This is a genomic window from Pseudomonas sp. LBUM1669, assembly GCF_059695705.1.
In genome coordinates this window covers 6251483-6366825 of sequence record NZ_CP166784.1, presented here as the reverse complement: position 1 = coordinate 6366825, position 115343 = coordinate 6251483, and the positions used below count along the sequence as shown (strand labels likewise).

Below are 115343 nucleotides of genomic sequence, written 5' to 3'. Positions count from 1 at the left end.
TGACCACGTATGGCGTTCGCGTGCTGCAAGTGGGCATCGAGCGTTTGACCCTGCCGTCGGTGACGCTCACCGCCACCGTCGATCGCATGCGCGCCGAGCGTGAAACAATCGCTACCGAGCGCACGGCCATCGGCAAGCGAGAAGCTGCGCAAATCCGATCCGCCGCCGAACGAGATGCGCGAATCGTGCAAGCCGATGCGACGGTGAAAGCTGCTGATATCGAGGCTCAATCCCGTGTCGAAGCCGCGCAAATTTACGGTCGCGCCTACGCCGGTTCGCCACAGCTTTATAACTTGCTGCGCTCCCTCGATACCTTGGGCACGATCGTCACCCCGGGCACCAAACTGATATTGCGCACCGATGCCGCCCCTTTCCGGGTGTTGGTTGACGGCCCGCCGACCCTCGATAACAAGTCCGGGTCGCAGCCATGAATTTAGTTCCACGTGGAACACATGAGTTAAGTAGCCCCTGGATTCAGGCTGGGCGATTGGCTTTTTTGGCGCTTTACGGCGTGACAGTTCTGGCTGCGTTAGCTTGGGCATTCTCCAATGTGCGTCAGATTGATCCACAGAACCGTGCGGTGGTCCTGCACTTCGGCGCGCTGGATCGCATCCAGAATGCCGGGTTGCTGTTGGCCTGGCCGCGCCCCTTTGAACAGGTGATTTTGTTGCCGGCAGCTGATCGGGTGATCGAGCGTCGGGTGGAGAATCTGCTTCGCAGCGATGCTGCCTTGCAGGCCGATCGGGTGGCGTCTTTCGCTACACCGCTGAGCGATGCGCTCGCTGGCTCGGGCTATTTGCTGACCGGTGACGCGGGCGTGGTGCAACTGGATGTGCGGGTTTTCTACAAGGTCACCGAACCTTACGCCTTCGTGCTTCAAGGTGAACATGTGCTGCCGGCACTCGATCGGCTGGTGACTCGCAGTGCCGTTGCACTGACCGCCGCGCGAGACCTGGACACCATTCTGGTGGCGCGACCGGAGCTGATCGGCACCGACAATCAGGCGGCAGAACGCCGCGAACGTCTGCGTGGTGATTTGGTGCAAGGCATCAATCAACGTCTTGCCGAGCTGTCCGCGACGGGGCAGGGACTGGGTATCGAAGTGTCCCGAGTCGACGTGCAATCGAGTCTGCCCGGCCCTGCGGTGAACGCTTTCAACGCAGTGCTGACCGCCAGTCAGCAAGCCGACAAAGCCGTCGCCAATGCGCGCACCGAGGCCGAGAAATTGACCCAGACCGCCAATGAACAAGGCGACCGAACGCTGCAAGTCGCCCACGCCCAGGCGAGCGAGCGGCTGGCCAAAGCCTCGGCCGATACAGCCACGGTGTTGAGCCTGGCCAAGGCGCAACAACAAGGCACTGACCCACAAATGTTGCTGCGCATTTACCGTGAACGGCTGCCGAAGATTCTCGGCCAGGCCGGTTCGGTGACGACGGTCAACCCGAAAGACGATTCCCGTCTGATCATTCAGGGAGCCGCGCAATGACCACCCAAACCGACGCCGCACCCAGCCTGTTGTCCTCGGCGGAACAAAGCAGCGCTGCACGCCAATTGACCTTGGCCATGCTTGCCCTTGGCTTGCTCAGCCTCGGGTTGATCTGGCGCTGGCTGTCACCGGAGCAGACGGGCGTCAGTCAGTTGCTGTTGGGTTTTGCTTCGTTGCTGGTGGCCGTGCCGGTGATGCGTTCGGCGTGGTACAGCCTGCGATATCCGAGCTTGCACGGGATCACCGATCAGCTGATCGCCCTCGCCATGCTCGGTGCCTGGGCGACGGGTGATCTGCTGACTGCTGCGTTGCTGCCGATCATCATGATCTTCGGCCACGTACTGGAAGAGCGCAGTGTGATCGGTTCCCAGGAAGCGATTCGCGCCCTCGGCAAACTGACCCGCAGTCACGCTCGCAAGGTTCAGGCCGACGGTGCCATCGTCGAAGTCGACAACGGCACACTTAAAACCGGCGACATTGTCGAGGTACGTGCGGGTGACCGGGTGCCGGCCGATGGTCGGGTGTTGTCCGGTCAGGCGAGCCTCGACACGGCCTCGATCACCGGTGAGTCGGTGCCGATCGAGGCGGGTGTCGGCACGCAGGTCTTTGGCGGGGCGATCAACCTCGATGGCCTGCTGCGCATCGAAGTGACACGCACCGGTAACGAATCGACCCTCGGTAAAGTCATTGCCCTGATGCAAAGCGCCGAGCGTTCGAAGCCGCCGATCACGCGTTTGCTCGAACGTTACGCCGGTAGCTACATGGTGTTGGTGTTGCTGTTGGCGGCGGTGACCTGGTTTGTCACCAACGATGCCCAGGCGATGCTCGCGGTGCTGGTGGCGGCGTGTCCGTGCGCGTTGGTGTTATCGGCGCCGGCCACGGCGATTGCCGGCGTGGCGGTGGCGGCGCGGCACGGGATTCTGATTCGCAGCTCGGCGTTTCTGGAAGAGTTGGCGGACCTGACGTCGCTGGTGGTCGACAAGACCGGAACCCTGACGTTTGGCACCTTGCGCTTGCAGTCCATCGACAGCCCGCTGGAGGATCGCAGTCACGTGTTGAAACTCGCCGCCAGCCTCGGCTCGGCCAGCAGTCATCCGGTCAGCCGTGCGCTCGCCGGGTTGGTCACGCAGGAGCATTTCCTGCTGCTCTCGGACATCCACGAGCGCCAGGGTCTGGGCGTCGTCGCGATGACGGAGCAGGGCGAAGCTGCACTCGGCCGCCCAGAGTTATTTGCGCAGTTGGGCATCGCCACTTCGGCCGTACCCGAACACGATGGACCGATTGCCGGGTTGGCACTCAATGGCGAATTCCTGGCCTGGCTGCTGCTGGCCGACAGCGTCAAACCCGAGGCGCGTTTTGCCTTGAGCGAATTACGTGAACTGGGTCTGGGTCGCCAGTTGCTGCTCACCGGAGATCGGCAAAGCGTCGCGCACATGCTGGCACGCGATGTCGGCATCAGTGATGTTGAAGCGCAGGCACTGCCTGAGGACAAACTCAACCGCGTGCTGGCGGAAATCGACAACGGTTTCCGGCCGATGGTGGTGGGGGATGGCATCAACGATTCGCTGGCCCTCAAGGCTGGCGTCGTGGGGGTGGCCATGGGCGCGGGAGGTGCGGACATCGCGCTGGCGTCGGCGGACATTGTGCTAATCGGCAGCGACCTGCGTCGCCTCGGAACCTGTGTCCGGTTGAGTCGCCAATGCCGGCATACCTTGCAGGTCAACGTGATCATTGGCCTGGGCTGGACCCTGGCGATTGTCGCGTTCGCGGCATTCGGCTGGCTCGGTGCTGCGGGGGCGATGATTGCAGCGTTGCTGCATAACCTCAGTACGTTGTTGGTGCTCGGTAACGCGGGGCGTCTGCTGCGCTTTCAAGAGCCATTGCTCAAGTTGAAGGATGGGCTTTAGGCGTCCTGAAACTTTTTTTACATCCTCTGTAACGCCGTTGGGGCAGCGCTCTCTAGTGCTGTGTCGGGACTGAACAAACTGTCCAGCCGACAACCCTGACGATTATCGAGGATATAAAAATGAACTTCAAAAACGCCACCGCCGGTGCTGCTCTCGCCTTCGCTGCTGCAACCCTGTTTGCCGGTGTTGCCAGTCAAGCCCAAGCCGCCGACGCTGCGCAGGTTCACTGCTACGGCGTGACTTCATGCAAAGGCATGAACGACTGCAAGACTGCAGAAAATGCCTGCAAGGGCCAGGGTGATTGCAAAGGTCACGGCTTCAAGGCAATGACTCAGGCCGAATGCATGAAGGCAGGTGGCAAGGTCGGCGAGTAACCGACCACCGCCTGCCGCCGCAGTGGTGTACGCCACTGCGGCCACTTTGTGAGGAGTCCGCCAATGTCTGCACCCCTTCCTTGCCTGGGCTACGGCCTGGGTTTGCGCAGTGCGTACTATCAACAGATTCTCGAGCAGTCTCCGCCTGTGGACTGGTTCGAAGTCGTCTCCGAGAATTTCATGGTTCAGGGCGGAAAAGCCTTGTACTACCTCGATGCCATCGCCGAGCGTTATCCGGTGGTGATGCATGGCGTGTCCCTGTCTATCGGTGGGCCTCATGCCCTTGATCCTGACTATCTGGACCAACTCAAATTATTGGCTGAACGAGTCAAGCCAGCGTGGATCTCCGATCACCTGTGCTGGAGCCGCGGCAATGCTCATCAGCTTCATGATCTGCTGCCATTGCCTTACACCGAAGAAAGCCTTTATTACGTGGCTGGCCGCGTGCGTCAGGTTCAAGACGCCTTGCAGCGGCCGTTGGTGCTGGAGAACGTCTCCAGTTATGTGCGCGGCGCCAGCGACGATTTCAGCGAGTGGGAATTCCTGGAAGCCCTTAGCCGGCTCAGCGACTGCGAGCTGTTACTGGACGTGAACAATGTCTATGTGAGCTCGCGCAATCACGGCTTCGATCCCTGGACATTCATTCAAGGCCTGCCAGCGAACAAGATTCGCCAACTGCACCTGGCGGGCCACAGCGATTACGGCAGCTACGTGATCGACACCCATGATCATCCGGTGAGTGATCCGGTCTGGACCCTCTATCAACAAACCCTTGAACACCTCGGCCCGGTCGCAACGCTGCTGGAGCGCGATGACCACCTGCCGCCGTTTGAAGAACTGCTGACCGAATTGCAAAAGGCCCGGGAGCTGGGTGACAGCGTGCTGGCCCGGAGGACGAAATGCGCCTGAACGAATGGCAACAGGCCTTTGAAAACTATCTATCGGGAAAGCAACCGGTAGCCAATGCGACGCTGGGAGCGAGCCTGATCGGCGGTCCGACGCTGGATGTGAACACTGGCCTGGCGATCTATCACAACGCTTACCAAGCACGGCTTCAGGAAGTGTTGCGCGGCGACTATCCGGCGATCCTGTATTGGTTGGGGGACGATGAATTTGAAGAGATCGCCGCGGCTTACATTCGCCAATCCCCGTCATTACATTTCAGTTTGAGGTGGTTGGGCAAAGGTTTTGAAACGTTCATCCGCCAACATCTGGTGCCTGAACAAAGCGCAGCGCTCGCGGAGCTGGCGGCCCTTGAGTGGGCTTTCACCCTCGCGTTCGATGCGCCTGAAGGTGCGCCGCTGACACTTCTGGAGATGGCGGCCCTGCCACCTGAGCATTGGCCTTCGCTGCGTGTCAGTCCGAGTACCACCGTGCAATGGCTTGAATGTGCTCACAATAGCGTTACGTTATGGCGTGCAGCGAAAGACGAAAGTGAATTTCCCGGGAGCTCAGCGTTGCAAGTGCCCCAAGTGGTCGTCATCTGGCGCAACGAACTTGTTTGTCACTATCGCAGCCTCGAAACTGACGAAGCAACCGCTCTAAAAGGTATGTTTCAGCACGGCTGGAGTTTTGCTGAACTGTGTTCCGATTTAGCAGTCATCTATGGAGAGGGCGCACCACTTCACGCGGTTACATGGTTGAAGCAGTGGATTCACGACGGCTGGTTACAGCGCCGCGAATCATGAAAAAAGGCTATTAAATCGATAGCCAGCTATTTTTCCAGGATGGTCTACCCTCACATCAGACGTCTGAAACAAGGGGGACTTTCCATGCTCGCGCAACTTCCACCGGCCTTACAGAATCTGCAGTTACCGCTACGCCTGCGACTCTGGGACGGCCATGAATTCAACCTGGGGCCGACGCCCAGCGTCACTATTGTGGTCAAGGACCCACAAATGGTTACCCAGTTCACTCATCCCAGCCTGGACGCGCTCGGAGCAGCGTTTGTCGAAGGCAAGCTTGAACTCGAAGGCTCCATCAGCGACGTGATACGCGTCTGCGATGAATGGAGCCAGGCATTGCTCGGTGACCAAGACAGTCAACCACTGCGCACCCTCCACGACAAGGAAACCGACGCGAAGGCGATTTCCTACCACTACGACCTTTCCAACGCGTTTTATCAGCTGTGGCTCGACAGCGACATGGCGTATTCCTGCGCCTATTTCGAGACCGGCAGTGAAACGCTGGAGCAAGCCCAGCAAGCCAAATTCCGCCACTTGTGCCGCAAGCTGCGGCTGCAACCAGGTGAATACTTGCTGGATGTCGGTTGCGGTTGGGGTGGGCTGGCCCGGTATGCGGCCCGTGAGTTCGGTGCAAAAGTGTTCGGGATTACCCTGAGTAAAGAACAACTGGCATTGGCCCGTGAACGGGTGACCGCCGAAGGCCTGGATGATCTGGTCGAACTGCAACTGCTCGACTATCGCGATCTGCCTCAAGACGGGCGCTTCGACAAAGTGGTCAGCGTCGGCATGTTCGAACACGTTGGCCACGCTAACCTGGCCGAGTACTGCAAGACCTTGTTCGGCGCAGTGAAAGAGGGCGGTCTGGTGATGAACCACGGCATTACCGCCAAGCACACTGATGGCCGTCCGGTTGGACGCGGTGTCGGGCATTTCATCGAGAAGTACGTGTTCCCCAACGGCGAGCTGCCGCACCTGTCAATGATCTCCGCCGAGATCAGCGAAGCGGGGCTGGAGATTGTCGATGTCGAGAGTCTGCGCCTGCATTACGCGCGTACCCTGGACCATTGGAGCGAGAGGCTGGAGGACAATCTGGACGCGGCTTCCAGACTGGTTCCGGAACAGGCGCTGCGGATCTGGCGTTTGTACCTGGCCGGATGCGCTTATGCATTTGCCCGAGGCTGGATCAACCTGCACCAGATCCTCGCGGTGAAAGCCCATGCCGATGGCAGTCATGAACTGCCATGGACGCGCGACGACATCTATAACCCTTAAAGAATCGGTGAAATAAGCCGGGCGATCCGCATGCCGACCTGTTGCAGGCGGCGGGTCTCCCGGCTTTCTTCTTTAGCGATCTCGTGGGCCTGGGCGAAGTCATCATTGAGCATTTGTTCGACCTCGGCGGCAAACGCACTGTCGACGGTCAGCAACATCACTTCGAAATTGAGCCGGAACGAACGGTTGTCCAGATTGGCGCTGCCGATGGCGCTGATTTCACTGTCGATCAACACCACCTTCTGATGCAGGAAACCCGGCGCGTACCGGAACACTCGCACGCCTGCGTGCACAGCTTCGAAGGCATAGAGGCTTGAGGCCGCGTAAACGATTCGGTGGTCCGGCCGTGAGGGCAGCAGCAGCCGCACATCTACGCCTCGAAGAACGGCCAGTCTCAACGCAGCGAATACGGCTTCGTCGGGGATGAAGTAGGGGCTGGTGATCCACACCCTTTCTGTCGCCGCGTGGATGGCTTCGACGAAGAACAATGAACAGGTTTCGTAGGAATCGGCCGGGCCACTGGCGAGCAATTGGCAGAGCACGCCGTCGTCCGGATACACGTCCGGCAGAATCAGCGGCGGCAATGATCGCGCCGCCCAGAACCAGTCCTCGGCAAACGATTCCTGCATGCAGGCCACCACCGGCCCACACACGCGGACGTGGGTATCGCGCCAGGGTGCCAGCGGTGGTTTCTCCCCCATGTATTCGTCGCCGACGTTATGCCCGCCGACGAAGCCCAGAATACCGTCGACCACGACGATCTTGCGGTGATTGCGGAAGTTGACCTGGAAGCGGTTGAGCCAGCCGCTGCGGGTGGCGAAGGCTTTGACCTCAATGCCGGCGTCACGCAGCGGTTGCACGTAACTGTGGGGCAGGGAATGGCTGCCGATGCGGTCGTACAACAAGTGTACCGCCACGCCTTCTGCGGCTTTCTTCAGCAGCAGGGTTTGCAGGCGCTGGCCGAGGCGGTCGTCGTGGATGATGAAAAATTGAATCAGCACCGCTTCCTTCGCGTTGTCGATGGCTTCGAAAATCGCGTCGAAGGTGGCTTGGCCGTTGATCAGCAAGCGCACTTCGTTGTTCGCCAGGCACGGCATGCGCCCCAGTTTCGGCATCGCCCGCAGGGACGCGTAGGCGTTGGAGGCGCGTGCGGTAAGCGCCTCTTCTACCCAAGGCCGCCAGTTGAGCTCGGAGATGGCCTTGCGCATTTCCTCGTTGGCCTGGCGCCGCGCCTTGATGTAGCCATCGAAGGTGCTGCGGCCAAAGACCAGATACGGAATAAGCGTGAGGTAAGGCATGAAGATCAACGACAGGGCCCAGGCGATAGCTCCCTGGGCGGTCCGGACGGTGAGTACGGCGTGGATGGCTGCGATCAGGCCCAGCGTATGAAGCAGTGCAATCATGTAGCCGAAAATGTGCGGTCCAAAGTAATCCATGGGGGGCAGCCTTGCTCCTGAAGATTCAATGCTTAACAGACCATGTTCCGTGCAGAATGTCGCTATTTAATTGGCCCATGAACTGAAGCCTGTGGCTGACGTCTAACGGCCACTACTGATCAGGAGTTACTCGATGAACGTTCGTCTGCTGGGTTTGGCCGTGGCTTTAGGTTTAGCACTTCCTGTGGCCGCTCAGGCGCAGATGCTGCAGCCAGGTTTGTGGGAGTTGACCACGAGCAACATGAAGGTCGATGACCAGAACCTACCGGACTTGCAACTGATCCTCGGTCAGTTGCAGGGCCAGATGACCCCGCAACAGCGTGCGCAGCTGGAGAAGCAGGGCATCACCATGGGCGGAAAGGGGATTCGCGCGTGCCTGACGCCGGAGCAAGTGAAGTCAGACAATATCCCGCTGACGGACCCACAATCGGGTTGCAAACAGGAAATCACTGACCGCAGCGGTAATCAGTGGAAATTCCGTTTCAGCTGCCCGAAAGCGCAGGGTACGGGCGTCGCCACCTTCCTCAGTGATCGTGAGTTCACCACCAAGGTCAACGGCACGTTTAATGCGACCGGCATTCAGCAGAAGGGTAGCCTCGATACCCGTGCGGTTTGGCTGGGACAGGATTGCGGGACGGTTAAGCCGAGAGCTTAAAAGCTTCGCGAGCAGGCGCGCTCCTACAGGGTCGGTGTGTATCCTGTGGGAGCTAGCCTGCTAGCGATGGCGTCGCTTCAGACACCCGCAATACCTATTGACCTCAACCACTCACACACCGCATCAACCGCCATCCTGCCAAAATCCTCCCCGGTACGGCTGCGCACACTGACAAACCCACCTGCTTTTTCTTTCTCCCCGATCACCACCAGATACGGCACTTGCTGGCTGTGCTCGCGGATCTTGTGGCGGACTTTCTCGTTGCGCAGATCAGCACGAGCGCGCACGCCACCCCGGCGCAACGCCTCGGCCACCGACTGTGCGTAATCAGCCTGGCGCTCGTCCATGCTGACGATGATCACGTGCGGCGGCGCCCGCCAGTCTTCCAGTTCCTGTTGGCTGGGCCAGCACGTGCCATAGATCCGTTGTGGCGCGATGCCGCTGATGTGATCGAGCGCGAATGCCTGCAACACCCGTGTTGCGGGGACATGCGGCCCCACTGACATACACTCGAAGTCCCCAAGGAGGTAGGGCAATGACTTTTCCGGGGGCGTCGATCCGGTTGAGGGCTTTCTGCGCCGGATCGAATGGTTGGTTGCTGCCAGGGTCCTCATGCGCGCTTCGATGCCGGCAAGGTCGATCAGACTCAAAGGACGCTCAACCGCGAACTCATAAAAGAAGCCGTCACCCAGTGCCGATCCGGTGTGCAATTGCGCTCTTGGATACAGTTGCTTGATGGCCACCGCCAGCATCAATGCGCAGGAGCGTCGCAAGATCTCCAGCCCATCGGGCTCTTGAGGCGTGACGATGTTGACCCGGGCATCGCACTCGATCATGAACTCACAGTCCACCAGAACGCCGTCCACCCGACCGGCCACGGCCGCCTTGGCCAGCCCGGCGCCGATGCTCGCGGCGAACTCATACACCGACAATGGTTGGTCGTATTCACGCAATGAACCATCGCTCAGGGTGATGTGAATCATGTCGGTGCTCTCGAGTGCAATAAACGCGCGTTAGCGCATAAACCGTAGGGGTAAACCCTGGCAGTTGTCATTAAGACGTTTGTCGTGCCAGGCGATTTGCCCCGATACGATCGTGGTGCTGACGCTGTGGCGAAAACGCTGGCGAGCGAAGGGCGTCCAGCCGCATTGCGACAAGACCGGCTGCCTGGAAACGGCCATGCCTTCTGGCTCTGATTTGATCAAAACGAGGTCGGCCCAGTAGCCTTCGCGCAGATAACCGCGGTCGGGAATGGCGAACAGATCAGCTACGCGGTGACTGGTCTTGGCCACGAGGGTAGTTATCGGCAGCACTTCATTAACCACCAGTTCCATTAACGCGGGCAGGGCGTGTTGCACCAATGGCAAACCGGCCGGGGCCTGGTGGTAGGGCCGTTGTTTTTCCGCCCAGGTGTGCGGCGCGTGATCGCTGCCGATGACGTCCAGTCGATTGCTCATTAAGGCTTGGCGCAGGGCATCGCGATCGGCCTGGGTCTTGATGGCCGGATTGCACTTGATCAGGTTGCCGAGGCTCGGGTAGTCGCGATCATCGAACAGCAGATGATGCAGGCAGACCTCAGCGGTAATGCGTTTGTGTGTCAGCGGTTTGTCTTCGAACAACGCCAGTTCACGCGCGGTGGTCAAATGCAAAACGTGCAGGCGGGTGCCGTGTCGCCTGGCCAGGTCCACGGCCATTGAGGACGAACGAAAGCACGCTTCGGCATCGCGAATCTGCGGGTGCACCGCGGCGGGAATGTACTCCCCAAAACGCTCGAGCACTTTCGCAGCATTGGCGTCGATGCTGGGCGTGTGTTCGCAATGGGCCAGCAGAATGGTCGGCACTTCGGCGAACAATCGTTCAAGTGTCTGCGGGTCGTCCACCAACATGTTGCCGGTGGAGGCGCCCATAAACACTTTCACGCCAGCCACTTCGCAGGGATTGAGCGCCGCGACGGTGTCGAGGTTGTCGTTGCTTACGCCAAAGTGGAAGCCGTAGTTGGCGACGGAGTTGATCGCTGCTCGACGCTTCTTGTCAGCAAGTGCCGCGAGGGTCAGGGTTGCCGGATTGGTGTTGGGCATGTCCATGAAACTGGTGATGCCGCCCGCCACGGCCGCCCGCGATTCGGTGAAAAAGCTACCCTTGTCAGGTGCCCCGGGATCTCGGAAATGCACCTGGTCGTCGATCATGCCGGGCACTAGCCACTGCCCTTGAGCGTCGATTTCGACGTGGGCATTTTCGCCGTGGATGCTGCTGGCGATCTTCACGATCCGGCCGTTGCTCACCAGCAGGTCGCCATCGAATTCCCGACCTTCATTCACCAATCTGGCATTGCGAATCAACACGCTGCTCATGGTCAAAACTCGTTCTGCAGGGCTTTGTAGCCGCGCACCAGATCGACGTTGGTGCGCGCTACATCCTCGGAAAATTCCGAGGCACTGACGCTCACCGGTGGGAACTGCGACAGGTCGGTGGTGGGGCCGATGCGGGTGGTGGAGGGCACGTAGAAGTCCTCGGGCAAGTCACGACCGTCGACCACCGAGTTGTGCCGCACCACGCAGCCATCGCCGACCGCGCAGTTGAACAGCACGCTGTTGAAACCGATGAACACCCGATCGCCAACCGTGCAAGGGCCATGAACGATGGAGCGGTGAGCGATCGAACTGAACTCGCCGATGGTCACCGCCGCGCCGGACTTGGAGTGGATCACAACGCCATCCTGAATGTTCGAGTTGGCGCCGATGGTGATCGGCTCCATCTCGCCTGACGCATCCACTTCGTCGGCCCGAATAACGGCGTAGGGACCGACAAATACGTTTTCGCCTATCACCACTTTGCCGCAGATGATTGCAGTTTTATCCACGTAGGCGGACTCCGCAATCAGTGGCAAATCGCCTGAGGGGTTCTTGCGGATCATGGCTTGCTCAATGCGTCGTAGAGGGTGTTGAGGTTGTATTCGAACAGTCCGGCGAAAGTGCTCGCCGGACCGGTCGCGGCGAGCGCGTCGGAGTACAGCGTGCCACCGATGTGCGCACCGCTTTCATCGGCAATCTGCTTGAGCAGGCGGGCATCCTTGATGTTTTCCATGAACACCGCTTTGACCTTGGCCTGGCGAATCTGGGTGATCAGTGCAGCGACTTCGGCGGCCGAAGGTTCGCGTTCCGTCGACAGGCCTTGCGGTGCCATGAAGTCGATGCCGTAGGCCTGGCCCAGATAACCGAACGCATCGTGAGAGGTGACGATCTTGTGATTGCCCGGTGGCAGTGAACCGAGCTTGGCCTTGGCTTCGGCGAGCAGTGCGTAGATCTGTTTCAGGTAGGCCTGGCTGTTGCGTTCGTAGTCGGCTTTGTTCGCCGGGTCGGCGGCGATCAGCGCCTTGGTGATGTTGCTGATGTACAGCTCGGTATTGGCCAGGTTGTGCCAGGCGTGAGGGTCGGGCACGGTCTCGCCGTCTTCATCCAGGGAGCGCGGAATGACGCCGTGGCTCGCACTGATGACGGGGGCCTTGGTCTCGGTGCTGGTCACCAGGCGGTCCAGCCAAGGCTCGAAACCTAAACCGTTTTTGATGATGAGTCTGGCCTTGAGCAAGGCTTTTGCATCGTCCGGGGTCGGCTCGTAGGTGTGGGCATCGGCATCAGGACCGACCATGTTGGTGATCTGAATATGGTCGCCGCCGACCTGATGGGTCATGTCGGCGAGGATGCTGAAACTGGTGACCACCCGAAGTTTTTCCGCCGCAGACAACGACATCGACAGCATCAGACTGAACAGCACGAGTAAAACGCGCATCGGAAAGCACCTCATTGGGATGTGAGCAAAGGCGGGCGGCGCAGCAAGCCGTGCACCGGACCGAACACCACGGACAGCACGTACAAACCGCCCGCCACCAGCACGATCGCCGGGCCGCTGGGCAGCGAGTAATAGAACGACAGCAATAAGCCGAGCCACACCGAAAGGCAGCCGAGCAGGGCCGCGATCGCGATCAACACCGGCAAACGACGACTCCAGAAGCGCGACGCGGCGGCCGGCAACATCATCAAACCGACCACCATCAACGCACCGATGGCCTGGAAACCGATCACCAGGTTCAGCACCACCAGGGTCAGAAATACGCCGTGGGCCAGCGGACCAAGACGGCTGACGGTTTGCAGAAAAAGCGGATCCAGGGTGTCCAGCAGCAAGGGTCTGTAGATCAGCGCCATGGCGATCAGGCTGAATCCCGAGACCCACAGCATGCCGGTTAGCGTCGGCCCATCGACCGCCAGTGCCGAGCCGAACAGCAGGTGAAGCAGGTCCAGGCGTTTGCCGGCGATGCCGAGGATCAGCACGCCGCTGGCGAGGGAAATCGGATAGATCGCAGCGAGACTTGCGTCTTCGCGCAAGCCCGTCCGGCGGGTGATCCAGGCGGCGAGTCCGGCCATGCTCAGGCCTGCGCCAAGGCCGCCAATGGTCAGTGCCGGGAGGCTCAAACCGGCGAACCAGAAACCGAGGGCTGCACCCGGCAGGATGCCGTGGGCCACGGCGTCGCCGATCAGGCTCATGCGACGAAGGATCAGAAACACGCCCAGCGGCGCGGTGCTGCAAGCCAGAACCAATCCGCCAAAGAGTGCCCGACGCATGAATACAAACTCGTGGAACGGTTGCCAGAGCTGAGCGGCAGCGAGCATCAGGCCACCTGCGCTTGCGGTGGTTGGCGGATCAATTCGGTACTGGGTCCAAGGACGCAGCCGCTACTTTTGATCAGAAGGCTTTGAGGAATGTGTTGGCGAACCGAAGCCAGGTCATGACACACGACCACCAGGGTTCGACCTTCGGTGTGCCAGTTATGAAGGTGTTTCCAGAGCAGCGACTGGCCCAGCTCATCGAGCGCGGCGTGGGGTTCATCGAGCAACAGCAAAGGCGCTTCGGCAAGACTCAAGCGGGCGAGCAGGGCGCGCTGCAATTCGCCGCCGGAGAGGGCCATCAACGTGCGCTGTTCCAAACCCGTCAGGCGCCAGTCTTCCAGCACGGCTTTGAGGCGTTGGCGGCGCGCCTCCGGCGATTGTTTGCTGCCCCAGAAACCAGCGGCTACCAACTCCTGAAGGCTGATGGGGAATTGTCTGTCTAGGTGTTGCTGTTGAGGGAGGAAGGAAAGCGAGCCCTTGCGTGGAACATCGAGGCTGACTTTCCCGGCCAAGGGTTTTTGCAGCCCTGCGATGACTTTCAGCAAGCTGCTTTTACCCGAGCCATTGGCGCCAATGACGGCCGTCAGACTTCCTTCGGACAACTCGAAATCTGCGGGCGGTGTGAGCGGTTGACCGGGTGCACCCCAGCGCAATGCCTGGCAACGGATCATGCGGCTACCCAGTTCCATCGGCTTTCGGCAACGGCATCGTGGGCATGAAGGCTTTCAGCGTGGACGACGCGTATGTGGAAGGCGTTGATACCGGGAGAGCGTTTCAGGGCCAGATTCAAACGGCGCGCGGCGTCCTCGCAGAACATCAGATTTTGCCCATTGGCCAGGGCGAAGGCTTGTTCATCGGCGCGCTTCACGGCGGTTTGCACGGCAGTACCGAGTGCCGCTTCGGCGTCATTGATGAGTGCAATTAGCGGCAGGTCATCCAGATAGTCGTCCAGTCGTAGCTGTAAACGTGCGGTGCTCCGTTGGCTGTGAGGTGTCGCAACGATGCCTTTGGTAGAGCCAAGCCACACCAATACATCAGCGTGTTGCAGCGACTTGTTGGCGAAGTCGTCGACGAATTGTTGCTGAATCAACTGCCGGGCAAGTGCGGCTGAACACGGACAGGTCGAGGCGTATGGAACATCGATTTTTAGTTCCACGTGGAACATCGTGTTTTTCAACCGCGCTTCGATGCTCACTTGATAGGTTTTCCAGCCGGCCAACGGACTGATCAACGCCGGTCTTTTGAGCAGTAAATCCGCATCAATTTTTAAGTAAGCGCTGTGGGACAGCCCTTGATGACTGTCGAGAAAGCTTTGAAGAACTCGCCGCAACAGGGCGGGCGTCAGGTTTTCCTGCTCAAGTGCTTCCAGCGCTAAATACAGCCGGGACATGTGAATGCCGCGCGCTTCTCCATCATCGAGGCTCACGCCGGCGTCTGCCTTTGCGCTAAGCCGTTGGCCATCGAACAACACAGGAAGAGCGATGCCGCACATGCCCACCCATTCGAGTGGCAGGGCTTGGCGTGAAGCCTGCGCGGCGATATCCGGCAGAGTCAGCGCATTCATGAGCAGGTCCGTCGTAGGAGTGGAGTTTCGTATGTTATGTTATTACATTGAAATCGACCATGCCTTTTTCACGAGCGGCTTCCAACATGCAAAGACGTCACCTGCTCAACTGGATGCTGGCCTGCGCGGCCTTCGCTTTGCCCTTTGGTGTTTCGGCCACGCAGATTCGCAACGCGCGGCTCTGGCGATCGAATGACAAGCTGCGTCTGGTATTCGATTTGAGCGGGCCGGTGCAGTACAAAACCTTTTCACTGAGCGCTCCCGAGCGGCTGATCATTGACCTGCGTGGTGCCAGCCTCAGCGGCGACTTCAGCCAACTGGCGCTTGGCAATACGGTCATTCGCTCGATCCGTTCCGGGCATTTTGGTCAGGGCGATACGCGGATCGTCCTCGACCTCAGCGGTCCGGTGCGCGGCGCGTTTCATGGCGCAGCGGGAGAACGGCGCGGACTTGTTGGGCGCCACCAGTCTGCTCAATCTCAAGGACAAGGACCCGATGCTCGCCGGGGTCATTCTCGACATGTCGATGAACGCCACCATCGCCGCGAGCTTGCAGCTGGGCAGCACCGTGCTCGGCAGCCTGGCGGGGATCACCACGCTGCATCAGAAGCGCGTGGAACAAGCGGGATTCGCGGTGCTGAAATCGCCGGACGTGCCGTCGATCCTGGTGGAAACCGGCTTCATTTCCAACGCCCGCGACAGCCAGCGACTGGTGACCGCACGCCATCAGCAGGCTGTGGCTGATGGATTGCTCGAAGGATTGCAGCGCTATTTTCAGAAGAACCCGCCGCTCGACAGCTACATCGCCTGGCAACAGCAGCAGAAAAAAGCGCAGGCCTAGCAGCCGCTGATCCTGCTACAGGTAAACCTGGCGCTACTGCCGCCTGAGCTGGAAAAGCGATTGATCGTAGTCCACCCGACTCGCCGGTTGTAACCGACCCAGGCTTCGCCGTCGGAGGCGATACCGGTGAAAAAGGTCAGTTGACCGTAACGGCTGTTGGTCTGCGCCCAATAGCGTTTGCCTACCCTTTCGAAACCGCGCAAGTAGATCGTGCTGCCGACGGTGTTGACGCTATAGGCGTTGCCATCGGCATCCACGCAGGCGAGCAGATTGGCGCTTCGGGTGCATGTGGCCAGGCTCGGGATCTGTGCCCAGGCGTCTACGGAGAGCAACAGCGAAAAGGTAACCAGCGCTGATTTCAGGGCAATACGCATGGGAATTCTCACGGAGTGGGCGGGTTTCAGCATCGTGACCTTTATCGTGGAGGGCAAGAGCGGACTGGCTTGATTGCATTGTTATACTATAACATTGAAATCAGCCCGACACTGCGATCGGGCATCTCTGTGAGGAAATCCTGATGCCCAATCGTCTCCCCGTGACCGTCCTGTCCGGCTTTCTCGGCGCCGGTAAAAGCACGCTGCTTAACTACGTGTTGCGTAACCGCGAGAGCCTGCGAGTCGCCGTGATCGTCAACGATATGAGCGAGATCAACATCGATGGCAGCGAAGTCCAGCGCGATGTCAGCCTGAACCGCGCCGAAGAAAAACTCGTGGAGATGAGCAATGGCTGCATTTGCTGCACCTTGCGCGAAGACCTGCTCGAAGAAGTCAGCAAACTCGCCAGGGATGGGCGTTTCGATTACCTGTTGATCGAATCCACCGGCATCTCCGAGCCATTGCCCGTGGCCGAAACCTTCACTTTTCGTGATGAAGAGGGGCAGAGCCTGGCCGACATCGCGCGGCTCGACACCATGGTCACGGTGGTCGACGGCATGAACTTCCTGCTCGACTATCAAGCGGCCGAAAGCCTTGCATCCCGCGGTGAAACATTGGGCGAGGAAGACGAGCGCTCGATCACCGACCTGTTGATCGAGCAAATCGAATTTGCCGACGTGATCCTCATCAGCAAGATCGATTTGATCAGCCGCCACGAACGCGAAGAGCTGATCGCGATCCTTGAACGCCTCAACGCTCAGGCGCACATCATCCCGATGGTTATGGGTGAAGTCCCCCTGAAGGAAATCCTCAACACCGGGCGTTTCGACTTTGAAAAGGCTGCTCAAGCGCCAGGCTGGCTGCAAGAGTTACGCGGCGAACACGTGCCGGAGACCGAGGAGTACGGCATCGCCTCGACGGCCTACCGAGCCCGCCGACCGTTCCATCCACAACGTTTTTTCAGCTTCATCGATCGACCATGGGTGAACGGCAAACTGCTGCGCTCCAAAGGCTTTTTCTGGCTGGCCAGCAAGCACACTGACGCGGGTAGCTGGTCCCAGGCCGGTGGCTTGATGCGCCACGGTTTCGCCGGGCGCTGGTGGCGCTTCGTGCCAAAAACCGAGTGGCCGCAGGACGAAGAAAGCATGGCCGGGATCATGGAAAACTGGACGGCCGCCACCGGCGATTGCCGTCAGGAGTTGGTGTTCATCGGTCAGAACATCGACTTCACGCAACTCACCGCTGAACTCGACAATTGCCTGCTGAGCGATGATGAAATGGCCATGGGTGTCGAGGGCTGGCGCTTGCTGTCAGATCCGTTCGGCCCTTGGCACGAAGAGGTTGCCGCCTGATGTTGGCGCCCAGCCTGAAGCCGAGGCCGATCGTTCATCAGGTTCAAGGCGAAACGCCGCAAACCTTGACTCGAATTCTTGAGGACGGGGTAAATCTGGCCGTCTGGCGGCGCCAGCTCCCGGCTCACATCAGTGATTTCGGGTGCTTGTTGCTGTCCCTGAGCGAACCGCTGGCTGAGTCGCTGGTCCTGGAATTGTCCAGCGATGACGCCGAACCCAATCTACATGGGCTGGCCTCACGATTCAGCGATATCGAAGGGTATGCCGGTTTCATTGCCGACGTGTCCTGGCTGGTCAGCGCATTCGCCTGTCTGTTGGGCGCCAAGCGCATCGGCCTGCGCGTGCGCGTTCTGGACAAGGCCATGTGCCCGCGCTTTCACGTCGATCATGTGCCGGTGCGGCTGATTACTACGTATTCCGGCACCGGCAGTCAGTGGCTGAAAGAGGGGGTGATGGATCGCCGGCAATTCGGAAAACCTGAAGCCGAACCCACGCAAGATTCGCTGATCGAGCAAATCGCCAGCGGCGAAGTGGCACTGCTCAAAGGCGAGAAATGGCACGGCAACGAAGGTTCCGGCCTGATCCACCGTTCGCCGCAACCCGCGTCGGGCGAACGTCGTTTGATTCTGACCCTGGATTGGCTGGCTTAAGGCTTGAGCCAGTTGCCTTGGCTCTGGCCTTCGCAAAACGGCTTCAGATACGCCGCATCGGTGGCCACGCCGTAATAGTGAATATCCTGCCGGTAAGGCATATTGGCGACTTGGGCGTTGCTGCACACGCCGAACGCGCCGGTGGGGCATTGGTCGACGTATTGCACCTCGACTTTCTGCCCGGGAAGATTCGGTTGGCAGAATCCGTCGGCGAAGAGCTTTTCCGGGATGTTGCGGTTCTGCTGGCAGACTTTTACGTCGAGTCGCTCGGCTGTGCTATGTACTACGCAAGCCTGGGCCAGCGCTTCGCCGGAACAGAGCGCCAACACCAACGACAATCCCATCAACCGCATCCATTACCTCCTCAGAAAACATCGACCATGTTGCAGAACATTCCCACTCACGTCATTGCCGGCCCATTGGGCGCGGGCAAGACCAGTTTGATCAAGCACCTCCTGGCGCAGCAGCCAGCGAACGAACGCTGGGCGGTGCTGATCAACGAGTTCGGCCAGATCGGCCTCGATGCCGCGCTGCTGACCCAGGACGCCGATGGTATCGCACTGGGGGAAGTGGCCGGGGGCTGTTTGTGTTGCGTGAACGGTGCGCCGTTTCAGATCGGCCTCGGGCGGTTGCTGCGCAAGGCGCGGCCGGATCGGCTGTTCATCGAGCCTTCAGGGCTGGGCCACCCGGCGCAGTTGCTCAAGCAATTGAGTGAAGCACCGTGGCAAGGCGTACTGGCGGTACAACCTTGTGTACTGGTTTTGGATGCCCAGGCGCTCGCGGTCGGTAAACCATTGCCCGAGGCGCAACAGGAGGCGTTGAGCAGTGCCGGTTTGTTGTTGCTGAACAAGGCGGAAGGTCTCGACGTCAATGATCGCCAGCGAATCGCCGCGCAGCTGCCTGCTCGCCCGTTGTACTGGACGCAGCAAGCGCGCCTGCCGTTGAGCGAATTACCGGGCCTTGGCGCTCAGGCGGTGGCGGGTGTGGATAACTTCATCGTGCCCAGGGGATTGGCGCAGATGCCGGCCATCTGGACCGATCCTGCGCTGCCGATTTGCTTGAGTCAGGCGCAGGAGGGCGGCTGGAGTGTCGGCTGGCGTTGGCATCCGACGCAGACCTTCGATGTGGCGCGCGTTGGCCAGTGGCTTGAAAGCATTGCCTGGCGGCGGGCGAAACTGGTTATCCACTGCCTCGATGGCTGGGTTTCGGCGAATGCGCTGGATAATTCGCCGTTGGAATGGCAGCCCAGTGAATGGCGCCTGGATTCGCGGATCGAACTGATTTTTGGTGAGCCGCAGAATATGGATTCACTGCAGAAAGCGTTGGCCGACTGTCGGACCGGTTAAGGACGCCACTTGGTGTGTTCTTGCCGCCACTGGCTCAGCTCGATCACATCCGCGCGAGGCTTCACTACGTCGACCACCGCAGGCGTGTCGTCGAACGGCATCGGGTAGGGCGCCAACTCGATCTGCGCGCTGTGGGCGCCGAACTGAGTGATGGTGCCGTTGTGGCGAGTTTCGCCGGTCACGGTGAACTCGAAGTTGTACACGCGGGCCAGGCGCCGCCGGTCGTTGGCATCTTTGATGAACGCGATCTTTTTCAATGCCACGTTGCCGTCCAGCAGCTCGATGCCGAGCTTGGTGCAATGCAGCTTGACCCGTTCCAGCGCGCGCTCGCGCAGCCCGTGGTTGTGCCACAGCCACGCGCCGCCGGTGGCGAGCAGCATCAACACAAAGATATTTCCGAGGGTCAGCATCAACAGGTTGCTCCAACAAGATAGTGCCAGCTTAACTGCGTCGCCGGTCTGTCGTACAGGCCGTGTTTCGTCGCATACTGCGCGGCTCGAATTTCAATCGTTTGACGGAAAACACACCGCATGAAACGCACGCCCCACCTGCTCGCCATCCAGTCCCACGTGGTGTTCGGCCACGCTGGCAACAGCGCCGCGGTTTTCCCGATGCAGCGGGTCGGGGTGAACGTCTGGCCGCTCAACACCGTGCAGTTCTCCAATCACACCCAATACGGCCAGTGGACCGGTGAAGTGCTGGCGCCGCACCAGATCCCCGAGTTGGTCGAAGGGATCGCGGCGATTGGCGAGCTGGGCAACTGCGATGCGGTGCTGTCCGGTTACCTCGGCAGTGCGGCTCAGGGCCGGGCGATCCTGACGGGCGTGGCGCGGATCAAGTCGATGAACCCCAAGGCGCTTTATTTGTGCGACCCGGTGATGGGCCATCCGGAGAAGGGCTGCAGCGTGCCGGCCGAAGTCAGCGATTTCCTGCTGGAAGAGGCGGCTTCGGTGGCGGACTTCATGTGCCCGAACCAGTTGGAGCTCGACAGCTTCTCGGGGCGCAAGCCGCAGTCGCTGTTCGATTGCCTGGCGATGGCGCGCGCACTGCTGGCGCGCGGACCTAAAGCGGTGTTGGTCAAGCATCTGGACTATCCCGGCAAACCGGCGGATGGCTTCGAGATGTTGCTGGTGACGGCTGAAGGCAGCTGGCACTTGCGTCGTCCGCTGTTGGCGTTTCCGCGTCAGCCGGTGGGCGTTGGTGACCTGACGTCGGGGCTGTTCCTGGCGCGTGTGCTGTTGGGCGACAGCCTGTTGGCGGCCTTCGAGTTCACGGCGGCAGCAGTGCATGAAGTGCTGCTGGAAACCCAGGCGTGTGCCAGCTATGAGCTGGAGCTGGTACGGGCTCAGGACCGGATTGCGCATCCGCGGGTGAAGTTCGAAGCGACCGCCATCAGCCTCTGAATCCGCAGTGAGCCCATTCGCGAGCAAGCCCGCTCCCACATTGACGCTGTGAACGCCGCAGGACAAATGTGGGAGCGGGCTTGCTCGCGAAGGCTATCTAAGGCACGCCATCAAACAGACTGAACGGCTCAGGCATCGCCCTTGATTTCCTGATACCGCTTTTCCAATTCCTGACGAATCTGCCGACGTTGCTGTGCCTGAATGAAGCGGCGCTTGTCTTCGCTATTCTGCGGTTGCAGCGGCGGGACAGCCGCCGGTTTGCGGTCGTCATCCACTGCCACCATGGTGAAGAAGCAGCTATTGGTGTGGCGCACCGAGCGCTCGCGGATGTTCTCGGTCACCACCTTGATGCCAACCTCCATGGAGGTGTTGCCGGTGTAGTTGACCGAGGCCAGGAAGGTCACCAACTCGCCGACATGGATCGGCTCGCGGAAAATCACCTGGTCCACCGACAGAGTCACCACGTAGCGGCCGGCGTAACGGCTGGCGCAGGCGTAGGCCACTTCGTCGAGGTATTTGAGCAGGGTACCGCCGTGGACATTGCCAGAGAAGTTGGCCATGTCTGGGGTCATCAATACCGTCATCGACAGCTGGGCGTTTCCGGGTTCCATAGCGTTCTCACGGGTCAGGCAGAATGGCGGAAGGGCGGCACCTCTGCGGGTGCCTGGAAGGTTTTTTTCAAACCACAGTTATCGGGACGCCGGGCGGCTGGTCGCCGTCACGCCGGATCGATCTGTTTCCATATATTGCACCGCCTTTCTGGCGGAAGTCGCGGTGTTAACCTCCGGACGTCCACCTCAAGGAGCCCGACACGATGCATGCCATCAGTTTTATTCAGGATCTGGCAGTGATCATGTTGGTCGCAGGGGTGGTGACGGTGCTCTTTCATCGCTTCAAACAACCGGTGGTGCTGGGCTATATCGTCGCCGGCTTCATCATCGGCCCGCACACACCGCCGTTCGGCCTGATCCACGACGAAGAAACCATCAAGACGCTTGCGGAACTCGGGGTGATTTTCCTGATGTTCTGCCTGGGCCTGGAGTTCAGCCTGCGCAAGCTGTTCAAGGTCGGAGCCACGGCATTCATCGCGGCGTTCCTCGAAATTGTGCTGATGATCTGGATTGGCTACGAAATCGGCCAATGGTTCGACTGGAACACTATGGACTCACTGTTCCTCGGCGCGATCCTGGCGATTTCCTCGACCACCATCATCGTCAAGGCACTCAACGACCTGAAGATGAAAAACGAGCGCTTCGCTCAGTTGATCTTCGGTGTACTGATCGTCGAGGACATCCTCGGTATCGGCATCATTGCCTTGCTGTCGAGCATCGCGGTCAGCGGCACGGTCAGTTCCGGCGAAGTGTTTTCCACGGTGGGCAAGCTCTCGCTGTTCATGATCGTTGCGCTGGTGATCGGCATCTTGCTGGTGCCGCGATTACTGGCCTACGTGGCGAAGTTCGAGAGCAATGAAATGCTGCTGATCACAGTGCTGGGCCTGTGTTTCGGCTTCTGCCTGCTGGTGGTCAAGCTCGAATACAGCATGGTCCTGGGCGCGTTCCTGATTGGGGCGATCATGGCCGAGTCGCGGCAGTTGCTGAAGATCGAGCGCCTGATCGAGCCGGTTCGCGACCTGTTCAGTGCCATCTTCTTTGTGGCTATCGGGCTGATGCTTGATCCGATGATCCTGCTGCAATACGCCTGGCCGATCGCGGTGATCACCGTGGCCGTAGTGCTCGGCAAAATGCTTTCCTGCGGTCTCGGGGCGTTTATCGCCGGCAATGACGGACGCACCTCACTGCGTGTGGGGATGGGGCTTTCGCAGATCGGCGAATTTTCTTTCATCATTGCCGCGCTGGGCATGACGCTGCAGGTCACCAGCCATTTCCTCTACCCGGTCGCCGTGGCGGTCTCGGTGATTACCACGTTGCTGACACCGTATCTGATCCGCGCGGCTGATCCGCTGTCCATCAAGCTTGCAGCAGTGATGCCGCAACGACTGGGTCGAGTGTTGGGAATGTATGGCGAGTGGCTGCGCAGCATCCAGCCTCAGGGCGAGGGCGCGTTACTGGCGTCGATGATCCGGCGGATTCTGTTACAGGTCGGGGTCAATCTGGCGCTGGTGATTGCGATCTTTTTTTCCGGCGCGTTCTTCGCCAAACGCATGTCCGCTTATCTGCAAGACTGGATCAGCGATCCGAGCTGGCAAAAAGCGTTGATCTGGGGTGGGGCATTGCTGTTGTCGCTGCCATTCCTGATCGCCGCCTATCGCAAGCTTAAGGCGCTGTCGATGCTGCTGGCGGAGATGGGCGTGAAACCGGAAATGGCGGGCCGACATACGCAGCGAGTGCGTCGGGTGATCGCCGAAGTGATCCCCATTCTCTCGCTGCTGGTGATCTTCCTGCTGCTGGCAGCCTTGTCGGCCAGTATCTTGCCGACCAACAAGTTGCTGGTCCTGATCGTCGTGGTTGCGGCCGGGGTGGCGGCACTGCTCTGGCGCTGGTTCATCCGCGTGCACACGCGGATGCAGGTGGCTTTGCTCGAAACGCTGGACAACCATAAGGAAACGTCCGGGCATTGACCACGCGGCGTGTCAGACGACTCAGCTTTCCAGCCAGACGTCCCGTGCCCAGTGCCACACCGATTCCCAGGTTTCTTCGGCAATCAGTTCTTCTTCGGCCTGCCACAGCACCACGGTGCCGTCTTCTTCGACCAGGTAGTAGTCATCACCGTCCTGGCAGATCGGGATCATGCTGCGGTCAACACCTGCGTCCCAGGCGTTGGCTGCAACGTCCGGCAGGTAGGTGTGGGATTGCGGGTCGGTGACGGTCACCGGCTCCAGGCTGCCGTAGACAACATCGCTGACGGTCAACAAAAACTCTCTGAAGACGAAGGGAATGTCGATGAACAGTTGTTCCTCGATTTCCACAATCTGGTCTTCGTCAGGCAACTCCAAGGGGACCGGTACCGGTTCGTTGGCTTCACGCAGTTGTTCGATGATTTCTTCCACGTCCGGGATCCTCTTGCTTGATGGCGCGGTTTAGTTGGGGCGGTTTATACAGTAGCTCGCTACAGATGCAACTGCGAAATAGAAAACCCCGGCCGAGGCCGGGGTTTCTATTACAGCATGCTTAACGCAGAGGGGATCAGCCGTTCTGGCGGATACCGGCCACCAGCCAAGGCTGGTTTTCGCCCTGCGGACGTTCCATGTTCCAGCTTTCGCTGAACGCTTCGCCCTGGTCGAAACGGGAAGTCTTCGACACGCCGGTGAAGGTCAGGGTGGCGATGGTCTTGTCCGCACGATCATCCACGCCGTCCAGTTGAACATTGAGGTTATCAATGAAAGTGGACTGGAAACCTTCGCCCAGGTCGGCACGTTCGCGCTTGAGGAACTCCAGCAATTGCGGGGTCACGAACTCGGCGATCTTGTCCATTTCGTTGGCGTCCCAATGTTGCTGCAGGGACTGGAAGTGGTTGCGGGCCGCTTCAATGAAGTTCTGTTCATTGAACCAGGCCGGCGCGTTGATTACCGGACGAGCGGCAGCAGGTGCCGCCGAGCCACCGAAGATCGAACCCATGCCGGCTGGCTTCTGCTCGAACACTTCACGTTGCATCGGCGCGCCAGCTGGAGCCAGATGCTCCTGCTGCTTGCGACGACGAGCGGCGATGAAGCGGAAGACCAGGAACGCGATGACGGCCATGATCAGGATGTCGAAGATCTGCATGCCCTGGAAGCCGCCGCCCATGAACATGGAGGCCAGCAAGCCACCGGCAGCGATGCCGGCGAGAGGGCCGAGCCAGCGCGAAGCACCGCCGGCCTTGGCGGCAGCGCCAGCGGCACCGGCCGCGCCCGCAGTGGCGGCAGCACCACCTGCGGCAGAAGAAGGAGCCATTTGGCTGGTCTGGTGAGTCGGCGCAGCGCCGGAGCTTTTGCCGCCACCAAAGCGCTTGGCGGCATTGGCGTCGAGGCTCATCGTCAGGCCAATGCACAACGCCATGGCGATGCTAAGAAAACGTTTCATAAAGGGAATTCCCATTTGTGGAGGGCACGCGCGCCATGTTGCACAGCTGAAGTGTTACTGGCTAGCGGCAGAGTGTTTCGGGCTTTTGCCTGACAGGTTGTGTTCAGCTTCAGTCAGCGCAATAAGGCCTGTTAACTTTGGTCTGTAGGACGAGTGGATAAGTTCTGTAGGAAGGGTGAGCCCTGTGGGAGCGAGCCTGCTCACAAAGGCCGCACTGCGGTTTATCAGAAACACCGCGTTATCGTTCTTCGCGAGCAGGCTCGCTCCCACAGAAAAGCAATCAGACAGGCTTTAGATCGCTTCGAGCTTTGCGTAACCCAGCATCAGCCACTTGCTGCCTTCGCTGAAGTTCACCTGCACCCGAGCCTGAGCCCCGGCGCCCTCGAAGTTCAGGATCACACCGTCGCCAAACACCGAATGCCGCACGGCCTGACCGAGGCTGAACCCGGTGTCCGGAATCTCGCTGCCGCCAAACAGGCTGCTGGAGCTCTGTTGCTGACCACCACCGAACGGACGGCTGACGCTGTTGGACAGCCGCACCTCCTGGATCAAGCCTTTCGGCACTTCACGCACGAAACGCGACACCTTGTTGTAGGTCTCGCTGCCGTACAGACGTCGGGTTTCCGCGTAGGTCATCACCAGGTTCTGCATCGCCCGTGTAATGCCGACGTAGGCCAGACGGCGCTCTTCTTCAAGGCGTCCCGGCTCCTCCAAGCTCATTTTGTGCGGGAACAGGCCTTCTTCCATGCCCACCAGGAACACATAAGGGAATTCCAGGCCCTTGGCGCTGTGCAAGGTCATCAGCTGAATGCTGTCTTCATGCTCGTCCGCCTGGGTATCTCCAGCCTCCAGCGACGCATGGCCGAGGAATGCCGCCAACGGCGTCAGATCTTCGTCTTCTTCAGCGTTTTCGAAGTTGCGCGCGGCGCTGACCAATTCCTCAAGGTTTTCTACCCGGGCCTGGCCTTTCTCGCCCTTTTCCGCTTCGTGGTAGGCAATCAGCCCCGACTGTTCGATAACCGTCTGGGTCATCAGGTGCAGCGGCATTTCCATGCACTTGGCGGCGAGGTTCTCGATCAGCTCGATAAACGCACCGAGCGCACCCGCTGCGCGACCGGTCAGGCCTTTATTGGCGACCAGCAAGCGCATGGCTTCCCACATCGACACATCACTGTGGCGCGCATGGTCGCGGATCGCCTCAACGGTTTTCTCGCCAATGCCACGGGCCGGAACGTTGATGACCCGTTCCAGCGCCGCATCGTTGCCGCGACCTTCCAGCAAACGCAGGTAGGCCATGGCGTTCTTGATTTCGGCGCGCTCGAAGAAGCGCTGCCCACCATAGATGCGGTACGGAATGCGCTCGCGCAGTAACGCTTCTTCCAAAACGCGTGATTGGGCGTTGGAGCGGTACAAAATCGCAATATCGCTACGGGCCAATCCGGTTTTCAGCGCACTTTCGATGGTTTCCACCACGTAGCGTGCTTCATCGTGTTCGTTGAACGCGGCGTACAGATTAATCGCTTCGCCTTCACCGCCATCGGTCCACAGTTCTTTGCCCATGCGCCCGGTGTTGTTGGCAATCAGGGCGTTGGCAGCCTTGAGAATCCCGGCGGTGGAGCGGTAGTTCTGCTCCAGACGAATGGTCTCGGCATCCGGAAAATCGTCGGAATACTGATAAATGTTCTCGATTTTCGCGCCACGCCAGCCGTAGATCGACTGATCGTCGTCGCCCACCACCATCAAGCTGTCGCCGCCCTTGGCCAGCAAACGCAACCAGGCGTACTGCACGGCGTTGGTGTCCTGGAACTCGTCCACCAGAATGTGGCGGAAGCGCTTCTGGTAATGGGCCAGCAAGCCCGGGTGATCGCGCCACAGGTCGAGGGCACGCAGCAGTAATTCGGAGAAATCGATAACACCGGCACGCAGGCAAGCGGCCTCGTAGGCCTCATAAATGCTGCGCATGGTCGCCAGGAAAAGGTCGCCGCTGGCTTGAATGTGTTGCGGACGCAGACCTTCGTCTTTCTGCCCATTGATAAACCACTGAGCCTGACGGGCCGGCCAGCGTTGCTCGTCCAGACCCAGCTCGCGGATCACCCGCTTGACCAGCCGTTGCTGGTCGTCGCTGTCGAGAATCTGGAAGGTCTGGCTCAGGCCGGCTTCCTGCCAATGCGCCCGTAGCAAGCGGTGCGCCAGGCCGTGGAAGGTGCCGACCCACATGCCGGCCGGGTTGATGCCCATCAACTGCTCGATGCGATGACGCATCTCGGCAGCGGCCTTATTGGTGAAGGTCACCGACAGGATCGAATGGGGCGAGGCGTTCTCGACCTGGATCAACCAGGCGATACGGTGCACCAGCACTCGGGTTTTACCGGAACCAGCACCGGCCAGGACCAACTGACGACCCACGCGGGCAGCTACGGCCTGGCGTTGGGCATCGTTGAGGGAGTTCAGCAGAAGGGAGAGATCATCGCGCATCGGGGCATTCTAGGGTGCGCCGTCACACCGGGCAAACCGAGCTTTGCATTAGCCGATGAAAGAAGCACGAATGACGACCGGTCAGTCACTGGCTGCAAGCGTTGGCGGGGCTCGCTCCAAGGGTTTTGAGGGGGCGGCGGGGGGCTGAAATTTTATCGATTTTACGATCTGAGGCAGTTTGGTAAGGGCATCGGCTTGTGTATGCTCCGTCCACGTTTCGGGCTCATGCTCATCATTATAAGAACAAGAACATTGCCTATGACCCTCAGCTCTGACCTGTCGGGCCCCTCTGTGGAGCCTCGGGTTATCCGCAAACAGTACGCCATGGAAATGGCGGTCGAGCGCACGCGCCTGCTCTACCAGGGCTCGCTGCTGCCTACGCTGTTCATGCTGATCAACGGCCTGGTCTGTGCCGGGCTGCTCTGGAGTCCACAGCGCTACTTCATCGTCAGCGTCTGGCTGATCTGGCTTTTATCGCTGGTGGCCTTGCGGGTGATTCAAGTTGCGGCTTTCGATTCGGCCATTCCCAACCGCCAGGCCCACCCGATCTGGCGTCGAATGTTCCTGCTGGGCTCTGCCATGACCGGCCTGACCCTGGCCGGTGCCGGCATCGCGCTGGTCCCCGCAGACAACTTCATCCAGCAGGCCTGGGTGTTCGGCCTGATCGGCGCCGCCGCCCTGTCGGCCAGCGTCGCCTACGCGGTCAGCCTTCCGGCGTTCCTGTCCTTTACCTTGCCCTGCCTGTTGCCGGCCATCGCCTATCTATTCTGGGGTGGAGATGAGCAAGGCCAGGGGTGGGGCTGGTTCGGGCTGATTTTATTGGGCGCGTTGAGCGTGGTGGCCTGGCAGGTCAATCGGTTGATCGACAGCGGCTTGCTGCGGCGCTTTCAGAATCAGGCCCTGATCGAACACTTGCAGCAGGCGCAGAGCTGCGGTGACCAGCTCAATCACGAATTAGCCAAAGAGATTGATCACCGTCGGTGCGCCGAAGACAAGTTGCGCGAAGCCCAGGTCGAGCTGGAAAACCGGGTTGCCCAGCGCAGCCTTGAGCTGGATGCGGCCAACCAGGCCCTGAGCAAGAGCGAAGCGCGGCTGGCGCTGGCGTTGAAGGCCAGTGAACTCGGGCTGTGGGACTGGAACCTGCAAACTGATGAAGTCCATCACACCCAGCTTCAGGAGTTGTTCGGCCTGGAACCGGAATTCGTCACCGCGATGCTCAGCCATCTCAAGCCGCGCCTTCACCCCGAAGACTTGCCGTCGCTGCGCCGTGCCCTGGTCGAGCATTTGAAAGGTCGTAGCGAGGACTACCAGATCGAATACCGGGTGCGGCATGGCGACGGCCACTGGGTCTGGATCGAGGACCGTGGACGAGCGGTCGAGCGCAGCGAAAATGGTCGAGTGATCCGCATGGTCGGCACCCGCCGCGACATCAGCGCGAACAAGGGCCAGGAAGAACAGCGCCAACTGGCGGCGACGGTGTTCGAGGCGGCCAGCGAAGGCATCATGATTTTCGACCCGAATTACGCGCTGATCGCGGTCAATCAGGCGTTCAGCCGGGTTACCGGCTACGACATCGAAGACATGCTCGGGCGCAACGTCGTCGAGTTGCCGTGCAGTCGCGATGCGCGCCGGCACTACGGCGCGATCCATCATGCGTTGGAACAGCACGGCACCTGGCAGGGCGAACTGGTGGAGACCCGCAAGAACGGTGAGCTCTATCCGCAATGGCTGCAACTGAACGCTGTTCGGGATACTCGGGGAAAGGTAAGCCATATTGTCGGCTTCTTCGCCGATCTGTCCGCGCGACGGGAATCCGAGGAGCGCATGCGCTACCTGACCCATTACGACGAACTCACTGGCCTGGCCAACCGTTCACTGTTCCGCGAACGGCTGCGCGAGGCTCATCAGCGCGTGCGTCAGGGCGGGCGTCGCAGTTTGGCGCTGCTGCATATCAACCTGGATCGTTTCAAGCTGCTCAATGACAGCCTTGGTCATGAAGTCGCCGACCAGTTGCTGCAGAAAATGGCCCGCCGACTGGTCAACGCATTGCCCGAGGCGGACACCATCGCGCGGCTTTCCGGTGACGAATTTGCGGTGATATTCGATGCCTACGGCAACCTGTCGAGCCTGGCGCGAGTGGCGACCCGGTTGTCGACCAAACTGCGTTTGCCGATCACCGTCGATGGCCATGAACTGGTGGTCAGCGCCTCGATGGGCATCAGCATGTTGCCGGACACCGCCAGGGAAATTTCCGCGCTGGTCAGCCAGTCGAACATTGCCATGCAGCACGCCAAACACTTGGGCGGTAACAACTTTCAGTTCTACACCGAAAGCTTGCAGGCCAGCACCCTTGAGCGATTGCAGCTTGAAAATCAGCTGCGCAAAGCCATCGAAGAGAAGCAGCTGCAAGTCTATTACCAACCGAAACTTTGCCTCGCCACCGGACGCCTGAACGCGGCCGAAGCGCTGGTGCGTTGGGATCATCCGACCATGGGGCGCGTGCCGCCGGGGGACTTTATCGGTCTGGCCGAGGAAACCGGGCTGATCGGTCCGATCGGCGAGTTCGTGTTGCGCCAAGCCTGTTGGCAGGCCTGCGAATGGCAACGGCAGGGGCTTGAGCCGATTCGCGTGTCGGTCAATTTGTCGGTCCATCAATTGCGCCAGGGCAAGTTGGTCAGTCTGGTGCGGCAGGTACTGGAAGAAACCGGACTGGCGCCGCACTACCTGGAACTCGAACTCACCGAAAGCCAGTTGCTGGACAGCGTCGAACACATCATCGCGACGTTCCAGCAGTTGCGGGATCTGGGCGTGAAACTGGCGATCGACGATTTTGGCACGGGGTATTCATCCCTGAGCTATCTCAAACGCATTCCTGTGGATTACGTGAAGATCGATCAGGCGTTTATTCGCGGGCTGAGGGAAGGCAGCGAGGACGCAGCGATCACCCGGGCGATCATTGCCATGGCGCACGGCTTGTCGCTGAAAGTGGTGGCCGAGGGGGTCGAGCGGGAAGAGCAACTGGAATTCTTGAAAGCCGAGCGCTGCGATGAAGTGCAGGGTTACCTGATCAGCCGTCCGGTTGAGGCCGATGACCTGGCTGCGCTTTTACGTGAGGACGCAAAACCCCTGTAAGTGCTACATGAAGCGCATGTGGCGTGGAATGGGGACATCGAGTTACGCATTGAGCAGGCAAAAAGCCGATTCATGTAGTATAACTACAAGCTTGCTACATCCCCGGCACCTGCCAATAACAAAGAGTCCAGCCCCTTGAATCTGCTGCAACACATCGCCCAGTCACGCCACCTCTTACGCAAGTCGGAGCTCAAGGTCGCCGACCACGTGCTGCTTGATCCAGCGGCGGTGATGCACAGCTCCATGGCCGACCTGGCCCATAGCGTGGGCATCAGTGAGCCGACCATCGTGCGCTTTTGCCGTGCCATCGGTTGTTCCGGTTTTCAGGACCTGAAACTGAAGCTCGCGCAGAGCCTTGCGGCAGGCGCGAGTTTTGGTCAGTTTGCGATCCATGAAGACGATTCTGTCGCGGACTACAGCCTGAAAATCTTCGACACCACCCTGCACACCTTGATGGAGGTTCGCGAGAAGCTCGATCCGGTGGAATTGCAGAGGGCCGTGTCGCTGATGTCCCAGGCCCAGCGCGTCGAGTTCTACGGCTTTGGCGCATCGGGCGCAGTGGCGGCGGATGCCCAGCACAAATTTTTCCGATTGCTGCTGACCGCGGCGGCGTATTCCGATCCGCACATGCAGGCGATGTCAGCGGTGACCTTGAAACCGACCGATGTGGCGATCTGTATTTCCCAGTCCGGGCGTTCCAAGGATTTGTTGATCACCGCTAACCTGGTGCGCGAGAGCGGCGCCTCGTTGATCACGTTGTGCCCGAGCCAGACGCCATTGGCCGAACTGTCGACCGTCAACCTGGCCATCGATGTGCACGAAGACACTGAAATCTACACGCCGCTGACCTCGCGTATCGCTCACCTGGTGGTGATCGACGTATTGGCGATGGGCGTGGCCATGGCGCGCGGGCCGAGCCTGGTCAACCACCTCAAGAGCGTCAAACGTAGCCTGCGCAGCTTGCGGCTGTCGCCCAAGTCGGTGAAAGCGCTGGACGACTGATTCAAGACGACACGGACTCTGTGGCGAGGGAGCTTGCTCCCGCTGGGCTGCGAAGCGGCCCCAAAACCATTCACAGCAATTTTCTGTGCAATCGCATCAGGCTCATTTACGACTGCTGCGCAGCCGAGCGGGAGCAAGCTCCCTCGCCACAGGGTGAGCCGCCAACCTATGAGCTTCATCATTTTGTAACCCGCCCGCCGCCAAACCGTCATCCCTCGCGCCTATCTTGAAACTCCCGTAATCGCCTTGGGAGACTCGAAATGGCCCAGCCCTACGAAGAACGCAACAGCGCCGTCAAAACCCGTCGTCAGCAAGAAGATCAGCGCCGCATGGAATTTCGCCGCGCCATCGAAGACCGCTGCGAGCGCCGTCAACTGCTGGCCGAGATCGGCGATTTTCCGGATCTGGAACTCAATTACTGGCAGGCAGCTCCCGCAGCTCCCGCAACTTCCCGTCGAAACGCTCAACCAGGGCGCTGATCTGCACCCGCTCGCTACGGATAAACGCAAGGAATGCGTGGGCCACCGGCGACAGCCGCTTGGCCTTGGCCTGCACCAGGCACCAGCTGCGATACAGCGGCAATTCTTCGACCGGTAACTCGATCAATCCACCGGTCGCCAACTCAAGGTTCAGGGCGTGGCGCGTCAACAGCGCGACGCCCAGACCTGCCAGCACACATTCACGCTGGGCTTCGGCCGATGCGACCTCCTGGGTCTGGTTGAAGTGCACGCGCTTCTCTTTGAAATACTCTTCGCACGCCAAACGCGTTCCAGAGCCGGGTTCGCGTAGCAACAGGGTGTAAGGCTCGAGGTCTTGCAAGCGCAGCGGTCCCATGTGACACAGCGGATGGTTCGGCGGCGCGACGGCAACAATCGGGTTATTGAGGAACGGCAGAAACTCCAGCCCCATGTCCTGCGGCACCATGGACATGATCACCAAATCGTCGCGGTTGTCGGAGAGGCGCCGAATCACCTGCCCGCGGTTGACCACCGTCAGTTGCAGATTCACTTCCGGATGCTGGCGCTTGAACGCGGCAAACAGGTGCGGCACGAAATACTTGGCGCTGGATTCCACCGCCAGTTTCAGCTGGCCCTGCAGCGATCCCTGCATGTCCGAGAGCTGCATGTCGAGGTTTTCCAGGCGCCCGAAAATGTCCCGGCTGGCGCGCTGAAGTGCTTCGGCGGCTTCAGTCATGTAGAGTTTTTTGCCAACGTAATCGAACAAAGGCTGACCAATCAGCTCCTCAAGTTGACGAATCTGCAGGCTCACGGCAGGTTGTGTGAGCGACATTTCGTCGGCTGCGCGGCTGTAGGACCGCAAATCACAGACCTCATTGAAGATCTGCAATTGACGCAATGTCATACGCATCAATGACTTACGCATTATCTAGAAGCTCCCGCCCCAGGCTGATGAATCAACTATAAGTCTTTACTTATGGCTAACCCAATTATTAATCATTTTTGTTAATCCCTTGTGGGGGCTAGTGTGGGGCTGCGACTAAATCGAAACATTTAGTCACGCGTCGACCTGGTCTAGCAGGTCGTGGGTACCACCGGCTCAAGGGAACCTCCAAGTGATAAAAAAGATCCTGATCGCCAACCGTGGTGAGATTGCCGTACGAATCGTGCGTGCCTGCGCCGAGATGGGCATTCGCTCGGTCGCGATCTATTCCGATGCCGACCGCCATGCGTTGCATGTGAAGCGTGCGGACGAGGCCCACAGCATCGGTGCCGAGCCACTGGCCGGTTACCTGAATGCGCGCAAGCTGGTGAATCTGGCGGTGGAAACCGGTTGTGATGCCTTGCATCCCGGCTACGGCTTTCTCTCGGAAAACGCTGAACTGGCGGATATCTGCGCCGAGCGTGGCATCAAGTTCATCGGTCCATCGGCTGAAGTGATTCGCCGCATGGGCGACAAGACTGAAGCCCGTCGCAGCATGATCAAGGCGGGCGTACCCGTCACCCCGGGGACCGAAGGCAACGTCGCAGACATCGCCGAAGCCTTGGTCGAAGGTGACCGCATTGGTTATCCAGTCATGCTCAAGGCCACCTCCGGTGGTGGCGGCCGGGGTATTCGTCGTTGCGACAGCCGTGAAGAACTCGAACAAGCCTTCCCGCGAGTCATTTCCGAAGCCACCAAAGCGTTTGGTTCGGCTGAAGTGTTCCTGGAAAAATGCATCGTCAATCCGAAACACATCGAAGCGCAGATCCTCGGCGACAGCTTTGGCAACGTGGTGCACCTGTTCGAGCGTGATTGCTCGATCCAGCGCCGCAACCAGAAGCTCATCGAAATCGCTCCAAGCCCGCAACTGACCCCGGAACAACGCGCCTACATCGGCGACCTGTCGGTGCGTGCGGCCAAAGCCGTGGGTTACGAGAACGCCGGCACCGTGGAGTTCCTGCTCGCCGAGGGCGAGGTCTACTTCATGGAAATGAACACCCGGGTGCAGGTGGAACACACCATCACCGAAGAAATCACCGGGATCGACATCGTCCGTGAGCAGATCCGCATTGCGTCCGGCCTGCCGCTGTCGGTGAAACAGGAAGATATCCAGCACCGCGGTTTCGCGCTGCAATTCCGGATCAACGCCGAAGACCCGAAAAACAACTTCCTGCCGAGCTTCGGCAAGATTACCCGTTACTACGCGCCCGGCGGCCCAGGCGTGCGCACCGACACGGCAATCTACACCGGCTACACCATTCCGCCGTTCTACGACTCCATGTGCCTGAAACTGGTGGTGTGGGCGCTGACTTGGGAAGAAGCGATGGACCGTGGCTTGCGCGCCCTCGACGACATGCGTCTGCAAGGGGTCAAGACTACCGCCGCGTACTACCAGGAAATCCTGCGTAACCCGGAATTCCGTAGCGGCCAGTTCAATACCAGCTTCGTTGAAAGCCACCCTGAACTGACCAACTACTCGATCAAGCGCAAACCCGAAGAGCTGGCCCTGGCCATCGCCGCCGCCATCGCCGCCCACGCAGGCCTGTGAGGAATAAAACAATGTCCAACTCTCTACCTACAAAGCGTATCCACGTAACCGACACAATCCTGCGCGACGCCCACCAATCGCTGCTCGCCACCCGCATGCGCACCGAAGACATGCTGCCGATCTGCGACAAGCTCGACAAAGTCGGCTACTGGTCGCTGGAATGCTGGGGCGGCGCGACGTTCGACGCCTGCGTTCGTTTCCTCAAAGAAGACCCGTGGGAGCGTCTGCGCCAATTGCGCGCCGCGTTGCCTAACACGCGTCTGCAAATGCTCCTGCGTGGCCAGAACCTGCTGGGCTACCGCCATTACAGCGACGATGTGGTCAGAGCTTTCGTCGCCAAAGCAGCGGTCAACGGCATCGACGTATTCCGCATCTTCGATGCCATGAACGATGTTCGTAACCTGCGCGTTGCTATCGAAGCCGTAAAAGCGGCCGGCAAACACGCCCAAGGCACCATCGCTTACACCACCAGCCCGGTGCACACCATCGACGCGTTCGTGGCTCAAGCCAAACAAATGGAAGCCATGGGTTGCGACTCGGTGGCAATCAAGGACATGGCCGGCCTGCTGACCCCTTACGCCACCGGCGAACTGGTCAAGGCGTTGAAATCCGAGCAGTCGTTGCCGGTGTTCATCCATTCCCACGACACCGCCGGCCTGGCCGCCATGTGCCAACTCAAGGCCATCGAAAACGGTGCCGACCACATCGACACCGCGATCTCCAGCTTCGCCTGGGGCACCAGCCACCCAGGCACCGAATCGATGGTCGCGGCCCTTAAAGGCAGCGAGTTCGACACCGGTCTGAACCTGGAACTGCTGCAGGAAATCGGCCTGTACTTCTACGCCGTGCGCAAAAAATATCACCAGTTCGAAAGCGAATTCACCGCCGTCGACACCCGTGTGCAAGTCAACCAGGTACCGGGCGGGATGATTTCCAACCTGGCCAACCAGTTGAAAGAGCAGGGCGCCCTGAACCGCATGAGCGAAGTGCTGGCCGAAATCCCGCGCGTTCGTGAAGACCTTGGTTTCCCGCCGCTGGTGACCCCGACCTCGCAGATCGTCGGCACCCAGGCGTTCTTCAACGTGCTGGCCGGCGAGCGCTACAAGACCATCACCAACGAAGTGAAGCTCTACCTGCAAGGCGGCTACGGCAAGGCGCCGGGCACCGTGAACGAGAAGCTGCGTCGTCAGGCGATTGGTAGCGAAGAAGTGATCGATGTGCGTCCGGCCGATCTGCTGAAGCCGGAAATGACCAAGCTGCGTGCCGAGATCGGTGCCGTGGCCAAGTCTGAAGAAGACGTGCTCACCTACGCCATGTTCCCGGACATCGGTCGCAAATTCCTCGAAGAACGCGCGGCCGGCACCCTGACGCCAGAAGTGCTGCTGCCGATTCCTGAAGCAGGCGGTGTGACCTCGGCCGGTGGCGAAGGCGTGCCGACCGAGTTCGTCATCGACGTCCATGGTGAAACCTACCGCGTCGACATTACCGGTGTCGGCGTCAAGGCTGAAGGCAAACGTCACTTCTACCTGTCCATCGACGGCATGCCGGAAGAAGTGGTGTTCGAACCGCTCAACGAATTCGTCAGCGGCGGCAGCAGCAAGCGCAAGCAAGCCACTGCACCGGGCCACGTCAGCACCACCATGCCGGGCAACATCGTCGACGTACTGGTCAAGGAAGGCGACACCGTGAAAGCGGGGCAAGCCGTGCTGATCACCGAAGCAATGAAGATGGAAACCGAAGTCCAGGCGGCCATCGCCGGCAAAGTCACCGCCATCCATGTGGCCAAGGGCGACCGGGTGAATCCGGGCGAAATCCTGATCGAGATCGAAGGCTGAGTTAACAGCCTCGATACACCGTTTTAAACCTCGGGGGGGCATGTGCTCCCCTTTTTTTTGTCCGCAGTTGCGCATGGCAAATGTGGGAACGTCGCCCTGAGCAGGCGCGCTCCCACAGGTATTGCGGTGAATCAGTCGTTGATCAGAACGCCATCTTCCACTGGCCCATCACGCCGTGATTGCGGCTGTCAGTGCCGATCTCACCGTTAAGGCCGACACCCAGGGTATGTTTCGCTGACAAGCCAAGGTCCAGACCTGCATCAACCAGCAAGCTGTCACGGTCCAGCGGCGCACCGGAAACGGTGAAGTTCTTCCCGCCGCTTGCCAATCGTTGACGGGTGTCGCTGTCGATTTCCCCGTAGGTGTGTTTCCAGCCGGCACTGAAGCGTGGGGTCAGTTGCATGCCGTTATCCAGGGTGTTGATCTTCGCCAGTCGCAGGCCGAACGTACTGTTGAGGTTGTTCTGGGTTTGGTCGTGGACTTTCAACGCTGCCGCGCCACCTTTTTCCGTGTAACCGTCGCGCTGATAGCGTTGGTAGCCAAGGCTGGCAAACGGTTCGATGCTGACATTGGCTCGTCCCAGGTTGTAACCCACTTCCGCGAAGGCCTGCTGGGTGCTGGCCGCATAACGGCCTTCGGGACGGTCGCTGAAACCGTTGTAGGCAACCCGGCGTTTAGTGCTGCCGTCGTGATTGCTGTAGGTCGCGCCCAGGCGCAGTGACATCGGGCCGTTCTGGCGCAGGGCATAAGCGCCCAGGTGCCAACTGTCGAGATCGCCGTCGAGTTCGCGGCTGTCCAGGCGGGTGTCGGACTTGCCGCCCATCACACCGATACGCCATTCCTCATCGACGCCCCAATCCGCGCCCAGGACAAGGCCTTTGGTAGAGGTTTGCAGAGCGTCGTGGTCGCGATCCAGCGTTCCGCCGTGCCCCAAGGCTTGCAGCCAGACCCTGCCGTTTCCTTCGCTGCCGGCGGCCTGGCGTGGTGCGTTGGTTCGGTTGCCGGGTTTGTTGTACGCGCTGGCGCTGTCCAGTTGGCGCATGGTCGAGAGCAGGGAGGCGCTGACCGGGCTGTCACTGTTCAGGGTTGCCTTGGCGAGGTTGGCGTTGCTGTCACCGGCCAGCTGCTCGAGAGCGTAGGTGGCTGTGGATTTATCGGTGGTGAGCAGGGCGGTGACGGCCGCATTGGACGCGCTTGTGTTAGCCGTCGGCTCGGCCACGCTTTGGCCAAACGCTCGAGCATTGTCGTCGGCGGCAAAATCCTCTATCGGCACTCCATTGCGAGCGTAGTTGAGCACCACATCCGTCTTGGAGTAGGACAGGTTCGGCGTCATGTACGCCAGATTGCTGGTAACGCTGCCGAATTCGCCTTCCACCAGGCCGGCTTCAAGCACCGTGTAATCACTGCTTTCGGGATAGTTGCCCGGCAGTGCAGAAACCTCCAGTGAGGCATCCTCAAGCGCTGCAATACCTTCGACGATGATGGTGGGAGACTTGCCGGTAGCCGTTACGCCGTAGGAGAGCGTCGCACCCTCTGTGAATATCAGGTCTCCTCTGACGTGCGGGGCGCCAAGCCGCTCATTGACTTGCAATGTACCGTCTACATAAAGATTGCGTACGTCACCTTGGCCACCGTAGCGACCACCTTCGCGAACAATGGCATCGCCCGCGATGCTGCCCATGTTGAACAGCGTTGCGCCGGCCAATACCTCGGCTCCGTAGTCGAAGTCGTCTTTACCCGTCAAGGACCAAGCGCCTTGCGCGACTCGCAACCCGGAAAAGTTACTGGTTTTGTCGAGTACGCCGCCCTCGGGGGAGTCGAGCAGTATTGCGTTTTTCCCGCCACCGCCCTGGATTTCTCCTGCAAAACTGACTCCGTTACCGATGATTAGAAGGTCATCTTCCTCCCCCAGTTTCAGTGAGACGCCGTCGATGCTTTCGTACCCCCCCACTGTAGTAGTGCGCTTAGTGGTATCGGCATTCGCGAAGTCGTCGAACGTGATCGGTTCACCAGCCTGTGCCGTTTCGAGTGGGGTGTCAGCGGTCTCGGGAAACTCGTAAAGATGGGCTGCAGGATCGCTGGGTTCACCTGCGTGCTCCATCGGACCGATGAACGTTTCTATTGCCAGGAGATCATCTTCAGCCGCCCAGGCGGTGGCACTTTCCTCGGGTGTTGCAGGCGCTTGCGGTGGAAGCGAATCGCCGGCAGTTTCGGGAAAGTCGTAAAGGTGGGCTGCCAGATCTACGGGTTCTGGAACCGCCGGAACAGTTGGCAGCTTAGTCACCGGCTCTTGTGGCTTAGGCGAGGCGGGTTTGACGGCGTGCTCCATCGGAGCAATGAACGTTTCTATTGCCAAAAGATCATCATTAGCCGCCCATGCGGTGACACCGTCCACGGGTGTTGCGGGCGCTTGCGGTGGACGCGAATCGCCGGCAGTTTCGGGAAAGTCGTAAAGGTGGGCTGCATGATCTACGGGTTCCGGAGCCGCCGGAACAGTTGGCAGCTTAGTCACCGGCTCTTGTGGCTTAGGCGAAGCGGGTTTGACGGCGTTCTGCATCGGACCAATGAAATTCCTGATCGCCAAAAGATCATCACGTTTATGCCAAGCGCTTGTTTGAGCTTTCTTGTCGGGCGCTTCGACCGAGGGATCAACCTTGGCTTGCTGAGCCATCGATATATCGATGCAGCCAAGGGAGAGGGCGATCGCCAAGGCGAGTTGGTGCGGGCGATGAATGGACGGCGTGGGCATTGAGTTTGACCTCGTTTTTGAGAAGGTCGAACTCTAGGGAGGAGCGTGGGTGCTTGAATGCCGGGCGTTTCCGGCATTTTTGAAGGGCCTTGGAAATTCGGTTGTAGCAAAAATCCTACTCCGCAGATTACGTGTGCATTGGCCTTCACACGGTGGAATATTTGCCTACAACCTTTCAGGAACGGTCTGTTTTTTACGGATCAGAAACTCATCTGCCACTGCCCAATCAACCCATGATTGCGGCTGTTGCTCCCCATCTCCCCGCTGTAACCAATTCCCACCGAATGCCGCGCAGAAATGCCCAGGTCCAACCCGGCTTCCAGCACCAGACTGTCACGGTCCAGCGAACTGCCCTCAACACTGAACGCCGTTCCCCCGACCACAAACGCCTGGCGCGTCGAGTTGCTGACATCGCCATACGTGTGCTTCCAGCCAGCGGTCATGCGGGGCGTCAGGCTCATGCCGTTCTCCAGCGAACTCAAGTGCGCCAGGCGCAGGCCGAATGTGCTGCTGAAGTTGTCCTGGGTTTGTTTGTCGACCTGAAGTGCGGCGGCGCCGCCTTTTTCCTGATAGCTGTCGCGGTGATAGCGCTGGTAGCCGAGGTTGGTAAACGGCTCGGCACTGAGTCGGCCGCTGCCCATTGCGTAGCCCAGTTCGGCGAAGGCCTGTTGGCTGTCGGCGTCGTAGTCGCCTTTTGGTCGGTCGCTGAAGCCGTTGAAGGCCACCGTGCGTTTGCTTTCACCCTGATGACCGCTGTACGCGGCACCAAGGCGTAAAGCGAAGGGGCCGCTTTGGCGTAAGGCATAAACGCCGGCGTGCCAGCTCTCGACATTGTCATCGACGCCCGTGGCGTCCAGATCCGTTTTCGAATAGCCGCCCAGAACACCCAATCGCCATTGCGGATTGAGCGCCCAGTCGGCCCCGAGCACACTGCCTTTGGTGCGCTGCTCCAGACCGCTGCTGCCATGCTCGCCATCGAGCTTGCCGTAGCCGCCGATGGCTTGGAGCCAGAGTCGACCCCGGGCGTTCGGGTCGTTGAGGTTGAGGGCTTCGGAGGGAACGCCCGTGGCGGCGAGCACCGGGGTGTCGCGCTGATCCAGGCCGACCAGCAATCCTGAGCCACCGCCCATTTGCTGCATCGCCGACAGCATGCTGCCGCCGATCTGGCTGCTGGCGCCGAGGGTGGCGCTGGTCAGGTTGGCGTTGCTCGCGCCGGAGAGTTGCTCGATGGCATTGCCGGCTGTGGTGCTGGTGGTGTTCAGCAGTGCGTTGTAAAGCGTGTTGTTTTTGCCCATCGAGGCCAGGCTGTTGGCGGCGTTGCTACCGTTACCCGTGACCGCGAATTGGTTGAAAGCGACATCGTTGCGGGTGTAGGTCAGGTCGACTTGGGTCGGGGTGTAAGCGAGGGTCGGCGTGATGAACGCGTAGTCGCTGGTGACCTTGCCGAAGGTGCCGTTGACGCTCGCGGCCTGCAGGACGGTGTAGTGGCTTTGCCACGGATAAGTGCCGCTGCCGGGGTTCACCGCCAGGGTTGAGCCGTTGAGATTGGCAACGCCGCCGACCTTGATCGTTGCGCTGCTGCCATCGGCATTGACGCCGTAGGCCAGGGTCGCGCCGCTGCCCATGGTCAAGTCGTGGGTGATGGTTGCTGTGCCGAGTTGAGTGTTGGTCCGTAACGTCCCGTTGACCAGCAAGTTGCCGACCGAACCGCCTCCGGCATATACACCGCCCGCATCGACGGTCAGAGTGCCAGCGATGCCGCCCTGGTTGATCAGCGTTGCGCCATTGCGTACCGCGCCGCCATCGCTGAAATCACCGCTGCCGGTCAGCGTCCAGGCACCTTGCTTGACCTCCAGCCATTCGAAGTGGCGACTCTCGCCGAAACTGCCTCCCGCCGCGTCGTCCATCACTACGCGGTCGTCACCGCTGCCGCCGTCGACCACACCGACGAAGCGACTGCCGTTGCGCACTGTCAGGCTGTCGTTGCCGCCCCCCAGGTCCAGCGCCAGGCCGTTGCTGCCGCTGATCGTGCCGCCGTTGATAACGGAGTCATCGAACTCACCGACGAACTTCACACCGAAGCCATCAAGGCCCTGAATGGTGCCGAAGTTTTCCAGCGTGGTCGCGGCCACGCCCGAACCGCCGCTGCCGTCGTCCACCAAAATCGCGCTGTTGGCACCGCTGATCAGCGCCCCGTTGGTGTTCAACACATAGCCGCCGCCCAACGCGATGCCTTCACTGCCGTTGGCGAAACCACCCTTGTCGACACCGCCGGCGCCGATGCCCTGAATGGTGCCGTAGTTCTCGATATGGGCGAGCTTGTCGATGTCCACGCCATCACCGTCGCCATTGGGTTGCAGACCCGAATAGGCACCGGTAATGGTGCCGTGGTTGATCACCGTGCCGTCGCCATCGGAGCCAAAGCCCGAGCCATTGCGCCCGGTGATTTGGCCGTAGTTGGTCAGCGTCGCGCCCAGGTCAGTGGTGATGCCATGGCGGCCACCGGAAATGCTACCGTAGTTGGTCACCGTCACACCGGTCGCGGTGTCGATGTCGATACCGTCGAATTTGTTGTCAGCGATTCGAGCATCGCCGGTAGAGATCTCGCCATAGTTGGTGATCGTCGCGTTGGCACCGGTCTTCATGCCATCGCTGGCGTCCCCGCGAATCAACCCACCCGCACGGTTGATGATCGTCGTTCTGACCCCGGCACTGCGCAGCGCATCCAGATCCAGGCCTTGGCCGGTGGTGGAGCGGATGATGCCGCTGTTGTCGATCAGCAGGCTGCCGCCGGCGAAGTTGCTGTCGATGCGCAACGCGTCGTTGAAACCGAGAATCTGCCCACCCGCTCGGTTATAGATGGCGTAGTTGCGTGCCTGGGTCAGGTCACCGCTGCTGTCGATCGCCCGGCCGCCGGTAGAGATGATCTTGCCCGCGTTATCGATCACCACACCCACGCCGCTGGTGCTGTCTTTCAAGGTCACTGCCTTCCCAGCGTTGGTGATGCTGCCCGGCGCCGAAATCGTCAGCGTGTCGCCACCGCCAAGGGTTTGCGCGGTGGTGGTCGGCGTGTCGATCTGCACGTTCTTGAACGGCGCGGCGAGGGCGCCCGTGCTGATCAACAACGCGATGCTGAGTGCCAGGCGCTGGGGGGAGAAGGGCATGTTAGACGACCTTTTTGTTATAAGCGGGCCGTCTTGTATAGCGGAGGGTTTTTACAGATTGATGTCTGCGTCTCTGCGATATCTGCATTATTTTGCAACTTTTGCCACCCGGATAATCTTGTATATGCATTTTAATGCGCTTACGAAGATGTCTAGCGGATCGTTTATGCACTATATTGCATTCAAAGCTTAAAACTTCTCGAAAAAATGCATTTAAATGCAGGTGGTCGCCGCATGTACAACCTGACATTACAGATTTTCATTACAGGGAAATGGCACGACGCCATGGTCTTGAGCTTCGACAGCCCTGAGAAAGGTTTCGAAAGCCGATGCAATTTCGGCTACGAAACACCCTATCTTGTCGCAAACATTGAGGATATTGGATCACCCTTTGCCAAGGCAGTGAGTGCCAGGTTTCCTTTGGACTTCGAGGGTAAGCGATCCAATGCACCAGCATTTCTGCATGACATCGCACCTGCCGGTGCAGCCAAGAGATTTCTTCTGGCGCGCATAGGTCGCGACAAGCCTGCTGATATAAGTATTGATCTTCATTTACTGGCCAGAAGCACTCCGGCACCGATTGGCAACATGCGCATAAAAGAATCCGCCGAGGCGGTAGACCAGCGCGAACCTATAGGGTTTACACGCGAGGATGTCATTAGTCGTGATAACCGGTTTCTCGAATATGCCTATGAGCAGGGGGCTGCAATTGGTGGGGCGACAGGGGCGGGGGGCGAGGCGCCCAAACTTTTGTTAGTTCAGGGCAAGGATGGAAATTTATACCCGGACGCAGTATTGGACGACGCAGACGTGACCCAACACTGGTTCGTGAAGTTCTCTCGCAACAAAGGAAACAGGAACGATCAAGACATCCTCAGAAGCGAATACCACTACTACAAAGCACTACAAAAACTAGACATCGAGACGGTGGCAGAACAGGGCTTGGCGTTGGAAGAGGCGACCAAACCCAGTTTGTGGATGCAGCGTTTTGATCGACAAGTAACCCCTCAGGGTGTCGAGCGTTTTGCCGTGGAGTCGATCTATTCTTTGGCGCAAATAACCACGCCCGGTAGCGCAATGGACCACATGGAGGTTATCCGGCTACTTGCGAGACTCTGGCGTGATGCAGGGCAAGCGGACCAGATCCCGAATCTCGTTGCGGACTATCTGCGCCGGGATCTGCTCAATAAAATCCTCGGCAACTCAGATAACCACGGCCGCAACACCGCAATCATCCGCGACACAGACTCGTTTCGCCTGGCTCCGATTTATGATCTGGCGCCAATGGTGATGGACGACGAAGGCGTAACACGCACCACCAAGTGGCCAAAAGAATTGGAGAGAGCGGGTGATGTTGATTGGCGTGGCGTATGCCGGGCATTGGCTGACATTGCCGATCCGAAGGATCCATTGGCCGCTTTGAATGATGCGCAGAAGTCTTTCGAGCGATTGCGCGAGGATGCCAAACACCTGGCAGCACTCCCCGACATTTTGACCGCCAGTGGCTTGCCCGACGCAACAATGAATCACCCGCGAATTGCCTTGAAAAATCTGGAGCTGCGTTTGAAAGAGTGGGATCTGAAATGAGCATGACCGTTGCCGAGCGCACTGTGCTCATCGAAAGCATCCAGGAAGGGCTGGCTCAAGGCACCCTTGAGATAAGCGAGGCGGTCCGTCGACTACGAATAGAAGTCACAGGTTTGCATCAGACCCAATTCGCAAAAATGTGCAAAATCTCGGTGCGCACGCTGGTGCATATCGAGCATGGAGAAGGGAATCAGACGCTGAAATCGCTGAATGCAGTGTTCAGACCTTTTGGATTGAAGATGGGCGTAGTGCGGATTCGGCGCGACTGGAGCTGATACTGCGCCGCGCACGGGCGTCCCCTTAAAGATGGCAGCTAGGGATCTGCTGCCGTTCGAGGGCAGCGATCCTTAAACTAACTCCGACTCAAATACGCCTTCCCATAATGCCGCTCCATCCTTGCCTGAATCAGCTCCAGCCCAATCGACATCACCCAGTAAATAATCGCCGCCGTCGTCAGCATCTCGATATACCGATAGCTCGACCGCCCATACGATTGCGCCAAAAACATCACCTCCCAAACCCCCATCACGGAGATCAGCGACGAGTCTTTGAGCATCGAGATGAATTGGTTGGTGGTCGGCGGGATGATGGTGCGCATGGCCTGGGGCAGGGTCACGCGCCAGAAGATCACGGTTTCGCGCATGCCCAGTGCCAGGGAGGCTTCGCGTTGTCCATGGGCGACGCCGAGGATGCCGGCGCGGAAGATTTCGCTAAGGTAGGCGCCGTAGTTCAGTGACAGGGCGATGATGCCAGCGGTGACTGCGCCTGGGACGACGCCCAGTTGCGGCAGGCCGAGGTAGATCAGCAGGATCTGGATCAGTAGCGGCGTGCCGCGAAAGAACGAGGCGTAGAAACTGGCGATGCCGAAGGCCACGGCGCTTTTCGACAGCCGCGCCAGGGCGGTGATGAAACCCAGCAGCGACGATGTCACGATTGAGGCCACGCACAGAAACAGCGTCAGCGCCGCGCCTTGCAGGAAGCCGTTCGGCGCCAGGTGCAGGCCGATCAGGTTGGGCAGTTTGTCGAGGATGATCGAGAACTTCAGGTCGAAGCTCAGAAAAAAACTGGCGAACAAACCCAGCATCGCCGCCCACGTCAGGTACAGCCGCGTGCGGAAACCGAAGATCCGTTGCAGTCTCGACTTAGCCACCGGTTGCGGCGGCTGAGGAGGTTTTGGGAAAGAAGTCATTGACTGATATCGGCGCCGATCCATTTTTGCGAGAGCTTGCTCAGGGTGCCGTCCTGTTTCAGTTGCGCAAAGACCTCACGCACCTTGGCGTCCCACTGAGCGTCACCTTTCTCGATGGCCACCGAGTTCGGCTCCGAATACAGTGGCTCGCCGGCCAGCTTGAAGCGTTTGTCTTCGGTCAGGCGCGGTTGCGCGGTGACGAGGTTGGTGAGGATCGCATCCAGTCGCACACCGGCCCCCAGACCCAGGTCCTGGAACGCCACGTTATCGGTGTCATACGGCGCGATTTGCACGTCCTCGAACGGGTACTGCAACTGGGTGTCTTCAGCGCCTTCGATCACCAGATTTTTGTTCAGGTAACTTTCGTAGCTGGAGGCGCTGGTGAGGCCGACTTTCTTGCCGCTCAGGTCCTTGGCGCTGTGGATGCGATCATCCTTGGCATTGACCACGATCACGGCTGGCGAAGCGTAGTACTCGACGGGGAAGTCGAAGACTTCGGCCCGTGCCTTGCTGGGCGTCATCGAGCAAACGCAGATGTCGTAGCGACCACTCCAGCGACCGGCAGCGATGACGTCCCAGGACGGCGTTTCCAGGCGCAGTTTGACCCCCAGTTTGTCCGCCACGGCTTTGGCCACATCGACGTCAAACCCGTCGAGTTGGTTCTGGTCGTTGAGGAACGAGAACGGTGGGTAGCTTTCCATCAACACGCCCACCAGTTCTTTCTTCTGCTCGATGCGGTCCAGCGTGGCGCCGCCAAAGGCTTGGCCGGAGGCAGCCAGAATCGTCAGGCCCAGGGCCAGTAGTGGTTGAAATTTCACAGTCGATCCCTGAAAAAAGTGGTTGTGATTAACCGAATGGTGCGTATTAAATAGTTATAAGAACTACCTTGGTAGTGAGTTATTTTCATAAGCATATGAGTGAAAAGCATATGAGCGCAGGAAGCACGGTAATTCTGGATGGCGGCATGGGTCGTGAGCTGCAGCGCGCAGGAGCGCCCTTCAGGCAGCCCGAATGGTCGGCGCTGGCCTTGAGTGAAGCGCCGCAGGCAGTAGAGGCGGTGCACGCGGCTTATATCGAAAGTGGTGCCAGCGTGATCACCAGCAACAGTTACGCGGTGGTGCCGTTTCACATCGGCGAAGAGCGTTTTGCGGCTGAAGGCCAGGCGCTCGCTTCGCTGGCCGGTGAGCTGGCGCGGCGTGCGGTGGAGGCTTCGGGCAAGACTGTGCGTGTGGCCGGTTCGCTGCCGCCACTGTTTGGCTCCTACCGTCCGGACTTGTTCGACGCTGCTCGGGTCACTGAATTACTGACGCCTTTGGTCACGGGGCTGGCGCCTCATGTCGACCTGTGGCTGGCCGAAACACAGAGCTCAATCGTTGAGGCGCGGGCGATTCACGCCGGTCTGCCAAAGGATGGAAAGCCGTTCTGGCTGTCTTTTACCTTGAAGGATGAGGACACGGACGAAGTGCCGCGTTTGCGTTCGGGTGAGCCTGTCGCTGAGGCCGCTGCAGTGGCGGCTGAGCTGGGTGTCGAGGCGTTGCTGTTCAACTGCAGCCAGCCAGAAGTGATCGGTGCTGCGATTGATGCAGCGCGGGAAACCTTCCAGCGTTTGGGGGTGAAGATTCACATCGGCGCGTACGCCAATGCCTTCCCGCCACAACCGAAAGAGGCCACGGCCAACGACGGCCTGGACCCGTTGCGCGAGGATCTCGACCCGCCGGGGTATCTGCAGTGGGCGGCCGACTGGAAAGCGCGCGGCGCCAGCCATCTGGGCGGGTGTTGCGGGATTGGGCCGGAGCATATTGCGGTGCTTGCCCAAAAGTTAGCGTGATGCCAATCGTCGGAACGCCGCCCGGAGCCGGCTCGCTCCCACACGGGTTATGTGTTGATCACAACAGTGTGGTCAACCGAAAACCTGTGGGAGCGAGGCTTGCCCGCGAAGGCGTCCGTCCAGGCGCCGAAAATTACCCGCGGCACTCGGCCAGGGTTTTCACCTGCCCGGAATCCGTCTGGTTTTCATCGGATAGCCACCGCTCAAAACCCGCGCCAATCGCCGGCCATTCTGAATCCAGAATCGAATACCACGCGGTGTCCCGGTTCTGTCCCTTGACCACCATGTGCTGTCGGAAGACGCCTTCAAAACTGAACCCCAACCGCTCTGCCGCGTACTTGGAGCGGGCGTTGCCGTTGTTGCATTTCCACTCCAGGCGCCGGTAGCCCAGCGCAAAGGATTCCTTGGCCAGCAAATAAACCGCTTCGGTGCTTTTCGGCGAACGCTGCATCGGCGCGCCGAAGGTTACGTGACCGATTTCGATACGACCTTGCGCCGGGACGATCGACATCAGACTCAGGAGGCCCTGCACATCACCGCTGGCACGGTCGATCACGCAGAAGAAATACGGGTCGCTGTTGGCCGCATGGTTGTTCAGCCAATCGTTGAAAACGCTGCGTTCCGGGAAGGGGCCGTAAGGCAAATAGTCCCAGAGTTTCGGGTCCGATCCCGGGCCTTGCAGGGCTTGCCACAAACCCTCGGCGTGACGCGCCGGGTCGAGTTTTTCCAGGCGGATGAAACGCCCTTCGATGGTTTGAACCGATGGCGCCGGGACGCCTTTCCAGTCTGCGAGTGAAGTCGACATGGTGTTCTCCTTGAACCTTAAAGGGCTTTGCGAAACTGGATGAAACCGGGGCGTTCGGCGATGCGCTCGTAGAGCTGGATCGCGGTGGCGTTGGTTTCGTGGGTCAGCCAGTGGACCTTGCAGCAACCGTCCGCTTTGGCGGTGGCATACACAAACTCGATGAGCTTGCGGCCGATGCCGGTGCCCCGGGTTTGCGGCGTTACCAGCAAGTCTTGAAGGTAGCAGGAGTTTTCGATGCTCCAGTTCGAGCGATGGTAGATGAAGTTCACCATGCCGACCGCTTTGCCATCGACCCACGCCAACGCCGAATGAGTCGGTTCATGCTGATCGAGCATGCGCTGCCAGGTGCTGTCAGTGACCGCCTCGGCCAATTCGGTGTTGTAGAAGCGCAGGTAGGCTAGCCACAGCGGCAGCCAGGCGGCGTGATCGTCGGCGCTGACCGGGCGAATTTCAATCTGACTCATGTTCATTCCTTAACGCATCAATTGGGCGAGGGCCTGGTCGTGCACATCAGGGCTGGCGGCGAGCCCCTCACGCACACCGGCGATGTCTGCGGTGCTGCGGTTCTGGCTGAGCTTGCGTTTGCCTTCCAGACGCTGGATTGGCAGGGCAAATCCGACGATGGCCTTGAGCATGCCGTCGATGTAGTCGGCGGGCGCGTCGGCGACTTTCCACGGTTGCTGGCGACTCGCTTCGTGACGATCGGTCAGCGCGCTGACCAGATTGAGCAGGCGATCGGCATCAGTGAACACGTCGGCTGTTCCGTAAGCGTGCACGGCGACGTAGTTCCAGGTCGGCACGACTTTGCCGTGTTCGGCTTTGCTCGGGTAAAACCCCGGGCTGACGTAAGCGTCGGCACCGGCAAAAATCACCAGTGCTTCGGCGCCGTTCTGCAGTTCCTTCCACTGGGGATTGCCCCGGGCGAAGTGGCCGTAGAGGGTGCCATTCGGGCCCTGTTCAGGATTGAATAACAGCGGCAGATGACTGGCTTGCAAGCCTTGCTCGCCGTGGGTGACCACCATGGCGAGACGCGTGTCGAGTATCTGCTGCTGCAGTTCCTGCAAATCGTTGATGGCAAAACCGCTGGGGTTGTACATGGAAATATTCCTTGGCGAATGCGTTCATCCTAGGCAGGCTATTGGTCTGTTGTAAGAGCCATTAATGACCAATTTCATAGGTCCATTGTCATGAGCGAAGCGCCGCTTTCACTGTCGTTCAACCCCGCCGGTATCGAACTCGACCGTCGCCAAGGCCTGAGTCGCGAGCTCTATCAGGCCTTGCGTCTGCGGGTACTCGATGGACGACTTGCCAGTGGCACGCGATTACCGGCCAGCCGGGATCTGGCGGCGGCATTGGCAATTTCCCGCAACAGTGTGGTGCGGGCCTACGATCAGCTCTATGCCGAGGGGTTTATCGAAGGGCGCGTCGGTGATGGGACTTACGTTGCGCAATTGCCTAAAACCGCAGTACCTGGGAAAAAATTATCCACAAAAGTATCCACAGGGTTGTCAACAGGGTTACCCACAACCTTATCCACAAATTGGCTGGATTTACCTGTGATTCCATCCAGTAAAGTTATCCACAGCGGTGCGTTGGGGCGCGTAGAAAAGAACCATTTTGCCCTGCCACCGAGCGGTCCGCCGCGAGCCTTTCGGGTCGGTGTGCCGGCGTTCGATCTGTTTCCTTTCGAGGTCTGGGCCAAGCTGAATGCGGCTTTCTGGCGTAAACCGGATTTACAGCAACTGTGTTATGGCGATCCGGCGGGTGATGAGCGTTTGCGCGGCATGATCGCCGCGTATTTGCGCAGTTCGCGAGGAATGCAGTGTTCGGCTGAGCAAATAGTGATCACCAGTGGCGCACAGCAGGGGATTAGCCTTTGTGCACAGCTGCTGGTGGAGCCGGGCGATGGGGTGGCGATCGAGAATCCGGGGTATCGGGCGGCAGGTCATGCGTTCGCCGTGGCCGGTGCGCGATTGCATGGCGTGGCGGTGGACAGTGAGGGCATCGACTGCACCGAATTGAACGGCCTCAGCGATTGTCGGCTGGCGTATGTCACGCCGTCGCATCAATACCCGACCGGGGTGGTGATGAGCCTGGCGCGACGTCTTGAGTTACTGGCCTGGGCCGAACGCACCCAAGGCTGGATCGTCGAGGACGACTACGATGGCGAATACCGCTACAGCGGCGCGCCACTGGCCCCGTTGGCCGCCCTCGACCGGCAGGGCCGGGTTTTGTACGTCGGGACGTTTGGCAAAGTTGCCTTCCCGGCGCTGCGCCTGGGTTATCTGGTATTGCCGCCAACGCTGGTGCAGGCGTTCTCGCAACGGCGGGCGGTGGACGTCCGGCATTCCGAGGTCAGTACCCAAGCGGTCATGGCCGAGTTCATGGCCGCCGGGCATTTCCAGCGGCATATCCGCCGCATGCGCCGCGCGGCCCTGAGCCGCCGCAATACCTTGCTGGCCGGTTGGCCGCAGAATATTCCCGGCATCGGCAACCTGCCGAGTGTTGCGGCAGGGCTGCATCTGACCGTGGCGGTCGACTCACAGGCCCGCGAGCGCGAACTGGTGGAGCAGGCGGCCAGCGTCGATGTCGAGATCAATGCGCTGAGCGGCTACTGGTTGCCCGACTCGACAAAACCTGCGGACCAGCGTGCCGGGCTGGTCCTGGGGTTCGCGGCGGTGCCCGAGGCGGCCATCAGCGCCGCACTCGGGCGACTGGAAAAGGTCTGGCGTCGTTAAGTGGCTACGCTGCGGTGTTTGCCTGTGGTTCCAGTTCCAGGAACAGTTTTCGTAGCGCAGGATCTTGTAACTTCCTGAACACCCCATCGATGGGTTCGAAGGTGGTCAACGCCTGTTGCTGTTCCAGTGGCAGCGTTTTCAGATAGTCATCTGACACTTTCAAATGGGCCGCGGTGGGTGTACTCGCCGGACTCGACAGCGTCTCGTAGTGGAAGTGCGCCACCCATAACGGCTGATTGCGGGCCTTGTCGAAAATCCGGTACTCCTGGAAAAAGTCGCCGAGCCCTCGGGTCTGTATGCGCCCACGTCTATCGCGGCTGATGTCGAGCTGCCCGTTTTCATGCATCCATTTGAAAATGCTCTGGGACGGTTTGCGGCGCGTGTAAAGGTCGGCGCGAACACTGACCCCTTCCTTGCGCAGACGAGTGGCCCCATCACGTAACTCTCGGCTCAACGTGGCAACCGGGACAGGCGAGGCTTCGTCCTTCCTGCTGTTGATCACGGCTTGATCAACGCTGCTGGCAGCCTGCTCCAGTTTCAATGCCTGCTGATCGAACACATCCTGAATGTCGGCAGGGATGCGTCTTGGGAGTAAAGCGTCCTTGCGGGTGCGTTCAATGAATGTGTTCGTGTCCAGGTTCAGCTCGATGCCGGCCTCGATCGTTCCCGCATCATCCAGCACCGGAACGGTTTGTTGATAAACCGCGGGGGTAAATGACCTGAGCGGATCCACCGTGGTTTTTTCGGGTTCATTTTTTCCGAAGTCCCGCGGCCGGGTCTTGCGCACCTTGATTGGTTGTCGTGACGTACCCGGTTGTACTCGTTCTACAGGAGGCTGTACGGCCATGGGTTCCGGTTCCGGGAGCAACGTCTGTAACCGGTTTTGTGCGAGCTGCGCGAACTCATCGATGAGCGATTGCACATGATCGAGCCTGGTTTGCTTGAACAGTCCAGGGTACGTGCCCGGCAATTCCTTAAGGCGCTGGTCAGCGTCGGCAAATGTCTCCATGAGACTGTTCAATTCCTCGACATGCGTCTGCACATCGGAATGTTCGCCTTCGCCTTTCATCAGGTCCGCCGTTTGAATCGCGGCCCTCGCGGCGCTCGCAGCAATATGCCCCATCGCCTTACGAGCCTGCTGCATCAGGGGGCTAGCCTGGTCATTGAGGCACAACTCCTGCGCCATGCCGATCTCGTTGGCCTTGATATCCAGCACGGTAAACGAAGGCGCCAGTTTTCTGATCTGCATCGCGCGTTCAATGCCAGGTCGTCCGGCCGCGTGCATGTCCTCAAGTGTTGACGTAAACAGGGTCAGCTTTTCAATCATCTCGTCACCGATGTCGGACGCTTTCTGCACATTGTCGACGAACGTTTGCCAGGCAACAGGTTCGTTTTGTTGGCCTCTGGTTAAAGCACGGGTGGCCAGACCATACTCGGATCGTTTCAGGACAAACCACAAAGACAGATTCTTCTGCAACTCCACGCTTATGCGAAGCAAGTCTTCCCGGTAGTTTTCCGTGCCGCCGAGGGTGCGCCATTCGCGCAGTTGTTCCAGCGCCTGGCGATACTCGCCGATCGTTGCCTCCAGTTTTTCCATGTACGCCGCCGTTCGTGGATCGTAGTTTCCGGCGTTGGCCTGCCCGATGCGGTCATGTAACGTTTTCAGTTCGGTTTCCTTCGCCTTTTCCAGGCTTTTGAAGGCGCTCAGGACCTCCTCCAGATGGCCTCTGCGCTGCTCGTCAACCGCCTCCTGGTGGCGGCTGAACGCATTTCCGGCCCCCCCTCGCAAACGCAGACGCAGGTCGAGCACCCATTGCCCGTGGCCGTTATCCATGAGCATCGGGCCGTTGCGCTCAGGCTGATCCGGGTAAACGATATGAACCTCCTCGTCGCCTTTCACGTCGACGTAAAACCACCGATCAGCTACCTGTGCGTAGTTTCTGAAGTTATGTTGGTAAAAATGCGGAGGGGCTTCTTTAGCCTTCGTAACGTTTGCGCTGGCAATATCGAGAGCCGCGACTTTGAGCGTGTCCAGGTAAGCGCCCAGTGCGGTTGGTGTTCGGCGTGGAACCGAGCCGGCCAGCGCCAGGGATGAAAGATGACTGGTCGGAAGATCCGGGGCCAGTGGGGCGGGATTGAGCGTGACAGCCACGGGCTCGACCAGGGGCTGCGCAGCCTTCTCCCTCGACAGCTGCTCGATCCGGGGTTTGCTTGAAACCCTTCTGCGTCGCATCACCGCGTGATGGCTGAGGATAATGCCGATCGCCAGCAGAATGTCCGACACCGACGTCCATTCGATGAAGCGGTCATCCTGGTCATGGGCATCGAGTGCCTGTTGAATCTGATTGATGGTTTGCCAGACCCAGACGGCGGTGCCGACCGCACCGCTGAGAAAATTCGAGGCGACGTTGAAGAGCGCCCAGCCACTGTCCTTCAACACGTCCCAGCGCCGTTTGGCATTGGATTGCGATTGCCGGTCGGCAAGGTTGACCAGCATCCGTGCGTTGCTTTTGAACAGCGCAGACAGAATGTCTCCGGTGATCTCGACGCTTTCGAGCACCACGCGCCCGAACTTGTCTGCGCGCTGCAATGGATTGACGATCTGTTCCGCGATCAGCCACGGAGAGGGCAGTCCGGTGGGAAAAACAGAGCGGGCATATTCAACGCTCAGGTTTTCATCGGGCAACCAGGCCAGCACCGTATCCCTGACGTCACCGGGTTGATGCAACGCGTACAAAAGATTTTGCCTTGAGGGGTATTGCAGCAGGGGCTCATCGAGCATCGGCCGATAGAGCAGACAAGGTCCGCTGTGTGCGTCTCGAGGACTGATGACGAACACGTTGTCGACGGTATCGCTGCTGCTGATCAAGCGATGTTGCGGCGTCAGGGTCAGCGGGTAGAGGGCGATGGTATTGGTGGCGACATCGGGATCGAGCAGCTCGCAGATGTATCGGTAACCGCGCTCGTCCACACCGGTTTCTGGCTTGAATCTGGCCTCTAATGCCTGCAGCGGCAGCAAAGAACGCAATTGATCGCGATAGAATTTTTCCTGACGTCGGGAGGCAACCGGGTCCTCCAGCAGCTTGGGCTTGATCAGTTCGGGGTAAGCCTTTGCGATGTCCACTCGAGCAGACACGGTGGTTAGAAATTCAGCGGTGAGCCAATCCGCTACGGTCTCCCCACTCTTGAAAAATACGGTCGCCATGTAGGGCGCTTCGTTCTCCATAGCGAAGTCGGCCAGTGTTTCAATGCGTTGATCAAGGGGGTTGGGGAGGGTGAAATTGCCGGAGGTAAAGCTGTTGGTGATTTTGATCCGCACATCATCGAGCGCAAGACTCGCGGCGCCGACCGCCAGTGGATCGGCGACGATCGCTTCACGCATCAGTTGCTGGGCATAGTCGGTGATGGACGGGATCTCTGCGCTGGCCAATTTGCTGTCCGGTTGGCGATACAACTTGCCGAGCGCATTGATGTATCGGCTGTAGTCTTGGATATCCTCGGATGAGGCTTTGCGCAACCAATCGGGGATCGCTTTGTTCAGGTGCAGGAGTCGCGCTTTTTCGTTGGGGTCAAGTCCGGTTTTGGGCTCGACCTCGATCTCGTCTGCCGCGGCCTCAATAAACTGCAGTGAGTTAATGGCATCCATTTGTGACGACACCAACGCCCACGCCATGTGATCGAAGACGTTGCCTTCCGGCTCGTAAAGCCGCCACGTCAGATCGCGTCCTGCGCGTTGTTCTTCCAGGCGTGCGGGAAGCGAGTTGCCCAATTCATCCATCGAACTGAACGACTCATACGCGCGCTCGATGGTGTACATCACCAGCAGTTGGCGCTTGCGATACGTGGTCTTGAGCACTAGCGCGCCGCCGATCAATAGATGGCGGGTGATGTCATTCTCGACGGTATCGATATCAAGAAGGCACGCCTGAATGGCGGAAAATTCGCTGTTTACATTTTTACGGGTGGTTTTGTCCGGGTCGATGAATACTTCCCGCGCCATCGCGCATTCATCGGCGTCCCAGCCTTTGACCTTCTGCACGTTCAACGCCTTGCGCAGCGTGTCGGAAAGCTCGTGCCAGCGGGGGATCGCATGCCCCTTGGCATTCCAGAACGCCAGTTGCCGTGCTTGAGCCTCGACGAACAGTATCGACGCCGAATCATTGAGTATCTTTGCAATGTCCTCGATGCAGACGGCGAGGTGAACCGGGTTTTTGCTGCCCGGCTCGAGGGTCAGGAAGTGCTCGCCTTCGAGATAGTTGGCCGTTGTTCCATACAGGCCCTGGCGCATCAGCGCCAAGGTCAGTGACTCGAACTCGGTTTGGCCCGCTTCGACATGGTCGTCCACGATGAGCCATTGAGGGGTGCCGACGTAGGCGTCATCAGGGTCGATCTGCAATTCTGGCGAGGTTTTTTCCAGTGCCTGGCGCAGCAGGTACGAAGCCACTTCGTTGAGCGTTGGGCCGTGGCTGGTCAGGCTCACCAGATCACTGGTTTCCACTAAGGGTGTCGAGTCAGTTCGGGGCAGTGAAGTGTTGTTGCTCATGGCGAATACCTCGGCGCAATGACGAGGCCGGGAAAGCCTCTTGGGGCATCGAAGGTAATCAGCCATCGCCCATCGGGGGCGGTAGATAGATATCGCGGGCAAAAAAATAGACCCGCGAATGCGGGTCTCGGGTTCAGCACGGTTTAGGACCCTGAGGCCGGCACTTTTGCGAAGAACAGGGTGGTCGCCAGTTGCGCACTGATTTCGCTGCGGTAGATCGAGATAGCCTGGAGGTCGTCGTTGGCGTTGCGGGCCTCGGTTGCGCCGCCCAGCAGCCGTTGCTGCACGGTTTTCAGGTGCGCCGCGGTGAAGGTTTGTGCAGGCGAAGCGGGCTGCGCATAGTGGAAGTGGGCATACCACAGAATACTTTGGCTGCTGTGATCGCGGACCTCATATTCCTCGAGATAGTCTCGTTTACGGCTTTTGAGCAAGCGTCGGCCGAGGTTCTTGACGATGTCGACCTGACCTTCGCTTTGCAGCCACAGGACGCGCTCCGCCGTCGGTGGCTGTAGTTTGGTCATGCTGATTCGCGTCACGCGTCCCTGGTTGTAGAGTCTGGTTGCTCCGTCGTTCAGTTGCTTGGCCACCATGACGGCGGATCCCGGACCACCGTCGGTGGAGTTGGTGGCGATCAGCGCTGCGTCGATTGCACTGGCGGCGTCCTGCAGTCGGTGAGCCTGCTGATGAAACATTTCCTCAATTTCCACGGGTATTCGTCGCGTGCCTTTTGAGTGGGCCTGCGTTCGACGAATGAACGCATCCAACCCATCCAGCAATGCCTGGCCTTGAGCAGTGCTTGCACTCAAGTCTGGTTGGACGCCGCCGGGGGTGACCTGTTTCGGGGCCACTCTTTCAACCCAGACCCCCGGGGTCTTCTCATGAAAGGTCGAGATGACTTTACCGGTCAACGCCGAGGTCACATCAATCAGTTCTGACCCTTGCGTTACGGAGTCGGCACGTGGCTGGCCCACCACCGTACCTTTGTAACGGGTCTTGATGATTCGTTTGGCGGGAGCGGTCGGCGGACGGGAAGGGCCGGGTAGCGGCTCGAGCGCCTGGCGTTCCCGCAGCAAGTTCGCCAGATGTTTCACGGTGTGCTGCTGAAAACCCTCGAGACGTTGGCGCATCAAGTCGAGGGGTGGTTGCAGGAACTGACCGGGAAATTCCGTGGGCAGATCGACGATGCGCTGGTCGGTGATCGTCAGTTGCTCCACCAGATCGCTGAGCCCATCGATCCGCTCCGGCAAGTGCAGCACTTCTTCGTCAGCGATCAGGTCCAGTGAGGCCTGAATCGCTAGGCCTGCATTTTCGACAATGCGCTCCAGTGCCTGGCGCGCTTCAGGTGCGGGCTCAACGCGGTTGTCGAGGCACAACTCTTGACCGAGTGTGATCTGGAACAGTTTGAGGTCCTGTAAATCGAAGGACGGCATGTTGGCTTTGACGTCGCGGATCACTTCGATGGCTTCTTTGCCGAGCAGGTTCAGTTGCTCGAAGCACGCTTGCGCAGATTCGATTTTGTTGATGTAGCTGGCGGTCAACGCGCCGGTGAGTTGATGGGTTTGCCGAGTGGTCTGTGTGTTTTCCGTTGGCGGGTTGTCGAGAAGATCGAGGGAGAGGCGCATTTGATTGCCGAAAACCGGCTGCTGGTGACCGAACCATTTTTGCAGCAGCGAAAGCTGGAAATCCAGGCGACTGATCATTGCTTTTCGGTAATTGGGAATCGCCTCGCGAGCATTGAAGGCTTTTATCTGTTCCATGTTGGTGCTGAGGAGTGACATCTGCGCGTCTAGCATTTCAAGGTACAAGCGGCGATGGGTGTCGGTGGCTGTAGGCGCCTGTGCGTTTTTTTGAGCTTCCTTGAGTTCTGTTTCGCGGCTTTGGGCCTGGCTTTCGAACGCGATCATTTGCTGTTTCAGTTCAGCCTGGCGTTGCCGGTTTTGTTGTTCCAGCCGTTGTTTCTCCTTGCCCCCGGCCTTGAGCCTCAGCCGCGTATCGATAAACCATTCGCCCCTGGCGTTCTTGATCAGCAGCGGCCCTTTGCGTAAGGGAGACCGGCGCGAGTCAATGATCTGCACATCGTCATTGTCGTTGAGGCTGACTTCGAACCATCGCTGGCCAACCTTCGCATGCCATTTCCCCGAGAGTGAACTGAGGTGTTGGTGAGGACCAGGCTCGCTGGAGGCGGCTGCCATTCCTTTGGGTTCGGCGATGGCCAGTTCATCGAGCAAGACACCCAAGGATGTAGGCGGCAGCGTCGCGATGACATGCAGCGACGTCTCATGGGCCGCTGGAAGCTGATTGAGGTCGGGCAGACGGGTGACCGTGATGGTGTGGGCAGGCTTGCTTTCGGGCGTGATGGATGGCGGCTGGACTTTCTCGGGCAACCGCGAGACGGGCTTGTTGCGAGTGGCGGCCCGATGGGCCAGCACCATGCCGAGGGTCAACAGCAGATCGGTCAGGGCAGACCAGCCAAGTTGGCTGTCGTCGCTCTCTGCGGCATCGGTAATGTCCTGCAAGTCGTCCATGATCTGCCAGATCCACGCGGCCACCCCGGCGGTGCGACCGAGAAAGGGCAGCGCGACATTGAACAGCATCCATGTGCCTTGCTTGAGCGTTGCCCAGCGGGCTTGCGCATTGGACACCGATTGCTGGTCCGCCAGGGTGATCATGGCGTTGGCGTTGGCTTTGAACAGGGCGGCCAGTGGCGCGTCATCGAGGGCTTCTGCACTGAGCGTCACCGCACCCATTTTGCCCAGGGCTGACGTGGGATCGACCAACAATTGGGTCAGCGTCCAGACCGAAGGCAACTCACCCGAAAACACATACTGGGAATAGTTGAAGCGCACATCGTCGGACAGCCAGGCCAGGATCGATTGGCGAAGCGGTTTTTCGTGCTTGATTGCATACAGCAGATTGGCCTCGCTCGGGTACTGCATCAGCGAGGGAGTGAGCAATGGTCGGTACAGAATGCACGGTCCTTTATCGGTGAGTCGTGGACCGATGACGAACATATTGGCGACTTCATCGCCTTTGCTGCCGGCGCGATCACCGGTCTTGAAGGCCAGCGGTCGAATGACAATCTCCAGCCCGTTTACCCTGCGGTCGGCAGCGTTTTGCTGCATGACGGCATTGACGTACTGGTAACCGCGCTCATCAATACCCGCCTCGCCGCGCATCTTGTGCTGCAGCGCCTGCATGGGCAGCTGGGTACGCAGATGGCGGGTGTAGAGGGCCTGTCGTCGCAACGCTTCTTGCGGATCATTAAGCAACTTGCGCTTGATCAGCGCCGGGTAAACCCCGCCGATATCGACCAGCGTGACGAGCTTTTCAAGATAGGCTGGGGTCATCCACACGGGCACAGCGTCGCCGTTTTTGCAGCTCACCGTCTTGTTTCCAAGCGGAACGGCAATCAGGTTTTGCAGCGCCAGCTCGATCAGCGACAGCGTGGTGGTTTGCGTCTTGCCGGGTATCACGACAGCGCCCAGCACCACGACGCTGGTGATGCTGATTTCAATGTTTTGCAGGTCCAGGTCCGCTGCCGCTGAATGATCCTTGATCATCTGCGCTTGCAGGGCCTGAAGCGCAAACGCCGGCAGTGACGCGATGCCTTCGTCGAAGGTTTTTCCAGCGTCCTGTTCCCTAAGCTGCGCCAGGTCCATCAAGCGTCGGCTATACCGGGTGAGGTCCGCTGACGACGCGTTTTTCAGCCAGCCGGTCAGTAACCCCTGAACCTTGTTGAAGCGTGACGACGGCAGGGCTTCAAATTCAGTGAAGCTTTTTGCCGCGGCACTGATTTGCGGTGAAAGATGTGTGGCAGAAGTGCGCTGGACCGCACTGAATGAACCGATGGCTTCGACATCGAGCGCAATCAGCGCGCAGGCCTGGTGGTGAAAGAAGTTGCCCTCGGGCTCATACAGACACCATTGCAGGGTTTGCCCGACGCTTGACGTTTCAGGGTGTGCGAACACGGCTTCACCCAGTGCGGCAACCGAGTCGTAACGCTGGAACCCTTCGGTAATCGAGTGCGTCAGCACCAGGGTGCGCGTGCCCAATGTGCCCACGAACACGGCGACATCCAGAACGCGCAGGTGTTCGCTGACTGCGTTCTCAAGCCGATCGGTGTCGATCAGGCAGGCCTTGGTCTGGTACTTGTCCTGTGTCCGAGTTGCGCGATTCGGATAATCGAATACGGCTTGGGCCATGGCTTTTTCATCCGCATCCCAGTCTGAGGCGGGATCGGGGCTCCAGATGTCCTGCAACGATTGCGCGAGCGAATGCCAGCGCGGCGTCGAAGGGCTTGTCTCCTGGTTCCAGTAATCAAGCTGTTGTTGCTGATAGGCGATGAACAACTGCGGTGCGAGCGCATTGAGCAGACACCCGATGGCATCGATTTTCACCGGCAGTTGAGCCTGCGGTTCAGCGCCCGGTTGCAGGGTCAGGAAATGTTCTCCATCGATGAGCGTCACCGTCGATCCTGATAAACCGAGTTGTACCAGCACATCGGTGAGCGATTCATACACGTTAGGGCCGGACACGACCTCCGTGCCGGTATCGAACCAGGTCGGGGTGACGACCGTGGCGAGCGTTGGATCAATCTTGAGCTGCGGATACAGCGCGTTGAGCGCAGGGCTCAGCGCGGTCGCTGCGACCTCTCTGATCGAAGGGCCGGTGACCAGCTGGGTCAGTACCTCTTCTGCACTCGGGGCAACGGTTTCGGACATGGTCGTCTCCTGACTGAGAACGCGCCGCTGCTGATTGCGCAGCGCGGAATCGGGAAAAGGTATCGGGCGGCCCAAGCAGTCGGGTGGTACATAAATATTGCAGGCAAAAAAAAGACCCGCGTCGCCGCGGGTCTTCGGTTTTCAGTCGGGTATCAGGTCCCGGACTTGATCTTGGTCCAGACCCGGGTCCGCGCACGTTCGGCATCGCGCGGCAACGGTTGCAGGATGTACAGCGTGCCCATCGCCGTTTCGGTCGGGTACAGGTTCGGGTTGTTGCGGATCGCCGGGTCGACCATTTCCGTGGCGTCCTTGTTCGGGTTCGGGTAGCCGACGAAATCGCTGACCGGTGCGATCACCTGGGGTTGCAGCAGGTAGTTGATGAAGGTGTAGGCGTCTTCCGGGTTCTTCGCGCCTTTAGGGATCGCGAGCATGTCGAACCAGATTGGCGCGCCTTCTTTGGGCAGGCGCATGTCGACGACCACACCGTTCTTGGCTTCCTTGGCGCGGTTGGCGGCCTGGGAGAAGCTGCCGGAATAACCGACCGCGACGCAGATGTCGCCGTTGGCAATGTCCGCCATGTATTTGGAGGAGTGGAAGTAGGTGATGTACGGACGGATTTTCATCAACAGCGCTTCAGCCTTTTCGTAGTCCGCCGGCTTCTTGCTGTTGGGGTCCAGGCCGAGGTGTTGCAGGGCCAGCGGCAGGATCTCCGACGGCGAATCGAGCAGGGCGACGCCGCACTGCTTGAGCTTGCTGATGTTCTCTTCCTTGAAGATCAGGTCCCAGCTGTCCACCGGCGCATTGTCGCCCAGCGCGGCTTTGACCTTGTCCGGGTTGAAGCCGATCAGGATGGTCCCGTACATGTACGGCACGGCGAATTTGTTGCCCGGGTCGTTGCCTTCGAGCAGTTTCATCAGCTTCGGATCGAGGTGGTTCCAGTTCGGCAATTTGCTGCGGTCCAGCGGCTGGAACACGCCGGCTTCGATCTGCTTGGCGAGGAACACGTTGGACGGCACCACCACGTCGTAGCCGGAGTTGCCGGTCAGCAGCTTGGCCTCGAGTGCTTCGTTGGTGTCGAAGATGTCGTAGACCAGTTTGGTCTGGGTGTTCTGCGCCTTGAAGTCTTCCAGCGCCTTGGGAGTGATGTAGTCGAACCAGTTGTAGACGCGCAACGTTCGCTCTTCAGCGTGGGCGGCGCCACCGAGTACCGTGGCGCACAGTACCGGTGCGATAAAACGCGTGAGTCTGTTCATTGTTCTAATTCCTCATTGGGCGCTTTCAAAACCTTCGAGAACGTTCACGGCATTGATGCCGATTTCTTCTACCGCGTAACCGCCTTCCATCACGAACAGCGTCGGCTTGCCGAGCTTCGCGATGCGCGCGCCCATGGCCAGGTAATCCGGGCTGTCGAGCTTGAACTGGGAGATGGGATCGTCCTTGAACGTATCGACACCCAGGGACACGACGACGATATCAGCGCCGTATTTTTCGATCTCGTTGCAGGCTTGTTCCAGTGCTGCACTCCAGCTGTCCCAGCCGCTGCCGGCCGGCAAAGGGTAGTTGAAGTTGAAGCCTTCGCCGGCGCCTTCGCCGAGCTCGTCTTCATAGCCGAGGAAGAACGGAAATTCGGCTTCCGGGTGGCCGTGAATCGAGGTGAACAGCACATCGCTGCGTTCGTAGAAAATCGATTGGGTGCCGTTGCCGTGGTGGTAGTCGACGTCGAGGATCGCGACCTTTTTGTGGCCCTGATCGAGGAACGCCTGAGCGGCGATGGCCGCGTTGTTGAGGTAGCAATAACCGCCCATCAAGTCGCTGGCGGCGTGATGTCCCGGTGGGCGGCACAGCGCGAAAGCACTGCGAGCGCCACGCTGGATGGCCGCTTGCGCGGTGAGGGCCACTTGCGCCGCGCTGTATGCCGCTTGCCAAGTGCCGGCGGTGATCGGGGCGCCGCCGTCGAAGCTGTAATAGCCGAGCTGGCCGTGCAGGCTGGTGGGGATAATCCGGCGCAAGGTGCGGGCTGGCCAGGTGTAGGGCAGCAAGTCGCCGTCGGTATTGAATTCGGTCCAGCGCGCCCAGGCGCCTTTGAAGAACTCGAGGTAGTCGCGGCTGTGGATGCGCGCGATCGGGTCGAGGCCGAAATCCTGCGGCGCTTCGACCGGGCCGAGGTGTTGCGTTTGCACACGTTGCAGCACATGGTCGGCCCGCGAGGGCATTTCGAAGCAGGGCATCAGTTGCCCGTCCATCAGTTCACAACGGCCGTGGTGCAGGTGGTGATCGTCCGAGTAGATCGTCAGCATTTCTTGTTCTCCGCAGGCTGATTCGGTTGAACACAGTCTTGCGGCGCAGCCCGATTCGGAGAACGGCAGGAAAGGCCAAAAGGGGATTGATATGGCCAAAAAGTTTGACCGAAATTCGCCCCTTGTTGGCACGACTGTGCCCCGGTGTTGGGCACTCACCCCTGTAGGAGCGAGGCTTGCCCGCGAAGCCTTTGGCGTACTTGAAGACGCCTTCGCGGGCAAGCCTCGCTCCTACAGAGAGTTGGGGGTCAAGGGCGGAACTGACTCGGCGCCACACCACTCCAGCGCACAAACGCATGGCGGAAACTCGCAGTTTCGCTGAAACCCAGCGCCTCGGCGATCCGGTAGATCGGCAGCTGATCTTCGCAAAGCATCAACTTGGCCTGCTCGAAGCGTAACTCATCGAGCAATTCCTGATAGCTGCACCCCAGGTCCTTGAGATGGCGGCGCAAGGTGCGCGCTGAACAATTCATCTGTAGGGCCAAACCTTCCAGCCCTGGCGCTGCGTTCAGTTGCGCACGGAGCAACTGCCGAATCCGCCCCAGCCACGCCTGACGCCCGGTGAATTCGGTGTTCTGCTTGCGGCAGCGGTCGACCATGGCCTGATGGGTGATGACATCGGCCAGCGGCAAAGGCTGGTCGAGCCAGCGCTTGTCGAAGGCGAAGGCGTTATCGCGCGCGTCGAAGTGCAGTGGGCAGTTGAAGTGTTCGGCGTAGGTCGCCTGATAATCCGGCGCGGCATGTTCCAGGCGAGCCGCGAGCAATGGCAGCGGGTGCCCAAGCAGGTCGTCGCAAATGACTTTCAACGACACCAGGCAGAACTCGGCGTTGAACACCGCCAGCGCCGGGCTCTCCCGGTAATCGGCGGCCACGAACCAGATGCGCTCGCCGTCCTCTGCCAGGCTCAACTCGAAAAGTGTTCCCAACAGCGCCGGAAAACGCATCGCCAACCGCAAAGCGTCACCGAAGGTGGCACAGGTGAGCAGCGCATAACCGAGCATGCCGTAGGACGAAACGTGCATCCGCCGGCCCAGTTCCAGGCCGATATCACGCTTGAGCGCGACCGCGTTGGCGCAGACCTGCATCTCCTGGTTGGTGGTGATGCGCGTGTCCGCCCGGCTCAGATCCGCCGCGCTGATGCCACTTCCCGCGAGCAGCGCTTCGCTGGACAAGCCTTCGGCCTTGAAGGTGTTGAGCACCAGGGAGACGGCGTTGAGGGTGGTGAGGTGGGAGTGGAGCATGGGTGTTCCAGCCTTGGGATGCTGGAACGGCAGCAAGTTGTATGCCGGGAACTGAACCTGTAGGAGCGAGGCTTGCCCGCGAAGCTTTTGGCGTATTCGAAGACCCCTTCGCGGGCAAGCCTCGCTCCTACAGGTCCTGCGGTGTGTCAGCTGAGTTCGCCGCAGAGGTCGAGCTCGATTAGTCGTCGCACTTCAGCGGTGTCCAGCCCGGCACCCAACAACCCATGCAACTTACCGAACGCCGCTTCACGGGTCATACCGCCACCCGACAGCACGCCAACACCACGCAACCGGCTACCGGCCTCGTAGACATCCAGCTCAACGCCACCTTCGTGGCATTGGGTGACGGCGACAACAACCACACCTTTGTCCCGCGCCCGCTCCAGAGCGGCGAGAAATTCAGGGTTGTCGCTCGGCCCGGTGCCGCTGCCGTAGCACTCCAGCACCAGGCCTTGAATGCCGCTGTTCAGCACGCCATCAAGTTGCTCGGCGCCGATACCGGGAAACAATGGCAGCACCGCGACTTTCGCCAGTTCCTTGCTCTGGTTGTAATGCAATTGAGCCGGCAGCGAAGTGACCTTCACACCACCGCCCTGACGCTCCAGCCGCTTGAACGGATGGCGCCCGAAGCTGCGGACTTTCGCGCAACGGGTCGGGTCCAGCAGTTCGCCGTGGAAGTACAGATGCACGCCCGGCGCCAGGCCATGGCCCAGGGCAACCAGCGCACCGCTGAGGTTTTCCCAGGCATCGCTGTCGGTCACGCCGGCCGGCAGCATCGAGCCGGTGAACACCACGCGGGCATTCAGGCCGAGCAATTGAAAACTCATCGCGGCGGCGCTGTAGGCGAGGGTGTCGGTGCCGTGCAGGATCAACACACTGTCGCAGCCCTGGACATCAACGGCGTCGACCACCGCTTCACGCAGTTGCTGCCAGTACGCCGGGCTCATGTTGGCGCTGTCGATCAGCGGCGACATTTCACGAAAGCGCCACTGCGGCACGACAAGGTCAGGCTGGCTGTGCAGATACTCGCGCATCCGCGCTTCAAAACCGGACGCCGGGGCCAGGCCATTGGCGCTGGCTTGCATGCCGATGGTGCCGCCGGTGTAGAGCACCATGACGTGCTGGGCGGCAGGGTAGGAGTTGGGAACCATGGGAAAGTCTCCGCAAGAGATGACATGTGGGAGCGAGCCTGCTCGCGATAGCGGTACATCAGACACCGATGTGTCGCCTGCCAGTCCGCTATCGCGAGCAGGCTCGCTCCCACAAGTTGTGCACTTTAACTGACGGGCGCAGAGGATGCGCCCGTCGTTTACCCATCAGCGTTGCGCTGCGGGTACGCCTTGCAGCTCGGCTTCTGCCTTTGGAGCAGCGGCCGGCGGATTGGCTGGCCAGGCGTTCAAGTCCAGATCCAGGTCCGGGAACTTGCTCGAGTCGAACACCGGCGTCTTGATCCCGGCGGCGCGCTGGTCGTCGTAGTCGCGCAGGATACGCATGCCGACCTTGAACAGCAGGAACAGCGCGATCAGGTTCACGAACGCGAGCATGGTCATGGTGATGTCGGCGAAGGCGAACACCGTGCCGAGGTTTTCGATCGCGCCCCAGAAGATCAGTACCAGCACCAGCACGCGGTAGCCGATCAGCGCCTTGCGGTTTTCACCGATCAGGAAGCGCAAGTTGCTCTCGCCCAGGTAGTAGTTGTAGAGGATCGAGGTGAAGACGAACAACGACAACGCCACGGAAATGAAGCTGCGGCCCCAGTCACCGACTACGGCAGCCAGCGAGTTCTGGGTCAGGGCAATGCCGTCGCCTTCGAAGCCCGGAGTGTAGAAGCCCGAGAGCAGGATCAGCAGCGCGGTGCAGGTGCAGATCACGAAGGTGTCGAGGAACACGCTGAACGCCTGAACCACACCCTGTGCCACCGGGTGCTCGACCGACGCGACCGCAGCCACGTTTGGCGCACTGCCAAGGCCTGCTTCGTTGGCGAACACGCCGCGCTTCACGCCCATGACGATGGCGCTGCCGATCAGGCCGCCGAAGGCTTGATCCAGACCGAAGGCGCTTTTGACGATGGTCATCAGCATCGCCGGAACGTGGTCGAATTGCAGCACGATCACATAGATGGTCACGCCGATGTACACCAGGGTTTTCACCGGCACCAGCAGGTCAGCGACCTTGGCGATGCGCTTGATCCCGCCGATGAACACCAGGCCGAGCAACACCGCCAGGGCCAGGCCTGTGTAGGTGGTGTCGAGGCCGAAAGCGTTGTTCAGCGAGTGGGTCACGGCGTGGGATTGCAGACCGTTGAAGGCGAAGCCGAAGGTGATCAGCAGCAGGAACGCCATGATCATGCCCAGCCAGCGTTTCTGCAGGCCGTGCTGGATGTAATAGGACGGGCCGCCACGGTACGTGCCGTCGGAATCGCAGCGCTTGTAGAGCTGGCCGAGGGAACATTCGAAGAAGCTGCTGGACATGCCGACCAGTGCGGTTACCCACATCCAGAACACCGCACCCGGACCACCCAGGGTCACGGCGATACCAACACCGGCGATGTTACCCGCGCCGACACGGCCGGCGAGGCTGAGCATCAAGGCCTGGAACGAACTGAGTTGCCCGGCGCTGCTTTTCAGGCTGTCGCGGAATACCGCGAACATGTGGAAGAAGTGACGCAATTGAACGAAACGCGAGCGGATCGTGAAGTAGCTACCGAGCCCGACAATGAGCACGATCAGTACTTTCCCTGAGAGGAAGTCGTTAATGACTTCGAGCATGGATTATTCCTCGCTGTTTTTTGTGTAGGCAAATGTTGGACGGGCAGAAACATCGCGTTACACCGCTGTGCGCGTGGCACAACAGATGAGGCGTGTATTCGTCCCGGTCCCATTTCGCAGGTTTGTTATTAGTTCGGGTTTCGCATGGGTTTGGGCCTCGTTACCGACGACCGCTCACGCGAAGAGGGGCGGCACTATACCTATGAGCGTGCCGTCCGTCTGCACGGTTGTGGTGCAAGCGATGAATCGAAGCCTTTGAAACACCTGACTTTTTTGAGTCAGGCCTTTGTAGGAGTGAGCCTGCTCGCGATGAACGATAACGCGGTGCAACTGAAATACCGCGGTGCCCGCATCGCCGGCAAGCCGGTCTCACTCCTACAGAAGACGGTTGTCCTTTCAAAAGTTAAAAAAAAGGGCTTGGGGAATAAATCCCCAAGCCCTCAAAAGGTGAGAGGTGTCTAGTCCCTCGACCTGGTGAGCGGTGCTACAAGTAACGCGTCGGATCAGGCTTTAAGCGGAACCAGACGCGGAGCAATCATGTTTTCCGGGCGCAGGATGTCGGCGAGCATTTCGTCGTCGAGCAAGCCTTCTTCGCGCACCAGCTCCAGCACGCCGCGGCCGCTTTCAAGGGCGATACGGGCGATGCGGGTGGCGTTTTCATAGCCGATGTACGGGTTCAGCGCGGTGACCAGACCGATCGAGTGTTCGACCAGTTCGCGGCAGCGCTCTTCGTTGGCGGTGATGCCGACGATGCAGTGCTCGCGCAGCATGTCCATGGCGCGTTGCAGCAGGCGGATCGAGTCGAAGATCTTGAAGGCGATCAGCGGCTCCATCACGTTCAGTTGCAACTGGCCGCCTTCGGCTGCGATGGTCAGGGCCAGGTCGTTGCCGATGATCTGGAATGCAACCTGGTTAACCGCTTCCGGGATAACCGGGTTGACCTTGCCGGGCATGATCGAGCTGCCTGGCTGACGCGCTGGCAGGTTGATTTCATTGATGCCGGTGCGTGGGCCGCTGGACAGCAGGCGCAGGTCGTTGCAGATCTTCGACAGCTTGACCGCGGTGCGCTTGAGCATGCCGGAGAACAGCACGAAGGCGCCCATGTCGGAAGTGGCTTCGATCAGGTCGGCCGCCGGAACCAGCGGTTGACCGCTGATCAGGGCCAGGCGCTGAACGGCCAGGTGCTGATAACGCGGGTCGGCGTTGATGCCGGTGCCGATCGCGGTGCCGCCCAGGTTCACTTCGGTCAGCAATTCCGGGGCCAGGGTTTTCAGGCGTGCCAGGTCTTCGCTCAGGGTAGTGGCGAAGGCGCGGAATTCCTGGCCCAGGGTCATCGGCACGGCGTCTTGCAGCTGGGTACGGCCCATCTTCAATACGTGGCTGAACTCAACACCTTTGGCAGCGAACGCCTGGATCAAGCTGTCGAGGCTGGCCAGCAGCGCGTCGTGACCTAAAAGCAGACCCAGACGGATCGCGGTCGGGTAGGCGTCGTTGGTCGACTGCGCCATGTTCACGTCGTTGTTCGGGTGCAGGTATTGGTACTCGCCCTTCTGGTGACCCATGGCCTCCAGCGCGAGGTTGGCGATGACTTCGTTGGCATTCATGTTGGTTGAAGTGCCAGCGCCGCCCTGAATCATGTCCACCACGAACTCTTCGTGGAAATCACCGCGGATCAAACGTGCACAGGCTTCGCTGATGGCAGCGTGCTTGGCTTCGCTCAGGTGACCCAGTTCGCGGTTGGCGTCAGCGGCGGCCTGTTTGACCATCGCCAGACCGACGACCAGCTTCGGGTAATGCGAAATCGGAACGCCGGAGAGACGGAAGTTGTTCACCGCTCGCAGGGTCTGGATGCCGTAATACGCTTGAGCAGGTACTTCGAGTACGCCAAGCAGGTCTTTTTCTGTGCGGAAAGATGCAGCGGAGGACATGATAGAAATCATCTCGATATGGACCCGGTCTGTGCCGGAACGCTGCAAATGCTAGGCTTGTGGAGAATTTTCGGCCAATGCTGTTAAACACTGGCCTATGCACATTCGGCATAATGTCTGTGTGACGCCGTGTGTGCGGCGAGCGTGTGACCTAATTTGGTGCGTGTCCGGGAGGACGTGATGAATCTGGAAAGTAAATGGCTCGAGGACTTCAGCGCCTTGGCCGCCACCCGCAGCTTCTCCCAGGCTGCGGAACGCCGCTTCGTAACGCAGCCCGCGTTCAGCCGCCGAATCCGCAGCCTGGAAGCCGCGTTGGGGCTGACGTTGGTCAACCGCTCGCGCACGCCTGTCGAACTGACGGCGGCGGGGCAGTTGTTTTTGGTGACCGCGCGGACCGTGGTCGAACAGCTCGGCGAAGTGCTGCGCCACCTTCATCACCTGGAAGGCGGGCAGGGCGAAGTGATGCAAGTGGCTGCCGCTCACTCATTGGCATTGGGTTTCTTTCCGCGCTGGATCGCGCAGTTGCGCAATGAAGGCTTGAACATCGCCACGCGGTTGGTGGCGACTAACGTCGGTGACGCGGTGCATGCGCTGCGCGAAGGGGGTTGCGACTTGATGCTCGCGTTCTATGACCCGGACGCGGCCTTGCAGATGGACCCGGAAATCTTCCCGTCGCTGCACCTTGGCCATACCGAGATGCTGCCAGTGTGCGCAGCGGATGCCGACGGCAAACCATTGTTCGACCTGGAAGGCGAGGCCAGCGTGCCGTTGCTCGCTTACAGCGCCGGTGCGTTTCTCGGGCGTTCGGTGAACATGCTGCTGCGCCAGCGTGCGCTGCGCTTCACCACCATTTATGAGACCGCCATGGCCGACAGCCTGAAAAGCATGGCCCTCGAGGGGTTGGGGATTGCCTGGGTGCCGCAGCTCAGCGTGCGCGCCGAACTGGCGCGTGGTGAACTGGTGGTCTGTGGCGGCCCGCAATGGCACGTGCCGCTGGAGATTCGCCTGTATCGCTGCGCGCTGGTGCGCAAGGCGAACGTGCGGTTGTTGTGGCGCAAGCTTGAGGGGGGCGCGGCGCAAGGCACAACCGGTCAATGATGTTTTGTAGGAGCCAGGCTTGCCGGCGAAGGCGTCCGCAAGATCGCCTTCGCCGGCAAGCCTGGCTCCTACAGGATCGGGGTAGATTTACGCTGTTTTTGGCTGACCTCAGAGTCAATAAAACCGGCACTTTGCGCCGTATGACAGATGGTCGTTTCGGGGGCTGTTTATCTGCTTCATTGAGGTATACTGCGCGGCCTTCGGCCGGTTCGTCCGGCCATTTTTCGTACAATCAAGCCACGCATTTCTGCGTGGCTTGTTGTTTTTGACGCGCCTGCGGGCGCCCAGAGAGAAGAGGCACGACGATGAGTGCACTGGTTGGCGTGATCATGGGCTCCAAGTCCGATTGGTCCACCCTTAGCCACACCGCCGATATGCTGGAAAAGCTCGGCATTCCTTACGAGGTGAAAGTGGTCTCTGCCCACCGCACCCCGGATCTGCTGTTCCAGTACGCCGAAGAGGCCGAGGCGCGTGGCATCGAGGTGATCATCGCCGGTGCCGGTGGCGCGGCCCACTTGCCTGGCATGTGTGCGGCCAAGACCCACCTGCCGGTGCTGGGCGTTCCGGTGCAGTCGTCGATGCTCTCGGGCGTCGATTCGCTGCTCTCGATCGTGCAGATGCCAGCGGGCATTCCGGTTGCCACCTTGGCCATCGGCAAGGCCGGCGCGATCAACGCCGCCTTGCTGTCGGCGAGTATCCTCGGCGCCAAGCACCCGCAGTTCCACGCGGTGCTGAAAAAATTCCGCGCTGAGCAGACAGACAGCGTCCTGGAAAATCCAGACCCACGCATCGCCTGAGGTTGTTGACGATGAAGATCGGTGTAATCGGTGGCGGCCAGTTGGGTCGCATGTTGGCGTTGGCGGGCACTCCGCTGGGCATGAACTTCGCTTTCCTGGACCCGGCACCGGATGCTTGCGCAGCCGCGTTGGGCGAACACCTGCGGGCCGATTACGGCGATCAGGACCACCTGCGTCAGCTGGCTGATGAAGTCGATCTGGTGACCTTCGAGTTCGAAAGCGTCCCGGCCGAAACCGTCGCTTTCCTGTCGCAATTCGTCCCGGTCTACCCGAGCGCCGAAGCCCTGCGCATCGCCCGTGATCGCTGGTTCGAGAAGAGCATGTTCAAGGACCTGGGGATTCCAACCCCGGCGTTCGCCGACATTCAATCGCAAGCCGACCTGGACGCCGCTGTCGCGTCGATCGGTCTTCCGGCCGTGCTGAAAACCCGCACCCTGGGTTACGACGGCAAGGGCCAGAAGGTCCTGCGCAAACCGGAAGACGTGGTCGGCACCTTCGCCGAACTGGGTAGCGTGGCCTGCCTGCTGGAAGGCTTCGTGCCGTTCACCGGCGAAGTCTCGCTGATCGCCGTGCGTGCTCGCGATGGTGAAACGAAGTTCTATCCGCTGGTTCACAACACCCACGACAGCGGCATTCTCAAGCTGTCCGTGGCCAGTACCGACCACCCGCTGCAAGCGCTGGCCGAAGACTACTCGAGCCGTGTGCTCAAACAGCTGGAATACGTCGGCGTGATGGCGTTCGAGTTCTTCGAAGTCGACGGTGGCCTCAAGGCCAACGAAATCGCCCCGAGGGTGCACAACTCCGGCCACTGGACCACCGAAGGCGCCGAGTGCAGCCAGTTCGAAAACCACCTGCGAGCCGTTGCTGGCCTGCCGCTGGGTTCGACGGCCAAGGTTGGCGAGAGCGCGATGCTCAACTTCATCGGTAAAGTGCCGGAGACCGAGAAGGTCCTGGCCATCGCCGATTGCCATCTGCACCACTATGGCAAGGCGTTCAAAGTCGGCCGCAAGGTCGGTCACGCCAACCTGCGTTGTGCAAACCGCGAAACACTGGCCGCGCAGATACTCAAGGTCGAAGCGCTCATCGCCGAATAAACAGTTTCATGTGGCAGCGGCGGAACCATTCAGGGGCCGTCGTTCTCTCATGGCAGGATGCCAAAGTCTGTCTAGGCTTTGGGCATTGCCATTCAATCAGAGGGAAGTGCCATGGGAATTATCGGAACCATCTTTATCGGCTTGATCGTCGGCCTCCTGGCTCGGTTCCTGAAACCGGGCGATGACAGCATGGGCTGGATCATGACCATCCTGCTCGGTATCGGCGGTTCGCTGGCGGCCACTTACGGCGGCCAGGCTTTGGGCATCTATCACGCGGGCGAAGGTGCAGGCTTCATCGGTGCGCTGGTCGGCGCGGTGGTGTTGCTGGTGGTCTACGGCTTGATCAGAAAGAACTGATTCAAGCGACAAAGTCCTCTCTGCGGCGCGCGCGGGGAGGGCTAGAATGCTCGGCGTTCAACAGTCCTTTCCTTACCGAGCACCTCCATGCGCCGTCTTTTTTTGACTCTCCTCCTTTTGGGCAGCGGTTTGGCCCATGCCGGCGAACTGCCGGAAACCGACTGGCTCGAACTGATGCCCAAGTCGGACCAGAAAGCCCTCGAGGCCATGCCCGAAATCGACCACAACTCCCCGGAAGGCGATGGCACCTTTACCGAAAAAGGTGGCATGAAGCAGAGCAAGGGCTTGCCGGCGGTGATGTATTCGACCAAAACCGTGCCGTCGATGAACGACAAGAACATCCGGATCGGAGGTTACCCGGTGCCGCTGGAGTCCGACGCCAAGGGCCGCAGCACGTTGTTCTTCCTTGTGCCGTACCCGGGCGCCTGCATCCACGTGCCGCCACCGCCACCCAATCAGTTGGTGCTGGTGCGTTATCCGAAGGGTTTGAAGCTGGACGATATATACACACCGCTGTGGGTGACGGGCACGCTGAAGGTCGAGAAGGTCAATAACGATTTGGCTGACGCGGCGTATGCGCTGGATGCGGCGAAGGTGCGGGTGGTGCAGGAATCAGATTTGTAGGTGATCCAAATGTGGGAGCGGGCTTGCTCGCGAAGGCGGTGTAACAGCCAACGATGATGTTGAATGTTACGGCCTCTTCGCGAGCAAGCCCGCTCCCACAGGGATTTATGGTGTTGTTTAGAGAGGTGCGCTGGCGATGCTCACGCCCAAGGTATGACTGGCACCCGGCGCCAGTGTCACCACGTCATCCATCACATTCGCCGTCTCGATGCACAGCATCTTCTGCCAGCCATCGTCGGCCATGTCGCTGAACGCCGCGGCGCGTTCGATCCACGGGTTCCAGATCACCGCCGTGCGCGAACCGCTGCTGGTCAGCTCGATGCGCCGTTCCCAGGCCGGGTCCACAATATTCAGCTTCGGCGGGGCATTGAGGTAAATGCGGTCGGTCTCACCAGCAAAATGCAAATCACCGGCCTGGGTGACGGTTTTCCAGTCATCCAGCGTTTCGATATAGCTCAAACCATCCAGCCCTTCGACATGCACAGTGCGCACATCGCTGACGGCGAAGTAACTGTGCAGCGCCTGGCTGAGGGTGACGGTATCGGTGCCCTGATTGTGGCTGGTCAGGTTGATATGCAGTTGCTCATCCAGACGGATGCTCAACTTCAGATCCACCTGATGCGGCCAGCCCGGAAAGCCGCCTTCGGGGTAGGGCAGGATGAATTCCACCTTCAGGCTCTCACCCTCGGCTTCTATGCCGCCCAATTCCCAATCCATCGCCCGGACGAAACCGTGGGCGGTCGGTGGTTCGTTGCTGACGCGCATCGCCTGGACACTTTGCGGGTTGCGCGGGAAATTGCCGAACCACGGCCAGCACACCGGCACGCCGGCACGGATGCTCTTGCCGGTCTTGAATACGGCCTCGTCGTTGAGCCATATCAGCGGCGGTTGGCCGGCCAATTGATAACTGAGGATGTGCGCGCCTTGCTGGGCGACCAGCAATTCGGCCTGACCGTGGCGGATGCGCCAGCAGTTCAGTTCATCCAGTTTCACGGCTTCAACGTTGGGCGTGCTCATGGGGCAACTCTCGATCAGGAACAATGACTGCAATGGACCGCGTAAAGGTCGCAGTGTTTAACGCGCGCGTGGCGGAACCGAACGAGTACGGCCGCTGCCATCGATCGCGACAAACACAAACACGGCTTCAGTCACTTTACGCCACTCGCTGGACAGCGGATCGTCGCTCCAGACTTCGACCATCATCTGAATTGAGCTGCGGCCGATTTCCAGCGCCTGGGTATAGAAGGAAAGCTGAGCGCCCACCGCCACGGGGACCAGGAACGCCATGCGATCAATCGCCACGGTCGCCACGCGTCCGCCAGCGACTTTGCTGGCCATTGCGGTGCCGGCCAAATCCATCTGTGCCACCAGCCAGCCGCCGAAAATATCGCCGAAGCCGTTGGTTTCACGCGGAAGCGCGGTGATTTGCAGGGCCAGGTCGCCTTGCGGAATTGGATCTTCTTGTTCGAGCTCTATCATGCCGGGGGTGCCTCTGACCCGTGACTCTTCATAAGTACTTCAGGTGAATAGCCGTCTCAAGGAAAAACGATTCAGCCCGAACATACCGCGTTCGTCACGTTTTTCGTAAGGCGCCTAAAGGGAAACTCTGCGAAAGCGACTGAACCACGCAATTACATTGCCTGACAGCCAGCGCGTTTTCGCACAGCAACCCCTTACACATGCTGCAACGCAGCGAGTATATCGGTCGGTAGACTCCGAGACGACCGTCCGGTTCTCATTTTGACCGTCAAATTCGCACCTCTATGTGCTTTTTCGAACAATTTGCTATCGTGCCGGACCTGCCCAAGCCCTCGCCAGCGTTGTTGGGGTTGCAGATCCGACTATAAGAGAAGCCCTTGCCATGACCACAGCGCCCTCTAGCATCGCGCAGCCGACCCAGCCCGCACGCCCGTTGACCCGCAACGACTACAAGACGTTATCGCTCTCCGCCCTGGGCGGCGCGCTGGAGTTTTACGACTTCATCATCTTCGTGTTCTTCGCCACGGTGGTGGGCAAACTGTTCTTCCCGGCGGACATGCCCGAGTGGCTGCGCCTGATGCAGACGTTCGGCATCTTCGCCGCCGGCTACCTTGCTCGTCCGTTGGGCGGCATTGTGATGGCGCATTTCGGCGACCTGTTGGGTCGCAAGAAGATGTTCACGTTGAGCATTTTCATGATGGCGGTGCCGACCCTGATCATGGGCCTGCTGCCGACCTATGCGCAGATCGGCATGTGGGCGCCGATCCTGCTGCTGCTGATGCGGGTGATTCAAGGCGCGGCGATTGGCGGTGAAGTACCGGGTGCGTGGGTATTCGTTTCCGAACACGTGCCTGCGCGTCATATCGGTTATGCCTGCGGCACCCTGACGAGCGGTCTGACGGCGGGCATCCTCCTGGGTTCGTTGGTCGCCACTGCGATCAACAGCATTTACACCCCGCTGGAAGTGTCCGATTACGCCTGGCGGATCCCGTTCCTGCTGGGCGGTGTGTTTGGCCTGTTCTCGGTGTATCTGCGCCGCTGGTTGCACGAGACCCCGGTGTTCGCCGAACTGCAACTGCGCAAGGCCCTGGCCGAAGAAGTGCCGCTACGTGCCGTGTTGCGTGACCACCGCGGTGCGATTCTGATTTCCATGTTGCTGACCTGGCTACTGTCCGCCGGCATCATCGTGGTCATTCTGATGACCCCGACCGTGCTGCAGACCGTTTACCACTTCTCGCCGACCACGGCGTTGCAGGCCAACAGCCTGGCGATTGTGTTCCTGAGCGTGGGCTGCGTGGTTTCCGGTGCCCTGGCTGACCGTTTCGGTGCGGGTCGAGTGTTCGTGTTTGGCAGTGCGGCGTTATTGTTCAGCTCGTGGACGTTCTATCACAGCCTGTTCAATCACCCGGACTGGCTGTTCCCGATGTACGCCCTGACCGGTCTGCTGGTCGGGACTATTGGTGCAGTGCCCTACGTGATGGTCAAAGCCTTTCCGGCGGTGGTCCGGTTTAGCGGGCTGTCGTTCTCCTACAACCTGGCCTATGCGATTTTCGGTGGTTTGACGCCGATGGTGGTGACGCTGCTTCTGAAGGAAAGCCCGATGGGGCCTGCCTATTACGTGGCGATTATTTGCGGGGTCGGGATTCTGGTGGGTGCGTATCTTTGGAAGAAGGGTCGATAAACCACTTCTTTCATTCAGCGCACTGGCCCCTTCGCGAGCAAGCCCGCTCCCACATTCGACTCAATTGGACACAAACTCTGTGTTCAGGTGTAGATCCAGTGTGGGAGCGGTCTTGCTCGCGACGAAAGATGACGCGGTATTCCTTAAAACATCCAATGCTGGCCTTTCATCTAATTGTCATATTTCAGCCATAGAGTGTTCACACGGCCTGCCGATACTTGGCCCCGACTAACACACCCTATCTGCTAGGAGTAAGGCATGAAACTGAAGCGTTTGATGGCGGCAATGACTTTTGTCGCTGCTGGCGTTGCGACTGCCAACGCGGTTGCCGCTGTTGACCCTGCTATCCCGAGCTACACCAAGACCACTGGTGTGTCGGGCAACCTGTCCAGCGTCGGCTCCGATACCCTGGCCAACCTCATGACCCTGTGGGCTGAGAACTACAAAAAAGAATACCCGAACGTAAACATCCAGATTCAGGCTGCCGGTTCTTCTACCGCGCCACCTGCGCTGACTGAAGGCACCGCTAACCTGGGCCCGATGAGCCGCAAGATGAAGGACAACGAGCTGCAAGCCTTCGAAACCAAATACGGCTACAAGCCAACCGCTATCCCGGTTGCCGTGGACGCCTTGGCTGTCTTCGTGCACAAAGACAACCCGATCCAGCACATGACCATGGAGCAAGTCGACGCGATCTTCTCCTCGACTCGTCTGTGCGGTGCTAAAACCGACGTGAAAACCTGGGGTGATCTGGGCGTGACCGGCGACCTGGCCAACAAGCCGGTTCAACTGTTCGGTCGTAACTCGGTATCCGGCACCTACGGCTACTTCAAAGAAGAAGCCCTGTGCAAAGGCGACTACAAGCCAAACGTCAACGAACAACCAGGTTCGGCTTCGGTCGTGCAGTCGATCAGCTCTTCGCTGAACGGTGTTGGTTACTCGGGTATCGGCTACAAAACCGCTAGCGTGAAGACGGTGGCCCTGGCCAAGAAAGGCAGCACCGAGTTCATCGAAGACACCGAAGAAAACGCCCTGAACGGCAAGTACCCTCTGTCGCGTTTCCTCTACGTTTACGTCAACAAAGCCCCGAACAAGCCTCTGGCCCCGCTGGAAGCCGAGTTCGTGAAACTGATTCTGTCCAAACAGGGTCAGGAAGTTGTAGTGAAAGACGGTTACATCCCACTGCCAGCCAAGGTTGCTGCAAAAGCACTGGCTGACCTGGGTCTGCAAGAAGGCGGCAACGTCGCAAAGAAGTAACACCCTGAGTCCGGGATAAACCCGGACTCTGTAGGAGCGAGGCTTGCCCGCGAAAGCCGTGGTTCAGTCAGCATTGATGTTGAATGTAATGACGCCTTCGCGAGCAAGCTCTGCTCCTACAAATGCCGGTACGCCGGCCCCCAAATTTCCGGTCCACTGCCAGTTCCCGCTGGCGGTGGATTCGTTGCGTCACCGCATTGTCATCTTTCTGTCATACAGGATCGCTAGGGTGTGCGCATGAATGATCTGGCCAATTCCACCATGACTACTAATCCCCCCAAGCGAATTGATTTCAATACGCCTGAGCTGCAACGCAAGCGCCGCATCCGCGCGCTCAAGGATCGCCTGACCCGCTGGTACGTCCTCGTGGGCGGCCTCGCAGTTCTCGGCGCGATCACGCTGATCTTTTTCTTCCTCGGCTACGTCGTCGCGCCGCTGTTTCAGGGCGCCGACCTGACCGCCCAAGACGCCATCACGCCCGCCTGGATGCAAGACGCCGGCAAGCCGTTGATGATCTCCCTGGAAGAACAGAACCAGGTCGCCATGCGGGTTTCCGACAAGGGCCAGGCGTTGTTCTTCGATATCGACAGTGGCGCCGAACTCAAGCGCGTCGATCTGCCGATCCCGGCGGGCACCACGGTCACGTCCATTGCTGAAGACCAACCCGGCCATCCGCTGGTAGCGGTTGGCTTGTCCAACGGTCAGGCGCTGGTGTTCCGTCACACGTACAAGGTCAGCTACCCGGACGGCAAGAAGACCATCTCGCCAGCCATCGAATACCCGTATGGCGAAACCCCGATTGCGCTGAACGAGGCGGGCGGTGCGCTGGAGCATGTCAGCCTCAACGCCAACGATACGACCCTGATGCTGGTCGGCTCCACCGGGTCTCAACTCAATGTTTTGTCGCTAACCAGCGAAGAAAACATGATGACCGGCGAAGTCACCAACGAGCAGAAGCGTATCGATCTGCCGCAGATGAGCGAGCCGGTGAAGAACATCTTCGTCGACCCGCGTCAGCAGTGGCTGTACGTCATCAACGGTCGTGCTCAGGCTGACGTGTTCAGCCTGCGCGACAAGAGCCTCAACGGTCGCTACAAGCTGCTTGAGAACGGCGATGCCGAGATTACCGCCAGCACCCAGTTGGTGGGCGGTATCTCGCTGATCCTCGGTGACTCCAAAGGTGGTCTGGCCCAGTGGTTCATGGCTCGCGACCCGGACGGCGAACTGCGTCTGAAGCAGATTCGTACCTTCCAGATGGGCACTACGCCGATTGTTGAGATCAGTGCTGAAGAGCGTCGCAAAGGCTTCGTAGCCCTCGACGCATCCGGCAAGCTTGGCGTCTTTCACAGTACCGCTCACCGCACGTTGCTGGTCGATCAGGTGGTGGAAGGCCAAGGCATTTTCGGCATGTCGCCGCGTGCCAACCGTATCATCGTCGAGGCTAACGGTAAGGTGCAGCCGCTGCTGCTGGACAATCCGCACCCGGAAGTTTCGTGGAGCGCGTTGTGGAGCAAGGTCTGGTACGAGAACTACGACGAACCTAAATACGTCTGGCAATCGACCGCTGCCAACACTGACTTTGAACCGAAGATGAGCTTGTCGCCGCTGACCTTCGGTACCCTGAAAGCCGCGTTCTACGCCATGCTGTTGGCCGCACCGCTGGCCGTCGCTGCTGCGATCTACACCGCGTACTTCATGGCCCCAAGCTTGCGCCGCAAGGTCAAACCGGTGATCGAGCTGATGGAGGCGATGCCGACGGTGATCCTCGGTTTCTTCGCCGGCCTGTTCCTCGCGCCCTATGTGGAAGGGCATTTGCCGGGCATCTTCAGCCTGCTGATGCTCTTGCCGATTGGTATTCTGGTCGCCGGTTTCGTCTTCAGCCGCCTGCCTGAGTCCATCCGCCTGAAAGTGCCGGACGGCTGGGAAAGCGCGATCCTGATCCCGGTGATTCTGTTTGTGGGTTGGTTGTCGCTGTACATGAGCCCGTACATGGAAACCTGGTTCTTCGGCGGCGACATGCGCATGTGGATCTCCCACGACCTGGGCATCACCTACGACCAGCGCAACGCTCTGGTAGTCGGTCTGGCCATGGGCTTCGCGGTGATCCCGAACATCTACTCCATCGCCGAAGACGCCGTGTTCAGTGTGCCTCGCGGCCTGACCCTCGGCTCGCTGGCCCTCGGTGCCACGCCGTGGCAGACCATGACGCGGGTGGTGATCCTCACCGCCAGCCCGGGCATCTTCTCGGCGCTGATGATCGGCATGGGCCGTGCGGTGGGTGAAACCATGATTGTGCTGATGGCCACCGGTAACACGCCGGTCATGGAAATGAACCTGTTCGAAGGCCTGCGCACCCTGGCCGCCAACGTCGCGGTGGAAATGCCCGAATCGGAAGTCGGCGGCAGCCACTACCGCGTGCTGTTCCTCTCGGCACTGGTGCTGCTGTTGTTCACCTTCGTCATGAACACCCTCGCAGAACTGATTCGTCAGCGTCTGCGCAAGAAATACTCGTCGCTTTAAGAAAGGTAGAAGTCTGTGAAACAGAACTCCCTGAAAGGATGGTTCAAGAGCGGCGCCCCCGGCGTCTGGATCAGCGGTGGCGCGGTGTCCATCGCGGTCATCATGACCATTGGCTTGCTGGCGGTGATTGCCGTGCGCGGTCTGGGCCACTTCTGGCCGGCGGACCTGGTGCACGCCAGTTACAACGTGCCGGGCCAAGCCAACCACCTCGTCATCGGCGAAGTGGTGCAGAAAGAAGAAGTGCCGCGCGAGCGCCTGAAAAGCGCTGGCCTGCCGGTGCCCGATCAGGGCCCGGAGTTCATGACCCGCGAGTTGATCAAGGTTGGCAACCGTGACCTGAACGGCAACGACTTCACCTGGATCGTCGGCGAGTGGCTGACCAACCAGAAGACGCCACCCGAGCTGATGGCCATCGAGCGTCGCGAGTGGGGCAACTTCTACGGCTACCTGGTCAACGTCAAGCAGGACGGCAAAGTCATCGCTGAAGGCGAAGCCGCATGGCCCGAGTTGCAGGCCCGTGTTGCTCGCGTCAACCAGCTCGCGGCTCAGCTCAAGACCCTGGAAAAGGTCGACATCGGCGCGATCAACGCCGGTCTGGAACGTGTGCGTCTGCACGGTCGCAAACTGGAACTGGCCGGCCAGCTCGACGCCGCCGCGCAAGCGGACCTGGAGTCCGAGCGCGCCGAACTGAACGCGCGTTATCAGGACATCGAAGCACGCCTGAACGACCTGCACGCCCAGTTCAACCGCGACAGCCTGACGGCCCGCGATGCCAATGGCAAAGAAGTCGAAATCGGCATTGGCAAAGTGGTTCACGCCTTTCAGCCGAACGCCATGGGCACCTTCACCAAGATCGGCTTCTACTTCAGCAAGGTCTGGGAGTTCTTGAGCGACGACCCGCGTGAAGCGAACACCGAAGGCGGGATCTTCCCGGCGATTTTCGGCACCGTGATGATGACGTTGATCATGGCGATGATCGTGACCCCGTTCGGCGTGTTGGCAGCGGTTTACCTGCGTGAATATGCGAAACAGAACGCAATGACGCGCTTGATCCGCATCGCGGTGAACAACCTCGCGGGTGTTCCGGCGATCGTTTACGGCGTGTTCGGTCTGGGCTTCTTCGTCTATGTGCTGGGCGGTTCGGTCGACCGGTTGTTCTTCCCTGAAGCATTGCCGGCGCCGACTTTCGGCACGCCGGGTCTACTCTGGGCGTCCCTGACCCTGGCGCTGCTGGCGGTGCCGGTGGTGATCGTGGCCACCGAAGAAGGCCTGGCGCGGATCCCTCGCACGGTGCGTGAAGGCTCGTTGGCCCTCGGCGCGACCAAGGCTGAAACCTTGTGGAAGATCGTGCTGCCGATGGCCAGCCCGGCGATGATGACCGGCATGATCCTCGCCGTGGCGCGCGCCGCCGGTGAAGTGGCGCCGCTGATGCTGGTGGGTGTGGTGAAACTGGCACCGTCGCTGCCACTGGACGGCAACTACCCGTACCTTCACCTGGATCAGAAGATCATGCACTTGGGCTTCCACATCTATGACGTCGGCTTCCAGAGCCCGAACGTCGAAGCTGCGCGACCGCTGGTGTACGCCACGGCGCTGCTGCTGGTGCTGGTGATCGCGACGCTCAACCTGTCGGCCGTTTATATCCGAAACCATCTGCGCGAGAAGTACAAAGCGCTGGATAGCTAATCACCGCCCCCCCTGTAGGAGCCAGGCTTGCCGGCGAAGGCGATTTCAAGGACGCCTTCGCCGGCAAGCCTGGCCCCTACAGAAGGCAACACCGCTGGCCCATTTTTGTGAGGCCAGCGGCAAACCGAACCGAATTTGTTAGCACAGGGAGCCTCCCATGCAGCACGAAGCACATACCCACGGCATCAACATGTCTGCGCTGGGTCGCGACAAGCAGAGCCTGAGCCTTGAGCAGGAAACCGTGGCCATCGAAGTACCGGGCCTGAACCTGTACTACGGCGATAAACAAGCGCTGTACGACGTCAGCCTGAACATCCCGAAACAACGCGTAACCGCCTTCATCGGTCCGTCCGGCTGCGGCAAGTCCACGCTGCTGCGGACCTTCAACCGCATGAACGACCTGGTCGACGGTTGCCGCGTAGAAGGTGAAATCAACCTGTACGGCAACAACATCTACCGCAAGGGCGAAGACGTCGCCGAACTGCGTCGTCGCGTCGGCATGGTGTTCCAGAAGCCGAACCCGTTCCCGAAAACCATCTACGAAAACGTGGTTTACGGCCTGCGCATCCAGGGCATCAACAAAAAACGCATCCTCGACGAAGCGGTCGAGTGGGCGTTGAAAGGCGCGGCGCTGTGGGACGAAGTCAAAGACCGTCTGCATGAGTCGGCACTCGGCCTGTCCGGTGGCCAGCAACAACGTCTGGTGATCGCCCGTACCATCGCCGTGGAGCCGGAAGTGCTGCTGCTCGACGAACCGTGCTCGGCACTCGACCCGATCTCGACGTTGAAAGTCGAAGAGCTGATCTACGAATTGAAATCGAAATTCACCATCGTCATCGTGACCCACAACATGCAACAGGCCGCGCGGGTTTCCGATTACACGGCGTTCATGTACATGGGCAAACTGGTGGAATTCGGCGATACCGACACCCTGTTCACCAATCCGGCGAAGAAGCAGACCGAAGACTACATCACCGGTCGTTACGGCTAGGAAGCTGTAGTTGCTCACTGAATTGACGCTGCGGTCCACCGCACCTAACCGGACGCTCCAAGGACGCCAACATGATTAGTAAAGAAGGCCTTACCCATCACATCTCCGCGCAGTTCAACGCCGAGCTCGAGGAAGTGCGCAGCCACCTCCTGGCCATGGGCGGTCTGGTGGAAAAGCAGGTCAACGACGCGGTGACCGCGCTGATCGAGGCCGACTCCGGCCTGGCCCAGCAGGTTCGTGAGATCGACGACCAGATCAACCAGATGGAACGCAACATCGACGAAGAATGCCTGCGCATTCTGGCCCGCCGTCAGCCGGCGGCGTCTGACTTGCGTCTGATCATCAGCATCTCCAAGTCGGTGATCGACCTGGAGCGCATCGGTGACGAAGCGACCAAGATCGCCCGCCGCGCCATCCAGTTGTGCGAAGAAGGCGAGGCCCCGCGCGGTTACGTCGAGGTTCGCCACATCGGCGACCAGGTGCGCAACATGGTGCGTGACGCGCTGGACGCCTTTGCCCGTTTCGATGCCGACCTGGCGTTGTCGGTGGCCCAGTACGACAAGATCATCGACCGCGAATACAAGACCGCACTGCGTGAGCTGGCGACCTACATGATGGAAGACCCGCGCTCTATCTCGCGGGTCTTGAGCATTATCTGGGTACTGCGTTCGCTGGAACGCATCGGCGACCACGCACGCAACATCTCGGAGCTGGTGATTTATCTGGTGCGCGGCACGGACGTGCGTCACCTGGGCCTCAAGCGCATGAAAGAAGAAGTTGAAGGCACAAGTGGCGAAACCGCTAATGTTCCGGGCAAAGCTGACGATAAGTAAGACTGCCCAAGAAAAACGCCCGGTCCTTTGGCCGGGCGTTTTTTTGTGTGGTTTTCGACTTCAAAAGCAGCACCCGCGAACGAAAAGTCCCGGCGTGACTGAAGGTTTTTGGCAATGTGCCATCAGCAAAACGGTATGCTTGCCGGGATTTTTTCGAGGGGTGATGGATGAGCAAGATCAGTGTGTTGGTGGTGGACGATGCGGCATTCATTCGTGACCTGGTAAAGAAGTGCCTGCGTAACTACTTCCCGGGGATCCGGACCGAAGATGCCATCAACGGCAAAAAGGCTCAGGCCATGCTGGCCAAGGAAGCGTTCGACCTGGTGTTGTGCGACTGGGAGATGCCGGAAATGTCTGGCCTGGAACTGCTGACCTGGTGCCGCGAGCAGGACAACCTCAAGACCATGCCCTTCGTGATGGTGACCAGCCGTGGCGACAAGGAGAACGTGGTCCAGGCGATTCAGGCCGGCGTTTCCGGCTACGTCAGCAAGCCCTTCACCAACGAACAACTGCTGACCAAGGTCAAGCAAGCGCTCAACAAGGTCGGCAAGCTCGACGCCTTGATGAACGGTGCGCCAACCAAAATGAACTCGGCCTTCGGCAATGATTCCCTGAGCGCGTTGACCGGCGGCAAGGCGGCCGTGGTCTCAGCTCCCGCACCGGCGGCAGCCCCTTCGCGCGGTTTGCTCAACAGCCCACCGGTCAAGGCGCCGGTCGCTGCTTCCGCACCGGCCAGCGGTCGAGGTCAAGGCCAGTTGCGTTTGCCAGGCGGCATTCAGCAGTGCGTGATCAAAGCCTTGAGCATCAAGGAAGCGCTGCTGGTGGTGAAGCGCACCGACACGTTGCCGCAAGTCCTCGACAGCGCCGTGCTTGATCTGGAGCAGGGCGACAACGCTGAAGTTGCTCGCCTCAATGGCTACCTGCACGCCATCGTCGCGTTTGAACCGAAACCCGACAGCGACTGGCTGCAACTGACCTTCCGCTTTGTCGATCAGGATGCGCAAAAGCTCGACTACATCTCCCGATTGATTGCCCGTGGTACGGCGCAGAAGCACTTCGTACCTGGCGCGTAGTCTTCATCGACTGAGAGTCCGTCTTCGCGGGCAAGCCTCGCTCCTACAGATCACACCGACCTGTAGAAGCGAGGCTTGCCCGCGAAGGGGCCATCAAATTCACCGCACATCCCCTTTGCTGCCCATTTTGAAACATCTGCCGACTACCCGGGTCCATTGCAGCTGCTAGGCTCCTTCCCAGGCCTTACTCGACAGACTCTTGCCCATGCTCGCGCGCCTGCTGTTTTTCTGTGGTCTTTTCATGGCCTCCACCTCGGCTGTGGCCATGACGATCTACAAGTCCACCGACGCCAATGGCGTGGTCTCCTACAGCGACCGCCCCACGAAAGGCTCTCAGGTGTTCGTTTTTCGTGATCGCATGGTCGAGCACCTTGAGCGTCAGGTGTACCTGGAGATCAAGAAGCAGAAGGGCGTGGACAGCGTCTACGTGCGCAACGACCTGTATGCGCCGGTCGAGATCGAGCTGAGTTTTGCCGGACTGAGCAATGTCAGCGGCGCGCCGAGCCGACCGATCCGCCGGGTGATGCCGGCCCGCAGCAACATCCGTCTGGCGCTGCTCACGGCGACGAAGACCGGAAGGCCGTTGGCGTACACCCCAAGGTTCGAATATTCCCTGGGCGACCCTTCAGGGGCTGCCATGGCCTATCGGTATCCGCTGCCCTGGCGTGGCGGGCCGTTTCGCTTGAGTCAGGGCAACAACGGCCAGTACAGCCATTTCGGCGCCAAGAACCGTTACGCCATGGACATTGCCATGCCCGAAGGCACGCCGATCATTGCGGCGCGTGGCGGGGTGGTGGTGAAAACCGAAAATGCCCAGACCGGGCGCGGTACCGATCCGTCGGGCAATTTTGTGCGGGTGCTGCACGATGACGGGACGATGGGTGTGTACCTGCACCTCAAACAAGGTTCGGTCAGTGTTCGCGAGGGGCAACGGATAGCGGTGGGCAGCGCACTGGCCCTGTCGGGCAACACCGGCAACAGCAGCGGGCCGCATTTGCATTTCGTGGTGCAGCGCAATACGGGGTTGGGGCTGGTGTCGATTCCGTATCAGTTCAATCAGCCGGTGGGGGCGTTGCCCAACTTTGCGCTGGGCAAGCAGTGATGAAGGTGACGCGGACTTAGTGTGGCGAGGGAGCTTGTCGGACCGCCGCACCGTCCCGCTCGGCTGCGCAGCAGTCGCAGGCCGGTGAATCTAATGTGCCTGGAGGATCGCGGTTGCAGGATTGGGGCCGCTTCGCAGCCGAGCGGGACGGTGCGGCGGTCCGACAAGCTCCCTCGCCACAAGAGCCACTCGCCGCCGGTACTGCGCTTAATCCAGCATCAACACCTTGGCCAGGATAATCTTCGGCCCTTTCATCTTCTTGATGATGATTCGCAAGCCTTCGACTTCCAGCACTTCTTCCTCTTCCGGCACCCGCTTCAGGGTTTCGTAGATCAGCCCGGCGAGGGTCTCGGCTTCGATGTGGTCCAGATCGATGCCCAGCAGGCGTTCGACCTTGAACAGCGGCGTATCACCCCGTACCAGCAGTTTGCCCGGCTGGTAGGCGAGGATGCCGCGCTCAGCCTTGCGGTGTTCGTCCTGAATGTCGCCGACCAGCACCTCAAGCACGTCTTCCATGGTCAGGTAGCCGATGATGTTGCCATCGGCTTCTTCGACCAGGGCGAAGTGCGAGCCACCCTTGCGGAACTGTTCCAGCAACTGCGACAACGGCATATGGCGCGAAACCCGCTCCAGCGGCCGGGTCAGTTCGGCGAGGTTGAATGACTCGGGAATGTGGTCCAGGGCCGCCAGTTCCAGCAGCAAGTCCTTGATGTGCAGCAGGCCGACGAACTCCTGGCTATCACTGTCGTAGACCGGATAACGGCTGAACTTGTGGCGACGGAACATCGCCAGGATTTCCTTGAGCGGCGCGTTGAACTCCAGCGTCACCAGGTCTTCCCGAGAGTTGGCCCAGTCGACCACTTCCAGCTCGCCCATTTCCACCGCCGAGGCCAAAACGCGCATGCCTTGGTCGCTCGGGTCCTGGCCACGGCTGGAGTGCAGGATCAGTTTCAGTTCTTCACGGCTGTAGTGGTGCTCGTGATGCGGGCCGGGTTCACCCTGGCCGGCGATCCGCAGGATCGTGTTGGCGCTGGCGTTTAGCAGGTAGATCGCCGGGTACATGGCCCAGTAGAACAGGTACAGCGGCACCGCGGTCCACAGCGACAGCAGCTCGGGTTTGCGGATGGCCCAGGATTTCGGCGCCAGTTCACCGACCACGATGTGCAGGTACGAGATGACGAAGAATGCAGCGAAGAACGATACGCCTTTGATCACTTCGGGCGACTGCACGCCAACAGCTTCAAGCAAAGGTTCGAGAATGTGCGCGAACGCCGGTTCACCGACCCAGCCGAGGCCGAGGGAGGCGAGGGTGATACCCAATTGGCACGCCGAGAGGTACGCATCGAGCTGACTGTGAACGGTGCGCAGGATGTGTCCGCGCCAGCCGTTTTTTTCAGCGATGGCCTCGACCCGGGTCGAGCGCAACTTGACCATGGCGAATTCCGCCGCAACGAAAAAACCGTTGAGCAAAACCAGGATCAGAGCAAAAAGAATCATGCCGAAATCGGCGAAGAGTGTCGCGAGGGTCAAGCCAGGGGAAGGGTCCATGATGGAGTTTTGCGGGTTCCGTGTATTCGAATAGGGGGTCAATGCGGTGCCTGAAGGGCAGGCACAAGTCAGCCAATGTAGCGGCTGACCGGGCGATTGCCTAGTGGCGAGTGCTGGCCGGTATCAGTCGGCGGTGCTGATGACGCGCGTTTTCGTCACTTGGGCGGGCGCGAAATGGCAGGTAAAGGTGCTGCCGTGGCCCGGCACACTGCTGATTTCCATCCGCGCGCGGTGGCGCAGCAGCACGTGTTTGACGATCGCCAGCCCGAGCCCCGTGCCGCCGGTGTTGGAGTTACGACTGGAATCGACGCGGTAGAAGCGTTCGGTCAGGCGCGGCAAGTGTTTGCTGTCGATGCCGATGCCGGAGTCCTGCACACTCAGGTGTGCGCCTTGCTCATCGCCCCACCAGCGAATGCGGATATTGCCTTCGGCCGGGGTGTATTTCACCGCGTTGAACACCAGATTGGAAAACGCGCTGCGCAATTCGGCCTCGCTGCCCTTGAGCAGAATCGTCGGATCGGCTTCCAGGGTGATGCGTTGGTTTTTCTGGCCGGACAACTGCTGAGCGTCACTGGTGATCGATTGCAGCAAGCCGTCGATGGCCACGGGCTGATTGTCCGAGGGGTAATCGGTGGCTTCCAGTTTGGCCAGCAGCAGCAAGTCGTTGAGCAAGGTCTGCATGCGCCCGCCTTGCTGCTGCATCTGCTGCAAGGCACGGGACCAGCGCGGGTTCACGTCCTCGACGTTGTCGAGCAGGGTTTCCAGATAGCCGCAGATGACCGTCAGCGGTGTGCGCAATTCGTGGGAGACATTGGCGATGAAGTCTTTGCGCATCTGTTCCAGTTGATGGATACGCGTCACGTCGCGAACCAGCATCAAGTGTTCGTTGTTACCGTAGCGGGTGATGTACAGCTGAATGCGCAGACGATCATTGATCGGTGACGGGATTTCCAGCGGCTCGGCGTAGCTGTCCTGCTCGAAGTATTCCTTGAAGCGTGGATGGCGCACCAGGTTGGAGACCGGCTGACCGCTGTCTTGCGGCGTCTTGAGGCCGAGCAGGGTTTCGGCGGCGCGGTTCCACCATTCCAAGTTGCCATCGCTGTCGAGCATGATGACGGCGTCTTTCAGCGCGGCAGTGGATTCCTGAACCCGATCGATCACCGCTTGCAGGCGCCCACGCACACGTTGGTCGCGACGTTGCAGGTGGTAGATGCTGTCGAACACTTCGCCCCACAAGCCATAGCCATCAGGCGGCGCTTCGTCGGGTTTGTGCAGCCGCAGCCATTCGTGCAGACGCAGCAACTGCTTGAGGGTCCAGGCCAGGTAAAGGCCCAGGCCCGCGGCGAGGCTCCAGCCGTAGAAACCGGTAATCAGGCCGATCACCAGACACCCGGTCACCAGTAGCAGCATGTGGCGGATCAGGGTGCCATGCCAGTTTTGGTTCAATTGAACACGCGTCCTTGTCAGCTTGTCGGGCGGGAAAGTCCGGGTCAGGCTTTGGTCGAAAAGCGGTAACCGGTGCCCCGCACGGTTTGTACCAGATTTTCATAGGCATCACCGAGGGCTTTGCGCAGACGGCGGATGTGCACGTCGACGGTGCGCTCTTCGACATACACGTTGCCGCCCCAGACTTGATCCAGCAACTGGCCACGGGTGTAGGCCCGTTCCTGGTGAGTCATGAAAAACTGCAGCAGACGGTATTCGGTCGGGCCCATCTCGGCGGGTTTGCCGTCGATGGTCACGCGGTGGCTGATCGGGTCGAGCAGCAGGCCGCCGACTTCGATCGGTGCCTCGCCGTCGGTAGGGCCGGCACGGCGCAGCACGGCTTTGAGGCGCGCCACCAGCTCACGGGGGGAAAACGGCTTGGTGATGTAATCGTCAGCGCCAACTTCCAGGCCCTGGATCTTGTTGTCCTCTTCGCCCTTGGCGGTGAGCATGATGATCGGGATGTCCCCGGTCAGCTCATCGCGCTTGAGGCGTCTGGCCAGCTCGATGCCGGACGTGCCGGGCAGCATCCAGTCGAGCAGGATCAGGTCAGGCTTGCGGTCGACAATAATGGCGTGGGCCTGCTGCGAGTTCTCAGCCTCCAGGCAGTCATAGCCGGCCATTTCCAACGCAACGGCGATCATTTCGCGAATGGGCGCTTCGTCGTCGACGATCAGAATGCTCCTGCCAACCATGCCTTAATCCTCTTGTCATTTAACTGTCTTGTGCCGCATTAGATAACGGAATTATTGCAGTCGTGTGACAACAATTTAGCAGGCCGGCGATAGTCATGATCCTGAACTAAGCTCTAAGTCCGAATCCTGACAACCACAAAAGGAAGGTTTCCATGAAGCAATACTCGCAATCCTTCAAAGCGTTGATGCTGACGGCGGTCATGGCTTTACCATCAATGGCCTTCGCGGCTGAGCCTGCAATGATGAAAGGCGATGTGATGGTCGATCAAAAGGGCATGACGGTGTACATGTACGACAAGGATGCTGGCGGCAAGTCAATGTGTAACGATGAGTGTGCCAAAAACTGGCCGCCAATGATGGCTCCGGCGGGTGCCAAGGCCGAGGGCAAATGGAGTGTCATTAAGCGTGATGACGGCATGATGCAATACGCTTACGACGGCATGCCGCTGTACACCTTTGTGAAGGACGAAAAGCCTGGAGAAATGAAAGGTGACGGCATGAAAGATGTCTGGCACGTCATCACCAATTCCGGACCAAAAAAGTAAGCGAGTCCAGAACCACAAACCTGCCCCCGTGCCGGGAGCAGGTTTGATTCAGCGAAACCCGTAATCCAGCACAATCCCCACAAAAATCGCCAACCCGGCCCAGTGGTTGTGCAAAAACGCCTTGAAGCAACGCATCCGGTCCTTGCCGCGGGTGTACCAGAACTCCCACGCAAAACAGCCCGCCGCCGCCAGTAGCCCGAGGTGGAACCAGCCACCGAGCTCGAACTTCGATCCCGCCAGCAACAGGCAACCCAGCGCCAACCCTTGCAAGGTCAGGATGATCGCCCGGTCTGCGTCGCCAAACAAAATGGCGGTGGATTTCACGCCGATCTTCAGGTCGTCGTCGCGGTCGGTCATCGCATAGTAAGTGTCGTAGCCCACGGTCCACAGCAGGTTGGCAATCCACAGCAACCACGCCGCCGCTGGCAGTTCACCGGTTTCGGCGGTGAACGCCATCGGCATGCCCCAGGAGAACGCCGCACCCAACACCACTTGCGGGTAATAGGTGTAGCGCTTCATGAACGGGTAACTGAGGGCCAGTGCCAAACCGCCGAACGACAACCAGACCGTGGCCGCATTGGTGCACAGCACCAGCAGGAAACTCACGCCCATCAGCAAGGCGAAGAACACCAGGGCTTCTTTGGAGCTGATCTTGCCGCTGACCAAAGGGCGCTGTTCGGTACGTTTCACGTGGCCGTCGACCTTGCGGTCCGCCCAGTCGTTGATCACGCAGCCGCCGGCGCGGGTCAGCACCACGCCAAGCACAAAAATCACAATGTTGGCCAAGGACGGCGAACCTTTGCCGGCAATCCACAGCGCCCACAGCGTCGGCCACAGCAGCAGATAAATGCCGATCGGCTTGTCCATGCGCGTCAGCTGAATGAAATCCCAGGCCCGAGGGTTCAAGCGGTTCAGGGACTTGAGCAGGCTCTGGTACATCAGCAGTTCTCCGGGTGGGCGCGGGTGGCGAGCCACAAGGACGGCAAGAAGATCTCGGCCACCAGCACGCTCAGGGCGCCACGGTCGAAACGCGAGCGACGGCCCCACAGTTCGGGGGCCCGGGAGGCCAATGGCAGCCATTTCTGAGGATAGTGACAAACCTCGATGGCGCGACGCTGGAACGCCTGATCGCAAAACAGCAACTCACCCAATGAGCGGCTACCCAGTTCGTCCATGTGCAAACCGTCGCCCTGCAAGGCGCTGCGGGCCGCGACGCTGCGGGCAAACACCCAGGCTTCACCGTGACTGCGCAGATACACCTCGCGCACCCAACCTTCACTGCCTTCCTCCAACTCCAGCGCAGCACATTCGTCGGCGCGCAGCGGTTGCCAGCCTTCAAACAGCGGCGTGACGCTGAAACCGTCATTCGACAAGCGGATCAGGCGTCGGGTCAGGGAGCCTTCGTCGAACAGCCAGTCGAGAGTAGACGTGTCGGGGAGGGGCGTCAGTTGGCTTTGAGGGAGCCACAGCGGGGTTGCGGAGGGGGATTTTGAGTGCGGCACAGTGAGTCATTATTGGCAGCAAATGAGGCGGTGAGCTTACCATGTCAGCCAGCGATTTTGATTGATCCGGGCCGCCGTTGCGCCGAACACGCTTGCATCTGCCGGGCCCGATCAGTACAAAACGCCCCTGAGCCGGACGGCAGCGCTCCAACCATCGACCGTTCGCGCCGGCAATAAGCCTGAATCCTGAGGAAGTACCTGAATGAAAAAGTGGCAATGTGTGGTCTGCGGCCTGATCTATAACGAAGCCGACGGCTGGCCGGACGATGGCATTGCGCCGGGCACGCTGTGGCAAGACGTACCGGAAGACTGGCTGTGCCCGGACTGCGGCGTGGGCAAGATGGATTTCGAAATGATCGAAATCAACTAAGACATTGAGAGGAGTAAGGAATGAACGCACCTGTCGTGATCGTCGGCACCGGGCTGGCTGGCTACAACCTGGCCCGGGAGTTTCGCAAACTCGATGGCGAAACACCGCTGCTGCTGATTACCGCCGATGACGGACGCTCCTACTCCAAACCGATGCTCTCCACCGGTTTTGGCAAGAACAAAGACGCCGACGGTCTGAGCATGGCCGAGCCGGGCGCCATGGCCGAGCAATTGAAGGCCGAAGTGCGCACCCACACGCGCATAAGCGGCATCGATCCGGGCCACAAACGCCTGTGGATCGGTGAGGAATCGGTCATCTATCGAGACCTGATCCTGGCCTGGGGCGCAGAAACCGTGCGGGTGCCAATCGAAGGCGACGCGGCTGACGTGGTGTTCCCAATCAACGACCTGGAAGATTACGCCCGTTTTCGCGCGGCAGCGGCGGGCAAGCACCGGGTGTTGCTGCTCGGTGCCGGCCTGATCGGTTGTGAGTTCGCCAATGACCTGATCCTCGGCGGCTACGAGGTGCAACTGGTTGCACCCTGCGAGCAAGTCATGCCGACCCTGCTTCACCCGGCGGCAGCCGCTGCGGTGCAGGCCGGGCTGGAAAGCCTGGGCGCGCGTTTCCACCTTGGGCCGGTGCTCAACCGCTTGCAGCGCGTGGCAGACGGCGTGGAAGCGCATCTGTCCGATGGTCAGGTGATTGCTTGCGACGTGGTGGTCTCGGCCATTGGCCTGCGTCCCCGCATCGATCTGGCGGCGGCGGCCGGTGTGCAGGTCAATCGCGGCGTGGTGGTCGATCGCCACCTGAAAACCTCCCACGCCAATATCTACGCCCTGGGCGACTGCGCCGAGGTCGATGGGCTGAATCTTTTGTACGTCATGCCCCTCATGAGCTGTGCGAGAGCGCTGGCTCAGACCCTCGCCGGAAACCCGACGGCGGTGAGTTATGGTCCGATGCCGATCACGGTGAAAACCCCAGTCTGCCCGTTGGTGGTTTCACCGCCGCCACGGGGTGTGGAGGGCGTCTGGACGGTCGAAGGGCAGGGTGCGGACGTCAAAGCTTTATGCCGCGATGCCAGCGGAAAACTGCTCGGTTATGCCCTGACAGGCGCGGCGGTGATGGAAAAACTGGCCCTGAACAAAGAGCTTCCGGCACTGCTGGCGTAAATACCGGTCGTTCTGTCGGAATCACCCCTCTTTTGCCCCTACAAAGGTCGCGCCGAGACTGGCGCGGCTCTTCGCTGCGTGCCATCCTCACTCCCGTCTGCCGCAGAGTAGAGCACCTGCGGCGCTTTGGGCGCTGTTCCAACGAGAACAGCACGGACATAACAACAAAAAACCGTCAAAGGGGCTTCACTAATGCGTAAACCAGAACTCGCCGCTGCAATCGCTGAAAAAGCAGATCTCACCAAAGAGCAGGCCAACCGCGTTCTCAACGCCGTTCTCGAAGAAATCACCGGCGCTCTGCACCGCAAAGACAGCGTCACGCTGGTGGGCTTCGGTACCTTCCTGCAACGCCATCGCGGTGCCCGCACCGGTAAAAACCCGCAAACTGGTGAGCCCGTCAAAATCAAGGCCAGCAACACCGTTGCGTTCAAGCCAGGCAAATCGTTGAAAGACAGCGTTAATCCATAATTGCGGCGAACTCCCTGAATAACGGGGAGAACCGTATAGAAAAATGGGCACACCGATTGAACCGGGTGCCCATTTTTTATGCGCGGTTTTTTGTTTTGTATATGTGTTGCGTGGACTGATTAATACATTCTGGAAAAGAACTGCCCTTATCCAAATGTTCGCGCCCCCGCCCTTAAAATGACCGCTTTATATAAAGTGCCATCACGGGGATGGCACTTTCTTAATTCTCCGTTGTCGCCCTTCGTTCCATTCACAGATGACCGCAATCTTTCGGACAGTTCCTACATTCATTCGCTTTTATTGTTGGCATGCTTCAACCCTGCTGCCATGGAGGTGCCGTCCCCGGTTTGATGAAGGTGGCGGCGACAGCTCTGCCTCAATGCTTTCGGCGCTGTCCAATGATGAGGTGAATATTAAATTGATATCAGGGAATCCCCTTACACATATAGGGAAATCTCCTACACGTAATAAACAGCACTTCGTCTTGTTGTTTAATCAGATGCTTGCTAGTGGCCATCATCGTGAGTACGATGCGCGCACTTGAAAGAGCACGAACTCAATTGGATGAGACTCATCGCAGCTCTTTGATTCTGTCCCTGCGTCATTGGAACTCCAATGGGCGTATGACTGTAATCCTAATTAAAGGCCATGGATGTCCTACTCAAGCAAACTTTCCGCTCATTACCTCGAACTCGCAAAAGCCTCTGTTTCCAAAGAGAATTTCGCGGGCGAGGACGTTCGTTTTTCGAGCGAATATGAGGCACTGGAAAGCGAGCTGGCGAAAGCCTCGTCCATGCACGAAAGCGGTCAGATCGACTGGCTGAAAATCCGTGAAAACAGCGAAAACCTGCTGCGTACCCAATCCAAGGATTTGCGGGTCGGCGCCTGGCTGACGTGGGCCTTGTACCAGCGCGAATCGTTCCAAGGCCTGCTGGCCGGCCTCGGTTTGCTGCACCACTTGTGCGAGAACCACTGGGCCGAAGTTCACCCGAGCAAGGCCCGTACCCGCTCCGCTGCGATCAGTTGGCTGGTGCCGCGTCTCGAGCAGGTGCTGACCGAAAACGTTGCGATCAAAGAGCAGTTGCCGATGTTCCGGCGGCTGGTCGAGCACCTTGAAGGCCTCGATGCCGCTTGCACCGAGCACTTGGGCGACGACGCGCCGCTGCTGCTGCCGATCTCCCGCCGACTGAAAAACATGGTGCAACGCGCCGCCGACAACCAGCCGGAACCCGGCGTGGTGGGCGCTGCGGTGGCCCAGGTCAAGCAAGCCGCCACGCAGTTGTTCACCCCCGGCGCACCGATCGACAACGAAAAAGAAGCCCACAAGGCCCTGCGCGCCCAGCAGGAAAGCGCCCGTCCGTTGTGTGCCTGGTGGCTCAAGCAGAAAGCCACCGACCTGCGCGCCTTGCGCCTCAATCGCACGCTGCTGTGGCTGCCCATCGACGCGGTACCTGAGCGAAATGCCGAGCAAATCACCGTGCTGCGCGGTTTGCCCGCCGACAAGCTCAAGGCCTATCAGGACCGCTACGATCAAGCCAAATACGCAGACTTGCTGGTGGAGCTGGAGGCGAGTCTGGCGAAGGCGCCGTTCTGGTTCGATGGCCAGCGAATGGTCTGGGAATGCCTCCAGGGCCTGAACGCCGAGATGGCAATGCGCGAAGTGGAAATCCACTTCGCGCTTTTGATTCAGCGTCTGCCCGGCATCGTCGAATTGCGTTTCCACGACGGCGCGCCGTTTGCCGATCCGTCCACCCGCGCCTGGATCAGCGCCAGCGTCATGCCGCACCTGCAAAGCGCCAGTGCGCCGCGCAAGGTCGAAGTCGCCGACACCCAGCCAGCCTGGGAAGTGGCCCTCGAAGAAGTCCTGCCGATCCTGCGCAAGGACGGCCTCAAGGCCGCTGTGCAGATCCTCAAGCAGGGGCTGCAAAGCGCCCAGGGCGGACGCGTCCGGTTTTTCTGGCAGTTCGCCCTCGCGCGGCTGTGCTTCATGGCCAAGAAATACGAACTGGCCAAGACCCAACTCGAAACACTCGACCAAACATTACAGGACTCAGGCCTGAACGCCTGGGAGCCCGATCTTGCGCTGGAAGTGCTGCATTTACTGCATAGCTGCTGCGAGTTGTTGCCGCAGAACCATGCCGTACGTGAACGCAAGGAAGAGATTTATCGCAGGCTGTGCCACCTCGATCTCGAAGTGGTACTCGAATAGGCCCCAGGGCCACAACCGCAAGGAGAATAGCCATGGCCAAAGAAGGCTCGGTAGCCCCCAAGGAACGCATCAACGTCACTTTCAAACCTGCCACCGGTGGTGCACAGGAAGAGATCGAACTGCCGTTGAAACTACTGGCAATCGGTGACTACACCCACCGCAAGGACGAACGCAAAGTCGAAGATCGCAAGCCGATCAGCATCGACAAGATGACGTTTGACGAAGTGCTGGCCAAGCAAGAGCTGAACCTGACACTGAGCGTGCCGAACCGTCTTCAGGAAGAAGGTGACACTGAAGAACTGGCCGTGAAACTGCGCGTCAACTCGATGAAGGACTTCAACCCGGCCTCGCTGGTCGAGCAAGTGCCTGAGCTGAAAAAACTGATGGAACTGCGCGACGCGCTGGTGGCCCTCAAAGGCCCACTGGGTAACGCGCCTGCGTTCCGCAAAGCCATCGAAGGCGTTCTCGCCGACGACGAATCCCGCGGTCGCGTACTGGGTGAGCTGGGCTTGAACGCCGCAGCCCAGGACGCCTGAGTCTCTATCAGCCAAGGAAGCCAACACAATGAGCACTAGCGCAGCACAGCAAAAGAGCAAAGAGAACGGCGAATACAGCATTCTCGACAGCATCATCGCCGAAACCCGCCTGACACCGGATGACGAAGCCTACGACATCGCCAAGCGCGGTGTGTCGGCCTTCATCGAAGAGCTACTCAAGCCGCAGAACAACGGTGAGCCGGTCAAGAAAGCCATGGTTGACCGCATGATCGCCGAGATCGATGCCAAGCTCAGCCGCCAGATGGACGAAATCCTGCACCACCCTGACTTCCAGTCCCTGGAATCGTCGTGGCGTGGCCTGCAGTTGCTGGTCGACCGCACCAACTTCCGCGAAAACATCAAGATTGAAATCCTCAACGTCTCCAAAGAAGACCTGCTGGACGATTTCGACGATTCGCCAGAAGTAATGCAATCGGGTCTGTACAAGCACATCTACACCGCTGAATACGGTCAGTTCGGTGGTCAGCCTGTGGGCGCGATCATCGCCAACTACTTCATGTCCCCAAGCTCGCCGGACGTGAAACTGATGCAATACGTGTCCAGCGTTGCCTGCATGTCGCACGCACCGTTCATTGCTGCTGCCGGCCCGAAATTCTTCGGCCTGGAAAGCTTCACCGGCCTGCCGGACCTGAAGGATCTGAAAGATCACTTCGAAGGCCCGCAATTCGCCAAATGGCAGAGCTTCCGCCAGTCGGAAGACTCCCGTTACGTTGGCCTGACCGTGCCGCGTTTCCTGCTGCGTAACCCGTACGACCCGGAAGAAAACCCGGTCAAATCGTTCGTGTACAAAGAAACCGTCGCCAACAGCCACGAGCACTACCTGTGGGGCAACACCGCCTACGCGTTCGGCACCAAGCTGACTGACAGTTTCGCCAAATTCCGCTGGTGCCCGAACATCATCGGCCCGCAGAGCGGTGGCGCAGTTGAAGACCTGCCGTTGCACCACTTCGAAAGCATGGGCGAAATCGAAACCAAGATTCCTACGGAAGTTCTGGTTAGCGACCGTCGTGAATACGAACTGGCCGAGGAAGGCTTCATCTCCCTGACCATGCGCAAAGGCTCCGACAACGCGGCGTTCTTCTCCGCCAGCTCGGTGCAGAAGCCGAAGTTCTTCGGCATCAGCGCAGAAGGCAAGGCAGCAGAGCTGAACTACAAGCTCGGCACCCAACTGCCGTACATGATGATCGTCAACCGCCTGGCTCACTACTTGAAAGTGCTGCAGCGCGAGCAACTCGGTTCGTGGAAAGAACGTACCGACCTCGAGCTGGAACTCAACAAGTGGATCCGCCAGTACGTGGCCGACCAGGAAAACCCAAGCGCCGAAGTCCGTGGCCGCCGTCCACTGCGCGCTGCCCAGATCATCGTCAGCGATGTTGAAGGCGAGCCTGGCTGGTACCGCGTCAGCCTGAACGTGCGTCCGCACTTCAAGTACATGGGTGCCGATTTCACCCTGTCGCTGGTTGGCAAGCTGGACAAAGAGTAAGCGGAGCTAACTCATGACTGGATACGGCAGCCTTTTCGAACGCCTGGGTGGCGACGCGGACAAACGCGTCGGCTGGAGCCGCGAGGTCTCCGCCATGGCGTCCGTGGCTGCCCATCTGGCCAAGATGCTCAGCACCCGTGCGGGCAGCGTGCAAACGCTGTCCGATTACGGGCTACCCGATCTCAATGACATGCGTCTGAGCCTGCACGACTCCCTGAGTCAGGCCCGTCTGGCCATCGAAAATTTCATCGAAGCCTACGAGCCACGCCTGAGCAATGTGCGTGTCATCTCCCTGCCGCGTGATCACGATCAGCTTCGCCTGTCCTTCAGCATCGAAGGCCTGCTGGAAGTTGATGGTTTCAAGCGCCAGGTCAGTTTCGCCGCGCGCCTGGATGGCAGCGGTCAAGTCAAGGTCAACTAAGGAGATTCGTATGTCCGGCAAACCCGCAGCCCGCGTATCCGACCCCACCGCTTGCCCGCTCCCCGGCCACGGCACCAACCCGATCGCCGCCGGTTCCGGCGACGTCTTCTTCGACGGCCTCGCGGCCGCCCGCCAAGGCGATGCCTCGGCGTGTGGTGGTGCGATGTCGGGCGGGTTGGCGACGACGGTTTTGATTAACGGCAAACCGGCGGCGACGGTGGACTCTGTTGGGACCCATGGCAACAAGGTTACGGCCGGGTCCGGGACGGTGATTATCGGGAATTCGCATTCGCCGGTGCCGTTTGTGCCGCCGTTGCCTTTGATTTTTCCTGGATTTGATGAGCAGTTTGTCCTGACTGACAAGAGCGGAGCGCCTATGGCAAACCGTCGATATCTCTTGACCCGAGAAAATGGTCTTCAAGAGGAAGGCGTTACCAGTGATACAGGCCTGACTCATCGAGTAGCGCGGCACAGTAGTGCGGAAAAAATCGACATCTACGTTGCGTCAGAGGATTGATACAAATGACGACTGACGTATTACAAACATCAACCGGGATATTTAAAAAGGTTGCTACGATCAGCAGTACTGCTACTGCGGATAGGACACCGAAAAATATCGTGGTGGAAGAAGGTCTGACGGTTTATCTCGGTGGTGCTGGGATGACCGGTGGATATATCGATGATCAGATCAAGTCACTGCGCATGGCCGGTATTAGTGGTGCAGTAGTAGGCCGTAATACTGAAGGTCAATATGCTGATGCCGTTGCTGGGGTCAATAAGCACCGTTATAGGCTTAAGAAGATTAACGGCATGTCGGACACTGGGCCGTATAGTGTAGAGGCGGACTGGAGCTTGAAGTCGTTAGGGATCAGTCGATCTATTCCAGTCGGAGGGCAATTTAATCTTATTGGTTATTCCTTCGGATCGCTGGTGGCCGCCCAATCAGCTCTTTATTACGCAGATAAAGGGCAGGCAGTTGATTATCTTGTGTTGATAGGCTCTCCCATTTCTGAAGAAATGCTTGGAGAGGTTAAACAACAGTCGTTTATAAAACATGTGGTTGTTCTTGATCTGAAGGAACATGGCGACCCGATCCATGCGGGTATGTCATTTTTCGACTTGGCTGAACATGCTCCATTGCTCGGCTCGCAGATGACCGAGTCCAGCGAGCGTAAGGAAGGTGTAGGGCATTTTTACTACGGTATTGACGGGCCTTCAGGTGAGAAGCGCCGGCTGGAATTGGCAAACTCACTCTACGGGCAGGGCTTGCGTTGATGAGCAGTGCAAAAAAAGTCAGAGCATTGATCATCATCTCAATCGCTATGATCGTACCGTTTGCATTGTCGGAAATTTATGCGGTTGTCCGGTTTGGGTTTGCTGAACCTTATAGCTATTTGCTATCCGTTCCGTTGGCGATTATCTCGTTCTTGCTGTTGCAGTTCGCTATTGGTTATGGGGTGGTGAAAGGGTGGGCGGTCTGCAGAATGCCTAGTAACTACTATTTATTGGTGCTTTGGATAATCAGCTTGTTGGCGCTCTTTGTGCTTCCTATGTTTTTTTCAGGTGGGCCAATGTCGTGATTAGCTATTTTTATTTTTTTGCCTCTGCGATTTTGCTGCTGATGTCATTCACTGACCCAAAAACTGAATGGTCAGTGACTGGTGCCGATGTTTACGGCAGTTTGTTTGTTTTTTGTGCCGTGCTTTATATTCCGCTGATGGCATGTGCTATTTATTATTTTGTAAAGGCCGTGGTAGTTGTTTTTAGGTCGAAGCGCTTACAAGGTGGGTTTCATCCCTTGGTCGTCACCGCTGTAGGTGTTGTTGCTCTTTATAGTTTCAATCACTGGGTGTTCAGTGAAATTTACTAACGATTCGGCGCAGGGCATTCGGAACAGTGAAGGCTGCCCTCATCAAAATTTTTTCAGGGCAGCACTCTGGTCTCCGCTCTTGGTGATGTTGACTTTGACACTGGTTGAGCAGGGCAACGAATACGCGGCGGTTCTGGACTTGCAACAAATGCTGTTGATCTACGTTCTCTCATTCGGAATCCCGGCCTACATCGCCTTTGCTCTGTGGGCAACGCGAGTAATGAACGGGAAAACCGAACAGCAAATTTTGAGAAGTGTGTGGCGCGCACCGTTGACGTTCATCCCTTTTTACGCCGCCCCATGGGTGATTTATGGATTGGCCCATGTGTTTTTGGGGAGCGTCGCCGGGTTCCCGATGATGCTTGGCTGGCTGGCTTTTTTGCCGTACCTGCTCATCGCCGGTTACGTGGTTTCCGGTCTGACGGTCGCGCTCTACAGGACGTTTTTTTCATGAGATCCACCACCAGGAAGGTACCCCGTGTCCTTTAACCACTACTACCAAAGCGAACTCACCGCACTTCGCCAGTTAGGTCGTCGATTCGCCGAGCGTAGCCCGGCATTGGCGCCTTTCCTTGGCCAGGCCGGGCGGGATCCGGACGTGGAGCGGTTGCTGGAAGGTTTTGCATTCCTGACCGGCCGCCTGCGCCAGAAGCTTGATGACGAACTGCCAGAACTCAGCCATTCCCTGATGCACCTGCTGTGGCCCAACTACATGCGGCCGCTGCCGGCGTTCAGCATTTTGCAGTTCGATCCGTTGAAGCGTTCGGGGCCTGCGTTGATGGTCGAGCGCGACACGCCGGTCGAGAGCGTGCCGATCGATGACGTGCGTTGCCGCTTCCGTACCTGCTATCCGACCGAAGTCTTGCCGCTGGATCTGGCCGCGCTGAATTACTCGGTGAAGGGCGACGGCTCGCTGTTGAGCCTGCGTCTGGAGATGAGCGCTGACGGTCACCTCGGTGAGCTGGAGTTGAGTCGTCTGCGTCTGCACTTCGCGGGTGAGCGTTACATCAGCCAGATGCTTTACCTGAGCCTGCTACGCAACCTCGAAGGCATCGAACTGATCCCGCTGGACGGCGCAGGCAAGCCCATCAACGGCGTCAACGGCATGCCGATGGCATTCAAGATGCCCGGCGACCGTGTGCAGCCGGTGGGTTTTGCCGAAGAAGAAGCGTTGATCCCGTATCCGCTGAACACCTTCCGCGGCTATCGCTACTTGCAGGAATACTTCGCCTTCCAGGACAAATTCCTGTTCGTTGATATCAACGGTCTGGACCTGCTGAAAGCCCTGCCGGAAGACACGCTCAAGCAAATGCGCGGCCTCGAATTGCGCTTCGACATTCGCAAGAGCGGCATCATGCGGATGCGCCCGACGCTGGACAACGTGAAGCTCTACTGCACGCCGATCGTCAACCTGTTCAAGCACGACGCGCTGCCGATCCGCCTCGACGGCAAGCAAGATGAATACCTGCTGCTGCCCGCCGAATTCGATCTGCAGAACTGCGGCGTGTTCTCGGTGGAAACCGTCACCGGCTGGAAGCCCGGCGGCCTCGGCTATCAGGAATACGTGCCGTTCGAATCGTTCGAGCATGACCCGAGTTTCGACGTGCCCAACAGCCGTCCGCATTACAGCATCCGCCAGCGTTCGTCGCTGTTGCACGACGGCCTCGACACCTACCTGAGCTTCGGCATCCGCCACACCGAAGCCCACGAAACCCTGTCGATCGAGCTGATGTGCACCAACCAGAACCTGCCGCGCAAGCTCAAGCTCGGCGACATCAGCCAGGCCTGCGAAGAAACGCCGGAGTTCCTGAGTTTCCGCAACATCACCCCAGCCACACCGAGTTACGCGCCGCCGCTGAATCGCGACTTCCTCTGGAAGCTGATCAGCAATATGTCGCTCAACTACCTGTCGCTGGCCGACGTCAATGCGTTGAAGGTGATTCTGGAAACCTACGACCTGCCGCGCTACTACGACCAACACGCTGAAAAAGTCAGCAAGCGCCTGCTGGGCGGGCTCAAGTCGATCAAGCACCAACACGTCGACCGATTGCACCGAGGGTTGCCGGTTCGTGGGTTGCGCACCGAGCTGACCATCGACCCGGAAGGGTATATCGGCGAGGGCGACCTGTTCGTTTTCGCCTCGGTTCTTAACGAGTTTTTCGCGCTTTACGCCAGTCTCAATTCGTACCACGAGCTGCGGGTAAAAAGCACACAGGGAGAGGTGTACCAATGGACACCACGTATGGGCCTTCAGCCGCTGCTTTAAGCGGGCTGACCCGAGGAATACGCGAGTACTCGCTGTTTCAGGCCGTGCTGCTGGTGGTTGACCGGCTGCGCGAGGCCCACCCGCACCTGAGCCAGGACGATCTGTACGACCAGCTGGAATTCCAGGCCAATCCGAGCCTGGGTTTCCCTGGCAGTGACGTCGATCGCGTGGAATTTTTCCACGAGCACGGGCAGATGCGCGCGCGCCTGCGTTTCAACCTGATCGGCCTGGTCGGCTCCGGTTCGCCGCTGCCGGCGTTCTACGGTGAACAGGCCCTGGGCGACAGCGAAGACGGCAACCCGACCCGCAACTTCCTCGACCTGTTTCACCATCGCCTGCAACGGCTGATGCTGCCGATCTGGCGCAAATACCGCTACCGCGCCAGTTTCGAGAGTGGCGCGCTCGATCCGTTTTCTTCCCAGCTGTTTGCGCTGATCGGCCTCGGTGGCGAAGAGATCCGCCGGGCCCAGGAACTCAACTGGAAACGCCTGCTGCCGTACCTCGGTTTGCTCAGCTTGCGGGCGCACTCGGCGGCGCTGATCGAAGCGGTGCTGCGTTACTACTTCAAGCACGCCGAACTGACCATCGAACAGTGCATCGAGCGTCGCGTGGAGATTCTCGACGAGCAGCGCAATCGTTTGGGCCGCGCCAACAGCCTGCTCGGCGAAGACCTGGTGCTGGGCGAACACGTGCGCGACCGCAGCGGCAAGTTCCGCATCCACATCCGCGAACTCGACTGGCAACGCTTCCACGAATTCCTGCCGATCGGTTTCGGCTACCAGCCGCTGTGCGCGCTGGTGCGGTTCACCCTGCGTGACCCGCTTGATTACGACATTCGCCTGGTGCTGCGCCAGGAAGAAATCCGCGAACTGCGCATCGGTGAGCAAAACGCCTGTCGCCTGGGATGGACCAGTTGGCTGGGCCGCGAAAAAGCGGACGGCGTGGTAACCCTGGGCAGCAAAATTCATTAAGGACAGATGACCCATGATCAACGTAGACCTGCAACAACTTATCCAGGCGCTGGACGCCGAAACCCGTCGTGACCTGGAAAGTTCGGCCGAACGTTGCGTCGCCCGTGGCGGCAGCAAAATCCTCGTCGAAGACTTGCTGCTTGGCCTGCTGGAGCGCCCGCAAGGCTTGCTCGCACGCGCGCTGCAAGACGCCGAAGTGGATGCCGGCGAACTGAGCGCCGCGTTGCAATCGCGGGTCGAGCACAGCGCGTCGCGCAACCCGGTGTTCGCCCCGGAACTGGTGCAGTGGCTGCAAGATGCGTTGCTGGTGGCCAACCTTGAACTGGGCCAGAGCCAGGTCGAGCAAGCCGCGTTGATCCTCGCGCTGCTGCGCAACCCGATGCGCTACGCCGGCAGCCGTTATCAGTCGTTGCTGGCCAAGCTGAACATCGAGCGCCTGAAAGAATTCGCCCTGTCGCAGAAAGAACAACCGGCCACCGGCAAGCCTGCCGTACCGGGTGAATCGCTGCTGGAGCGCTTCACGCATAACCTGACCCAACAGGCCCGCGACGGCAAACTCGACCCGGTGCTGTGCCGCGATGGCGCGATCCGGCAGATGGTCGACATCCTCGCCCGTCGCCGCAAGAACAACCCGATCGTGGTCGGCGAGGCCGGTGTCGGTAAAACCGCCATCGTCGAAGGCCTGGCCTCGCGCATCGCCGCCGGTGAAGTGCCGCAAGTGCTCAAAGGCGTGGAGCTGCTGTCGCTGGACATGGGCTTGTTGCAAGCAGGTGCCAGCGTCAAAGGTGAGTTCGAGCGTCGCCTCAAAGGCGTGATCGACGAAGTCAAAGCGTCGCCGAAACCGATCATCCTGTTCATTGACGAAGCCCACACGCTGATCGGCGCGGGTGGCAATGCCGGCGGTTCCGACGCGGCCAACCTGCTCAAGCCTGCCCTGGCCCGTGGCGAGTTGCGCACCATCGCCGCCACCACTTGGGCGGAGTACAAAAAATACTTCGAAAAAGACCCGGCCCTGGCCCGTCGTTTCCAGCCGGTGCAACTGCACGAACCGACCGTCAGCGAAGCAGTGACCATCCTCCGTGGCCTGGCTCAGGTCTACGAGAAGAGCCACGGCATCTACCTGCGCGATGACGCGGTGGTTGCGGCGGCGGAATTGTCGGCGCGTTACCTCGCGGGCCGTCAGCTGCCGGACAAAGCCGTCGACGTGCTGGACACCGCTTGCGCCCGTGTACGCATCAGCCTCGCCGCCGCCCCGGAAAGCCTGGAGCGCCTGCGTGGCGAACTGGCTGAAGGTGGCCGTCAGCGTCAGGCCCTGCGCCGTGATGCCGAGGCCGGTCTGCTGATCGATCACGAAGCGCTGGACGCTTTGGAAGATCGCCTGGCTGCCGCCGAAGAGGAAATGGTCGCACTGGAAACCCTGTGGACCGAACAGAAAGAACTAGCCGAGCGCCTGTTGGACCTGCGTCAGCAACTGGCCAAGGCGCGAGAAGCCGCCGCCGTCGAGCCAATCGTCACGGTTGAAGAAGACGCCGAAGGCACCGTGATCGAAACCCTGGTGGTGGACGAAGCGCACAGCGTCGAAACCCTGGAAGCCGCACTCAACGAAACTCACAAAGCGCTGACCGAGCTTCAAATCAAAGAACGTCTGGTGAGCTTCGAGGTCTGCCCGCGTCTGGTGGCTGAAGTGATCAGCGCCTGGACCGGCGTGCCGTTGGCGCAACTGGCCCGCGAGCACAACGCCAAGGTCGCCAGCTTCGCCACCGACCTGCGCACGCGCATTCGTGGTCAGGAACAAGCCGTGCATGCGCTGGACCGCTCAATGCGCGCCACCGCTGCCGGCCTCAACAAACCTGACGCCCCGGTTGGCGTGTTCCTGCTGGTCGGCCCGAGCGGCGTCGGCAAGACCGAAACCGCGCTGGCCCTGGCCGACTTGTTGTACGGCGGTGATCGTTTCATCACCACCATCAACATGTCCGAGTTCCAGGAGAAGCACACCGTCTCGCGCCTGATCGGTGCGCCACCGGGCTACGTCGGTTACGGCGAAGGCGGCATGCTCACCGAAGCCGTGCGCCAGAAGCCGTACTCGGTCGTGTTGCTCGATGAAGTCGAGAAGGCCGACCCGGACGTGCTGAACCTGTTCTACCAAATCTTCGACAAAGGCGTGGCCAACGACGGCGAAGGGCGCGAAATCGATTTCCGCAACACGCTGATCCTGATGACCTCGAACCTGGGCAGTGATCGCATCAGCGAGCTCTGCGAAAACGGCGCACGGCCGACCGCCGAAGTGCTCGAAGAAACCATTCGCCCGGTACTGAGCAAACACTTCAAACCGGCACTGCTGGCGCGGATGCGCGTGGTGCCTTACTACCCGGTGGGCGGCCCGGTGCTGCGCGAGCTGATCGAAATCAAACTCGGTCGTCTGGGCGAGCGTCTGAACCGTCGTCAGTTGGATTTCACTTTCTCCCAGGATCTCGTCGATCACTTGGCCGAGCGTTGCACCCAAAGCGACAGCGGCGCGCGTTTGATCGATCATTTGCTCGACCTGCACGTGCTGCCGTTGGTGGCCGACCGCTTGCTCGATGCGATGGCCACCGGTGAAAGCCTCAAGCGTGTGCACGCGACGCTCGACGGCAACGCCAGCGTGACGTGCGAGTTCGCCTGAGGTGGGTGTGATGTTCACTCAAGTGCCGCAACCGCTGGTTTATGCCGAAGCCTTGCTGGCGCAGTTCGCCAGCCTGTCGCGCGCGGCGGACGGCGCTGCGCTGCTGGGTGACTTCGTGCGCGGGTTGGCCGAACTCAGTGGTTGCGAGCTGACGCAGCTGTACCTGCTGGACGCGACTCACACATGCCTGGGGATGAACGCCGAGTGCCTCAACGGCATCCTGCAACCCCGGGAAGCGGAGAGCCTGCCGGCGGATTACAACGGTGAACAACTGCTGCAATTCGCCCTGTGCCAGAACCGCGTGGTGAGCCTCAGCGAGTTGAGCGGCAGCCTGCACGAAACCAGCTTCCTGCCACCGCAAGCCACGCCCTGGCAGTCGCTGTTGTGTGTGCCGCTGGTCAATCAACAGAAAGCTGTCGAAGGCTTGCTGCTGTGCGCCAGTCGCCGGCACATCGACCTGCAAGGCTTCGCCGATTCTCTCGCTCAACTGGGTTCGTTCGTGCTGGGCCAACTGCATCTGTTGCAGCGTTTGCGGCAGCCGACGGGTGAGGCGAGACCGCTGAAAGCCAGCGTTCCGAGCGCCAGCGGTTATGGCCTGATCGGCAAGAGCAAGGCCATGCGCGAGACCTATTCGCTGATCAGCAAAGTCCTGCACAGCCCGTACACCGTGCTGCTGCGCGGCGAGACCGGCACCGGCAAGGAAGTGGTCGCGCGCGCGATTCACGACTGTGGCCCGCGCCGTTCCCAGGCGTTCATCGTGCAGAACTGCGCGGCGTTCCCGGAGAACCTGCTGGAGAGCGAACTGTTCGGCTACCGCAAAGGCGCATTCACCGGCGCGGACCGCGACCGCGCCGGGCTGTTCGATGCGGCCAATGGCGGCACCTTGCTGCTCGATGAAATCGGCGACATGCCGTTGTCCCTGCAAGCCAAGCTGCTGCGGGTGTTGCAGGAAGGCGAGATTCGTCCGCTGGGCTCCAACGACACCCACAAGATCGACGTGCGCATCATCGCCGCGACGCACCGGGATTTGTCGGTGCTGGTCAGCGAAGGCAAATTCCGCGAGGACTTGTACTACCGCCTCGCGCAGTTCCCGATCGAGCTGCCGGCCCTGCGTCAGCGCGAAGGCGACATCCTCGACCTGGCCCGGCACTTCGCCGACAAGGCTTGCTCGTTTTTGCAGCGCGATGCCGTGCGTTGGTCCGATGCAGCGCTGGATCACCTGTCCGGTTATGCCTTCCCCGGCAACGTGCGCGAACTCAAAGGCCTGGTCGAACGCGCGGTGCTGCTGTGCGAGGGCGGCGAGTTGCTGGCCGAGCATTTCTCCCTGCGCATGGAAGCCATGCCGGAAGACAACAGCCTGAACCTGCGCGAACGCCTGGAGCAGGTCGAACGCAGCCTGCTGCTCGATTGCCTGCGCAAAAACGACGGCAACCAGACCCTCGCCGCCCGCGAACTGGGCCTGCCGCGCCGCACGCTGCTGTACCGCCTCGGGCGCCTGAATATCAATCTGGGTGATTTCGATGGTTAACGTTTTTTTCGGCCAACCACTACCTGTGGCGAGGGAGCTTGCTCCCGCTGGGCTGCGCAGCAGCCCCAAAACCATGCGCCGCGGTGCATCCGTTAAACCGCATCTGATGATCTACGACTGCTTCGCAGCCGAGCGGGAGCAAGCTCCCTCGCCACAGGGACTTGTGCCGGATCCCCAGGCCAGAGCGCTCGGCTTCATCTCATCCGCTTCTAACAGCGCCGCCCAACCGGGTCGGCGCTTTGTACTTTGTCTACCCCTGGAGACCCTCTGATGCCTGTTCGTCACTGGCAAGCCGTCCTGCTGACCCTCGTCGTTTTATGCGGCCTCGGCGGCTGTAGCGGCAATTACAAATACAACGACAACACCTATCGCCCATTGGGTGATCCGCAGGCGGTCAATCGCGGCAAGTGACCGCAAGGAGTATCACCATGGAACTGGTTTTCGAAATGCTGAACACCAAGCAGTTCGTGCCCACGGATTTGTGCCAGAAGACCTTCAAGCAGGCCGGTGGCGTGATTGGCCGGGGCGAGGACTGCGACTGGATCATCCCGGACCGCAAGCGTCACCTGTCCAACCACCACGCGTTGATCAGCTACCGCGAAGGCACGTTTTTCCTGACCGATACCAGCAGCAACGGTATCCAGGACAGCGAAAGCGGCGCGCGCCTGCGCAAGGGCGAAGCGATGCGCATCGAACATGGCAGCGTGTATGTGCTGGGTGATTTCGAGATCCGTGCGCGGCTGGTGCGCGACCCGGCGACCTTCGACGTGGAAGTCGGTCGTCCGCAAGCGGCCGGCAGCATCATTCCGGACGATGCGTTCCTCGACCTCGACCCGCTGAACGCCCTCGATCAGCAAGAGCGCGTGTATTCGGAAATCGACGAACTGATCTCCCCGAGCACGACCATCGAGGACACCCGTCAGCGAGCTGACTATGCGCGCATCGACATGGAAAGCCTGATGGTCCCGGAGCTGATCAACGCCCCGGCAGAGCCAGCCCCTGCGCCACCGCCCAAAGCGGTCGAGCGTCAGAGCGAAGGATTCTGGGAGCATTTTGGTGCCGCGCTGGGCGTGGACCTCAAAGGCCTCGACCACGACACCCGCGAAGCCCTTGCGCTGAACGCTGCCCGCTTGCTCAAGCAGAGCGTCGGCGGTTTGCAGCAGAGCCTGCGCACCCGCAGCGAACTGAAAAACGAACTGCGCCTGGCCCAGACCACGGTGCAAGGCACCCACAAAAACCCGCTGAAATTCGCCGTCGATGCCGGCGAAGCGCTGGGCATCTTGTTGCAGCCGAACAAGCCGGGCCAGATGCCGCCCGAGCAAGCGATCTCCCGTGCGTTCCGCGATTTGCAGGCGCATCAGGTGGCGTTGCTGACCGCCAGCCGTGCCGCCGTTCGCGGCACGCTGGAACACTTCTCGCCGCAGCAACTGACCCTGCGTTTCGAGCGCGACAACAAGCCGTTGCTGGCCACGTCCGGCAGCCGCTGGAGAGCTTACGGTCGTTATCACCAGGCCCTGCGCCAGGATGATGACTGGAGCGAGCGTCTGTTGGCCCGCGACTTTGCCCAGGCCTACGAAGAACAGATTCGCCTGATTTCCACCCTTCACACCGACCACCAAGGATGATGCGCATGTCTCGCTGCTCGACCGCTTTTTTCAAGACGCTGACGGCGTTCGCGGCCCTGGTGCTGCTGGCTGGCTGCTCGTCGCTGTCGCCGTATTCCCACGTCACCAAGCTCAACCTGAAGCTCACCGCCAGCGATCAGTTGAACCCGGACCTCAACGGGCGTCCGTCGCCAATCGTCGTGCGCCTGTTCGAGCTCAAGCACCCGGTGACCTTCGAGAACGCTGACTTCTTCAGCCTGTACGAGCGCGCCAAGGAATCCCTGGCCCCGGACCTGGTGGCCAGCGAAGAAATTGAACTGCGTCCAGGTGAAACCGTAGAGATGAAACTCAGCGTGGAGGAGGGCAGCCGCTACGTTGGCATCCTCGCCGCCTACCGTGACCTGCCGGAAACCAAGTGGCGCTACACGGTGCAAATCACCCCGGTGGAAGTCACCGACGCAGACCTGACCCTCGATCAGGCCGGCATCCGCAACAGCAACGAAACGCTCGCCAAGGCAGATGACTGAACATGAACTCCCATAAAGTCATTTGGCAGGAAGGCATGCTGCTGCGTCCGCAGCACTTCCAGCATAACGACCGTTATTACGACCACCAGATGAAGACCCGTACCCAGTTACTGGGCAGCTACACCTGGGGCTTCCTCAATCTGGAAATCGATTTGCAGTTCCTCAACATGGGCAAACTGGTGATCAGCCAGGCCTCGGGGATTCTGCCGGACGGCAGCCTGTTCGAACTCGGCGGCAACACTGAGCCGCTGGCCCTCGACGTGCCGCCGAACACTGGCAACACGCCGATCTACCTGGCGCTGCCGCTGGTCACCGGCAATCACATCGAGTCCCGCCGCCCGGAGCAATCCGACGTGCTGGCGCGCTACACCGCGTATGAAGCGGAAGTCGCCGACTCCAACGCCGGTGACGATTCCGCGAGCCAGGTCAGCTGCGGCCGCCCGGACTTCAAACTGTTGCTCGGCGAGCAGCAGAGCGACCAGGCCTACGTGAAACTGAAGATCTGTGAAGTGCTCGACACCACGCCCGACGGCGTCATCAGCCTCGACCCGGATTTCGTGCCGACCTACATTCAGGCGCATGCCTCCAGCTACTTGCTGTCGTGCCTGAAAGAAGTGATCAGCATGCTCGGTCACCGGGGCGACACCATCGCCGAGCGCATCCGCTCCAACGGCAAAGTCGGTGGCGCGGAAGTCGGCGACTTCATGATGCTGCAACTGATCAACCGCACCGAACTGCTGCTGCGCCACTACCTCGGCCTGGAGCAGGTTCACCCGGAAGAGTTGTACCGCACGCTGCTGACCATGCTCGGCGACTTGGCAACCTTCTCCAGCGACAGCAAACGCCCGCGTCTGGACAGCCGTTATCAGCACAGCGACCAGGGCGCGAGTTTCCGCAAACTGATGGAAGCGATTCGTCAGGTGCTGTCGATGGTGCTCGAACAGCACGCCATCGAACTGGTGCTGCAAGCGCGTCAGTACGGGATCATCGTCTCGCCGTTGCACGACCACAAACTGCTGGGCTCGGCCTCATTCGTGCTCGCGGCCAGCGCCAACTGCGACTCCGAAGAACTGCGCCACCGCTTGCCGGCGCACCTCAAGGTCGGCCCGGTGGAGCGCATCCGCCAACTGGTCAACCTGCATCTGCCGGGCATCAAGGTCAAACCGTTGCCGGTGGCCCCGCGGCAGATCGCGTTCCACTCCAACAAAACCTATTTCATTCTCGAACTCAGTTCCGAAGACCTGGCACAACTCGAACGCTCCGGCGGCTTCGCGTTCCACGTGTCCGGCGAATTCGCCGAGCTTGAACTGAAATTCTGGGCCATCAGGAACTGACCGACATGATCAAGGACATGGAACACAACCAGGACGATAAAACCGTCCTGCTCGACCGCCAGGGCCACGGCCCGGCGCAGAGTCCGCTGACCGATTTCGCCGCACCGCCGCGTTTTGAACAGCTCGAAGAACGGATGATTTACGCGGCGCGTTTGCGCCCGGCGGAGTCCTTCAACATCAGCCTCAATTCGCTGGTGGCCGCCGCGTCCGATCTGTTGTCGGAAGTGGTGCGGCTCAAGCACAGCGACACCCGCGAAGACATGTACGCGCTCAACGAGCGACTGACCGCCGGGCTGAAACTGTTTGAAGTGCGCGCCCTGCACAACGGCGCCGAAAGCAGCCAGGTGATGGCCGCGCGTTACGTGCTCTGCACCGTGGTCGACGAAGCCGTCGTGACCACACCGTGGGGCAACGAAAGCGAGTGGTCGCAGATGAGCCTGCTCAGCAGCTTCCACAACGAAACCTTCGGCGGCGAGAAGTTCTTCCAGTTGCTGGATCGCCTGTCGAAAAACCCGGTCAAGCACCTGCCGATGCTGGAGCTGATGTACCTGTGCCTGTCCCTCGGTTTCGAAGGCAAGTACCGCGTGCAAGCCCGCGGCATGCTCGAACTTGAAGGCATCCGCGACGCCTTGTATCGCCAGATCCGTCAGTTGCGCGGCGACGTGCCACGTGAGCTTTCGCCGCACTGGGAAGGCTTGAACGATCAGCGCCGCAGCCTGGTGCGCATCGTGCCGGCGTGGATGGTGGTGCTGTTCACCGTGGTCTGCCTGGTGGTGATGTATTCGGGTTTCGCCTGGGTGTTGGGCGAGCAACGCGAAACCGTTCTGCAACCTTTTCAGCAGCTAGATCCGGCCGCGGTCCAGCCGCAGTCGCAGCCGTAAACAGGGACGTGTGATGAAAAAGTTTTTCAAGAAAGTCGGCGCATTCTTGCGCAAGACCTGGGTCTGGACCTTGCTGGTGGTGCTGTTTGTCGCGCTGCTGGTGTGGTTCGTCGGGCCGCTGCTGGCGGTGGACGATTACAAGTTCTGGGAAGGTTCGACCGCCCGCCTGCTGACCATCAGTGTGCTGTTCCTGATCTGGGGCCTGACCATGGTCTTCGTCAGCTGGCGCGCCGGTGTGCGCAAAAAAGCGGTCGAGGACACCGAAGACGGTCAGGATCGTATCCGCCGCGAAGAGCTGATCGACGAAGAGCAGAAAGAGCTTCGCGTGCGCTTCAAGGATGCGCTGAAAACCCTGAAGACCTCGAGCCTGTATCGCGGTCGCAGCGAGCGCTGGCGCAGTGATTTGCCGTGGTACTTGCTGATCGGCCCGCAGGGCAGCGGCAAGACCAGCCTGCTGGACTTCTCGGGCCTTGAGTTTCCGATCAACAAGATCGACCGCAAACTGACCCGCGACACCCTCGGCACCCGTCATTGCGACTGGTATTTCGCCGACCACGGTGTGCTGATCGACACCGCCGGGCGTTACCTGACCCAGCCGGATGCCGAAGTCGACGGCAGCGCCTGGAGCACCTTGCTCGACCTGCTGCGCAAGCGTCGCCGCAACCGCCCGTTGAACGGCGTGTTGGTGACCATCCCGGTTGAACTGCTGCTGGGCAACACCGAGCAGGACCTCGACACGTTGGCTCGCCAGGTGCGTGCTCGCTTGCAGGATGTGCATCAGAAACTGCACGTCGATGTGCCGGTGTATCTGGTGCTGAGCAAGGCGGACAAGCTGCTCGGTTTCGACGAGTTCTTCGATCAACTGACCCGCGAAGAAAGCGATCAGGTACTCGGCACCAGTTTCCGCAAGGAGCAGAGCGGCACCGACGTCGCCGTCCTGCGCGCCGAGTTCGAAGAGCTGCTGCGTCGCCTGAACAGCCAGGTGATCATGCGCATGCACCAGGAGCGCGACACCCAGCGCCGTGGTCGAATCCTCGACTTCCCGCATCAACTGGGGCAGATCGGCGAGCGTTTGTGCCTGTTCGTTGACATGGCGTTCACCGGCAACCGCTACCAGCGTGTCAGCCAATTGCGCGGTTTCTACCTGACCAGCGCGCCGCACCTGACTCAAGAGATGGACCAGACCACCGCCGGCATCGGCGCCAGTCTGGGCATGAGCGCCGGCATGCTGCCGACCTTGCGCAGTGGCCGTTCGCGGTTCATTCACCATTTGCTCAGCCGGGTGATTTTCCCCGAGGCCGACCTGGCCGGTCTGGACAAGCGCGAACGCAGCCGCATCCATTGGGGTCAACGTGCGTTGTACGTCGGCGCACTGGCGGCACTGGCATTGTTCGGCATGCTGTGGGCGGGCGGTTTCTCCGCCAACTACGAGCGTCTGGAAAACCTGCGTAACCTGGCCACCAACTGGACACAACAGCGCTCGGCCCTGACCGCGCGTGATGATTCCATGGCGGTGCTCAAGCCCCTCGACACCAGCTACGCAGCGACTCAAGTCTTCCCGAAAAAAGGTGACGTGAGTTACCACGAACGTGGCGGCCTGTACCAAGGCGAAGACGTCAATCCAGTGGTCAAGGACGCCTACGAGCGTGAACTCGAAGCGCAACTGCTGCCGAAGGTCGCGACCCTGCTGGAAGGGCAGATCCGCGCCAACATGAAGGACCGCGAACGCCTGCTCAACAGCCTGCGTGCGTACCTGATGCTGAACATGAAAGATCGCCGTGACGGCCCATGGCTTAAGGATTGGGTCGCCACCGAATGGTCCCAGCGTTACGCCGGTAACACCGCGGTGCAGAACGGCCTGAACACGCACTTCGAGCGTTTGCTCAAGCAGCCGTTCATCTACCCACTGAACGATCAACTGGTGGCGCAAGCGCGTCAGGTGCTGCGCAGTGAGTCGCTGGCCAACGTGGTTTACCGGATGCTGCGCGAGCAGGCCCGCAACCTGCCGGAATACCGTTTGAGCCAACACATAGGCCCGCAGGCTTCGCTGTTTGTCGGCACCGATTACGTGATCCCGGGCTTCTACACCCAACAGGGTTATCAGCAGTATTTCTCGGTTCAGGGCAGTGCGCTGGTCACCGACATCCTGCGTGACAATTGGGTACTGGGCGAAGGCTCGGGCATCAGCGGCATGGACTTGCGTCGTCTGATGGTCGAATTGGAGCAACTGTACTTCCGCGACTACGCCAACTTCTGGAGTGAGGCGGTCGGCCAGGTTGCCCTGCCACCGATCAACGATGCGGGCGAGGGCGCCGAGCAACTGGCGGGCCTGACTTCCGCTAACTCCCCAGTGCTGCAATTGCTGGTGGAAGTGCGCGAGAACACCCGGTTCCCGGCAGAAGCCGAACCGGTTGATCAGGCGGCTGATGTCGCTGGTGCGCTGGCCGATCAGAAAGGCAAATTGGGCAAGCTGGGTAAACTGGCGTCTGCCGCAGCGGACCAGGCCTCGGAGATGGCCGCGATCAAGAACCTGCCAGACACCGCGAAGAAATCCCTGCAACGCCGCTTCGAACCGCTGCACCGTCTGCTGGATGACAACAACGGCCCGGCCGCTGATTTGACCCCGGCACTGACGGCGCTCAACGACCTGCAGCTGCAACTGGCGAGCCTGGCGCGTGCCAGTTCCCCGGATCAGGCCGCGTTCGAAATGGCCAAAACCCGCATGAGCGGCCAGCGTGATGCGCTGAGCAACTTGCGCAATGCCTCCAACCGTCTGCCGCGTCCGGTGAGCGTGTGGTTCAACGTCCTGGCCGAAGACACTTGGCGTCTGGTGCTCAACGATTCCTACCAGTACCTGAACCAGCGTTATCAGAGCGAGCTGTACAGCTTCTACGGCAAGGCGATCAACAAGCGATACCCGTTCAGCGCCCACAGCACCAGCGACGTCGCGATCAGCGACTTCCGCGAGTTCTTCAAGGCGCAGGGCATCAACGATCGCTTCTTCGAGACCTACATGCGTCCATTCGTCAGTGGCGATCCGGGCAACTACCGCCTGCGCACCATCGACGGCCACAGCATGCCGATCTCCAAGGTCTACCTCGACCAGATGGCTGCGGCCCAAGTCATTCGCCAGAGCTTCTTCTCGGTCAACCCGGCCGAGCCGCAAGTGCAGTTCAAGCTTGAGCCGTACACCCTCGACCCGGCCGTCAGCCGTTCCGAGTTCAAGTTTGGCGACAAGACCATCGAATACCGCCACGGCCCGATCGTGCCGGTGTCGTTCAAATGGCCGACCGACGCTGAAGACGGTCGCACCAGCCTGGTCCTCGACAAAATGGCCGGCCGCCCGATCGGTATCGAAAAGAACACCGGCCCATGGTCGCTGTTTCGTCTGTTCGACCTGATGCAGACCGAGTACTTGAGCGGTCGCGATGTGCTGGTACTCAAAGCTGACGTGGGTGGCCTGCGCGCCAATTACCTGCTCAGCAGCCAGCGCACACCGAACCCGTTCGACATGGGCGTGCTGCGCACCTTCCGTATGCCGGTGCAGCTCTGATGCTGGTTGCCAGTCCCTGGCGCAGCGCTGCGCGTACCGATCCGGGCAAGGTTCGGGCGCGCAACGAAGATGCTTTTCTCGACTGTCCACAGCAGGGGCTGTGGGTGGTCGCGGACGGCATGGGCGGTCATCAGGGGGGCGACATTGCCAGCCAGTTGATCGTCGCCAGCCTGGCGGAATTGCCGGTGCAGGACGACTTCGACGAACGACTCAAAGGTATCCGCCAGTGCCTGCACTGGTTGAATCGCCGCTTGGGCCAGGAGTTGACCGTCACCGCCGGACGCCACGACAGCATCATGGGCAGCACCGTGGTGGCGCTGCTGGTGGAAGGCAATCGCGCGGCCTGCATCTGGGCCGGCGACAGCCGTTGCTACCTGTGGCGTGGCCAGCGCTTGTATCAGCTGTCCAAGGACCATTCGCTGCAACAGCAACTGATCGACGAGCAAAACATGAGCGTCGAAGACGCCCGTGCGCATCCGTCGGCCCATGCCCTGACCCGTGCGGTCGGGGCGGCTGATGTGCTGACGCTGGACGTGCTCGAGCTCGAGGTTTACCCCGGCGATACGTTCCTGTTGTGCAGCGACGGTTTGTACCAAGGGCTCAGCAGCGATGCCCTGGGCAATGCCCTGAGCCTGACCGCGCCGCACGTTGCGCTTGAGCGTCTGTTCGACGGCGCCCTGCGTGGCTCGGCCCGGGACAACCTGACTGCCGTGGTGATCCGACAATGACCCAACTCATGCCGCCGCTCGACGACCTGCTGGTGACCGACGAGGAAGCCAATAACCTGACTTACTTTGCGTTCGCCAAATCTCATCAGGCGGAACCTGCACTGGCGCCGACCAAGGCCAGTGTCGGCGAAATGCCCGACGTGCTCGCGGGCCGTTACCGCATCGAGCGTCTGCTCGGTGCCGGCGGCATGGGCGCGGTTTACCGCGCACGGGACTTGCTGAGCGAACAGTTCGGCGATCCCGACCCTTACATCGCGCTGAAAATCCTCAGCGAAGAATTTGCCGAATCGCCGGACGCCAGCGCCTTGCTCTACAGCGAGTTCGCCCTGACCCGACGCTTGCGCCACGACAACGTGCTGC

99 protein-coding genes and 1 pseudogene (2 of these 100 running past the window's edge) are annotated in these 115343 nt (G+C 59.9%); 62 read left to right on the top strand and 38 right to left on the bottom strand.

The annotated features are described in order from the left end of the window. The 7 genes from hflC to cfaB all read left to right on the top strand — a co-directional run. A protein-coding gene (hflC, locus tag ACA051_RS29620; protein WP_497372926.1) for a protease modulator HflC crosses the window boundary here: on the top strand, positions 1–431 show its final stretch. The gene continues 607 nt to the left of window position 1, outside the view; the window shows 431 of its 1038 coding nt (coding positions 608–1038); the start codon falls outside the window, past its left edge; its stop codon occupies positions 429–431. Continuing rightward, on the top strand, positions 428–1486 hold the full coding sequence (gene hflK, locus ACA051_RS29615; RefSeq protein WP_497372924.1) for a protease modulator HflK: 1059 nt from the start codon (positions 428–430) through the stop codon (positions 1484–1486). Before hflC ends, hflK begins: the two co-directional genes overlap by 4 nt. Then, a complete protein-coding gene (locus ACA051_RS29610) occupies positions 1483–3393 on the top strand; it encodes a heavy metal translocating P-type ATPase (protein WP_497372922.1) in 1911 nt (636 codons plus the stop codon). Before hflK ends, ACA051_RS29610 begins: the two co-directional genes overlap by 4 nt. Positions 3394–3512: 119 nt before the next feature. After that, the gene (bufA2, locus tag ACA051_RS29605) at positions 3513–3767 is read left to right on the top strand and encodes a BufA2 family periplasmic bufferin-type metallophore (RefSeq protein WP_497372920.1); all 255 of its coding nucleotides are present in this window, start codon (positions 3513–3515) and stop codon (positions 3765–3767) included. Between the two features lie 63 nt (positions 3768–3830). Beyond that, positions 3831–4676, top strand: coding sequence for an MNIO family bufferin maturase (gene bufB, locus ACA051_RS29600; RefSeq protein WP_497306575.1), 846 nt, complete (start codon positions 3831–3833; stop codon positions 4674–4676). Beyond that, positions 4667–5455, top strand: coding sequence for an HvfC/BufC family peptide modification chaperone (locus ACA051_RS29595; protein ID WP_497372918.1), 789 nt, complete (start codon positions 4667–4669; stop codon positions 5453–5455). The genes bufB and ACA051_RS29595 overlap by 10 nt, the downstream gene beginning before the upstream one ends. An 84-nt stretch (positions 5456–5539) precedes the next feature. Next, positions 5540–6724 carry a C17 cyclopropane fatty acid synthase CfaB gene (gene cfaB, locus ACA051_RS29590; protein ID WP_497306571.1) on the top strand — a complete coding sequence of 395 codons (1185 nt, stop codon included), beginning with the start codon at positions 5540–5542 and terminating at the stop codon, positions 6722–6724. Here cfaB and cls read toward each other — a convergent pair. Beyond that, positions 6721–8160, bottom strand: coding sequence for a cardiolipin synthase (cls, locus tag ACA051_RS29585; RefSeq protein ID WP_497306569.1), 1440 nt, complete (start codon positions 8158–8160; stop codon positions 6721–6723). The two genes, cfaB and cls, sit on opposite strands and share 4 nt — an antisense overlap. Before the next feature lie 133 nt (positions 8161–8293). Here cls and ACA051_RS29580 point away from each other — a divergent pair, with 133 nt between their 5' ends. Then, complete coding sequence (locus tag ACA051_RS29580) at positions 8294–8815, top strand: DUF3617 domain-containing protein (protein ID WP_497306567.1); 522 nt, start codon at positions 8294–8296, stop codon at positions 8813–8815. Positions 8816–8892: 77 nt separating this feature from the next. Here the strand turns inward: ACA051_RS29580 and ACA051_RS29575 are convergent, their stop codons facing one another. Genes ACA051_RS29575 through folE2 form a run of 7 tightly spaced genes read right to left on the bottom strand, consistent with a single transcriptional unit; the run spans position 8893 to position 15040 of the window. Beyond that, positions 8893–9798: a His/Gly/Thr/Pro-type tRNA ligase C-terminal domain-containing protein gene (locus ACA051_RS29575; RefSeq protein WP_497306566.1), complete on the bottom strand. Its 906-nt coding sequence runs from the start codon at positions 9796–9798 to the stop codon at positions 8893–8895. A 30-nt stretch (positions 9799–9828) separates the two neighbouring features. Further along, positions 9829–11166 (bottom strand): dihydroorotase, encoded by a 1338-nt coding sequence (locus tag ACA051_RS29570; protein WP_497372916.1) that lies wholly within the window; start codon positions 11164–11166, stop codon positions 9829–9831. Between the two features lie 2 nt (positions 11167–11168). Continuing rightward, positions 11169–11729: a gamma carbonic anhydrase family protein gene (locus tag ACA051_RS29565; protein ID WP_497306564.1), complete on the bottom strand. Its 561-nt coding sequence runs from the start codon at positions 11727–11729 to the stop codon at positions 11169–11171. Then, entirely contained in the window at positions 11726–12601 is an 876-nt protein-coding gene (locus ACA051_RS29560; protein WP_497372914.1) for a metal ABC transporter substrate-binding protein, read from the bottom strand. The genes ACA051_RS29565 and ACA051_RS29560 overlap by 4 nt, the downstream gene beginning before the upstream one ends. A gap of 11 nt (positions 12602–12612) precedes the next feature. Beyond that, positions 12613–13479: a metal ABC transporter permease gene (locus tag ACA051_RS29555; RefSeq protein WP_497306561.1), complete on the bottom strand. Its 867-nt coding sequence runs from the start codon at positions 13477–13479 to the stop codon at positions 12613–12615. Further along, on the bottom strand, positions 13479–14147 hold the full coding sequence (locus ACA051_RS29550; protein WP_497310683.1) for a metal ABC transporter ATP-binding protein: 669 nt from the start codon (positions 14145–14147) through the stop codon (positions 13479–13481). Before ACA051_RS29550 ends, ACA051_RS29555 begins: the two co-directional genes overlap by 1 nt. Further along, on the bottom strand, positions 14144–15040 hold the full coding sequence (gene folE2, locus ACA051_RS29545; RefSeq protein WP_497306559.1) for a GTP cyclohydrolase FolE2: 897 nt from the start codon (positions 15038–15040) through the stop codon (positions 14144–14146). Before folE2 ends, ACA051_RS29550 begins: the two co-directional genes overlap by 4 nt. Positions 15041–15126: 86 nt before the next feature. Here folE2 and ACA051_RS29540 point away from each other — a divergent pair. Further along, positions 15127–15880: pseudogene (locus tag ACA051_RS29540) on the top strand (N-acetylmuramoyl-L-alanine amidase). On the opposite strand, the gene ACA051_RS29535 reads toward ACA051_RS29540, so the two are convergent. After that, complete coding sequence (locus ACA051_RS29535) at positions 15877–16254, bottom strand: glutamine synthetase (RefSeq protein ID WP_497306557.1); 378 nt, start codon at positions 16252–16254, stop codon at positions 15877–15879. The pseudogene ACA051_RS29540 and the gene ACA051_RS29535 overlap by 4 nt on opposite strands. A gap of 143 nt (positions 16255–16397) precedes the next feature. Here ACA051_RS29535 and zigA point away from each other — a divergent pair, with 143 nt between their 5' ends. After that, positions 16398–17606 (top strand): zinc metallochaperone GTPase ZigA, encoded by a 1209-nt coding sequence (gene zigA / locus ACA051_RS29530; protein ID WP_497372912.1) that lies wholly within the window; start codon positions 16398–16400, stop codon positions 17604–17606. Next, complete coding sequence (locus ACA051_RS29525; RefSeq protein ID WP_497306553.1) at positions 17606–18256, top strand: DUF1826 domain-containing protein; 651 nt, start codon at positions 17606–17608, stop codon at positions 18254–18256. Before zigA ends, ACA051_RS29525 begins: the two co-directional genes overlap by 1 nt. Here ACA051_RS29525 and ACA051_RS29520 read toward each other — a convergent pair. Continuing rightward, positions 18253–18609 (bottom strand): NADH:ubiquinone oxidoreductase, encoded by a 357-nt coding sequence (locus tag ACA051_RS29520; protein WP_497306552.1) that lies wholly within the window; start codon positions 18607–18609, stop codon positions 18253–18255. The genes ACA051_RS29525 and ACA051_RS29520 overlap by 4 nt on opposite strands. A gap of 27 nt (positions 18610–18636) precedes the next feature. Between ACA051_RS29520 and ACA051_RS29515 the strand changes: the two genes are divergently transcribed. Continuing rightward, entirely contained in the window at positions 18637–19602 is a 966-nt protein-coding gene (locus tag ACA051_RS29515; protein ID WP_497372910.1) for a CobW family GTP-binding protein, read from the top strand. Here the strand turns inward: ACA051_RS29515 and ACA051_RS29510 are convergent. After that, complete coding sequence (locus ACA051_RS29510; RefSeq protein WP_497306548.1) at positions 19599–20012, bottom strand: DUF3301 domain-containing protein; 414 nt, start codon at positions 20010–20012, stop codon at positions 19599–19601. The genes ACA051_RS29515 and ACA051_RS29510 overlap by 4 nt on opposite strands. A 120-nt stretch (positions 20013–20132) precedes the next feature. On the opposite strand from ACA051_RS29510, the gene pdxY reads away from it, so the two are divergent. Next, a complete protein-coding gene (gene pdxY, locus ACA051_RS29505; protein WP_497306546.1) occupies positions 20133–21005 on the top strand; it encodes a pyridoxal kinase PdxY in 873 nt (290 codons plus the stop codon). 128 nt (positions 21006–21133) lie between these two features. On the opposite strand, the gene ACA051_RS29500 is transcribed toward pdxY, so the two are convergent. Next, positions 21134–21616 carry an acyl-CoA thioesterase gene (locus ACA051_RS29500; RefSeq protein WP_219094686.1) on the bottom strand — a complete coding sequence of 161 codons (483 nt, stop codon included), beginning with the start codon at positions 21614–21616 and terminating at the stop codon, positions 21134–21136. A 203-nt stretch (positions 21617–21819) separates the two neighbouring features. Here ACA051_RS29500 and ACA051_RS29495 point away from each other — a divergent pair, with 203 nt between their 5' ends. Beyond that, complete coding sequence (locus ACA051_RS29495) at positions 21820–23583, top strand: cation:proton antiporter (RefSeq protein ID WP_497306545.1); 1764 nt, start codon at positions 21820–21822, stop codon at positions 23581–23583. A 21-nt stretch (positions 23584–23604) separates the two neighbouring features. Here the strand turns inward: ACA051_RS29495 and ACA051_RS29490 are convergent, their stop codons facing one another. The 3 genes from ACA051_RS29490 to uvrD all read right to left on the bottom strand — a co-directional run bounded on the left by ACA051_RS29490 (position 23605) and on the right by uvrD (position 27499). Further along, on the bottom strand, positions 23605–24012 hold the full coding sequence (locus ACA051_RS29490) for an SMI1/KNR4 family protein (protein ID WP_007943369.1): 408 nt from the start codon (positions 24010–24012) through the stop codon (positions 23605–23607). A gap of 136 nt (positions 24013–24148) precedes the next feature. Continuing rightward, a complete protein-coding gene (locus tag ACA051_RS29485; protein WP_497306543.1) occupies positions 24149–25024 on the bottom strand; it encodes a Tim44 domain-containing protein in 876 nt (291 codons plus the stop codon). 291 nt (positions 25025–25315) lie between these two features. Next, the gene (uvrD, locus tag ACA051_RS29480; protein ID WP_056738578.1) at positions 25316–27499 is read right to left on the bottom strand and encodes a DNA helicase II; all 2184 of its coding nucleotides are present in this window, start codon (positions 27497–27499) and stop codon (positions 25316–25318) included. 258 nt (positions 27500–27757) lie between these two features. Between uvrD and ACA051_RS29475 the strand changes: the two genes are divergently transcribed. The 3 genes from ACA051_RS29475 to ACA051_RS29465 all read left to right on the top strand — a co-directional run bounded on the left by ACA051_RS29475 (position 27758) and on the right by ACA051_RS29465 (position 32112). Continuing rightward, positions 27758–30631, top strand: coding sequence for an EAL domain-containing protein (locus tag ACA051_RS29475; protein ID WP_497306541.1), 2874 nt, complete (start codon positions 27758–27760; stop codon positions 30629–30631). Positions 30632–30766: 135 nt separating this feature from the next. Continuing rightward, on the top strand, positions 30767–31633 hold the full coding sequence (gene hexR, locus ACA051_RS29470; RefSeq protein ID WP_008027445.1) for a transcriptional regulator HexR: 867 nt from the start codon (positions 30767–30769) through the stop codon (positions 31631–31633). Between the two features lie 260 nt (positions 31634–31893). Continuing rightward, complete coding sequence (locus ACA051_RS29465; RefSeq protein WP_497372908.1) at positions 31894–32112, top strand: PA3496 family putative envelope integrity protein; 219 nt, start codon at positions 31894–31896, stop codon at positions 32110–32112. Here the strand turns inward: ACA051_RS29465 and ACA051_RS29460 are convergent. After that, positions 32045–33016: a LysR family transcriptional regulator gene (locus ACA051_RS29460; RefSeq protein WP_497372906.1), complete on the bottom strand. Its 972-nt coding sequence runs from the start codon at positions 33014–33016 to the stop codon at positions 32045–32047. The genes ACA051_RS29465 and ACA051_RS29460 overlap by 68 nt on opposite strands. A 190-nt stretch (positions 33017–33206) precedes the next feature. Between ACA051_RS29460 and ACA051_RS29455 the strand changes: the two genes are divergently transcribed. Together ACA051_RS29455 and oadA are read left to right on the top strand one after the other, a co-directional pair. Then, complete coding sequence (locus ACA051_RS29455) at positions 33207–34622, top strand: acetyl-CoA carboxylase biotin carboxylase subunit (RefSeq protein ID WP_046030798.1); 1416 nt, start codon at positions 33207–33209, stop codon at positions 34620–34622. Between the two features lie 11 nt (positions 34623–34633). Further along, positions 34634–36457 carry a sodium-extruding oxaloacetate decarboxylase subunit alpha gene (gene oadA, locus ACA051_RS29450; protein WP_497306538.1) on the top strand — a complete coding sequence of 608 codons (1824 nt, stop codon included), beginning with the start codon at positions 34634–34636 and terminating at the stop codon, positions 36455–36457. Between the two features lie 142 nt (positions 36458–36599). Here the strand turns inward: oadA and ACA051_RS29445 are convergent, their stop codons facing one another. Both ACA051_RS29445 and ACA051_RS29440 read right to left on the bottom strand, forming a co-directional pair. After that, a complete protein-coding gene (locus ACA051_RS29445; protein WP_497375652.1) occupies positions 36600–38459 on the bottom strand; it encodes an autotransporter outer membrane beta-barrel domain-containing protein in 1860 nt (619 codons plus the stop codon). Positions 38460–39406: 947 nt separating this feature from the next. Next, the gene (locus ACA051_RS29440) at positions 39407–42370 is read right to left on the bottom strand and encodes an autotransporter outer membrane beta-barrel domain-containing protein (RefSeq protein ID WP_497372904.1); all 2964 of its coding nucleotides are present in this window, start codon (positions 42368–42370) and stop codon (positions 39407–39409) included. A gap of 234 nt (positions 42371–42604) precedes the next feature. Between ACA051_RS29440 and ACA051_RS29435 the strand changes: the two genes are divergently transcribed. Continuing rightward, positions 42605–43957 carry a HipA domain-containing protein gene (locus ACA051_RS29435; protein WP_497306534.1) on the top strand — a complete coding sequence of 451 codons (1353 nt, stop codon included), beginning with the start codon at positions 42605–42607 and terminating at the stop codon, positions 43955–43957. Further along, positions 43954–44232 (top strand): helix-turn-helix domain-containing protein, encoded by a 279-nt coding sequence (locus ACA051_RS29430; protein ID WP_497306532.1) that lies wholly within the window; start codon positions 43954–43956, stop codon positions 44230–44232. The genes ACA051_RS29435 and ACA051_RS29430 overlap by 4 nt, the downstream gene beginning before the upstream one ends. A gap of 77 nt (positions 44233–44309) precedes the next feature. Here the strand turns inward: ACA051_RS29430 and ACA051_RS29425 are convergent, their stop codons facing one another. Both ACA051_RS29425 and ACA051_RS29420 read right to left on the bottom strand, forming a co-directional pair. Beyond that, positions 44310–45146, bottom strand: a complete 837-nt coding sequence (locus ACA051_RS29425; RefSeq protein WP_497372902.1) for an amino acid ABC transporter permease — start codon at positions 45144–45146, stop codon at positions 44310–44312. Continuing rightward, positions 45143–45964: an ABC transporter substrate-binding protein gene (locus ACA051_RS29420; protein ID WP_497372900.1), complete on the bottom strand. Its 822-nt coding sequence runs from the start codon at positions 45962–45964 to the stop codon at positions 45143–45145. The genes ACA051_RS29425 and ACA051_RS29420 overlap by 4 nt, the downstream gene beginning before the upstream one ends. A gap of 110 nt (positions 45965–46074) precedes the next feature. On the opposite strand from ACA051_RS29420, the gene ACA051_RS29415 reads away from it, so the two are divergent. After that, positions 46075–46974: a homocysteine S-methyltransferase family protein gene (locus ACA051_RS29415; protein WP_497306526.1), complete on the top strand. Its 900-nt coding sequence runs from the start codon at positions 46075–46077 to the stop codon at positions 46972–46974. 133 nt (positions 46975–47107) lie between these two features. On the opposite strand, the gene ACA051_RS29410 is transcribed toward ACA051_RS29415, so the two are convergent. From ACA051_RS29410 to ACA051_RS29400, 3 genes are read right to left on the bottom strand one after another with little or no spacing between them, the layout of a single operon-like run. After that, positions 47108–47779 (bottom strand): GNAT family N-acetyltransferase, encoded by a 672-nt coding sequence (locus tag ACA051_RS29410; protein WP_497306524.1) that lies wholly within the window; start codon positions 47777–47779, stop codon positions 47108–47110. A gap of 17 nt (positions 47780–47796) precedes the next feature. Then, entirely contained in the window at positions 47797–48243 is a 447-nt protein-coding gene (locus ACA051_RS29405; protein ID WP_497306522.1) for a GNAT family N-acetyltransferase, read from the bottom strand. Between the two features lie 9 nt (positions 48244–48252). Continuing rightward, positions 48253–48876, bottom strand: coding sequence for an FMN-binding negative transcriptional regulator (locus ACA051_RS29400; protein ID WP_497306521.1), 624 nt, complete (start codon positions 48874–48876; stop codon positions 48253–48255). A 90-nt stretch (positions 48877–48966) separates the two neighbouring features. On the opposite strand from ACA051_RS29400, the gene pdxR reads away from it, so the two are divergent. Further along, positions 48967–50517, top strand: a complete 1551-nt coding sequence (gene pdxR / locus ACA051_RS29395; protein WP_497372898.1) for a MocR-like pyridoxine biosynthesis transcription factor PdxR — start codon at positions 48967–48969, stop codon at positions 50515–50517. A gap of 4 nt (positions 50518–50521) precedes the next feature. Here the strand turns inward: pdxR and ACA051_RS29390 are convergent, their stop codons facing one another. From ACA051_RS29390 to ACA051_RS29360, 7 genes are all read right to left on the bottom strand, one after another. After that, the gene (locus ACA051_RS29390; protein ID WP_497372896.1) at positions 50522–55060 is read right to left on the bottom strand and encodes a dermonecrotic toxin domain-containing protein; all 4539 of its coding nucleotides are present in this window, start codon (positions 55058–55060) and stop codon (positions 50522–50524) included. Positions 55061–55203: 143 nt separating this feature from the next. Continuing rightward, complete coding sequence (locus ACA051_RS29385; protein WP_497372894.1) at positions 55204–59781, bottom strand: dermonecrotic toxin domain-containing protein; 4578 nt, start codon at positions 59779–59781, stop codon at positions 55204–55206. Positions 59782–59933: 152 nt separating this feature from the next. Then, positions 59934–61034 (bottom strand): polyamine ABC transporter substrate-binding protein, encoded by a 1101-nt coding sequence (locus ACA051_RS29380; protein WP_497372892.1) that lies wholly within the window; start codon positions 61032–61034, stop codon positions 59934–59936. A 12-nt stretch (positions 61035–61046) separates the two neighbouring features. After that, entirely contained in the window at positions 61047–62078 is a 1032-nt protein-coding gene (locus ACA051_RS29375) for a histone deacetylase family protein (RefSeq protein WP_497306512.1), read from the bottom strand. Between the two features lie 248 nt (positions 62079–62326). Next, a complete protein-coding gene (locus ACA051_RS29370; RefSeq protein WP_497306510.1) occupies positions 62327–63319 on the bottom strand; it encodes an AraC family transcriptional regulator in 993 nt (330 codons plus the stop codon). Positions 63320–63465: 146 nt separating this feature from the next. Next, positions 63466–64470: an asparaginase gene (locus tag ACA051_RS29365; RefSeq protein ID WP_497306508.1), complete on the bottom strand. Its 1005-nt coding sequence runs from the start codon at positions 64468–64470 to the stop codon at positions 63466–63468. 165 nt (positions 64471–64635) lie between these two features. Next, positions 64636–66087 (bottom strand): alanine/glycine:cation symporter family protein, encoded by a 1452-nt coding sequence (locus ACA051_RS29360; protein WP_497306506.1) that lies wholly within the window; start codon positions 66085–66087, stop codon positions 64636–64638. A gap of 144 nt (positions 66088–66231) precedes the next feature. Between ACA051_RS29360 and ACA051_RS29355 the strand changes: the two genes are divergently transcribed. Further along, the gene (locus tag ACA051_RS29355; protein ID WP_497372890.1) at positions 66232–66549 is read left to right on the top strand and encodes a hypothetical protein; all 318 of its coding nucleotides are present in this window, start codon (positions 66232–66234) and stop codon (positions 66547–66549) included. Positions 66550–66590: 41 nt separating this feature from the next. Here ACA051_RS29355 and aspA read toward each other — a convergent pair whose 3' ends face one another. Next, positions 66591–68015, bottom strand: a complete 1425-nt coding sequence (gene aspA / locus ACA051_RS29350; protein ID WP_497306502.1) for an aspartate ammonia-lyase — start codon at positions 68013–68015, stop codon at positions 66591–66593. A 180-nt stretch (positions 68016–68195) separates the two neighbouring features. Here aspA and ACA051_RS29345 point away from each other — a divergent pair, with 180 nt between their 5' ends. The 5 genes from ACA051_RS29345 (at position 68196) to ACA051_RS29325 (ending at position 71985) form a co-directional block, all read left to right on the top strand. Next, positions 68196–69113: a LysR substrate-binding domain-containing protein gene (locus ACA051_RS29345; protein WP_497306500.1), complete on the top strand. Its 918-nt coding sequence runs from the start codon at positions 68196–68198 to the stop codon at positions 69111–69113. Positions 69114–69418: 305 nt separating this feature from the next. Further along, positions 69419–69910 carry a 5-(carboxyamino)imidazole ribonucleotide mutase gene (purE, locus tag ACA051_RS29340; protein WP_008150032.1) on the top strand — a complete coding sequence of 164 codons (492 nt, stop codon included), beginning with the start codon at positions 69419–69421 and terminating at the stop codon, positions 69908–69910. Positions 69911–69921: 11 nt separating this feature from the next. Next, complete coding sequence (locus ACA051_RS29335; RefSeq protein ID WP_438659681.1) at positions 69922–71004, top strand: 5-(carboxyamino)imidazole ribonucleotide synthase; 1083 nt, start codon at positions 69922–69924, stop codon at positions 71002–71004. Between the two features lie 111 nt (positions 71005–71115). After that, entirely contained in the window at positions 71116–71361 is a 246-nt protein-coding gene (locus tag ACA051_RS29330) for a GlsB/YeaQ/YmgE family stress response membrane protein (protein ID WP_497306498.1), read from the top strand. Positions 71362–71448: 87 nt separating this feature from the next. Further along, a complete protein-coding gene (locus ACA051_RS29325) occupies positions 71449–71985 on the top strand; it encodes a DUF3299 domain-containing protein (protein ID WP_497372888.1) in 537 nt (178 codons plus the stop codon). Between the two features lie 117 nt (positions 71986–72102). Here the strand turns inward: ACA051_RS29325 and ACA051_RS29320 are convergent, their stop codons facing one another. Both ACA051_RS29320 and ACA051_RS29315 read right to left on the bottom strand, forming a co-directional pair. Continuing rightward, positions 72103–73002 (bottom strand): D-hexose-6-phosphate mutarotase, encoded by a 900-nt coding sequence (locus tag ACA051_RS29320; protein WP_497306495.1) that lies wholly within the window; start codon positions 73000–73002, stop codon positions 72103–72105. A 57-nt stretch (positions 73003–73059) separates the two neighbouring features. Then, positions 73060–73464 (bottom strand): acyl-CoA thioesterase, encoded by a 405-nt coding sequence (locus ACA051_RS29315; RefSeq protein WP_007896491.1) that lies wholly within the window; start codon positions 73462–73464, stop codon positions 73060–73062. Between the two features lie 382 nt (positions 73465–73846). On the opposite strand from ACA051_RS29315, the gene ACA051_RS29310 reads away from it, so the two are divergent. The 8 genes from ACA051_RS29310 (at position 73847) to ACA051_RS29275 (ending at position 84607) form a co-directional block, all read left to right on the top strand. Beyond that, positions 73847–75145 (top strand): MFS transporter, encoded by a 1299-nt coding sequence (locus ACA051_RS29310; protein ID WP_497306493.1) that lies wholly within the window; start codon positions 73847–73849, stop codon positions 75143–75145. Between the two features lie 258 nt (positions 75146–75403). Beyond that, positions 75404–76402: a phosphate ABC transporter substrate-binding protein PstS family protein gene (locus ACA051_RS29305; RefSeq protein ID WP_497269450.1), complete on the top strand. Its 999-nt coding sequence runs from the start codon at positions 75404–75406 to the stop codon at positions 76400–76402. A gap of 237 nt (positions 76403–76639) precedes the next feature. Next, positions 76640–78922, top strand: coding sequence for an ABC transporter permease subunit (locus tag ACA051_RS29300; protein WP_497306491.1), 2283 nt, complete (start codon positions 76640–76642; stop codon positions 78920–78922). 15 nt (positions 78923–78937) lie between these two features. Continuing rightward, on the top strand, positions 78938–80608 hold the full coding sequence (pstA, locus tag ACA051_RS29295) for a phosphate ABC transporter permease PstA (protein ID WP_497372886.1): 1671 nt from the start codon (positions 78938–78940) through the stop codon (positions 80606–80608). Between the two features lie 157 nt (positions 80609–80765). Then, complete coding sequence (gene pstB / locus ACA051_RS29290; RefSeq protein WP_497306487.1) at positions 80766–81599, top strand: phosphate ABC transporter ATP-binding protein PstB; 834 nt, start codon at positions 80766–80768, stop codon at positions 81597–81599. 71 nt (positions 81600–81670) lie between these two features. Beyond that, on the top strand, positions 81671–82432 hold the full coding sequence (phoU, locus tag ACA051_RS29285) for a phosphate signaling complex protein PhoU (protein ID WP_008150055.1): 762 nt from the start codon (positions 81671–81673) through the stop codon (positions 82430–82432). A gap of 167 nt (positions 82433–82599) precedes the next feature. Further along, positions 82600–83505: a response regulator gene (locus tag ACA051_RS29280; protein ID WP_497306486.1), complete on the top strand. Its 906-nt coding sequence runs from the start codon at positions 82600–82602 to the stop codon at positions 83503–83505. 205 nt (positions 83506–83710) lie between these two features. Then, complete coding sequence (locus ACA051_RS29275; protein WP_497372884.1) at positions 83711–84607, top strand: peptidoglycan DD-metalloendopeptidase family protein; 897 nt, start codon at positions 83711–83713, stop codon at positions 84605–84607. Positions 84608–84814: 207 nt separating this feature from the next. Here the strand turns inward: ACA051_RS29275 and ACA051_RS29270 are convergent, their stop codons facing one another. The 3 genes from ACA051_RS29270 to phoB all read right to left on the bottom strand — a co-directional run bounded on the left by ACA051_RS29270 (position 84815) and on the right by phoB (position 88335). Next, on the bottom strand, positions 84815–86155 hold the full coding sequence (locus ACA051_RS29270; RefSeq protein ID WP_497306482.1) for a hemolysin family protein: 1341 nt from the start codon (positions 86153–86155) through the stop codon (positions 84815–84817). 123 nt (positions 86156–86278) lie between these two features. Beyond that, positions 86279–87565, bottom strand: a complete 1287-nt coding sequence (gene phoR, locus ACA051_RS29265) for a phosphate regulon sensor histidine kinase PhoR (RefSeq protein WP_497310681.1) — start codon at positions 87563–87565, stop codon at positions 86279–86281. 80 nt (positions 87566–87645) lie between these two features. Beyond that, positions 87646–88335: a phosphate regulon transcriptional regulator PhoB gene (phoB, locus tag ACA051_RS29260; protein WP_007896474.1), complete on the bottom strand. Its 690-nt coding sequence runs from the start codon at positions 88333–88335 to the stop codon at positions 87646–87648. A gap of 152 nt (positions 88336–88487) precedes the next feature. On the opposite strand from phoB, the gene ACA051_RS29255 reads away from it, so the two are divergent. After that, a complete protein-coding gene (locus tag ACA051_RS29255) occupies positions 88488–88880 on the top strand; it encodes a COG4315 family predicted lipoprotein (protein WP_497306480.1) in 393 nt (130 codons plus the stop codon). A 48-nt stretch (positions 88881–88928) separates the two neighbouring features. Here ACA051_RS29255 and ubiA read toward each other — a convergent pair whose 3' ends face one another. Both ubiA and ACA051_RS29245 read right to left on the bottom strand, forming a co-directional pair. Further along, a complete protein-coding gene (gene ubiA / locus ACA051_RS29250; protein ID WP_497372882.1) occupies positions 88929–89819 on the bottom strand; it encodes a 4-hydroxybenzoate octaprenyltransferase in 891 nt (296 codons plus the stop codon). Then, positions 89819–90382: a chorismate--pyruvate lyase family protein gene (locus ACA051_RS29245; protein ID WP_497372880.1), complete on the bottom strand. Its 564-nt coding sequence runs from the start codon at positions 90380–90382 to the stop codon at positions 89819–89821. Before ACA051_RS29245 ends, ubiA begins: the two co-directional genes overlap by 1 nt. A gap of 202 nt (positions 90383–90584) precedes the next feature. Between ACA051_RS29245 and ACA051_RS29240 the strand changes: the two genes are divergently transcribed. From ACA051_RS29240 to ACA051_RS29125, 24 genes are all read left to right on the top strand, one after another. Beyond that, positions 90585–90752: a rubredoxin gene (locus ACA051_RS29240; protein ID WP_007954349.1), complete on the top strand. Its 168-nt coding sequence runs from the start codon at positions 90585–90587 to the stop codon at positions 90750–90752. A 20-nt stretch (positions 90753–90772) separates the two neighbouring features. Continuing rightward, on the top strand, positions 90773–91921 hold the full coding sequence (locus tag ACA051_RS29235) for an NAD(P)/FAD-dependent oxidoreductase (RefSeq protein ID WP_497306475.1): 1149 nt from the start codon (positions 90773–90775) through the stop codon (positions 91919–91921). Positions 91922–92113: 192 nt separating this feature from the next. Further along, complete coding sequence (locus tag ACA051_RS29230) at positions 92114–92389, top strand: HU family DNA-binding protein (protein ID WP_003213368.1); 276 nt, start codon at positions 92114–92116, stop codon at positions 92387–92389. A gap of 652 nt (positions 92390–93041) precedes the next feature. Beyond that, entirely contained in the window at positions 93042–94598 is a 1557-nt protein-coding gene (tssA, locus tag ACA051_RS29225; RefSeq protein ID WP_497306473.1) for a type VI secretion system protein TssA, read from the top strand. Positions 94599–94630: 32 nt separating this feature from the next. Then, positions 94631–95134 carry a type VI secretion system contractile sheath small subunit gene (gene tssB / locus ACA051_RS29220; RefSeq protein ID WP_095633651.1) on the top strand — a complete coding sequence of 168 codons (504 nt, stop codon included), beginning with the start codon at positions 94631–94633 and terminating at the stop codon, positions 95132–95134. Between the two features lie 28 nt (positions 95135–95162). Beyond that, entirely contained in the window at positions 95163–96638 is a 1476-nt protein-coding gene (gene tssC, locus ACA051_RS29215) for a type VI secretion system contractile sheath large subunit (protein ID WP_109626782.1), read from the top strand. 13 nt (positions 96639–96651) lie between these two features. Beyond that, positions 96652–97059 (top strand): type VI secretion system baseplate subunit TssE, encoded by a 408-nt coding sequence (tssE, locus tag ACA051_RS29210; protein ID WP_008150080.1) that lies wholly within the window; start codon positions 96652–96654, stop codon positions 97057–97059. Between the two features lie 10 nt (positions 97060–97069). Then, on the top strand, positions 97070–97576 hold the full coding sequence (locus ACA051_RS29205; protein ID WP_497306470.1) for a PAAR domain-containing protein: 507 nt from the start codon (positions 97070–97072) through the stop codon (positions 97574–97576). Between the two features lie 5 nt (positions 97577–97581). Next, positions 97582–98334, top strand: a complete 753-nt coding sequence (locus ACA051_RS29200) for a hypothetical protein (RefSeq protein WP_497306468.1) — start codon at positions 97582–97584, stop codon at positions 98332–98334. Further along, positions 98334–98639 (top strand): hypothetical protein, encoded by a 306-nt coding sequence (locus tag ACA051_RS29195; protein ID WP_497306466.1) that lies wholly within the window; start codon positions 98334–98336, stop codon positions 98637–98639. The genes ACA051_RS29200 and ACA051_RS29195 overlap by 1 nt, the downstream gene beginning before the upstream one ends. After that, positions 98636–98929, top strand: a complete 294-nt coding sequence (locus ACA051_RS29190) for a hypothetical protein (protein WP_497306464.1) — start codon at positions 98636–98638, stop codon at positions 98927–98929. Before ACA051_RS29195 ends, ACA051_RS29190 begins: the two co-directional genes overlap by 4 nt. Continuing rightward, positions 98916–99383 (top strand): hypothetical protein, encoded by a 468-nt coding sequence (locus ACA051_RS29185; RefSeq protein WP_497306462.1) that lies wholly within the window; start codon positions 98916–98918, stop codon positions 99381–99383. Before ACA051_RS29190 ends, ACA051_RS29185 begins: the two co-directional genes overlap by 14 nt. Positions 99384–99407: 24 nt before the next feature. Continuing rightward, complete coding sequence (tssF, locus tag ACA051_RS29180; protein WP_497306460.1) at positions 99408–101195, top strand: type VI secretion system baseplate subunit TssF; 1788 nt, start codon at positions 99408–99410, stop codon at positions 101193–101195. Then, complete coding sequence (tssG, locus tag ACA051_RS29175) at positions 101159–102166, top strand: type VI secretion system baseplate subunit TssG (RefSeq protein WP_497306458.1); 1008 nt, start codon at positions 101159–101161, stop codon at positions 102164–102166. The genes tssF and tssG overlap by 37 nt, the downstream gene beginning before the upstream one ends. Before the next feature lie 13 nt (positions 102167–102179). Next, positions 102180–104828 (top strand): type VI secretion system ATPase TssH, encoded by a 2649-nt coding sequence (tssH, locus tag ACA051_RS29170; protein WP_497306457.1) that lies wholly within the window; start codon positions 102180–102182, stop codon positions 104826–104828. Positions 104829–104838: 10 nt separating this feature from the next. Then, positions 104839–106356 (top strand): sigma-54 interaction domain-containing protein, encoded by a 1518-nt coding sequence (locus ACA051_RS29165; RefSeq protein WP_497306455.1) that lies wholly within the window; start codon positions 104839–104841, stop codon positions 106354–106356. A 270-nt stretch (positions 106357–106626) separates the two neighbouring features. Further along, a complete protein-coding gene (locus ACA051_RS29160; protein ID WP_007894589.1) occupies positions 106627–106767 on the top strand; it encodes a hypothetical protein in 141 nt (46 codons plus the stop codon). Positions 106768–106784: 17 nt separating this feature from the next. Beyond that, positions 106785–107981: a type VI secretion system-associated FHA domain protein TagH gene (gene tagH, locus ACA051_RS29155; RefSeq protein WP_497372878.1), complete on the top strand. Its 1197-nt coding sequence runs from the start codon at positions 106785–106787 to the stop codon at positions 107979–107981. Between the two features lie 5 nt (positions 107982–107986). Next, positions 107987–108487 carry a type VI secretion system lipoprotein TssJ gene (tssJ, locus tag ACA051_RS29150; RefSeq protein WP_497306452.1) on the top strand — a complete coding sequence of 167 codons (501 nt, stop codon included), beginning with the start codon at positions 107987–107989 and terminating at the stop codon, positions 108485–108487. 2 nt (positions 108488–108489) lie between these two features. Next, the gene (gene tssK, locus ACA051_RS29145) at positions 108490–109821 is read left to right on the top strand and encodes a type VI secretion system baseplate subunit TssK (protein ID WP_094469962.1); all 1332 of its coding nucleotides are present in this window, start codon (positions 108490–108492) and stop codon (positions 109819–109821) included. Between the two features lie 5 nt (positions 109822–109826). Then, positions 109827–110702 (top strand): type IVB secretion system protein IcmH/DotU, encoded by an 876-nt coding sequence (gene icmH, locus ACA051_RS29140; RefSeq protein WP_461977899.1) that lies wholly within the window; start codon positions 109827–109829, stop codon positions 110700–110702. A 13-nt stretch (positions 110703–110715) separates the two neighbouring features. Next, positions 110716–114255 (top strand): type VI secretion system membrane subunit TssM, encoded by a 3540-nt coding sequence (gene tssM / locus ACA051_RS29135; RefSeq protein ID WP_497372876.1) that lies wholly within the window; start codon positions 110716–110718, stop codon positions 114253–114255. After that, positions 114255–114983 (top strand): PP2C family protein-serine/threonine phosphatase, encoded by a 729-nt coding sequence (locus ACA051_RS29130; protein ID WP_010465258.1) that lies wholly within the window; start codon positions 114255–114257, stop codon positions 114981–114983. The genes tssM and ACA051_RS29130 overlap by 1 nt, the downstream gene beginning before the upstream one ends. Continuing rightward, positions 114980–115343: the 5' portion of a serine/threonine-protein kinase gene (locus ACA051_RS29125; RefSeq protein ID WP_497372873.1), read on the top strand. It continues 638 nt past the right edge of the window; the window shows 364 of its 1002 coding nt (coding positions 1–364); the start codon lies at positions 114980–114982; its stop codon lies beyond the right edge, outside the window. The genes ACA051_RS29130 and ACA051_RS29125 overlap by 4 nt, the downstream gene beginning before the upstream one ends.

What these genes read in the sequence shown, in the direction of transcription:
- hflK (WP_497372924.1), top strand. Translation starts at nt 428, where the DNA reads ATGAATTTAGTTCCACGTGGAACACATGAGTTAAGTAGCCCCTGGATT.
- ACA051_RS29610 (WP_497372922.1), top strand. Translation starts at nt 1,483, where the DNA reads ATGACCACCCAAACCGACGCCGCACCCAGCCTGTTGTCCTCGGCGGAA.
- bufA2 (WP_497372920.1), top strand. Translation starts at nt 3,513, where the DNA reads ATGAACTTCAAAAACGCCACCGCCGGTGCTGCTCTCGCCTTCGCTGCT.
- bufB (WP_497306575.1), top strand. Translation starts at nt 3,831, where the DNA reads ATGTCTGCACCCCTTCCTTGCCTGGGCTACGGCCTGGGTTTGCGCAGT.
- ACA051_RS29595 (WP_497372918.1), top strand. Translation starts at nt 4,667, where the DNA reads ATGCGCCTGAACGAATGGCAACAGGCCTTTGAAAACTATCTATCGGGA.
- cfaB (WP_497306571.1), top strand. Translation starts at nt 5,540, where the DNA reads ATGCTCGCGCAACTTCCACCGGCCTTACAGAATCTGCAGTTACCGCTA.
- cls (WP_497306569.1), bottom strand. Translation starts at nt 8,160, where the DNA reads ATGGATTACTTTGGACCGCACATTTTCGGCTACATGATTGCACTGCTT.
- ACA051_RS29580 (WP_497306567.1), top strand. Translation starts at nt 8,294, where the DNA reads ATGAACGTTCGTCTGCTGGGTTTGGCCGTGGCTTTAGGTTTAGCACTT.
- ACA051_RS29575 (WP_497306566.1), bottom strand. Translation starts at nt 9,798, where the DNA reads ATGATTCACATCACCCTGAGCGATGGTTCATTGCGTGAATACGACCAA.
- ACA051_RS29570 (WP_497372916.1), bottom strand. Translation starts at nt 11,166, where the DNA reads ATGAGCAGCGTGTTGATTCGCAATGCCAGATTGGTGAATGAAGGTCGG.
- ACA051_RS29565 (WP_497306564.1), bottom strand. Translation starts at nt 11,729, where the DNA reads ATGATCCGCAAGAACCCCTCAGGCGATTTGCCACTGATTGCGGAGTCC.
- ACA051_RS29560 (WP_497372914.1), bottom strand. Translation starts at nt 12,601, where the DNA reads ATGCGCGTTTTACTCGTGCTGTTCAGTCTGATGCTGTCGATGTCGTTG.
- ACA051_RS29555 (WP_497306561.1), bottom strand. Translation starts at nt 13,479, where the DNA reads ATGCTCGCTGCCGCTCAGCTCTGGCAACCGTTCCACGAGTTTGTATTC.
- ACA051_RS29550 (WP_497310683.1), bottom strand. Translation starts at nt 14,147, where the DNA reads ATGATCCGTTGCCAGGCATTGCGCTGGGGTGCACCCGGTCAACCGCTC.
- folE2 (WP_497306559.1), bottom strand. Translation starts at nt 15,040, where the DNA reads ATGAATGCGCTGACTCTGCCGGATATCGCCGCGCAGGCTTCACGCCAA.
- ACA051_RS29535 (WP_497306557.1), bottom strand. Translation starts at nt 16,254, where the DNA reads ATGCGTATTGCCCTGAAATCAGCGCTGGTTACCTTTTCGCTGTTGCTC.
- zigA (WP_497372912.1), top strand. Translation starts at nt 16,398, where the DNA reads ATGCCCAATCGTCTCCCCGTGACCGTCCTGTCCGGCTTTCTCGGCGCC.
- ACA051_RS29525 (WP_497306553.1), top strand. Translation starts at nt 17,606, where the DNA reads ATGTTGGCGCCCAGCCTGAAGCCGAGGCCGATCGTTCATCAGGTTCAA.
- ACA051_RS29520 (WP_497306552.1), bottom strand. Translation starts at nt 18,609, where the DNA reads ATGCGGTTGATGGGATTGTCGTTGGTGTTGGCGCTCTGTTCCGGCGAA.
- ACA051_RS29515 (WP_497372910.1), top strand. Translation starts at nt 18,637, where the DNA reads ATGTTGCAGAACATTCCCACTCACGTCATTGCCGGCCCATTGGGCGCG.
- ACA051_RS29510 (WP_497306548.1), bottom strand. Translation starts at nt 20,012, where the DNA reads ATGCTGACCCTCGGAAATATCTTTGTGTTGATGCTGCTCGCCACCGGC.
- pdxY (WP_497306546.1), top strand. Translation starts at nt 20,133, where the DNA reads ATGAAACGCACGCCCCACCTGCTCGCCATCCAGTCCCACGTGGTGTTC.
- ACA051_RS29500 (WP_219094686.1), bottom strand. Translation starts at nt 21,616, where the DNA reads ATGGAACCCGGAAACGCCCAGCTGTCGATGACGGTATTGATGACCCCA.
- ACA051_RS29495 (WP_497306545.1), top strand. Translation starts at nt 21,820, where the DNA reads ATGCATGCCATCAGTTTTATTCAGGATCTGGCAGTGATCATGTTGGTC.
- ACA051_RS29485 (WP_497306543.1), bottom strand. Translation starts at nt 25,024, where the DNA reads ATGAAACGTTTTCTTAGCATCGCCATGGCGTTGTGCATTGGCCTGACG.
- uvrD (WP_056738578.1), bottom strand. Translation starts at nt 27,499, where the DNA reads ATGCGCGATGATCTCTCCCTTCTGCTGAACTCCCTCAACGATGCCCAA.
- ACA051_RS29475 (WP_497306541.1), top strand. Translation starts at nt 27,758, where the DNA reads ATGACCCTCAGCTCTGACCTGTCGGGCCCCTCTGTGGAGCCTCGGGTT.
- ACA051_RS29465 (WP_497372908.1), top strand. Translation starts at nt 31,894, where the DNA reads ATGGCCCAGCCCTACGAAGAACGCAACAGCGCCGTCAAAACCCGTCGT.
- ACA051_RS29460 (WP_497372906.1), bottom strand. Translation starts at nt 33,016, where the DNA reads ATGCGTAAGTCATTGATGCGTATGACATTGCGTCAATTGCAGATCTTC.
- oadA (WP_497306538.1), top strand. Translation starts at nt 34,634, where the DNA reads ATGTCCAACTCTCTACCTACAAAGCGTATCCACGTAACCGACACAATC.
- ACA051_RS29440 (WP_497372904.1), bottom strand. Translation starts at nt 42,370, where the DNA reads ATGCCCTTCTCCCCCCAGCGCCTGGCACTCAGCATCGCGTTGTTGATC.
- ACA051_RS29435 (WP_497306534.1), top strand. Translation starts at nt 42,605, where the DNA reads ATGTACAACCTGACATTACAGATTTTCATTACAGGGAAATGGCACGAC.
- ACA051_RS29430 (WP_497306532.1), top strand. Translation starts at nt 43,954, where the DNA reads ATGAGCATGACCGTTGCCGAGCGCACTGTGCTCATCGAAAGCATCCAG.
- ACA051_RS29425 (WP_497372902.1), bottom strand. Translation starts at nt 45,146, where the DNA reads ATGACTTCTTTCCCAAAACCTCCTCAGCCGCCGCAACCGGTGGCTAAG.
- ACA051_RS29415 (WP_497306526.1), top strand. Translation starts at nt 46,075, where the DNA reads ATGAGCGCAGGAAGCACGGTAATTCTGGATGGCGGCATGGGTCGTGAG.
- ACA051_RS29410 (WP_497306524.1), bottom strand. Translation starts at nt 47,779, where the DNA reads ATGTCGACTTCACTCGCAGACTGGAAAGGCGTCCCGGCGCCATCGGTT.
- ACA051_RS29405 (WP_497306522.1), bottom strand. Translation starts at nt 48,243, where the DNA reads ATGAGTCAGATTGAAATTCGCCCGGTCAGCGCCGACGATCACGCCGCC.
- ACA051_RS29400 (WP_497306521.1), bottom strand. Translation starts at nt 48,876, where the DNA reads ATGTACAACCCCAGCGGTTTTGCCATCAACGATTTGCAGGAACTGCAG.
- pdxR (WP_497372898.1), top strand. Translation starts at nt 48,967, where the DNA reads ATGAGCGAAGCGCCGCTTTCACTGTCGTTCAACCCCGCCGGTATCGAA.
- ACA051_RS29390 (WP_497372896.1), bottom strand. Translation starts at nt 55,060, where the DNA reads ATGAGCAACAACACTTCACTGCCCCGAACTGACTCGACACCCTTAGTG.
- ACA051_RS29385 (WP_497372894.1), bottom strand. Translation starts at nt 59,781, where the DNA reads ATGTCCGAAACCGTTGCCCCGAGTGCAGAAGAGGTACTGACCCAGCTG.
- ACA051_RS29380 (WP_497372892.1), bottom strand. Translation starts at nt 61,034, where the DNA reads ATGAACAGACTCACGCGTTTTATCGCACCGGTACTGTGCGCCACGGTA.
- ACA051_RS29375 (WP_497306512.1), bottom strand. Translation starts at nt 62,078, where the DNA reads ATGCTGACGATCTACTCGGACGATCACCACCTGCACCACGGCCGTTGT.
- ACA051_RS29370 (WP_497306510.1), bottom strand. Translation starts at nt 63,319, where the DNA reads ATGCTCCACTCCCACCTCACCACCCTCAACGCCGTCTCCCTGGTGCTC.
- ACA051_RS29365 (WP_497306508.1), bottom strand. Translation starts at nt 64,470, where the DNA reads ATGGTTCCCAACTCCTACCCTGCCGCCCAGCACGTCATGGTGCTCTAC.
- ACA051_RS29360 (WP_497306506.1), bottom strand. Translation starts at nt 66,087, where the DNA reads ATGCTCGAAGTCATTAACGACTTCCTCTCAGGGAAAGTACTGATCGTG.
- ACA051_RS29355 (WP_497372890.1), top strand. Translation starts at nt 66,232, where the DNA reads ATGGGTTTGGGCCTCGTTACCGACGACCGCTCACGCGAAGAGGGGCGG.
- aspA (WP_497306502.1), bottom strand. Translation starts at nt 68,015, where the DNA reads ATGTCCTCCGCTGCATCTTTCCGCACAGAAAAAGACCTGCTTGGCGTA.
- ACA051_RS29345 (WP_497306500.1), top strand. Translation starts at nt 68,196, where the DNA reads ATGAATCTGGAAAGTAAATGGCTCGAGGACTTCAGCGCCTTGGCCGCC.
- purE (WP_008150032.1), top strand. Translation starts at nt 69,419, where the DNA reads ATGAGTGCACTGGTTGGCGTGATCATGGGCTCCAAGTCCGATTGGTCC.
- ACA051_RS29335 (WP_438659681.1), top strand. Translation starts at nt 69,922, where the DNA reads ATGAAGATCGGTGTAATCGGTGGCGGCCAGTTGGGTCGCATGTTGGCG.
- ACA051_RS29330 (WP_497306498.1), top strand. Translation starts at nt 71,116, where the DNA reads ATGGGAATTATCGGAACCATCTTTATCGGCTTGATCGTCGGCCTCCTG.
- ACA051_RS29325 (WP_497372888.1), top strand. Translation starts at nt 71,449, where the DNA reads ATGCGCCGTCTTTTTTTGACTCTCCTCCTTTTGGGCAGCGGTTTGGCC.
- ACA051_RS29320 (WP_497306495.1), bottom strand. Translation starts at nt 73,002, where the DNA reads ATGAGCACGCCCAACGTTGAAGCCGTGAAACTGGATGAACTGAACTGC.
- ACA051_RS29315 (WP_007896491.1), bottom strand. Translation starts at nt 73,464, where the DNA reads ATGATAGAGCTCGAACAAGAAGATCCAATTCCGCAAGGCGACCTGGCC.
- ACA051_RS29310 (WP_497306493.1), top strand. Translation starts at nt 73,847, where the DNA reads ATGACCACAGCGCCCTCTAGCATCGCGCAGCCGACCCAGCCCGCACGC.
- ACA051_RS29305 (WP_497269450.1), top strand. Translation starts at nt 75,404, where the DNA reads ATGAAACTGAAGCGTTTGATGGCGGCAATGACTTTTGTCGCTGCTGGC.
- ACA051_RS29300 (WP_497306491.1), top strand. Translation starts at nt 76,640, where the DNA reads ATGAATGATCTGGCCAATTCCACCATGACTACTAATCCCCCCAAGCGA.
- pstB (WP_497306487.1), top strand. Translation starts at nt 80,766, where the DNA reads ATGCAGCACGAAGCACATACCCACGGCATCAACATGTCTGCGCTGGGT.
- phoU (WP_008150055.1), top strand. Translation starts at nt 81,671, where the DNA reads ATGATTAGTAAAGAAGGCCTTACCCATCACATCTCCGCGCAGTTCAAC.
- ACA051_RS29280 (WP_497306486.1), top strand. Translation starts at nt 82,600, where the DNA reads ATGAGCAAGATCAGTGTGTTGGTGGTGGACGATGCGGCATTCATTCGT.
- ACA051_RS29275 (WP_497372884.1), top strand. Translation starts at nt 83,711, where the DNA reads ATGCTCGCGCGCCTGCTGTTTTTCTGTGGTCTTTTCATGGCCTCCACC.
- ACA051_RS29270 (WP_497306482.1), bottom strand. Translation starts at nt 86,155, where the DNA reads ATGGACCCTTCCCCTGGCTTGACCCTCGCGACACTCTTCGCCGATTTC.
- phoR (WP_497310681.1), bottom strand. Translation starts at nt 87,565, where the DNA reads ATGCTGCTACTGGTGACCGGGTGTCTGGTGATCGGCCTGATTACCGGT.
- phoB (WP_007896474.1), bottom strand. Translation starts at nt 88,335, where the DNA reads ATGGTTGGCAGGAGCATTCTGATCGTCGACGACGAAGCGCCCATTCGC.
- ACA051_RS29255 (WP_497306480.1), top strand. Translation starts at nt 88,488, where the DNA reads ATGAAGCAATACTCGCAATCCTTCAAAGCGTTGATGCTGACGGCGGTC.
- ubiA (WP_497372882.1), bottom strand. Translation starts at nt 89,819, where the DNA reads ATGTACCAGAGCCTGCTCAAGTCCCTGAACCGCTTGAACCCTCGGGCC.
- ACA051_RS29240 (WP_007954349.1), top strand. Translation starts at nt 90,585, where the DNA reads ATGAAAAAGTGGCAATGTGTGGTCTGCGGCCTGATCTATAACGAAGCC.
- ACA051_RS29235 (WP_497306475.1), top strand. Translation starts at nt 90,773, where the DNA reads ATGAACGCACCTGTCGTGATCGTCGGCACCGGGCTGGCTGGCTACAAC.
- ACA051_RS29230 (WP_003213368.1), top strand. Translation starts at nt 92,114, where the DNA reads ATGCGTAAACCAGAACTCGCCGCTGCAATCGCTGAAAAAGCAGATCTC.
- tssA (WP_497306473.1), top strand. Translation starts at nt 93,042, where the DNA reads ATGTCCTACTCAAGCAAACTTTCCGCTCATTACCTCGAACTCGCAAAA.
- tssB (WP_095633651.1), top strand. Translation starts at nt 94,631, where the DNA reads ATGGCCAAAGAAGGCTCGGTAGCCCCCAAGGAACGCATCAACGTCACT.
- tssC (WP_109626782.1), top strand. Translation starts at nt 95,163, where the DNA reads ATGAGCACTAGCGCAGCACAGCAAAAGAGCAAAGAGAACGGCGAATAC.
- tssE (WP_008150080.1), top strand. Translation starts at nt 96,652, where the DNA reads ATGACTGGATACGGCAGCCTTTTCGAACGCCTGGGTGGCGACGCGGAC.
- ACA051_RS29205 (WP_497306470.1), top strand. Translation starts at nt 97,070, where the DNA reads ATGTCCGGCAAACCCGCAGCCCGCGTATCCGACCCCACCGCTTGCCCG.
- ACA051_RS29200 (WP_497306468.1), top strand. Translation starts at nt 97,582, where the DNA reads ATGACGACTGACGTATTACAAACATCAACCGGGATATTTAAAAAGGTT.
- ACA051_RS29195 (WP_497306466.1), top strand. Translation starts at nt 98,334, where the DNA reads ATGAGCAGTGCAAAAAAAGTCAGAGCATTGATCATCATCTCAATCGCT.
- tssG (WP_497306458.1), top strand. Translation starts at nt 101,159, where the DNA reads ATGGACACCACGTATGGGCCTTCAGCCGCTGCTTTAAGCGGGCTGACC.
- tssH (WP_497306457.1), top strand. Translation starts at nt 102,180, where the DNA reads ATGATCAACGTAGACCTGCAACAACTTATCCAGGCGCTGGACGCCGAA.
- ACA051_RS29165 (WP_497306455.1), top strand. Translation starts at nt 104,839, where the DNA reads ATGTTCACTCAAGTGCCGCAACCGCTGGTTTATGCCGAAGCCTTGCTG.
- ACA051_RS29160 (WP_007894589.1), top strand. Translation starts at nt 106,627, where the DNA reads ATGCCTGTTCGTCACTGGCAAGCCGTCCTGCTGACCCTCGTCGTTTTA.
- tagH (WP_497372878.1), top strand. Translation starts at nt 106,785, where the DNA reads ATGGAACTGGTTTTCGAAATGCTGAACACCAAGCAGTTCGTGCCCACG.
- tssJ (WP_497306452.1), top strand. Translation starts at nt 107,987, where the DNA reads ATGTCTCGCTGCTCGACCGCTTTTTTCAAGACGCTGACGGCGTTCGCG.
- tssK (WP_094469962.1), top strand. Translation starts at nt 108,490, where the DNA reads ATGAACTCCCATAAAGTCATTTGGCAGGAAGGCATGCTGCTGCGTCCG.
- icmH (WP_461977899.1), top strand. Translation starts at nt 109,827, where the DNA reads ATGATCAAGGACATGGAACACAACCAGGACGATAAAACCGTCCTGCTC.
- tssM (WP_497372876.1), top strand. Translation starts at nt 110,716, where the DNA reads ATGAAAAAGTTTTTCAAGAAAGTCGGCGCATTCTTGCGCAAGACCTGG.
- ACA051_RS29130 (WP_010465258.1), top strand. Translation starts at nt 114,255, where the DNA reads ATGCTGGTTGCCAGTCCCTGGCGCAGCGCTGCGCGTACCGATCCGGGC.